This is a genomic window from Alteromonas sp. ASW11-130 (genome assembly GCF_026183735.1).
Classification (GTDB): Bacteria; Pseudomonadota; Gammaproteobacteria; order Enterobacterales; family Alteromonadaceae; genus Alteromonas.
Genome location: NZ_JAPFRE010000002.1, coordinates 57672 through 152243 on the forward strand (window position 1 = coordinate 57672; position 94572 = coordinate 152243).

Sequence of the window (94572 nt, forward strand, 5' to 3'; positions counted from 1 at the left end):
CACCCAATTTAACGATACGCTCTACCGGTTGAGCTGGTTTATTAAAGCCCTGTTTCAGGTGCTCACCCGCGTTCTTTTTAGATTTCTTACGGCGACGCGATGAACGTTCAATCTGCATGTCTTGCTCATCTTCTGCTTCCTGGGCATAGCGATTAGAATGCAAATGAACTTCTTCGGCTTCAGCTTTCTTACGGCGCTCTTCTTCTTCTTTCCAGCGACGTTCGTTTTCTTCAGCTAGTTTACGTGCTTCATCAGCTGCTTTCTTCGCTTCTTCTTCGAGCTTGCGTTTAGCTTCTTCTTCTTGCTGCTTACGCAAACGCTCTTCTTCCTGGCGCGCTTTTTCTTGCGCTTCGCGCTCTTCGCTTGTCATTTCAGCTTCTTGCTCTTTACGTGCTTCTGCTTCTTGTTTAGCTTTTTCAGCGCGCTTAATACGCTCCGCTTCAGCGGCCTTCTTGGCCTCTTCTGCTTTTTTCGCTTTTTCTTCTGCTAAACGCTTTGCTTCAGCTGCCGCTTTTTCTTCTGCTTCACGACGAGCTTCCTCTTCCTTACGGCGGGCTTCTTCTTCGGCCTGACGCTGCTCGTCCATTTCAGTACGTTTTACATAAGTTCTTTTCTTACGAACTTCGACTTTTACCGCTTTGGATTTACCAACGCTTAAAGTACTGGTGGTTTTGCGCTTAAGCGTCATCCGCGTAGGTTCTTCAGAACCCGCGCCACCGTGCTGTTTACTCAAGTGATCAAGCAATCTGCGCTTTTCATCTTCAGTTACTTGCGAGTCTACAGCCTTTTTGATTCCAGCATCTTCAAACTGGCTAACCAGTCGGTCAACGGTTGTACCAATGTCACTGGCGAGCTTTTCTATAGATACTTCTGCCATTACGTGTTTATCCCCCTGCTGACCTATTCTTCATTAAACCAAACGATATTACGAGCAGCCATAATTAATGCTCCCGCCTTTTCTTCGCCTAGTTCTTCAATATCACTAATATCATCTGTGCTTTGCTCAGCTAGCGCTTCTAAATCAGTAACTCCACGGCTAGCTAACACAAACGCAACATGACGGGTCATACCTTCCAAATTCAGCAATGCTTCGGTAGGTTCAGAACCATCAAGCGATTCTTCATTTGCCAGTGCGCGCGTAGTTAACGCTGCACGGGCACGATTACGCAGTTCTTCAACAGTATTTTCATCTAAGCCTTCTACAGCCATCAATTCATTTACCGGAACATACGCAACTTCTTCTAGTGTACTGAAACCTTCATCAGCCAATACACCAGCAAACTCTTCGTCAATGTCTAACGCATCAACAAAGATTTGGATAACTTTGGCATTTTCTTCTTCATGCTTGTTATTCAAATCTTCTATGGTCATTACGTTAAGCTCCCAACCCGTCAGTTGACTGGCTAAGCGCACGTTTTGGCCACTACGCCCAATTGCTTGAGCTAAATTGTCAGCTTCTACCGCCACATCCATCATGTGACTATCTTCATCCACAACAATGGAAGCGACTTCTGCAGGTGCCATAGCGTTGATAACAAATTGTGCAGGATTTTCGTCCCACAGCACAATATCTACACGCTCACCACCCAACTCTCCAGATACTGCTTGTACTCGTGAACCACGCATTCCTACGCACGCACCAACAGGATCGAGGCGTTTATCATTAGTTTTAACAGCAATCTTGGCTCGTGAACCTGGATCTCTTGCGGCCGATTTAATCTCTAGTGTCTCTTCAGCAATTTCTGGTACTTCCAGACGGAACAGCTCAACTAACATGTCAGGATGAGTACGGCTGATAAATAATTGTGCACCCCGAGCTTCTGGACGAATGACAAACAGCAATCCGCGCACGCGGTCACCCGGACGGAATGTTTCGCGTGGCAACATATCATCACGGAAGATTACACCTTCAGCGTTGTTACCTAAATCGATAATGATATTGTCACGGTTCACTTTCTTAACCGTTCCGGTGACTAACTCACCCACTTTGTCCTGATACTCTGCCACCATTTGGGCACGTTCCGCTTCACGGACTTTCTGTACGATAACTTGCTTAGCTGTTTGAGTTGTAATGCGGTCAAACGCAATTGACTCAATTTGCTCTTCTACAAAATCACCAACCTGAATCTCAGGTTCGTCGATTTGTGCAGCAGATAACGTTAACTCTGCGTACGGATTTTCTTGTTCCTGATCATCCGCAATCACCAACCAACGACGGAACGTATCAAAATCACCAGTGGTGCGATCAATACTTACTCGAACTTCAATATCGCCAATATTCTTCTTTTTTGTAGCACTGGCAATTGCATATTCCAACGCTTCAAAAATCTTTTCTCTAGGCACTTGTTTTTCATTTGAAACGGCTTCAGCCACTAACAAAATTTCTTTATTCATTTACGCCTCACTCATGCTTCCAATAACGAAAGCGATGCTGTTCCATTAGTCAAAAGTGGGAACAACGTTACCTTTCTCGATATTCGCCACAGCTAACTGAAACTGCTGGCCATCCACTTCAATACTGACATTGCCGTTTTCACATGCCAATAATTTACCTTTGAAATTACGTCTATTGTCAACAGGCATGCGGGTACGTACCTGCACGACCTCACCTATTGAAGCAACATAATGCTTTTCTTTAAATAAGGGGCGATCCATACCCGGCGACGAAACTTCAAGGTTATATTCGGTGTTGATAGGATCTTCGACGTCAAGAATTGCGCTCGCCTGATGACTAACATCCGCACAGTCATCGACGGTGATCCCATTTTCATGGTCTATAAACACACGCAAAATTGAATGCTTACCGGCACGCACAAATTCCACGCCCACCAGTTCAAACCCCAATGCTTCTACACCAGGCTCTAGCATTTCAGTTAACTTGTCTTCAAGTCTTGACAATCGTTACCTCCAAAAACAAAAAATGGGCATATAGCCCAACCGAAACTGTATAACTCGATATGTGAATACACAATCTAGACCATACAGATAAAGATACAACAAAAAGCCCCGTACTAGCGGGGCTTTTTGAAAATCTGGACCCAAAACTGCTCACTAGCAGCTGCAGACTAAAGGGTAATTCGCCTAACGGCAAAGCCTGCATTAGCAATGCGTTTCTGTCTTAATGCTTAACAGAAGGCCCGCTATTGCTAAAAAGTGCGGGTATTATACTGATATCTGTCCGAATACGCAACATGCAGGTGGACGCTATTGAAGTTAATTAGCGATTCAACCTCCGCGCCTCCATCATCGTCCCACCGTAATTTTCTTTTACAGATCTCTCCCAGATTATCTTCTAACACCTCAACCCAACAGCGGCTTTTTTCATGGGCTGCGCTAAACACTTTTTCATCATAATAACGAGGCCTTTCAGGGGCATAAGCTTTTTTGCAGACTCTCCTGTTAACTCATTTTCAATTTTCACCCCAGTCCAGGATCCGCTTAACCGGGGGATTACGGTTATACGTATTATTAAACCTTGTTAATTTACAGTTGAAAGACCATCAATTGCGGTATTCCTTATTGGGTCCTGTAGTCGCCCGCTTTCAATTAGTCGCGAAGGGGCATTCTTATACTGGTAGAAAATTGAGATACCGGAAACGAATGCGATTAACGCCAGCGTGGTTAAACTAACGGCTGTAGCGAGATAAATAAGAAACATTTGCCGGTTGTGCAGATAGTTCTAAACCAACCGGTTTTATAAAACGGGCGGCACTCATTCCAGTGTAGTGCATTTCAGAAATAGCCAAGCTCATTACTATACCCGTCAGCAGCATAGCTTTTACCGACAGTCTTTTATCTTTTTGTAAGCGAATAAAACCAAAGTGAATGTACAATGTAAGCATTACCAGTATCACGAGCACCACAATGGATAGCAAAAAAGCGGTAAGTGGTAAGCGGTAATGAAATAATGGCGCCATTTCCATAGCAGCCATTCCGGTATAGGGCATGGTCCCAACACGCGCCACAACATGCACACCATCTACAGTGATTTGCGGACGAATAATAGTCGACTCTACCAGCTGTCTTAACCTAGCCATGCTGAGACAATGCCTGGAAACGCCGACAAAGCGGTTAATCCTGAGCGGTATTGAACTGACGTTCATTAGTCAAAAGTCAGCTTGCCAACAAATTTGTATCGCTCTAATCCCGCCTCCTAATGCCAGGCTGCCAGTGGTAAGAAGTAAATTTCGCCTTAAAGCAACGTTTGACTCCGTCGCTTGTTCTGCTGCCTGAACCCCCATAAATAAAGCAAATATGGCAATTACAACAGAAAGCAATATCAACCACGGACTGTAATTACCGTAAATCAATAATGACGAGGGGGGAATGGAAAAGAAGTTATGAGTGGATCGAACAAACAGAGTTTATGTGACTGTCCCACGTGAGTAAAATCGTGTTATAAGAATAACGTTCAACCGTTGCCACAATTTTTGAAGCCCAACTGCGTTATTCATAAGACATATGCAACACAATTCCAAGGTTAAGTAACTTTTCAAGTGGCTGGTTTAATTCAAAAACCTAACGAACATAAACGCATAATTCGTGAACATGAAGCAGTGTCATTTGCAGAAGATAAAAGTTAGAATTCCATTTATACCGTGAAAACGAACATTTCATATGCAAGCACTATACGAATGCTCATTCCTGAAAAATGTTACCTTGAAGAATCTCGTAGGCTTACCGGGTGTGTGTTATCAAAGTAATTTCGAAATCGATAACTACACAGATATGCTTTATCAAGAATTGCTGAATGCCAATCTTCATAAAACAATTAGCAATGCGGTTAAAAAACGAAAATCTGAATTTCTTGCGGGTCGTTATCTCGCTAAACTGGCCCTGCAATCTCTAGGTTCTGATGACACCTTCGTTTGCGTGGGAAAAAATAGAGCACCAATATGGCCAAAAGGGTTTATCGGATCCATTAGCCATACAGACGATACGGCGATTTGTGCGATGGCTAAACGTAACGAAGTATCCAGGCTTGGTCTCGACATTGAAACTGTTTTACCACAAAGCGTAGCCAAGGAAATCATAAAAAGCGTACTTATTACGTCCGAATTTGCTTTGGCTGGGTCGGTTACCGAGCCAGATACACAAATGACGACGTTGATTTTTTCTGCAAAAGAAAGTCTATTTAAAGCCCTATACTCTGAGGTAGGGTATTATTTTGGCTTTGAAAATGCAGAAGTGAAGGTTGTTAACACGCGTACAGGTAAATTTGTTATTGAACTTACCAGCCAGTTGACACCTTCGTTACCGGGAGGCACAAGATTTGAAGGCTTGTTTGAAATCTTAGGAAATAAAGTTTTAACAGTAATTGCCACCCCTTAACGCTATATGTTCGTTCACCCATAACGTTATATGCAATTCAAAATTCATCAAAGGCCTCAGTAAACGACTGAAGCCTTTGCAATCCGTTAATTATTCATATCGTAAAGCCGACGATGGCTCTAACGCTGTGGCCTTTTTTGTCGGTACTATTATGGCGGCCAATATTATTGTAGTTAACAGAACCCCTACCAGTATCACAGTAGCAATGTACGCTGAACTGGGCAAAGCGATAAAACGACCGGCGGCTAGAAAAACCAATAGCGCAAACCCAATGCCTATGGTTAGTCCTATGCTCACCTGCCAGCCACCTTGCTTTAAGAAAAGCTTTACAATCTCACTATCTTTGGCCCCCAACGCTCTGCGGACACCAATTTCGTGGGTCTTCTTAGCAATTGCAAACGACGTTAACCCATAGATACCACTTATTGCTAATAATAGGGCAAAGATACCGCTACCGATAATAGTGTCTCTGATTGTACCGGTCATTTTAACCACCACACCAACCTCATGGGCGTAGTCCTCTACGTTGGTTACGTCAAGTTGACTATCTACAGACTTTAAGGTGTCAAAAAATACGTTTTCAGCGTTAGTACCGTTAGTACGATATTTAAAAAACACTAATGCATCAGCAGCAGCATACTGAAGGCCAGAAACAAAAACTTCGTCGTATTGATGAGGTTTCTCAAGCGGTGTTCTAGAAATATTAGATACTACTCCTACTACGTTATGCCACTGTGGCTCATCATTGATAGATATCTGAATTCTTTTTCCAAGCGCTGTTTCGTTAGGCCAGTATTTATTGGCAAAAGACTCGCTGACAACCGTTACTAATTGGTTGCTTTCCTCATCACGTAAATCGAATAACCGCCCCTGTATTAAGCGTGGTCCCATAAACTCAGGAGAACCAATTAATCCATAGACCGAGATTTTGGGCTTATCCTTTTCCTTGCTATAGCTGACACCGTCAATAGCAACTCTAAGCCGTTTAAAATTAAATCTCACTGACGAACCTTCAAATTCATTTTGCGCCGCAAGCTTTTGATTGAAGGTTCTATAAAATGAAACGCGACTTTCTTTACTTGGATAGAGCTTGTGCGGTAGCTCCATTTCTGTGTAATACAAATTGGTAAGGTCAATTCCTACATCAATATCTGTCAGTTGATTGACCTTCACTGACAAAATTGAACCGAACATGGTTACGGCAGAAATTAATACAATTTGAAAGGTGACTAGCATTTTAGACATGCGGCCAGCGCCTTTCCCTTCGGCTCCCTTAGTTCCATCTTTAAGCACCGCATTGAAATCTTGTCTTGCGGCTTTAAAGGCTGGCAGGAAGCAAGCTGAAAAAATGGTAAAGACCATAAATCCGAGCGCTACAGCTATAATAGGCCAATCTAGCTCCCACTTGTACCAAAATGATAGTTCGCTACCCAGCATTGATTGCATGTTTATATTGACCAAATTCAAAGCCCAGGCTACTAATAGCAATGCTGAAAAACCACCAATAATGGTAATAATCAAGCCTTCCCACATCTGCTGCGTTATCAACCGCCACTGGGATGCCCCTAATGCTGATCGAATGGCGGTCTCTTTATTCCTTTCGATAGTTCGGGCAAACAACAAATTACCTACATTTATACAGGCTAATAGTAAGATAAAGACTGAAATAGCTATCAGTACATAGCTAATATTTTTGAACGTTGTAGGAAGATTAAATTGCTGAAAGATATCTACCTCGCTTCTTAATAGCTCAATGCCGGGCATTTGAGCAGCTCTCGCATTAAAGGCTTCGCTTAAATTGTGGCATCACTTGCAGAGAAAGGATGTTTGGAGAAACCGCCACGCAAAACTTTCCCGGGGCTAAAGATAAGTGCGTCCCGGCATGAAGATAACGTAAATTATCTTTCGCTTATTTGAAAATCAGCGCTCCCGTTTGGTAGGTTATTGAGACCTAAAGTCCACATCACTTGAAATTATAGAGCCTTTTGGCGTCCTTATAGTTTCGTGTGCCATATTGCATTCGGTATCACATCCCGAAAATTATTGATTTGAATAACGAAGGCAAAGGACATACAGGGACTCTGCCCCTCAGAATTAGACGTTGGAGGCCTAACTTGCCTATCAAAAAGCCCTAATTAAGCCCTAATTTTAAAAATCAGCACAATTTGAGGGGGGCTTTTCAACTTTTAGAAACAAAAAAAGCCCTGAAAAATCAGGGCTTTAAATGTGGTTGCGGGAGCAGGATTTGAACCTACGACCTTCGGGTTATGAGCCCGACGAGCTACCAGACTGCTCCATCCCGCGTCTGAATTGGTTTTGAAGGCTTGCCGTGTTTGGCCGTTGCCGTTCAAGATGTGCGTATTATACATAGGGAATTAAACTTGGCAAGCGGTCTTTTAAATTAATTTCAACTTTGAGAACCGTTTGCTCACTTAACGCCCAAGATGATCAATAATGCAACGAATAAACCGCTTTTATTTAAATTTTTCCATTTTTTCAGCCATGGTAAAATCCAAATCACTTAAGCCATCCACATCATGGGTAGTGAGTGTTACCTCTACTTTATTATAGACGTTAAACCACTCAGGGTGATGATTTAGTTTTTCAGCCCAGATCGCAATTTGTGACATCCACCCAAATGCACGAATGAAGCTTTTGAATTTAAAGGTTTTTGTTATTTTGTCGCCATCTAAACGCCACTGCTCATCAGAGCTGAATGTTTCATTCAGCTTATTTAGTGCTTCTTTTACCTGCGATTCATCTAACTTTGTAGTCATTTTATTGCTCCAGCATTATCAAATTGTTCAGTTTTAATATTTAAACATTGCTTACTTCCCTCGCCAATAACCGATGGGAAATAGTCTGGCATGACCGTGGTATTAGCTTTACACATATTGGCGGGAGATGAATCTAATTTTTGTCAGGATTTCATAAACCATGCAACATTTTCAGAAAGGGGAAACTCCTACGTCTTGTCACTACATTACTATGGGGGTGCTATCACCTGATCCAATCTAATAAGTGCTGGAACAATAATTGTATGAATTGGGCTTAGATAAATTAGAAATGAATGGATAGATGGATTTCCCGGATATAGAAAAGATTTATACGTTAATAGATGAGAAACTGCAGAGCTGGATAGAAAATGGGATCAAGCATGTTCCCAATCTGATTGTTGCTCTCTTTATTGCTATCGCATTTGGAATTGTCGCCAAGATTGTTGGGAATCTGCTAAATAAGGTTTTTACGAAAACTTTTGAATCGACACAGATAGCTTCTCTACTTACTTCAATTTGTAAAATTCTAATACTTATCGCGGGAATATTTCTCGCTCTCGACTTTGTTGGACTAAAAGGCACAGTTACATCCCTTTTAGCAGGGGCAGGTATAGTTGGCCTTGCTATTGGTTTTGCTTTCCAAGATCTCACTGAAAACTTTATTGCTGGTATTGCTATGGGGATTCGCAAGCCATTCGAGATTGGAGATGTAATAAAGGCAGAAGGAGTATTTGGCACCGTGGAATCCATTAATCTACGAAATACCCATGTGGAAACGTTTTACGGTCAACGAGAAATCATTCCAAATAAAATCTTATTCAGAAATATTCTAACTAACTACAGCGTATTAGGATATCGACGAATAGAAGTACCTGTGGGGATTTCTTATGCAGATGATCCTGTTGAAGCTCGAAAAGTAATAGTTGAAGCAATAAATAAAAAAAACTACGTCATACGCAAGGATGAAACGGCAGTTTATGCTCAGTCATTTGGCGACAGTAGTGTTAACCTTCTCGTTTGGTTTTGGATTAGCTATCCCGGTGATCCAGGCTTTATGGAAGTCAGACATGACGCTGTCGTTACCGTGAGACAGGCATTAGACGATGCAGGTATCCTCATTCCCTTCCCTATTCGAACATTGGATTTTAACGCTAAGGGGAGCGATAACTTAAACGATATGCTGGTTGACAACGGAAGTACCGCAGGTGATAAACGTGCAGAGGGAAGAAGTGAATAGGTAAGAAGTGTCGGGGTAAAACAGCGTTCGAGTAATGCGAAAGAAGCAAAGCCAAAAGATGCGTGAAAAAAGCGAAGTTAATTAAGAATAAAAGTTTTGACCGCTAAATATAACGCCTACCGCTTAATGTATTAAACCCTATACCTACGTATCATACGGACTATTTTTTAATCATGTAAAGTTATCTTTAATAAACTCGAAGAAATTGTTAATGCGTAAACACTAACGACGCTTTCCAAAAGATTTTTGTTCGAGGAATTCATCATGTTGAAAGTAGTTAAATCATCTCTTGTAGTAGCAGTTGCAATGTTAGGTATGTCAGGCACGGCACACGCCGGTATTGAAGACGATCTTGCCAATATATGTACGATCGTTCAAGCCGATGATAAGGGTGAATTGCGCAAAAAAATGCGTCGAGTGCAATCTGACTATCGCTTAAAGCTTAACGACTATTATTCAGGGATAAGTTGTGGTGGAAATAGCCTAATCCGAACTGCAATACTTTCAAACGCAATAGAAGTTGGAACATTAATGGTTAAGAAAATGCCTAAATCCGACTTGTCAGCCCCCGAAAGTGATGGCAAAACATTGCAGGCTTGGATTAATGAAAAAGGCTTGCAGAGTAGCCCTATTCACGCCGAATTAATTGACCGCATGTAACCTATTATACACCGCAGCTCCACAGCGGCGGTCTCCCTATTAAGGCTCCATTTACTGGAGCTTTTTTTTTATGTATTACCATAAACGAACGATAACAGATATATACCAATTGAATGTTACTATTGGAGTAACAACTTTACGTAAATATTTGCTGCCTGAGACCCACATAGTATTACTTATATTTCTTAAATTGCTATACATGTGATTGGCTGTTTAGAACCGAACAAAAAAATCATCGTTGTGAAAAGCTACGAATATTTTGATGAAAAAACGGCCTCCCCCACACAAGCTAAATAGGAATGTGCCGGGGTGTCAAAAAAACACCTTCTATTTACTATTTACTATTTACAGCCACAATACCAAGCGAAATGATCTCAATTTTTACGGGGAGAGCGAGGTATGTAGTGAGTAAGTTAATTAAATCGTAGATAACCACTCCCCTCACCCTATCGAACTAAAACCAACGATTTATATTGGAACGACGTTACTTGTCCGTTATCCACACTAGCAGGAAACGCTAACATATTATTAGCCGCATAAAAAAACAGTTTGTACTGGCCCATAAGGAAATTTTAAATTTATTTCTGGAATGCAGCAATCGAGCTTCAATGCACCTTACACACTAGATTCAGCTTTTATCACAATTCAAGAAACTCGAACTTTTAATTAATTATCAATGACATACAAGCAACCTCAGAACCAGGCAAGCATCAAACCTCACCACCTGATTACGTATAACCTTGCATACCTTGTTATTAGCTAAAATGTTTTTCTTAGCCACAGAATGCCGTTTAATGCTTCCCGAACAAAACAACCCCCAACAAAAAATTTATAGGAATTTAACCATGTTGAAAATTGTTAAAACCTCCCTTGCCATCGCAGTTGCTTCTTTAACTTTTGCTAACGTCGCACAAGCTGCAGTCGAAGATGATTTAGCCAATATCTGTACTATTGTTGAAGCAGATGACAAAGGCGAACTACGTAAGAAAATGCGTCGCGTACAATCTGACTACCGCCTTAAGTTACACGATTACTATACAGGTATCAGCTGCAACGGTAATAGCCTTATTCGCACTGCGTTAGCTAATAATGCTGTTGAAGTCGGTACGCTATTAGTTAAAAAGATGCCTAAATCAGACCTACAACAACCCGAAGCAGATGGTAAAACGTTGCAGGCGTGGATTAGCGAAAATGGCTTATCAAGCAATCCAATCGCAGTAGAGCTTCAAGGCCGCATCTAAACCGATTACATGAAAACCATGTGACTAGTTTCAACATGGTCGCGGATATTACTCCGCCCCAGTGGCTCCTTTAAGGAGCCACTTTCTTTTATACTTCCCTTTCTTACCTGGCGTATAGAACCTTATTTTCAAAGCCAATCGTTTATGGTTACTAGGCGTTGCTGCCTCAAAAATCACGTGTCTTTTTCTAGCGTGTAATTTCACCGAAAGTGAGTGACAAAGGGTTAATATTATACATCCTAAACGGCATTGGAGAGTCCTTTCTCATTGCATAGAACTGGCTGGGTATGTAATTTAATACCAGCGTATTTCAATGATGCTATCTTCTCCCCGCCGTTTGGTCTTTAATTAGTTTGTACCGAATTATTCAGCGCTACAAAGATTCCGAAAAGGAGCAAACAATAAATGAAAAAATTGGCGATAGTTTTTTTAACTGCATCTATGCTTGGCCTGAGCGTTTCCTCTTTTGCTCTAGAAACAGCTTTACCGGAACAGCACACAACTATATTGAGTCTTAGCGAGAAGAAAGCACGCTATTCATCTATACATCAACTTACGTCTTTTATACTGGCGAAAAATGCCACTATAAACTCGGACCTACGCAATAATGATTTAATATTGCAAACTACCCAGCAAAATTCGTTAAGTCACAAAAAGTTACCAGCCACCCTTATTGCGGTTCGATAGCATCTTAATTCGATACTATAATAAGCATTGGTAAAATGTTGCGATATAAATGATTCAACATGGCATGCAGAGTGTTCTGCAACCCCAAACGGCTTCCTTAGGGAAGCCGTTTTCTTTTAAATGGTTAAGATTAATTTACCTTTAACTTCCCGATTCATTAATTGATTTAAAGCAGTTGCAGCTTCACTTAAAGGATATGTCTGCGCAATATGAACCTCAATATCCCCGGCCATAGCCCAGGAAAACAACTCGTTCATATTGTGCCTGAATACTTCTGGTTCTTTTTGGGTAAACTGCCCCCAGAACACGCCCACCAGCGAAAACCCTTTTACTAAGGCTAAATTTGCGGCCAGTTTCGGGATCTCTCCACTGGCATAACCAACAGTTAATAGACGCCCTCCCCATGCCATGGCTCGAGCACAAGCATGAAAGGCATCTCCACCTACGCAGTCATATACCACGTCAATGCCTTTTCCCTGCGTCAATTCCTTTAGCGTCTCTTTCAGATCTTTTTCCATATAATTGATAGTTTCATCAGCACCATACTTTTGAGCAAGCTGAAGTTTTTCTTCAGTAGAGCAGACTGCGATAACTTTTGCCCCCATCCGTTTACCGATTTGAACCGCGGCGAGGCCAGTGCCGCCAGCAGCACCTGTAACCAATAAGGTTTCTCCCTGGCCAAGCTGCGCCCTCTGTTTTAGGGCATGATGAGCTGTAGCATGGGCGGTAACTAAACCGGCCGCAGCGTGTTCGGTGACGCCTTCAGGTATTGGCATAACTTGTGATGCGGGTAGAGCAACCTTTTCCGCAAAACCGCCTAATTGATTTATACCAACTACGCGATCGCCATCTTTAAATGAAGTGACATTTTTGCCGCACTTTAAAATTGTTCCAGCGACCTCATTACCTGGGATAAAGGGGAAATCCGGTTGCATCTGATACAACCCTTGTACTAATAATGCATCTGGAAAATTGACACCCGCAGCTGTTACACCAATCAGAATTTCATTGTCACCGACTTCCGGATCTTCGACATCCGTGTAAGTTAACTGCTCAACTGGCCCGAATTCATTACAAACGATGGCTTTCATCTTATTCCTTGCTCGTGTTATTGAGAATGGGTTCTTGATTTATACCTTATAGACGTAAAGTCAATTTATTAGCATTACACGTCCTCCCATACTTTAGACCACATTTGATTTAATAGGCTAGGAATATAAACAAAAGTAAGTTATAACCAATCTTCAATAAATTAATGTTTTACAGATGAATTTCATTTAAAGAAGCTTTATACATGGACTATCCAAACACATTACAAAAAACGCTATTGGCTACATCAATTACTCTATGTTTTTCGTCCACGCTTCTTGCCCAGGATGAAGACGGCCCCCTCGAGCGTATTGAAGTTACCAGCCAGAAACGAGTGCAAAATTTACAAGAAGTTCCGGTGGCTGTAACCGCATTGAGTGGTGACGATTTACTAGACTCTGTATCCTTCGATGTCTTTGATTTGCAATCCTATGTTCCTGCTTTTGCGGCGTTCCAAAGCCAAAGCGCAACAAATAGCGGGTTTTCAATCCGATCTATCGGTACATCTACTCAAAACTTTGGGTTCGAACCCTCTGTAGGCTTATACGTGGATGGTGTCTACCGCTCACGTCAAAACTCAATAGTTAACGATTTAGCCGACATTCAGCGTATTGAAATTTTGCGTGGACCACAGGGCACATTATTTGGAAAAAACACTCCTGCTGGTGCTGTTTCCATCTATACCAAATCGCCAACATTTGAAAACGGTGATGGTTATGTGGCCGCGACAATTGGCAATGATGACCTTATTAGCATTCAGGGAGGGTCTTCGTTTGTCGCGATAGAAAATGAACTGGCGTTTCGGGCCGCCGGGTTTACCACCCATCGTGATGGTTGGATAAACGACTCTACTTCAGGAGAAAAAATAAATGATCGCAATCGAGCCGGCGTTCGCCTACAAGCGCTTTATACCCCGCAAGATGACTTAACTATACGCCTTATAGCGGATTACGCGGAAATAGATGAAGTTTGCTGTGGCGCTCTTACATTTCAGGGCAATCAAAACGCGTTAGGCATAAAAAACAAGAATGGAACAGATGCGGCATTTGCCAGCCCACCATTTAACGCCACCATTTACGATAAAGAAGATTTTTATAATTACACGACTGCCATATCTTTTTTACCTGAATCTTCTATGGAAGATCAAGGTATCTCAGCTCATATCAGCTATACATTGAACGAGAACTGGCATTTAGAGAGCATTTCTGCTGTTCGCAGTTTTAATAGTTTTGACAAAGTCGATGCTGATTTCTCAGACACTGAAATCCTTTTGACGAAGAATGATGCCGATCTCCACGCATTCTCTCAGGAACTACGGTTGCATTATACCACCCACGCTTTTAATGGTTTATTGGGTGCGTATTATTACTCACAGAACCTTAACCTGGATTACGCAATCGCAACACAAGATGACTTCCCTTTCTTATTTTCGAGCTTTGCGGCCCAAGTAATGCCGTTGGTCGCAGGGTTAAATGCAATTAGTCAGTTAACCCAAGGGACGATTCAACCCGCCGCCATCCCAGCGCCAGCGAATACCCATTTTGTTCACAATGCCTATCAAGAACAAGACAGTTATGCGGTGTTTGCTCAGTCTGACTGGCGATTTTCTTCTCAATGGGAACTCACTACAGGCTTGCGTTATACCGAGGAAGATAAAAGCTTAAATGCTATCTATGATGAGCAGGGACCAGGAATAGATGGGCTTTCATTTGCTCCTGATGACATTCCGAATCCACTGTTGGCGGGAGCCGCATTACAAAATATTGGCGCAGCCTTAGGGACGGGTGTAATGCCCACGGCGGAAGATTTAGCTGCAATTGCGCCTTTTCAGCAAGCTGGTTGGGGCTACTATTTGCTAAATACAGCGATTGTTCTGCCCCGCCCCCCTCTGAGTGAGTCGTTTACCGATAGCCAGGTAACCGGAACGGTTAAGCTAAGCTGGTTGCGTACTGACGATCAGCTTTTATACTCTTCATTATCGACTGGTTACAAGTCAGGTGGCATTAACACTGATAGGATATCAGCATTATTAAACCCGGTGTTTAATGCGGAAAAATCCAGAAGCGTAGAGGTTGGACTAAAACAGGATTGGAATGACGTAAACCTGCGCTTAAATCTAGCTGCGCACATAACTGCTATTAAAGATTTTCAATCTTCAACATTTACGGGCACTGGGTTCAATTTATCTAACGCCGGCGACTTTGATAGCAAAGGGGTAGAAGTAGAGTTGACATGGAACCCGCTTGATGACACTACTTTGACCTTTAACCTAACTTACAACAAGGCCACCTTTGACTTCTTTGAAAAAGGTACCTGCTGGACTGCTACGCCGTGGCACTATGGAATAGACGATCCTGGTCGGACTTCACCAGAACTCCCCTATTGTTCACGCAGTGGTGACCGAGTAGGCTTCGAACCTGAAACTTCCTTTACCATTATGCTTAGTCAACATGCGCAGCTATTCGATTTAGCTATGTTATTCTCAATTGACTATGCGTATGTAGGCAGCCTTTTAATGGATCATTCGAATGATCCTCTAAAAGAAAACGACGCCTATAATTTGGTTAACCTTCGTTGGCAGCTACCCGTTAATGTATGGGACAGTGAAGTTACATTTTGGGCTCGGAATGTTTTTGATGAAGAGTACGTAGCCAGAAATGCGTTTGATGCGCCATTCCAACGAGGGAAAGTTATGGCGTACCCTGGACAGCCCCGCAGTTATGGGGTGACCTGGACCACCCATTTCTAATAAGATTTACAATGCTTCGGGAGTCACATCTTGCGAAGCAAACCCTGTCCCGCGTGTAGCCAGAATCACGTCAAGACCTGGCTTCGCTATCCATTGTGACACGACGATGCGTAACGCATAAATATCATCAGGTACAATCTAGCGAGTCATCACATGATGACCCGCCTCGACCACCGCATTTTCTAAGTAATCTTCCAACTTATCATTCTTTTTAAAGCGGGTATCGGAAACCGTTAAGATGCTATGTTCAACTTTTTATCGCGACCATTAGATAGGAGAACCTGGCGGCAGAGGTTTAACTTCAAACTTCATAGGCCATTCCCCCGTTTGCCAGTATTGCTCTAAATACGCGGACAAAACGTCTTTCGCTGGATGGTGACTTTTAGAAGACAACCAAACCGAAAACTTTTTCAGACCCCCTTGTATTGCCAGCCGCACTTCCGGAGCTAGCTTACTTGAGCTGGCTGCATCTACCACAGCATTTAATGCGACAAGCTGTAGCCTCTCTCTTACACCATAATCAGCCTGCTTCTCTTGATACCAGTGCGTATCGAAAATACGCTCTATCAGGTTAGCAATATCGGGTAGTCCTTTTTCCCTTGTGCTTTGCCACGATAATCTATTTAATCTCTCAGGAGCCAGCAATAAGGAGAAACCGTGCGCTGCTGCGGCTTCGGCAGCGCTAACGGGATCAAAGGCTCTGCCCATGCGGCCATCAAAATGCTCACGGGTAATATCGTCACCAAAAATAGTCGGTGTAATTAGCGGTATTACATTATCAGGAATTCGCAAATAGCTAGCTGTCGTCGCGTCGAGTATTTGCTTAATCGCTTTTTTCTGTCTTTCGACATTGATTATGCGCTGCCCTTTTACCGTTTGTTCTGCCGACTTTATTTCATATTCGTACTCCAGCCCTCCTACTTGCTTAGCTACAGCAGCAAGTTGATAGCGATGTAACAAATATATGGGCACCAACACATCTTCTATGGCAGACAGCCCCTGCCCCTCTTGAATCGATTGAAGTCCTAAATTTTCCAACGCCTTCTTACGAATAGCTGAAATTTCTTTAAATGCGCTGATTGGATCACCCCCGTTATCCCACATATGGCCGCTGCCTGAAGCTTCAATACTAGAGCGGGTGTCGGCGTCCGTTTTGTAACGTAGCTTTTGTTTCTTCGCTAATTGGATTTGCTGCGCCAAACCAGCTTGCTCAGATGCGTCTGAATAATCCTGATAACCATAAGCAATAGCATGCTTATCCCATTTCCCGACGCCCTCATCATAAGCATTTTCTAAAGTAAGTTCACCGTTGTTAAATTCAATCAAAGGATGAGGGTAATCCATAACTGAGGCACGGTTGTTTTCAGAGGCAGCGAAGTTATGCGCTAAGCCTAAAGTATGACCCACTTCGTGAGCAGAAAGTTGACGAATACGTGCCAGCGCCATCTCCACCTGACGGTCGGTTTTGCCTGCTCCTTCAGTAAAGGGACTAGTGAGACCTAGCGCTATTAAATAGTCTTGTCTGACACGTAACGAGCCCAATGTGACATGACCTTTAATGAGTTCGCCTGTTCGTGGGTCGACTACAGATGCTCCATATGACCACCCACGAGTGGCACGATGTACCCATTGTATAACGTTGTAACGCACATCCATTGGATCGGCATCCTCTGGCAACATTTTCACCTGAAATGCATTTTTGTAGCCGATAGCTACGAATGCTTCGTTCCACCAGCTAGCGCCCTCTTTCAACGCTGATAAAACAGGTTCAGGAATGCCCGGGTCGAGGTAGTAAACAATTGGCTCTACTGCTTCACTCTGCTTAGCTGTGGGATCTTTTTTTGCTAACCGGTGGCGAATAATGTATTTCTGTTCCATCGGCTCGGTAATCGCCGTGGCATAATCAAAAAATGAAAACTTCCAGTAGCCCGAATACGGGTGGAATACTCGGGGCTCATAATTCGAATCTGGTAGTTTGACAAAGGAATGGTGCATGTGAACGGATAAACTATCGGCATCAGGAGCGATCTGATGGACGTATTCCCCGGGCTTACCTTTAGCCGCAAACGTAATTAGCGCTTCTAGTTCAGAATTATTCTCAAACCCTTTGCTGCGCTTCAATACTATGCCGCTACGAGCGGTATCAAGCGCATAGGTGCCTTGTTTTGTGTCTTGCAGACGCTTTATCACGCCATGGACATCGCTTAGTAGGTAGGGCGTATAATCTATCAAGACAATTTCATTGTCCGCGGCCACCACTTCAAATCCAGCGATAACGGAATGGGCGAAGGCTTCTTCAATACTTTGTTGTTCAGCTTTGTTTTCAGTGACAGCGCGATAGCGGGTATTAATTTGCCGAAGTAAGACTTTATTTCCAAAGCGGGAAAATTTAACTAACCGGGTATCGCCTAGCTGACCACGATCTAAACCAATATCGTTTGAGCCTAGTCCTCTGGGTAAGCTGGTTTGAAACAACAGTTCCTTCTCCAATTCAACCAGCTCGAGGTATATCTTGTCTTCAGCTTTGTCATAATAAAATGGAATAAACCCATCGTGTCGTTGCATGGCTCCGGCAAACTCACCAATCCCTGGTAACGCCGCCATTGCCTGCAGGCTAACTATACAAAGTGTAAAAATTATCACCCTGATCATGCTTTTTCCTTCATTGCTATTATTTGTTGTTTTATGTGTTCAGCTAACCCTGAAAACCGTTGTTGACGCGTTTGCACCGCTTTGAGGAACGCTTCTTGTTCGCTAACGAACAAGCAGCTTTGTTTCGCCCTTGTTAAGCCAGTATAAACCAGCTCGCGGGTATTCAAATTAAAGCGTTGCTCCTCAGGGCTGGCAGGTAAAATCATCACGACATGCGCAAACTCTGATCCCTGGGATTTGTGTACAGTCATTACATAGGCAGTCTGCACCGCGGGTAAACGGGATAGACTGACGCCCCGCAGACTATTGTTGTCTGCTTCGAACCATGCTTTCAAATTGCCCTTTTCATCAGGCCACACGACACCCACGTCACCATTGTATAGTTGGTTGGCATAATTATTTTCAAGTACCATGATTGGTTGACCTGCATAAAAGCGAGAAAACTGCCCCATGTTTTGCAAATTGGCCATAGAAACCTTTTGCCTTGCTAGTGTTTCGATTTGTTGATTCAACCGCTCTACGCCCAGCGCCCCTTTTTTAACTGGGGTAAGCCACCGGCAGTATTGTGTAGCCAAGAGCGCTTCTTGGACACTTGATGCTGAGAACAAGGGGTTGAAACTTTGCTGGATGAGGGTGGTTACTTTATTGGTGAAAAGTGCGGTTGAAAGCCGTGTAACCGATTGCGATTTAAACAAGGAACCGATTTGTTCGGCATTGATTTTTGTGAGTTGCTGCCAGGCCTCCTTACTGTCTCCTGCCTGAATCAATTGTGCAACCGTAGCTAAATTACCGCCAAAACGCTGCGCTTTTTGTAAGGTAAAAGTAAAAGGCTGCAATAATGATTCGCGGCTTTCTAACGCTAAGTTGGGGTTCAACGTTTGTATATGCTGAAGCATTGCTGGATTCACGGTATTTTTTGTACGTTGCGATCCCACTAACGCTTCAAGTACATTACCTGATTCGATTGCCGGTAGCTGATCGGCATCGCCAACTAGGATTAGTTTACAATCAGGCTTTAAAGCTCTCACCGTTCTTACCATCAAGGCCAAATCTACCATCGACGCTTCGTCTATAATTAACACGTCACAATCAAGTGGATTAGTGTGATGTCTTTTTGTCTTTACTTGGTAAGATGTAATACCAAGTAAACGGTGAAGCGTTACGGCTTTTGTAGGAACAGTGTGAGCTAATTGTGTCAAAACCGAATCAGCTCCCGATGTAAGCGTTTCGATATTCTGGGTAATCGATTCTCCAAGACGCTGGGCCGCTTTCCCCGTTGGCGCAGCCAACTGAATGGTTAGCATTCCTTCTCCAACACATTGTAACGCCAGTAAGATTCTAGCAACAGTATAGGTTTTACCGGTTCCCGGCCCGCCGTTTACGATGCAGAACGGCAGATTCAAGCTGGCTGCCGTTGCCACCTGCTGCCAATCTTCTGTTTGTATCGTATTGGGAAACAATAACGGCCAGATGTGTTTAAGCGCCTCATATTGCTGAGAGGAAAAAAGCTGCAATTGTTGGCGGTGATGTATGGCGCAGGCTAGCTCTCGCTCAAATGACCAGTAGCGTTGTGTATAAAGACGCGTACCGTCGAGTATCACTAATGAACCATTTACTTTAGAACATGCATTTACAATGATATTTTTTAACTCATCAATTTCGGGAAATCGAAATTCAGTTCTATAATCATCACAATTTTTTATTGTGGTACCAGCGATGGCTACAAGATCCAGACAAGTATGTCCCTGACGCTGTGCAATACTCAGCAATACTACTGCGTTACGCCACACAGTGAGTGAAACTTCATCTAAATCAGCACCCTCTGTTAATGCGTTGGCTGTGTACCAATCGATGGGTTCGATATCGGAAGGCGTATTTTCCCCCCATGTGGGCATCGTAGGTTCGGTCAACTTCATACCCTAGCCTCCATAGGAGAATGGTCTGTGAAAGCTGCATCGAGTTCCTGTAAATAGGCGCCGTCGATTTTGGTAAAAAACACGCCTTCGCACTGAGGATTATCCGGGTGCATACCTCGCAGATACAAATAATAGACGCCACCAAAATGAGCCTGCGGATTGTAGTTCGGTAACGTTTGCTGCAAATAGCGATGTAGTGCCGAGGCATAAATTAGATATTGAAGATCATACAAATGATGTTGGTTGTTTTCTGCTAACTGGGCTAATTGATAATCTTCAAAGGCATTGCCCAAATGGGTAGATTTATAGTCGGCTACAAAGTACTTGCCATCCCATTCAAATATTAAATCGATAAAACCATGCATCATCCCGCTCAGCACTTGGTTGTCAGGCATAGTAAGGCTCACGTAATCATCGACGACTTCACGACGATGTTGGTTTACCAGGTCTGACAGTTTTCGGCTATTCAGTTCATTCAACGGAAAATAGAACTTGGCTTCCCGAATTGTTTTTGTCTTCTTTATTGCAGACAAGGTAAAGTTGGAATTTGATGTAGAGAGCGGAGTGCGCAGCGTCTCGTCTAACCACGCAAAAAGTTCCGAATGGTGTTCTTCTTGCAATAGATTATGCCGTTTGAGTATTGAACTCACATTTTCGCACCATTCATTTTGAATTGAAGTACCAAGGGTAAAATCTTTCTCTTCTAAAAGATCATGCAACAAGTTCCCCGCCGCGGCCCCTTTTTCAAACGAGAAGCGAAATGGAAGTGAGGGCGTTAATGCTATGTCAGACTCAATGGCGGGCTGGGTTTCAATAACCTCCCGCTCCCTTTGATCTTGTCGGGTGATAGTCTCGAATCTTGCAATAGAAGAAAACGAATAAAGACGCCAATCATCTCTCACGGAACCTGTAAACTCTTTACAACTAAGTGACTCAGCGTCAGATCTTATTGCTTGGTCTAAGATTTGTGCTTCATTTGAATTGATCAGAACAACAGCGGTATCACACTTCTCATTGGAGACAGATTGCAATTGCTCGTGCCAACTATCGACGGAGTTCACATTACATGCTTTGGCTAATGCTGACGACTCACTGCCAGAAAATGGCGCTACGCCAAGGTAACAGCGATGCGCCGCGCGGGTTACTGCAACATACAAAAGCCGCATTGCTTCAGCATTACCTTCTTCTCTGCAACGCTTTATGGCGGCGTAAGTGGCACCAAGTTGTAAGCGCTGCGACTGACTACCTTCATCATAGTAACGAAACTGCTGCGCAAGGAGATTTCCCGTCTTCACCGGGTCACGATAATCACTGGCAAAAGGTACGAATACTATAGGATACTCTAAGCCTTTAGAGCCGTGTTGGGTGATAATTTGAATTAAATGGGCGTCGCTTTCCAATCGCTGAATATATTCACTGGCAAGAGCGGTGTTATGCATGTGCTCGTCTAACCATAGCAATAATCGCTCTCCCTGCCGATTAGGAATAGCTGAATGTTGAAGCACTTCCGCCAGGTGCATATAATTGGTTACCTGACGTTCAGTATCATCGCCATAGCTGACGAAATGGTGTTTAAGCAAATGTATTATAACGCTCATTGCACCCTGCTGCTGCCACATGATTTTTAACTGCATCATATGGGTAACAATTTCGTCCCACGGTTGTTCGTCTTCGCAATTCAGAAGTTGTATTAGCGAGTCAGCGCGTATACCCAACAGAGGGCTGGTAAGTGCGGCCCGTAGCGATCGGTTATCAGTAAAATGCCAGATACCGGTTAACAATTTGAGTAAATCCTGAACTTGGGCGCTAGTAAACAAACTTTCTTTATTGCTTAGGAAAACAGCGCTTAGTCCGGCTTTTACCAGTATTTGTTTTACCATGGTTGCTTCTGCCGTACTACGAACAAGAATTGCAATATCATTTGGCTTAACAGGGTCGTTGCCTAACTTAGCTTGCCTTAGTAGACGAACAATCTCGTTGCTCAACCAGGTAGCCAACCCTCTTTGCATCGTCGCTTTGTTATCTGATGATCGCGCATCCGTTAACAACAATGCATAGGTAATTGCACTGCGATCTGCGGCGGGATCAGCCAGGGGGGTTTTAGCCGCTTTAGCTTTCTCTGCAAAATTAACCGGTTCATAGCGAATATCAAAGCCAAACACATCTGCCGGGGCTTCAGTTAAAGGTTTACCGAAGAACAAGCGGTTATAAGCCTTCACCATTTCTTTAACAGATCGCCAGTTTGTATCCATTACCCAGCGAAAATCTGCCTGCCTTGCAGCCTGTAAATAGGTAAAGATATCCCCTCCCCTAAAAGCATAAATTGCTTGCTTGGGGTCGCCAATCATCATCAATAACGATGATTCGTCTCGTTTAGGGTAAACATGATTAAGGATACGATATTGAAAACTGTCAGTATCCTGAAATTCATCGATAAGTGCGGCGGGATACAAATCGATTAACTGTTTAGCAACCTTGGTATCGGGGTTACTGATTTGTTCAGCAAAAATCCGAATCAGATCGTCAAAATCCAAAACCCCTAGCTGCCGCTTTTGCTTTTCTACATGTTTGCGGATGAATAAAATGCCTTTTTTTGCCAGCGCGAGTGAAGCGTAATTATCCGAACGCGACTGTGCATCTTTTTCGAATTGAATGACGGCAGATTTCACTTCAGCAATCAAGTCTTTTAAAGGCTGAAATATCGTTTTTAATTCTTCGTTACCCCGGTATCGATTCCCGTTAATGAATCGCGCGACTTCGGCCTCTGGAACACGTAACTGCTTTTGGGACACCCAATCCAACAGAACTTGCCACTCTTGTAAACGAACGGATGCATCTTTTTTACCTTCCACGAGCGTTTCCACTATAAGCGGCTCGTGCTTTAACAAATGATTCTTTGTTGCCGTAAAGGATGTGTCGTATGTCGATTGAAGTTCGAAAAAGTATTCAGTCTGGTCTTTGTTTTGCGCTTCTACGTCGGGCACAAAGGGCACTAACTCTGTATAAATGGCCTGTCTAAATTGCCCTAAAAATACGCTGGGTTCATGCCAGCCTCTTTCTACTAGTAATTCATATTGTTTTGGCTGTGTGGCTAAAATACGAATCCAATCTTGCGTCGCTTGCAGATAAAGCGATGCCGTATCAGTCAAAAGCGATTGCTGCATCGCTATTTTGCTTTCAAAGGCAAGTTGACTAATCATCTTTTTACAAAAACCATGAATAGTAAACACAGCAGCTTCGTCAAGCTCTAACAGCGCCGCTTTAAGAAGCGCTATACCTTTCTCCCCCGGCTGTTGTTCATACAAATATTGGAAGACTGGATCGTTACCTTCCTCTATTTGCCCGTGATTAGATTGTGTGTGCTGCCAAATTGATAGAGCTTCGCGCAAAGTATCTGCTATACGCCCGCGGATTTCTTCAGTAGCGGCGTTGGTAAATGTCATCACCAAAATTTGCTGTACCGATAGCCGCTTTTCTATTAATAGACGAAGATATAAACGTGTAATGTTATAGGTTTTTCCTGTGCCTGCACTGGCTTCTATTAAATGACGGCCGTAAAGAGGTAGGTGTGCAACATCAAGTGGCTTAGGTCGACTATCCATCATACTTTTTTACTCTTTAAATCAAGCGCTAACACCGAAAAAGTGTTTTCCATTTCCGTTAATGGAAGCACCCCCTGGTTTAACCCTAACGGATAGAAAAGACGTACATACGGGTCCTGATTCAAACCACTTATCATCCCCTGTCCGTTGATTTGATTTGCCAGTATTGTTTTTGCTTCAAACGAATCGCACCAGTCTTTCAGGCTTTGCTCCTGCGGTAGCTTTTTAAGTAGTTCCTGGGACAACCCAGCAAATGCGGGGAAAGGCATTTGCGCGGCACGCTGCATCAGCAAAATAGAAGGTGTTATGTGTGCTTCGGCATTCGTTGATTCTTCAGGGTTGATTACAGATTTATATACACTGGCCTCTCCCCCGTTCCACCTTAATGAATAAAGTTCTAAAGGCTTGTGTATATGGGCAGCATTGCAGAGTCTGGCTGTCAGCGTATGTTCTATTATTCTCTGAACTGATTGCGCTCCATAATGATACGCAACCAAACGCGTACTTTCTTCCCATACAGTCGCTGTTAGCTGAACCCCTTCTATTTGACGCTCTACTTTTTTTTCTGCGCCATCGGCAAACCCAATGGACTCAAAAAGTAATTGTGCGCCCGTTTTCCAGTTATTCATCAATACTGGCGTGAGCGGCGTGGAGGGGACGTTCCCGCTTAACTCAATAAACTGTTCGACTGCAGCAATGTCCCGTTGCTCTCGAATGGCTTCGCCCAGTTCGAACATCGACTGATAGCGCGTCAATGCGTTGGCGGCGAAAGGCTCGACATCGTCCAATACTTTATTATCTAGTTCTAAATAGATACTCAGTTGCTCATTCGCGAAAAATTTAAGCGGATGAGCAAGACATCGGGCTAACTGACCAACGGTTATTGTTTTAATCGCCTCAGCGTTTAGCTTAAGGTAAGCAGGGTGAATGCCCTCTTCCTTTTTCTGTACCTCTCGAGCCAAGCGCATCCAGCCAGCGTCAAATGAAGTTGGCGTCGGCGTAAAATTACCGTTGCTATAGGGGTGCAACGGCTGTTGTCTAACAGGAAAAGGGGTATTGGGTTCCAAATACCCCTGATTGATGAAAGAGAGCAATTCGGCCAAAACTAAACTCGGCTGACGCTCACTATTATCGTGTGAATGCCTGCCCTGATAGCTTAAATAGAGATGATCACGGGCAGACAATATGGCTTCTAAAAAGAGATAACGATCTTCTTGTCTTCTCGACCTATCACCCAACCTAGCTGGCTCGAAGGCCATTAAATCGACACTTATAGGCTGGCTTTGTCTAGGGAAGTCGCCGTCGTTCAGGCCCAAAATGCACACTACTTTAAACGGAATACTCCGCATCGGTAACATTGAGCAAAAGGTAACTTGTCCAGTGTGGAATTGACTACCTGTATCAGGCCGAGAAAATCGTTTGGTAAGTAATTCTCTAAGTTGCGACAAGGTAATTTTTTGCGTATAGCTTGCTTCGTTACAATGGTCTTCGATAGCAGCGGCTGCGAGATTAATTTGCTCCCATGCATATTCGTGAGCGGGCAGAGGTGCGAAACACGTATTTCGTAATGTGATAAGAAAGGTATTCCATTCGGCGGGACTGCGACTTTCTTTTAACTCCTCGGCGAACTTTTTTAGCTGATTAATAATAAGAATAAGCTGACCGAGAACCAAAGTGTTCTGACCCTCTACATCAGGTACTGTCACCACACCATCTACAATTAGAGATGTATCTTCAGCCAGCATCCCTTTTAGTAATCGATCAAATCCCCACTTCCAGCTGTACGTATCATCTGCCTTATTCTGTCCTAACACCCCAGCTTGCTGCCGCGCATCCAACCCCCAGTGTACATGCGCTTTTTGCAACCAATGGGTTATCAGCTCAAGTGCTTCATTGCTAATTTTAAACTTCACCTGAACACTTTCAAGGCGAAGATACGCCATAATTTGGTTCACACCGAAACGGCTGTCTGGTAAATGAAGCAGCTCTAGGAAAGCGGCTATCAAAGGCTCTGCGTCTAAAGGCGCTCTGTCAGCAATAGAGCACGGTAATTTGACCGTGTCGGTCGCATCCTGTGCCGCAGAACCCGGCGCGTTAAAAACAGTCCCAACCAGCGGTGCGTATTGCTCTACCGCAGGACACATAACGACAATATCTGAAGGCCTGACAGTGGGATCATTTTGTATCAGAGATAATAATTGGTCATGTAATGCCTGTACTTCCCGTAACGGACTATGTGCTGAAGAAACAATAATGCTGTTATCTGTGGGTGCCAGTTTCAATTTTTGCTGTGGCGCACTGGCGTGCAGAATATCTTGTTGAATAGTCGATAATAAAGAAGAACCAAAATCCGGCTGCTGCTCATCTGCAGCCACATCGAATCCACTGACTTCAAATGATTGTAGAGGGGTGAGTAGATTAAATAGGTCTCTGCCCTGCTTACCTAAATTATTTAGCAATGAATTAGCCTGCTCGTCATTCGCGAAGGCCTGTATACCTTGCTCTCGAAGCTTTCGCGCAAGTTGTCTATCGCTGACCCCTTCTCCCCAATAATTGATACTGGGGTTAAGATGAAAAATATGAACTGTAGTATGCTGCGCTAACGCATCTAAAAAATGAACTAACTGGGGCGCCATCGTATTGATAGCGAAAACGATTACGTGTTGCGGCAGATTACTGTAACTACCCTGCTTAAGCGCATCCAGCGTTAACTGATGCAGGCGTGCTGGGTGTAGTGGCTCTTCATCCGTCAGCATTTGCCAGATTATAGCCTGCCATTTTTCATCAGAATTGTCGCTAAGGCACTGTTCTCTGCTTTCCCATTTTTCTAGCCAATCTGGTCGATACAATAAATACTGCTCAAACACATCTGCAATGGCGGTGGCAAATTGTAAGCGCAGCGATGACCTTTCGTCATCAGAAGATTGATTTTGCCAATACTCACAAACCCGCTTGGCGTGAAGATGCTGACAGAAAACGTCACTTAGCAATATTTCATCAATTCGCCACACCAGCGTCTCGCGTCGATATATTGATTGCCTGGGCACGTTATTTTCACCCAATATATCTCTGGCAGTATCCCACATAAAACGCACAGGTAAGGGGAATTGAAGATTCATGGCTATGCCATGTGCATGGGCTAATTGCATACTCAACCAGTGCTGCATTCCCGGACTCTCAACCAAGATAGGATGCGTTGAAAAAACAGTACCGGGTTGCTCTTTAAGCAACGCGCTGAGCAGGAAACTAAGGTGCTCTAATTTATTGGAAGGATAAAGTGCTAACAAGGCGACATTTTTTTGCTATTTTAGTTGCCGTAACGTTACCAGTTTATGGGGTTGTTGCGAACCTCTTTGGGAAAGAAAAAGCTATAGAGATCCTAAAACACAAAAATCCGCATGGGTAAGAGCGTCAATAACAAAGGGCCTAGCCTATCATCCCTAACTGCGCTACTGAAGCTTGCAACCATGAGCGAAATAGTGACAAGCGAGTTTGATACTCAGCTTCAATGCCAATTTTAAAATACAATATTTTTCAATCCGATAGCAACATAAAGCTCTTTCACTTCCCAACTATGTGCTTTAACGATCCAATGCTGCAGTTATAATGGGTAACGTGTTATGTGCTTCCTATCCGTTCTTCCTTTAGTTACAATTTGTGTCAAAATTTTATTCGTTCGCGCAGGTCTCAAATGCTATCACAACAACAATTAGCCACTATGCTTAGTTTACAAAATAAAATGAATACGAAGGTCAACGACCAGTGGCTGACAGCGGGTTACGGTTACCTGCGCGCAGCCATGGTAGAATCGGTAGAGGCTATCGAACACCATGGTTGGAAATGGTGGAAAGCACACCAAAAAGATCTCCCCCAACTGCAAATGGAACTGGTAGATATTTGGCACTTTGCATTGTCAGCCTGCATCATTGATTACGCTGGGGATATAGAGGCGGCAGCGAATGCTATTTCTGCTCAGTTAGCACAATCCCAACCCCGCGTGCAATTTGATGGTAAAGACTATACCCCCGATTCTCAATCTTTACTGGATAATTTAGAACTAATGACGGGATTATGTGCGGCGAAGCGGTTTAGCGTACCGTTGTTTATGCATATTGCTGAGCAATGTGAAATGTCAGGAGAAGCGCTTTATCGACAATATGTAGGTAAAAATGTACTTAATTTTTTCAGACAAGATCATGGTTATAAGGAAGGGAGTTATATTAAGGTTTGGCACAACCGTGAAGACAACGAACATTTAGTTGAGGTTCTTGCTACTCTGGATATTAATTCGACGCATTATAGTGACGACCTATACCAGGCTTTGAAACATCGTTATCCGAACTAATCAGTTCTCCTAAACATTATGCAAAGAAGCGCAGGAAGATGTATCCCTAGCCAATACTGGAATCAGTTCTCATGACTGGTTCCTCCATTTCAATGTATTGGTGAAAATTTCCTAACATACTTCCTGACGCCACAACGTAAATTAACAAGACCAACCCTTTAATTTAGCTTCCATTATTCAAGGTCAATCACTCATCTTTCTTACCTAAAAAGGCACTAGCGGTTTCATTTCAACAGCATACCTATTGTCATCGAGATACGTGTGAAAAGAGAAGAGTAAGCAAGAATAAAGAAAAGTCTCAGGTGGAGAACCTGTAATCAACTTCAGAATCAGTAACGTTATACAATGTCAGGTGTTTAAAATGCAAAAGACGATGCCTATTGCATCGCCTTTTCCTTTAAGCATTGGTAGTTACTAGAATACGTAATTAACCGCGAAGCGTACCAATGAGGCATCATCGGCATCATTTAAATCGCTATCATACTTGGTAACATCGGCTTTAAGCGCCACATTTGTGTCCCAATCGTAGCGTACTCCGAGAGAGTAAGTATTACCCTTGTCAAAAAATGCCTGTTGGAGGCCGGTAATTATCGTAGCAGCCTGGGTACGAATCGGTTCAGGAAAATTAGTTACCTCGTCCAAGAACTTAATGTCGTCTTCAGCGTCAGTCCATTCAGCCGTAACAAACGGCGTGAACTTGTCAAGTCGCACTCCCGCTGTAACATAATAGTTCACTCTATCGACATAATAACTATCATCAACTGTTATCTCAGTAATTTCACCTGAAATAAACCAGTCAAAGTTATCGTATTCCAGGCCTAACCCCGTAAACACACCGGTATCGTCCCTAACGTCAACAAGATCTGTTAATGCAGGATCGATTTGATTTAGCCCCGACAAAGCCGGCGATAGCGCATCAAGATTAAAAGTGAAATCACCCCTTCCTAAAACACCTCGCGCTTTGAAATTACCATAGGCAACTTCTAAAGTGGCCGTAGCTGCATTGTTTCCTTCAACATTGCCTGGTAAGCCCCCCACAGAAAACGCAGGATTAATATTACCGTAGGCGAATTGAAAATTATATTCTAAATCCCCTTTGAAATTGTTGTAATCAACTCTTACACCATCGATATTATTGAACACTACGCCATAGACCGACTGTGGCGGCGCCACCCAGTGGTAAGAATAGCCTACATCTAGGGATGCTGAATAACGAAACAACGGCACACGTAAACGACCAGCCGATATACTAAGATTATCCGTATGTGCATAAGTCATATACGCCCATTCGAAATCTACCTCATAATCATTCTCGCCACGTGCCACAAGCTGACCTGTTGCAGTCAGCTTTTCATTTACATCACCACTTAATTGAATGGCAAACAAACTCTGTTGGTCAAATGAAAAATCGTCGTCATAACCATAAAGCGTGTCATCGTTGCTAGTTATACCGGTTACAAGGTTGGCAAAACCGTTAATACGAACTTCAGCTTGCGCACCGGAGCTCACTGCAAGTGCCACAGCACTTAATAAAAATAATTTACGCATAATTCTCTTCCTGACTTATTTAACTGGAATAACTTTCACGGCATCGGTTACAGCGCTGCTATCCACATAGCTAATCGCTGAAGGATCGGAGGCAACTGCCGCTACTGCAGCTGCATCGTCAGCCACTTCTTTAGGGGGCGTACCTTTACCGGTGAAAACTAATTTTGACCAATATGCTGATATTTGACTTGAGTTACGCTCAAGAACCTGCTCATCAAATTGATTACGTGATGCCGCGTCATTTTTTTGATTAATCGGTGTAGCGGAACCACCGCCAGGAAATTTCTTCTCTTTTCCAAGAAAAATTCGTTTTACAGATTCGTTATCTACCGCACTACTATTAGCCGGATTCACAATAACGACAACGTCTGCTAATACGTTAGGAGCAATAGCCAACATCGTCCCAGCGACCAGTGAGGTTATCATCGTTGCTTTTTTCATAGCGATTCTCTTTGTTATTTCTAGTTGGGGCGCGAAATGTAATGTGTGCGCGCGAATAAGGCAATGGTTTTACACTGGGTAAAATCATACCTATTATCATAAGTGTATACGTAAAAATAACTTTTTCTCTCTTGACTATTTTTTAGATCAACTGGTGAAGTTGACGTGGCAAGAAAAATCACTAGTGTTTTTAATGAGATAAATCAGCCAGTTAGATTGGCGAAGAAAGTGTGGGGTGATAAGAGTGAGTGAGCAGAAAACATTAAACTTGTTTAATATACCCACTCGAGTCGGATTTTATGCCTCTATCCGAGCAATTTCGGATCCATACTTCGCCTGGATAATAGAATCAAACCTAGATTCAAGCACATGTCTTTTTACTTTTAACGTGGGCGTTAAGAGCCCATTATCGATACTCCATTCATTTTGCATAATTAAAATACGCGCTACTCGCTGATGACTCTCAAGCTGACTGTTAACTTCGTGTAACGTGTTTTTAAGTGATGTATCGACTTCAGCAGACGACACTTGCCGCGCTTCTTCGCCCAGCACCACTAATGCTATGGGTTGGGGTAAATTATTGCCTGTAACACATACTTGTTCAATATAGGCATTTTCCATTAGTTTCGCTTCTATAGGGGCCGGGGTTACGTATTTTCCTTTCGCAGTTTTAAAGATATCTTTCAAACGACCCGTAATTTTTACGTACCCTTCGTTGTCGATGACGCCTTTATCACCCGTACGTAAATAGCCATCTTCGGTGAATACTTCTTTGGTTTTTTCCTCATCCAAGTAATACTCTTTCATATTACAAGGCGCTTTTACCTGAATTTCGCCTTCTTGTGACGTGCGGATAGTGACACCTGCGTAAGCCTTTCCAATAGTACCAATTTTGTCATGCCGAAAAGGGACACTTGCTGTACCGTAAGCACTGTTTTCGGTCATCCCCCACCCTTCGCAAATGGGGATATCTATTTTAGCGAACCATTCAATCGTGGCAGGAGCTAAGGGCGCCGAACCGCTTGCAAAGAGACGCGTTTTATCTAATCCCAATCCTTTTTTGATTTTTTTAATTATCAACTTATTAATGACTGGAATGCGTAATAGCAGATTAAGTTTTTTCTGTGGCAATTTCGCTAAAATGCCCATCTGGAATTTAGTCCAAAGCCGCGGCACGGAAACAAATAATGTAGGTCGCGATGCCTGCACGTCGCGTTGAAAAGTATCTAAGGATTCAACGAAAGACACATGCGAACCCGAATACAAACTGGCAAGTTCGATAAGTACGCGTTCGGTAATGTGTGCCAGGGGAAGATAACTTAATAATTTATCTTCTTTTGTGGTTGTGAGTGGCTCTATACAATTTTGCGCAGCCCAACAAATTGAATGATAAGTATGCACAACTCCTTTAGGCACTCCCGTACTTCCGGAAGTGTAAATTATTGTCATGGTAGACTGCATATCTGGAATGGGAGAGTCTTTTATAGGATCGCAATCAATAAACTCGTTCCAACTATAGTTCGCTGGCGTTCCGGGATACGGGAAAGATACTGTCGGGAAACGACTATCAATTGCGGCAAGTTGTGATTCGGCATTTTCTAACTTGCCGACAAATACCAGCTTGGCGTCCGCGTGTTCTAATACATGTTTTATAGTACTTTCGCCAGCGGTCGCGAAAATAGGGACAGAGATGTGCCCAGACATCATTATTGCTAAATCAGTAATAAACCATTCAGCACAGTTTTTAGCAAAGATGGCAATGCGACTACCTGGCGCCAAGTTCCTTTCATTAATTCTGGCAGCCACACGTCTGGCAAGATCCGCAACCTGCCCCCACGTATAATGCCGATACTCCCCTTGATCAGGCTGAGAAAGATAATTTTCGTCCTTTCTTGATTGTTCCCAGTGATACAATCTCTCCAGCGGAGACATGACCCCTGGCTTATGGCTGACGAATGATGATGTAGGTGTCCTATTCAATTTTAATTTCCTGATGCTTATTTATTTTATGGTTATGCATTTAACCCATTCTTACCATACAAAATCATTAAAACTCAATATCCTTGTATAGCATGTCGAACATTTTGCATACGTATATTATCTACCATCGTCTAAAAAGCAGCTCGGCGACATCATTAGCTGCAACGGGCTCCGAATAGTAATAACCTTGTTGGCTCGTACACCAGTTGTCAGCAAGATATTGAGCCTGAAACTCTGTCTCAATACCTTCTGCAACACATTGTAGCTTTAACTTATTCGCTAAATTTATCGTAGCTATAACAAGTGCTTGGTCAACATTTTCTTCGTTAACATCGTCAACGAATGTTTTATCTATTTTCAACACATTGAGTGGAAACTTCTTAAGATAGCTAAGGGACGAATATCCCGTACCAAAATCATCTAAAGCCAAAACAAATCCCGCATCTTGAAATCGTTTAACCTGCCGTAATGCGTCATCTGCGTTATCGATTAACACACCCTCAGTAATCTCAAAGCGCAAGGCTGAGACAGGCAAGTCGTGTTCTTTAAGAAGTTGAACAACACTGTCTAAATCAAATTCTGTTTTAAAATGCAAAGCAGATAAATTTACCGACATATACCCCGTAAAACCCTGGTCATACCAAAGTTTCAAATCTTCGACTCCCCGTTCCATCGCAAACCGTGTTGCGTCAATAATATAACGAAGCTGTTCTAAAACCGGTATAAACTCATTGGGGCCAATTGTGGTCGACTGTACACGGCACCGCAATAATAACTCCACCCCCTCTGTCGTACCTGAGGTAGTGTTCACGATGGGTTGATAATAGTTGAAGAAACCCTGCTCCTGCCACGCAAGTTTCACAAGATTTTCTAGTTGCAACCTATTCTTAGCGACTTCATTCATTTCTTGTGTGTAATAGGTAAAGCCGGAAAGTGTATCTTTCTTCGCTGAATACATAGCCACATCCGCTTGCTTTAACAGCTCGCTTGAATCCTTACCGTCATCAGGATAAAAAGAGATGCCAATACTACAAGAAACCCGCAAAACTTCTTTCCCAATAGAGATAGGCATTTCGATTGCTTCAATTAAACGTGTCACAATCGGTGAAATAGCTTCAAACCCTGCCACACCCTCTAAAACAATAACAAACTCATCGCCACCAAGCCGTGCTACAGTATCGTCTTCAGATGCAATATTAAGCATCCTATTCGCCACTACCATGAGCAACTTATCGCCATAGTCGTGCCCCAGTGAGTCATTGATCCCTTTAAATCTATCTAAGTCGACGAACAATACCGCGACTTGAGTGTTATGACGTCGAGCGTAGGCGATGCCGTGATCTAATCTATCCAACAACAAACTTCTATTGACTAAACCTGTTAGTGCATCATAGTTGGCTATTTTTAAGAGTTTTCTTTCGGCGTCTTTTTGGATAGAGATATCAGAAAACACCATCAGGAAGTGGTCAATTTTATCCGCAGTGGTTTCATCCGAAACGGCTGTAATATCGATCAGTACATCATACTTTTGACCGTCACTTCCCTCTACTTGCCCCTCTTCTTTTACGTAATCTCCGGCCGATAAGCTATTTAAGCGCTCATCAAATTGGTGCTCCAGGTTGGGGAATCGTTTATATAGCCGTTGGAACTGCTTAACGAGATCCTTGCCCGAGGACAGGCCAAAAATCGTTTCAAAAGCGGGGTTAATCGCTAAGGGATCTTTTTTCTCATCAAATATCACCACCCAATCCCGCGTTTGCTTAAACGCCTCCCCGAATAGTCGCACTTGTTTTTGTGCTCGATTGAGACGAAGAATTTGGTTGTGACGATGCTGGAGGTAAATTGCTACGAACAGCATTCCCAAAACGATGAAGCTGCCAATGGCTACGGGAGACTGAAAAGGTGCATATGGCATGTTGAACGAGATAGCCGCAGGTAATAACGTAAAATCTACATGCTGTTTATCAGGTGCAACTTCAAACCTGTAGCTCCCTGCTGAAAAGGAACCAAAGGTTATCCGTGGCTCACGAGTCACTCCTTCACTTACGACTTTACCCTCTCGGATAAGACGATAGCGATATTGTAAATCGCCAGCCAAACTTGACATATTCGCTGAAAAATTAATAGTCATACCAAAATCTGTATAATCAAGGTCGAAGTGACCACTAGAAAGGTTTTTCATGGCTGTATTCAGTGGACGCGAATCGAGTTCCACCGATGTAATAACTAAAGGCATTGAGTATCGACTTTCTTCCGCATCTTGAAGAATTTTTTCAGGAGCAAAAAGCAACATACCATTCGTAGAACCGAAAACCAGACGATCGTCATTCAGTTTTAAAGCGGCTCCTTCATTAAATTCTGAAACGGCGAGTTCTTTACCATAACGATAATTCTTCAATAGATGCTTTGTAATTGAATAGTGATGTAAGCCTGAATGTGAACCAAACCACAGGTTATCGTTTTTATCGACCGTCAGTCCATACACGATATTTGAAAGTAGAAGATTTTTCTCATTAATCTTATTTTTGATTTCAAACGTTTTAGCATCTAACCCAAATATACCGTATCGAGGAAAGGCTACCCACAACTTGCCCTTTGCAATAGCATAGGAAGAAATAGCAGCATCATTATTTTTTTGATCCTGAGTGAAACGGAATACACTTCTCGTGGAAAATGTTTCGGTATCAATCAGCCATAACCCATCTAAAGTAGATAAAAAAATCTCTCCCTTATAATGAGAGCTTTCGTTTAGAAAGCTCGCCCCAAAACGCGGATCGAATTCGCTTTCAGGTAATGGCAAAGATTCAAGCAGTTGCTGCTGGGGGTCATAACGGTAATATTTATCAGCGATGAAGTAAATTCTGCCCTGGCTGTCTCTTCCCGCCCCATAAATAAATTGATTAAATACCTTTGCGGATTGAGTACTTTGCGTCGGCAGCGACGTCAATGAATTACTTTTTCTATCAAACAGCTTTAGCGAATCATATGTCTGAACAATTAACTTATCTTGAGGGGCGGGAAAAATGCGTTCTACTAGTACAGAATCATAAAACTTTTTGTTGCCGCGAGTAAGGTAAAAGTCTGATTTGTCAGTCGCAAGGTTAAGGCGCGTAAGTCCATTTTCAGTCCCTACCCATAGAAATTCACTATCCTGTTGCCAGAAACTCCAAACTGCGTTGTCGCTCAATATAGTTTCATTATTAATACCATTCTGAATGGTCTTAATAGACAATGTTTTAGGAGACCAATATAGGGCTCCCCCGTTAACAGAGCCGAGCCATAAATTGCCTGCTACGTCGATGGCAATCGTTTTAATTGAAGTATTAGAAAGCTTAATTTTTTCATTATCGGGTTCGAGTAACTGATGCCACTGCCATTTACCCTGGCTGGTTTCTAACTTAACGAGTCCAATGTTAGTGCCTAGCCAAAAGCTCCCATCAATATCCTCCACCTGCTCCCAAATATTTAACTCTCGGATGATGTGGTTAAATGTCGGAGCAGCGTTACCATGACGTACATAATTGACCAGCTCTTCTAAGTTTGTTTCGAACAGGCCTTCTACCGTCCCCACCCAGAACCGCTTATTTTCATCCAACAGAAAATGCTTCACATTGATATTGTCTAACGTTGGGGTAACGTCGCCCAGATAGTCAATCTCTTTCGGCCTAGCGTCTTTTTGATTCAAATCAATGGCTAAAAACTTATGGGTTGCGCCAATAAATAATACTGACTGGTAGAGACTGGCCACACGGATGCTTTGTTCCGTTTCTAGCGCAGATTCTGGAAATTGATATAGCACGGTTATTTCGTCACGACGGCTATTATATCGGACGACTTCTTCATCTAAGGCGATAATTAACTCGCCGGGTCTACTTTCGAAAAAACCGTTTGCGGACTGTATCCACCTTGCCGATTCGCTATACGCTCGACGAATTACATTTTCCACTTCATTTTCATACAAATCGTACCGAAAGATCCCATTGCCAGCGGTGCTTACCCACAGGTCATTTTTACTGTCGATAAATAAAGATTTAATACTTGCATTAATAAACACATTATTTGGGCCAGGAATAACTTCGTTTCGGTATCCATCCCATCGATTCAGACCGCCATCTGTTGCTAGCCAAACGAAGCCGTCCTGATCAATAGCTACTTTGTTTACGTTATCTTGTGATAGGCCGTGTTTTGAGGAAAGATATTTAAAAGTAGGATTTGGAACTACAGGCTCAGCATTTGAAGCGAAAGTCCAGAATAAAACAATAAGGAAAGCTAACCCATACTTCATTACGACACATACCTCCTACGGACTCGGCTAAAGGCGAATAAACTTACAAACAAAATAGTATAATCATCCACCTAAATATGAGACCTGTAATACAAACTGTTTTAGGAATATGCGGGTTTAATGTTGAATAATAGATCACCAACAAGTTGAATTCAAAACAATTCAACTTGGGCCATATTGAGAAGGGTATATTACAGCGGTTTTTAGGTTAAAAACTTCTTCTAATGCTGATGGAGTTGTACGTTTAGTTGGTCAATCACTTCAGCCCATTCAGCATCTTCGAGCAATGCACCTCTAAGAAACTCGGCCTGGGAGTCATTCCAAAAAGGGGCATCTTCAATATGACGGCTGTCATTCAAACCTCGATGCTTTTCAATAAATGAATTTATTTGCTGCTCACTTGAATCCAAGCCCAGTTGCACAAAAAGATCTTGCATGGTCGGTAGCTCTGTATACATGACTATCCCCTTATCTAATGTTGAAAATACTTCGGCATGTGGTTGCTATTTCAACGAAATCAGCGAACATTGGGATCAGGTATGTTTGCGGTAAAATCCGACCTTCAGGGGTTCGTTTTTGACATTATCTACTCAACATCCTCTCTGTTAATAGCAACACGCAATAATGTGTGCGCACTACCCGTAACAGTTTGTTACCTTTTTGGCAGACCAAATTGTCGAAAATTTATTGGCGTAAAAATGAACGAAATTGGGTGTACTCTAAAGTTAATCAACCTGCACCAGAGAGAAGTAAGAAGTAAAAAGTAAAAAGAAAGAGAAAGGCATATACCCTGCCCTACATCAATCTGGAAAGCATAACATAACTCTCCTTCATTAATGTGCCTTGCGCAGATTCATGCCTTTTTTTGTTAGCTAACCGTCCACTAGCAAAAACTGTTTTAACCTAGTTGAGCCGAAAATTCCTCTGGCGATAATACTTCTCCCTCCTCTCCGGGTAGGGGACATACCATAACGAGTAAGTTATCTTCCGCAAGTCCAGGTTGCCACTTTTTGATCCAGTCTTCTAATGTAATACTTAACGGTTCACAATCCGCCCACTCATCAGTGGCCCAAAGCTCAGCAAGCTCACTTTCAGGCCAAACAGGCACACCATCTTCTTCATCTTCCGTGTTAAGCATCACGCATCCATGCTGATCGGTAAGGATCCAAATTTGTTTGTTTTGTTCAATTAGTTTTAACGTTTCAGTCAGTCGCTGCTCTGGATTTAATGTCAGTATTGGATGATTATCTTTAGCCATATTTTTCTCATGCAAATCAGTAAATTCAAAATTATGTATCGTTCTAAATGTTATTGTACCGTATTCGTCCAATCTTTGATTGCTGAAAACATAGTTGGTAGCCCTTCGCGCTTACTGGTTTTCAACATACTTAAATAGAGTGTTACACTCACACCCTCCAGCTTTGTCTGCAGTTTTGCTTTGGGAAAATGAATTGAACGTTCGTTTGGGTGCATCGGCAATACTGCCACTCCTCCCTCGGATGCTAAAGTCGATATAGCAATATTGAGTGAGTTTGTTTGTAGTTTCGCATCGCGTAAATCCGCATGGGAGTGCAACAATGATTCGTGAGCTTTGCTCCCCCAATCTATTGCGATGAAATCTCCCGACGTAGGCGCTGTGGTATCATTTAAATTGAAAAGCCCCAGCGGTATAGAGGCTATTTGATGACATATTACATCTTCAGTTTTTAACGGCTCCGTGGATAACGCAAAATCGACGACGCGTTCGTGTAATTGTCGCGTAAGATTATCCAATGTTAATACTTCCGCTTTAACGGACCAATCACTGAAATCACTATGTAAAAAACGAAGTATGTCGGCTAACCGTAAATCACATGCCAGTTGCGTAACACCAAGCACAACATATTCTGCAGTTTGTGCTTGAAGTTCGCGTTTTGCCTGCTTGAGAGTATCGCAAAGCTGCTGAGCATACGGAAGCAACTTTTCACCCGCCTGCGTCAACTGAATGCTGTTCCGGTGGCGTTCAAACAACGATGTATGAAAATATTCTTCTAACAGTTTTATACGTGCGCTAACAGCAGACTGGGTAAGATATAAATTCTCAGCCGCTTTTCCAAAATGACGGGTATTGACTACTTCAATAAAAGTAGTGAGGAAACGAATATCCATGGAAATCAGTTATAGAAGTGAATCTGAGACATAAGCTGTCACAGATTCACTAGCATGTAAACCTTAAAGGCTGATTTACCACTGGCAAAAAGTGGTGCGAGATGCCAAATTAAATGACATCTTCAGATGATAATAAGGATGTTATGATTAGCCCTGATACAGACGGCGATGTTTTTCCTTTCGCTGAAGATCTCTCTTTTGTTTATCTTTAACCAAATGACGACGGTCAATGCCCTTCTTTGCAGGACGACCTTCATCTTCTACCGAGTCCCATTCTTCTCGCTGGTAACGATAGTCTTTACTCATTGTAGCCTCATTGTGATAGTTTCATGCGCATTATCATGCGATCAATAAAAATAGGAAATGAATAATATTTGTCGTATCGATGAATAATTTTTAACCGAGCTTTTCAATCATTGCAAGCAGATTTTCGGTTATGTTCCTCTAATAAGTGAAAAACAGGTCTTGCGGGACAATTAATTTGCCCTTCATCGGCTGACCTACTGTTCGAACAAAAATTTTTATGGTCAGGGACAAATTTTTTTGTTTTCTTTTTTTTATTTTCTCTATTAAAAGTCAGCCTGAGTTCATTAACAGGTGTGAGAATGATTATGAAAGCCCCTGAAATTCGCATTTCTGCTAAACCATTTATCGACCGTCAACATTTTCCTTATGGATTTCGCAAATCAGGCGATTTCAGTATTGCTGAGTCTGATTTACTAACCCAGTATGGTAACAGCTTGCTTGCGTTTGAGCGCGGCGAGTTAACACCTGAATCTGATGACGAAAAACATTTTGTCGAATTTATACAAGGCAAATCGGCGGCCGCTAACTCACTGGAAAAAGCATGGCAAAAATACGTCCATCTGGCCCGCGGTAAGAAGCATTTTTACACGTTACATAGTTCAGCCAGTAATCAATCTGATTATGATGAGGATTATACTGACGAAGCATTTGATGTAGCTTAATAAGCAATACTGCCTAAAGGAAAAGGCGAATCATCTTCACAGGTTCGCTTTTTTGTTACATTTTCACTGATCCTTCCTTAAATTTTCAACGAATGGAGTTAAAACGCAGATTTCACTCTACACTTAGTGGAGGTAGGAAATTTAAGGAAGCGATATGCTAATTTCATACAATCAACTCACCAGCTTTGCCATCCACGCAACTGACGGTGACATTGGTGGCTGCAAAGATGTTCTGTTTGACGATCAAGACTTTGTAATCCGGTATTTTTATGCCGATACCAATACTTGGCTTCCTTTGAGCCGTAAGGTGGTGCTCCCCCCCATTGCAATTCTTAAGCTAGATACGAAAGAAGAAAAAATCCATGTAAACATGACCCGTAAAGAGTTGAAGGACAGTCCATCCATCGATGAACATAAACCGGTATCGCGCGAATATGAAGAAACGTTATTCAAATATTTTGGGTATGGCTACTACTGGATTGGACCTGGTGCTTGGGGAGATTTTGCCCATCCGACAGAATTAGCTAACGTAGATTTAGATAAAACGCAGCAAGATGATCACCCAAATGTGGTAAATCATCTGAGAGCCTGTAGCGAAGTACATGGATATGAGCTGGCATCGGGCGAAGAAGAAACCGGACATGTTGAAGATTTTCTTATTGACCCGCAGAGCTGGCAAATACAGTTAATTGTGATTGACACGCATAACTGGATGCCTGGGGGCAATAAATTCGTCATTGCCCCCGCCCAGGTGGCAAAAATAGACTGGTCATCGCATAAAGTTAAAGTCAAGCTCGACAAAGACGCCCTTCTCTCTCAACCTGAAATCGATTTAGAAAGGCTAGAAGACGAAGCTTACATTGCCGAGCTCATGGCACAGGTCAGGTAATAGAAATGAGTAATAAAACGCTTTATCAAAAGCAAACGTCCTTAGCGATCGACAACTTTGGTATTGGCAACACTCCTATGCCATCTACGTTTGTTCAGGCACTGGGGTTCGTCAAAGCCTCGTGTGCTCAAGCAAATAAAGATCTAGAACTCCTGGACGAAGAAACCGCAGAAGCCATTTGGCAAGCAGCGACGGCAGTAGCCCAAGGCGAACACTATGATCAGTTTCCGGTCGATGTTTTTCAAACGGGCTCGGGCACCAGCACCAACATGAATGCCAACGAGGTGATTGCTTCACTCGCAAGCCAGTCGCTATCGCACACTGTGCATCCGAATGATGATGTAAATATGGGGCAAAGCTCAAACGATATTATTCCTACTACCGTACATGTAAGCGCCCTCTGGCAATCAACGACAGTACTGCTGCCTGCGCTCGATAAACTTATTGAGGTTATCGATTCTAAAGCTAACGAATTTAACCATATAATCAAAACTGGCCGCACCCACCTAATGGACGCCATGCCAATAAAAATTTCACAAGAACTTTCAGGTTGGCAAGCCCAATTATGGCTAGCTAAAAACAGGTTCACAGATACCCATGCCAGACTTAGTGAGTTAGCAATTGGTGGCACAGCAGTAGGCACAGGAATCAATACCCATGCTGAGTTTGGCGCAAGAGTTGCTTCATCGTTAACACAGCAGCTTGGCATAACCTTTACCGTTACAAATAATCACTTCGCTGCGTTGTCCTCGCAAGACACAGCGGTAGAATTTTCTGGTCAGTTAAATGCGTTAGCAGTTGCGCTAATGAAAATCAGTAATGATTTACGCTGGATGAACAGTGGTCCGCTAGCTGGCTTAGGTGAAATAGAATTAACCAAGTTACAGGCTGGAAGCAGTATCATGCCAGGTAAAGTAAACCCTGTAATTCCTGAAGCGGTTGCTATGGCATGCGCACAGGTTATGGGCTTACATACAGCGAATACGGTTGCAGGGCAATCTGGGAATTTTCAACTTAATGTAATGCTACCGCTAATTGGCTACAATCTTCTTACCGCAATTCAACTGTTGGCTAATAGCTGCAACCATCTCGCATCGAAAGCCGTTTCAGAGATGAAAGTAAATAAACAACAACTTGAAAAAGTGCTCGCTAAAAATCCAATTTTGGTTACTGCGCTTAATCAGTATATAGGCTATGAAAAGGGGGCACAGATTGCCAAAGAAGCATACGAAAGTGGCGAAGATATTCTCACGGTTGCTGCCAGAATGACAGAATTTAGTAAAGAAGAATTGAAGCACATTTTAGACCCTGCCAAACTGGTGAGTCCGGCAGGTTAAAAGTTATAGGTATGTATTACTGAACTGTAATACGCTAATTATGCTATTTGTGTTTGCTCGCAGAAAAAAGAGTAAAGTAAGGCGATGGTTTGTTCAATCCGTCCGTCGGTCAAACTATAGTAGATAACTTGCCCATCACGGCGAGTTGAAACCATCTTAGCTTCACGCAACAGCGCAAGATGCTGCGATAGCACGGGCTGGGTAACCGGAATACGGGTTAACAACTCAGAGACTGATAATTCATTCTCGAGCAATGAACACATCACCATAAGACGTGTTTTATTGGCAAACTGCTTTATGAACTGTTCAGCATTTGATGCGTATTCTAGCATTTCGCTGGTATCAATTGTATTGTCTAATTCCATGATAAAACTCTTCGAAACCTGCACGTATTTCTACTGCGGAAAAATGATCAGCAGCAGGAACTAATAAAACCCACTGTATGAATATTAACCAGACATTTCGTTCGCGATAGGTGGAAAAAATATAAGACGATTCTTATAGTAAAACTTCTCGCAAACCTTTATGGAGAACCGTTTACATGATACTCAACATGCAGCAAAGATTGCAATCTATTTCACCCACTGTTCGTAAAGTCACCGCCAAAGAAGCGGCGAAAGAATGCGCAAAAAACAATGGCACTGTCATTGACGTTAGAGAACCTTCTGAATGTGAAACGTCACCTTCCACTGCAAATATCAATATTCCCAGGGGCGTATTGGAAATGAAAGTAGTCGAACAATTTAAGAACCCGGATCATCCATTTTATATTCATTGTGCCTCAGGTGTTCGCGCTCAGTTAGCTGCGGAACAGTTATTGAAAATGGGGTATACCACGGTGAACGCAATAACGTGCGACATCAAGACGATCGAACACATTAACTTTGCAGAATGAATAATTTGGGAAAACGCTCCCTTATATCTCCTCCTATTGATGTATTCTTTTATAAAGCTCATTACAATTTCATAGTCTTATGCTAAAAGCTACTTTGGAACAATGGCGCATGTTTAAAGCTGTGGTCGAGGCCGGCGGTTTTAATCATGCCGCGGTTCTTGTGAACAAAAGTCAGTCCAGCGTACACCATGCGGTCAATAAACTAGAAGAATCACTCGGTGTGCCCTTATTTGAAAACGATGGGCGTAAGATTAAACTTTCCGAAGAGGGAAAGCTTTTACTTTCTCGGGCCACATGTTTACTTGAGGAAGCGAAAAAGCTTGAGTCCGTGGCTCACGGTCTTCAGCATGGGGTTGAAAGCCAACTTCGTATCGCCGTCGACCTAGTTTTTCCTGCGGATATATTAAATAACGTACTCGATACGGTATCCCAAAAATACCCTTATTTGCGAATAGAATTAATCGAATCCGTTTTAAGTGGCGCCAATTCTTTACTCGATTCCGGCCAGGTTGATCTGGCGATTTGTCCTTTCCCCCACCCGGACGGCTTTACCGAAGAATTATGTAATATTTGTTTTGTCGCCGTAGCCAGCCCTGCCCACCCATTAAATAATCTACGTCCCCCCCTTACCGTCAAAGATCTAAAAACGCATCGTCAAATAGTAGTACGGGATTCCTCCAGCCAAAGAAAAACAGATTCAGGTTGGTTAGGTGCCGAGCAGCGTTGGACAGTAAGTCATATTAGTACGTCAATTGAAATGATAAAAAGCGGGTTAGGGTTTGCGTGGCTTCCGGAACGGTCGATCAAAACGTATTTGGACGAAGGTACATTAGTAAAGCTGCCACTTAAACAGGGGAGTAGCAGGCAAGCCACTCTTCACTTGTGTTTTGAAGATGGCGAGCAACTTGGACCTGCGGCAAGGGAGTTTATCGGCACACTTCGATACGAGTTAATAAAGTTACAAGAAAGGGAAGGTTAATATCAATTCGCAATATACGCATCAGGTTAATGTACAAACATTGCACATTCGCCAAGAACAAGATATAACTACCGCTTCGCCGAATAAAATAATAATAAAGGCACTTTTCATGTTTCCGACCAAACAACAGGACGATGGAGCCACATTAACTTTTGGTTCCTGGAATCGGTTAGTTGTAAAAAATGATATACACAGTCAGCCTTATATGGACATTAGCTGAGAATTTCCTATGTCCGCAAGATTACGCCTTTTAAAAGAAAATAGTCAAATCCGAAAGCGCATGCTGATTGGCTCAGTTGGTCTCACTCTCATCGTAATCTCGATCTTTTCTTATCTCGGCTCAGACATGCTCCTTAACTTGGAGTCCAGAATTGCACAAAGAACTTTCAATAATCAACTGAATGGAATTACCCATGCCATTGCTAAACATCCTGAATGGTTAGATAAAACAAAAAACGATCCCGCTGCGGAACCCATCCCCGCTTATCTTTTACCGGTTCAAAGAGATTTGGTTGCATTGTTCTTAGGTTCTGAAATTTTTTATAGAAGCCAGTCAAACGCATCATCCTTTGCTATAGATTACTCTTCGATAAATCAATCCACTTTGGGTTTTGCGTCAATAAACAATACGCCTGTTTTTGTTAACAGAAAATGGTCTGACAAACTTAAGCAACCTGTTGTTGCTGTTTGGCTTGCAAAAAGCCATCACGTCGCCACAAATCAAATTGTTAATCAATTCACTTTGACGGCAATTCTTACATTTTTAGTCGCTGTCTGGGCTGCTGTGGTTATTTCAGCATTAATTACAAGAAGATTTGAGAAGGCTAATCGCTTATTACAGAAAATGGCGTTAGTGGATTCGTTAACTCATCTTCCGAATAGAAATGCGCTCTTTAACAACCTAAGCCTTTCAGGAAACACAGGGGCAATATTTTTTATCGATCTAGATCGATTTAAAGAAGTCAATGATGTTATGGGACATGATGCTGGCGATAGTCTACTCATCGCCTTTGCCCAGCGTTTAACAGAAATTGCTGGAGAAAAAGTTAACGTCTACAGATACCGCAGTGACGAATTTGTATTATGGCACCCCGATCTGCCCCCAGAGAAGGCCAACCAATGGGCCTTCTCACTGCTTTATCAATCCCGTGACGCCCTAGCCATGCCTGATTATACATTTGAAATAGGCTGCACAATTGGCGTTGCCTGTTTTCCATTACATGGTAACAATATCAGTACGCTGCTTAAGAACGCCGAGAATGCTATGCACCGGGCCAAACAACTTCGTTTAGGGATCGAAATCTATAATGACGAACACGGCTACGATTCAGGCCTGCAAGTCGCCTTACGCAGCCAACTCTACCAGGCATTGCAACAACGCCAGTTCCAACTTTACTATCAACCCAAAGTTAAAATGGACTCGCAGGAGTTGATGGGAGTGGAAGCAATTGTTCGTTGGCACCACCCCGATGAAGGAACATTACTACCCGCTTCGTTTATCGATCTAGTTGAACAAAGCGGTATTATCCACTCATTCACCCGTTATACTGTTGAAGAAGCTGTAAATCAGATAAAACTATGGAGCAAACAAGGTTTTAATGTTCCTGTTTCGGTTAACTTATCTGCTTATAATCTTCTGGATGACGCGTTTATTGGTTTTGTCGAAACGCTCTTGGCACAAACAGGTATATGTCCTAGCCTGCTCGAATTTGAATTAACCGAAAGCGCTACGATGGTCGATATTGATGTGAGTAAGCATATGATAAAGACGTTTAAACAAATGGGCATTAAAACATCAATTGATGATTTTGGCACAGGTATGAGTTCGTTCGCCTATCTGCGCGAATTAGATGTTCAAACTGTAAAACTTGATCGCTCGTTCGTTAAAAACATTCATCAAGGTGAAAAAGATGAGCGTATCGTTGGAGGTATCGTTTCTTTGTGCCGAAGCTTATCCATTGATATTATTGCAGAAGGCGTTGAAACAGCCAAACAAGCGGAAATTTTGCAGGGATTGGATTGTCATTTCGCGCAGGGGTTCTTATTCGGTAAACCTGTACCTTCAGCCTTGTTGCAATCATTATTCCCCTCCCAAAAATTGTTGGCCGTGCAACCCGCTTAAAAAGCGTAATATTGATTGGCAAGGCTAACTTGCCGTTACTACAAACTGATAGCCCGCGGTCGTCAACCCAAACAGAGCCAGTGACAAACCAAGTAGTGCCACAGCGCCATCGTCTGTTGCCATTCCTATTGCCATTATCAAAACGGCAAACGCCGGTATTAACCCCATAAATGGAACGAGTTCCAGCGGTATCATAAAAATTCCACAGCACGCACAGGTCAGCGCAATCAAGATTCTAAATAGGGGCTGGCGAATGAATAACCAGCGCGGAAACAGAAAACGATCTATCTGTAGTGCCGCAGGCTTCATTTTTGTAATACCAGCGTTAAGGGAATCTTTATCAATATTGATGTTTTTTATTGCGGAGGGAAGCCATGGATGACTTTTTGAAAGTAAAACTTGCAAAGAGATAAGAAAAATTGTTATACCAGTAACGGTAGGAATACCCGGGATCGCACCTATCGGCGTAGCGCTAATAAATGCGGGCACAGCTAACATTGGGCCGAATCCGCGACTTTCAGCGAGGCGCAGTAATTCCCCAAAGGCCACTTTTTCATCGCTTCCAGAGGTTTGCATACGACCTAACAATTCGTATAGCGTAAGTGATCGTGTTAAAGTTTCGCTATACATAGAGGATTCCTTGTTTTCCATATGCTGCAAAGTTGTTTGTCTTATCGTGACCAGAAAACGGTAGTTTTGATAGGTTATGCTATTTTCCTGCCATCTATTTGCAAACACGGTCATAACAACATAAGCCCGCACGAGTAGAATGGGCTCCTTAGGAGAAAATAAGTGATCTCAAATACCGTTTCGAATGTACACTTGTCATTCGTAGTTAAAACCATAATAAAAGGAAGTACCTGTGCTAACAGTATTACTCGTTGATGATGATCCAGAGTTCACCGACGTAGCCTGCACAATAATAGAATTCTTAGGTCACGAAGTTTTAACCGCTGGTAATTTACAAGAAGCAAGAGAGTGGCTAGAAAAAGAACAATTCGACCATATTCTACTCGATTTTATGCTTCCCGACGGTAGCGGTGTCCATTTGTTTGAAGAGTTGGATCAACTTGCAAAGCGCCCTCGCGTTACACTCATAACAGGACATCCTTCGGTTAGAGGGATAATCAAAGGCTTATGTGGCCCCAATATTGATTACCTCGTAAAGCCGATTCAACGTGAAGAAATTGAAGCTGTTCTTGAAGGTAGAAAGGCCTCTAAAAGCACGGGCGGTTCCAATATTAAAAAACATTTTGGGCACTTGATTGGTGAATCAGCCCAAATGAAAGAGCTGTATAAGCTAATAGAAAGGGTGAGCCGTACGAGCGCCAACGTTATGTTATTGGGCGAAAGTGGCGTAGGTAAAGAGGTCGTAGCAGAATCTATCCATGAAGCGTCTGAAGTAGAAGGGCCTTATGTGGCGACCAACTGTGGCGCTTTTTCTAAAGAACTCATTGGTAGTGAGTTATTTGGCCATGAAAAAGGCGCGTTTACAGGCGCTGTCGGCAGAAAATCCGGTGTATTTGAACAGGCTGAAGGTGGCACGCTGTTTTTGGACGAAATAACCGAAATGCCCATAGACATGCAACCTAATTTGCTTAGAGTACTGGAAAACAAAGTCGTTATTCGAGTAGGTGGAACTAAAACTATTCCCATCGCGTGTAGAGTTGTATCTGCGACCAACCGGACGATGGAAGAGATAGCAGAAAGCAAAGTTTTACGCGAAGATATCTATTTTCGCTTGGCTGTCTTCCCCATTACTATTCCTCCCCTGCGCGAAAGAAAAGAAGACATTCCGTTGTTAGCGACTTATTTTATTGATGAGTTAAATAAAGAAAATGACACCCGGTTTGAATGGGACGAAAGCCAACTGGATATGCTTACTGCTTATGATTGGCCCGGCAATGTACGCGAATTGCGCCACTTCGTTCATCGCGCTGCCATCATGAGTGACCCGGACAAGACCGAATTAGATTTACCTAAAACTATTGAATCCCCCTTTGCGAAAAAGCAGTCCACCACTCCGGCACTTCAAGCAGGCAGAACAATCGAAGATGTGGAAAAAGAGCTGATTTACGCCACACTTGAAAAAGTCAATGGTAACAAAACGTTAGCTGCTGAAATGCTGGGAATTAGTACGAAAACGCTATACAATCGGTTACACGCTTACGGCGACCTAACAAAAGAAGAATAAAATGAGGGTGGAAACGTGAACGAGAAAGAATTTGCAACAGTTACTGCCTATGTTCACGATGCGAGAAAACCTTTGAACAGGATATCTATGCAGGCAGAATTATTAAAAATGGCAATGCAGGGTGAAATTCCTGCAGATAAGGCACTTGATGCATTGGATAAAATTATCGCCAGTACCAAGGATTGTAGTGATCAGTTAACTAACATGGTAGATACTTTGAGCAGTTCAATAACGGAATAAGTTGTATGAGAAATGGGCTGTTGCAGTCACTGTATAGTTGGATTGCTATTGTGGCGATCGTTATCATTGTTATTACAGGTAATTCCTTTTATGTAATCAGTACACTAGACAATCTGGCAAAGCTTGAAGCCAGATTATTCAATATTACTAAAGTAACTGAATCTATCACCAAACTTCACGTCGCAATATTGCGTACAGAGTCTGGAAAACGTGGCTATCTACTGACTCGAAATGAGCAGTATTTATCTGATTACACTAAAACGCTTAATACGCTCAATGAGCTATTAGAAGAAGTCGGGTATAAATCTCAAGAGCTGGGCGGCAAACAAGATGTTCATATAGATGAGTTGTTATCGCTTAGTAAAGCTAAGCTCAATGATATGATAAGTACTGTTGAATTAGCACGAAATGGCCGCTTTGAGCAGGCAATGGAAATAGTCAACTCAAACCGAAGTTTGATTCTTTATGAAGAGTTTGAGAATACGTACAAAGATGTGCGGCGACGCGTAAATAAGATGCAGAATACGCATTTAAAAAATCTTATAAAACTAAGAAAGGAATCATTTACTACACTGGCAGTTTCTGGCGCGTCAACAGCCCTACTTATCATTTTGATATTCATCCTTTTAAAAATAAACGTTAAAGAAGCCTATCGGCATCAAAAAGAGCTCGAAACCCATAACGAGGAGCTCGAAGAAAAAATTAATCGTAGAACCCAGGAATTACAGGTTTACTCTGACGAGCTTGCACGGAGTAATCGCGAATTGGAAGATTTTGCATTCGTAGCCTCACACGATCTCCAGGAGCCTCTAAGAAAGATTCGTGCTTTTGGCAATCGCCTTGAATCTGGCTATTCCGATGTTATTGATGATCGCGGTCGAGACTTTATGAAGCGTATGCTCAATGCTGCAGAACGCATGTCGATGCTTATCAGAGACTTACTTGCTTTTTCACGCGTTGCCACCCGAGGAAAAGAGTTCGATAAGGTTGATCTCGATAATGTTATCAGCAACGTCAAAAGCGACCTTGAAATTGCCATTGATGAGTCGGAAGCGATAGTAGAGTGTGATAAGCTTCCCGTCATAAACGGCGATCAAAGTCAGCTTGAACAACTGTTTTTGAATTTATTATCAAATGCACTAAAGTTTCGCCAACAAGACCAAGCGCCTTATATCAGCATTAGACTTGAATCACCCGAAGAGGCCGATTTGGAACATGTTTTTAAGTTTGCTGACTACAATTGGGTAAAAATTATTATTAAAGATAATGGCATTGGTTTCGATCAAACCTTTGCAGAAAAAATATTTGCCCCATTTCAACGACTACATGGGCGTAGCGAATACCAGGGTACAGGTATTGGCCTTGCTGTTTGCCGTAGAATTGTAGAACGTCATAACGGTTATATCAGCGCGCAAAGTTCTCCAGGAACTGGTGCCGTGTTTTCAATTGTAATTCCTGTTGACGGTGAACCATTCGCCTCAACTATTGCTAAAGGAGTGACGGAAGATGTCGCGTAACAATGCAACTGCCATCAACATTCTTATGGCTGATGATGACGAGGACGATCGTCTATTAACCATTGATGCACTAAAAGAAAGTCGAGTACTAAACAATTTATACTGCGTAGAAGACGGTGTTGAACTACTTGAGTATTTACGCCGTGAAGGTAAGTATAGTGACCCGAAAGACTCCCCTCGTCCGAGCCTGATCTTGCTAGACCTGAATATGCCTCGCAAAGACGGCCGAGAAGCGTTGGAGGAAATGAAAAAAGATCCTGCTCTTCGAAGTATTCCCGTAGTGATTTTAACTACGTCGAAAGAAGAGGAAGACATGCTCAGAGGTTATGACCTGGGTTGCGCTTCGTATATTACCAAGCCCGTCAATTTTGAAGGATTAGTAGAGTTGATGAGGGCATTGGGTAAGTATTGGATAGAGTTCGTTGAGCTTCCGCACGACTAATTTTTATTATTTAGGCTATAACTTGTTGTGACTGATATCATTCGGGTTCTTCTGATTGAAGATGATGAAGACGATTATTTTTTGACTGCTGACTACCTTTCTCAGTGTGAAAATCCACGTTTTCAACTGAGTTGGGTAACCAACGGCGACGATGCCTTAGCAGCATTAAAAAAGAGACCGTTTGACATTTGCCTGCTCGATTACATTCTCGGTCCTGAAAACGCAATGGACGTGCTGGAAAACCTTAAGAAAAATGGGATTTCAGTCCCAGTTGTTATCCTGACTGGGCAATCCGATGCACAGGTTGATGATATGGTCATGCGAGCGGGAGCCGCTGATTACCTGACCAAAACCGAAATCGATACCCCGCGTTTTATGCGTACTATGCGTTACGCGATGGTTCGGAGTGAGATAGAAAATGAGCGTATTGAGCGCCATAAAGTTGAGCAGCAAAATAAAGCGAAAGATAAGTTTCTTGCCCATTTAGGGCACGAGTTGCGTACGCCTCTTACCTCGATTCTAGGATATACCGAGCTGCTGCTAGATGATGAAAAGAGTGAAAAAATTCAGCAGGAATTATCAATTATTCATACTAATGGTAAGCATCTGCTAAGTTTGCTGAATGATCTGCTGGATATGTCGCGCATCATGGCAAATAAGCTTGAACTTTCGCCTCGAACCATTCATTTCTGCCCATTTATGACAGATGTGCACTCATTAATGAATTTGGCTGCGAAAGATAAAGGTCTCGCACTTACAATCAAATCAAAAACATTAGTCCCAGAGCAAATTTTCACTGACCCTACCCGCTTACGACAGGTATTAATAAATTTGATAAGCAACGCTGTTAAATTTACCGATTCGGGCAAGATTATAGTGACTGTCTCGCTACGAGAAGGAAAGGGACTGATGTCTCCGCCTAAATTGCAGTTTGATGTGGAAGATACAGGTATCGGTATGCTTCCCGATAAATTGGAGTCCATCTTCCAGCCGTTTGAGCAAATTGAAGATGTCATGCGAGCGAACCATGGTGGTGCTGGTCTTGGCTTAGCCATCAGTCGAGAGTTGGTACATAAGATGGGCGGAGAACTCACGGTAACCTCTAGTTTTGGAGAAGGCAGTAAATTTTCCTTCAGTATCCATCCAGGTGCGCTGAACGAAGATAAGCTGGAACAATTAACCCTGGCATCCCCCCAAGCTTCCATTACTGATAATCCCAATCTTCACGTCTCAGGTCGAGTCCTTATTGTAGATGACCTCAGGGAAATAAGAAGATTGACCGGTCACCTGGTCAGTCAATGCCGAGCGACCGTGGGTTACGCTGAAAATGGGGTTAAAGCGCTAGAGTCTGTCCTTATTGCAGAGAAAGAAGATCACCCTTATCACCTTGTTTTGATGGACATTCATATGCCCGTCATGAATGGTATTGATGCATTAAACGCGTTGCGCAGGCATAACTGTAATGTTGCTGTCGTTGCCATTACTGCGGCAAGCCGAAAAGGGTTGAAACAGTCATTACTCGATCAGGGATTTGACGATGTGATTGGCAAACCCATCGATAAAACAGAATTATTAACGGTATTAGATAAATATCTCATTCGTACTAATGGCCCAAGCCGAGAAACGGAAGAAAGAGATAGTTTGATTCAAAGACATTTGCCCAAAGATAATGCAAGCCAACGTAAAAAGGTTCTGGTGGTCGAAGATGACTTTGACGCATCGGAATTGATGCAGTTACTTCTCACTCATCAGGGACATGATGTGATGATTGCAAACAGCGGCGAAGAAGCAGTTAAAACGCTTCAAGAATCGAGTTTTGACTATGTTCTGTTGGATCTTACTTTACCAGATACCGATGGGTACACCCTTGCGAAGAAAATTAAAACGTTACAAGGAGATATTTGCATTGTCATTGTAAGTGGATACGAGCCTGATCATGAAAAAATGTCGGAACTTGGTATTGAAGAAGCAATGATTAAACCCGTTAGCAAGGAAATGTTGGCCGATTTAATTCACTGAATTTGTTTACGAAATTATTACATGTCTGCGGAACTTTTTACCCGTCCTCCCCCCTCTCATTAACTCTACATTAAATAAATTCAATAATATCATAAGCTTAAAATCCTTGATTTAATGGTATGTGCTTTGCAGTGTTCCCCGTGCATTCGCAAATCATTAATCAAGGAGATTTTTTATGGCTACGCACTCAACGCATTCTTCTACACCTGGTTCTTCTAACCCAGGCAATGTTGCCGGAGATGCACGGGCAAACGGTATTGCAGATTCTTCTCACCCCGTCACAGATAAGCTTAAGGATACTCTTCACAGCTCTGTGGACAAATTAGCAGGTTCAGCTGGACGAGCGGAAGAAAACCTACGTAAATCAGCACACGACTCAGCAGAAAACTGGGAAAAACGCAAAGGTGAAGCTGAGCAGAAGTGGCAAAGTTCGTCAATTCGTAAATATGCTATTGAAAACCCTCTCACTACAGCGGGTATTGCTTTTGCAGCAGGAATGTTACTTACCTCTATATTCCGTAGTAAATAAAAGATGGTAGATTCTAATCCTCAGCTTAATAAAACGCCCTATTCAGCTGATGTAAAAGATCCGTATTGCCCGTCCAGTGAAACTGGGCGGGCAAGCGATTGTAGGGAAGAAAAGTCCTTGTATGATGAGGCTTCTATTACTCGCACAATCGAAGTAGCGAAAAATGCATTTGAATTGAAAAAGAAAGAATTTGCAGCAGTAGGAGAAGTTGTTGCTGCAGAGACGGAGCTTGTCAAAAAGTCCACTATAGTAACCATTGCATCTCTCGCCGCTGCTTTTATCTTTTCCTGTTTTAGCTGGATAGCACTTAATATTATTCTCGCTTTAGGTCTGGTTGATCTCGGAGTCCACTATCTTTTATCTGGGACAATTGTATTTTTGCTTAACGTCAGTGTAGTGATATTCGCATTAGTGGTTGCAAAAAATACCTATAAACGAATTTCTCTGCGGCCCATTTTTGAAGCTTTGTTTGGCAATGCAGAAAATTAAGGGATTTATCTATGAGTATGTTCATAAATAAAGAGCTCTCTGCGGTAACAAGTTCGCATCAGCATTATGTTATAGCGAAACGTAAGAGCAAATCAGCGACACAACAGTTAAAAATTAATAGTAAGTTATTAATCGCCTCGCCCATTGGTCTCCTGACGTTTTTCAGCATTGGAGCATTTAAAGGAGCGACAACTGACCACCCTCCCTCCAGGAGAAGACAGGCCATCGGTATTTTTTTACGCGGGTTGATAACGAAGTTCTTATTTTGAGGGGTAATGTATGTTGGAGCGGAAGTCTATAACTCACTTTACTTATTTTCTAAGTAGTGCCATTTTTGTACTGACGCTCTCACTCGCTTGCACGGCCGTTCCAAGTGCTGTTCCCACTCCCTATAAAGCCGCCGTTACGCCTGATGGATACGGATATTCCAGCAGTCAACTTTCAAATAACGAATACCGAATAAAGTTTAAAGCGACGGAAAAAACCTCTGCAGACATCGTACAAGAGTATGCATTAAGAAGGGCGGCTGAATTAGCTCGCCAATACAATTACGACTGGGTAACAATTGTAAAAACAGATGTCGAGAAAAAGCAGGGTCACGGTAAGACAGTTGTTAGGAGCAAACAAAACAACAATATAAAGGTATTCCAAGATCAGCAATGTACTATGTCTGGGTGCGAAGAAGTTGCACAGCCATTCGTTGAAAGTGAAGATGATATCGAAGTCAGAAACGTGCCCATGTCTAATATTCATTATTCGATGATTGTACGAATGAGTCAGACCAAACCCGGTTCGAAGGCATTCAACGTCCACGAATTATTAAACCCAAATGATTAAAAAACAAACAACCTCAGTGATTAACATGGATTTAGTATTAGACAGGCAATTATCTAATTATTCAGAAACCCGTTCATAATGTGTAAACGATAAATTTTTACAAAAATTTCGTAAAAATTGCTACTTACCGTCTGCATATTATCCTCCACTGTTCGCTTAGCAACTTAACTTCATGATATATAACAAAAAAATAATGCATTAAACTTAAGTAATTGAATTATTTCGGGTATATAGCGTGCAGTATAGTAATCGAACTCTTTTTTATTTCCTGTTTCATTGTTTTAAGGAGAATAGTCGTGAAACATCGAACTCCTGGTATCAATAGAATTTTCGATATCATAAAAGTACTTAAAAGTGGTATTAAGTTTTACCAAGACAGCATAGCGAAGCTCAATGATCCTAAAACCAAATCATTTTTTAACCGTATGATAGTAGAAAAAAAAGAAGCCGTTAATGCGTTGCAACCATTCGTCTTAACTGAACAGGGAGTTGAAGAAACCCAAGGCGAGATAGGTATCAAAGTGCGTAACATGTATACCAAGGTGCTCGGTGCTTTGAGCAGCAAAAAAGAGCAGCCATATTTAGAACAATTGGAAGAAGTAGAAGATAAAGTGCTCGATTCGATCGACGAGGCGCTGGACGTTGACCAACCCCCACGCTGTGCTGCCGAATTAAGACGCATCCGAACTCGTATGCTGCAATGCTTTGATGAAATGAAAACACTACAAAGCATGCCAGTCTGACGTTTTTCATTGCACTCGCATTTACATGAAATTGTGGGTGCAGCCAAGTTTGAATTCTACCGCTTCAGAGTGGGATTAAAGATGGACGTCATTAGAGCGTGTTACCCAGTTCATATCCCTCGTTTGTTCATCCAGTGTACCTTTTGCATCTTCCAGGAAAATCTGACAAAAATAGTCCACACTCTTGTACTGCTCTCGATACGACCTAAGCTGGACATCCATTTCTTGCATGGCGTTTGAAAATTCAGAATTTGATTTTGATAGTTCATAATCGCATTTGAGATAAGCACACAGGACATCCGCGGCTTTTGCCAACTTTACATGCATGTCTTGTTTATCTTGTTCTATTAATGGTTTGTAGCGTTCCTGCAACGATTCTGGCAACGTTTTAATGAGCATTCCTTCGAATCGTTTTTCCAGTTTTTTTATGGCCGAAGTGGTTTCGGGATCATGATATTTCACCGGACTGGGGATATCACTCATACCTGCAATTTCACTTCCTTCATGAAATATAGCCATACTCGCCACCCTATCAGGATCGATATTTTCCCCGAATATGTCTGCCGCTATAGCACCTAACATATGTGCAATTACTGCAGCCTCATAGATGTGAGTGGACAACATTTCCTCTTGAAACTGCGCCATCAATGGCCATCTTTTCACGTTTCTTGCTCGCTGCATAAGGCCAATAAACGCAGAATGATCTTTTGCCATAATAGTATTGCCTCTAGATTGATAACCTTGGTGTATTATATCAATAATTTACAAAGGCTTTTATGTATTATATTTTCTTTACTAATTTTTACAGCCCTACCAACAGCTTACCCCGTGTAAAAAATGCAAGATTAAATGTAATTAATTATTGCGCGTTGAAGACCCCCTTTCTCTACATCAAAAAATACCCTTTTATTTCATGGAGTTATAGTGTGGCACAAAAAACGCATAAGTCTTTATGACATTAAACGGAATCAATAAGGGGATTACCATGTTAGGTTGGGCAATTACATTCTTTATCATCGCCATTATTGCCGCAGTTTTTGGTTTTGGCGGTATCGCCGGCGCAGCAACTGGCATCGCTCAGTTTTTATTCTTTGTTTTCGTCGCATTACTAGTAATATCACTGGTAGCCAATGCGCTTCGAGGCAAATCACCTAAAGTCTAAGCTTGGAAAAGGAGAAAGGACATATGATTTCTTATAAAGCATTTTTGAAAACATTATTAGTAGCAGGTTTTGCTATGTCGATGGCAGCCTGTGATGAAGGCCCTGCTGAAGACGCTGGTGAAGAACTGGATGAAGTAGTAACAGATGCCGGCAATGCAGTTGAAGATGCCTGTGAAGATGCTAAAGAAGGCATGGATGCAGAGGATGAAGATTGCTAGAAATAGCATATTTTCTAAAGCCAGGAACGAATACTTCCTGGCTTTTTTGTATGTGTAGTTAGCAATTATTCAACCTTCCGCCTCTCTTCCATACGTTATTTGTATAAAGGCTAGGCGAAGCTGGCCCGTTCCGCTTCAGGAAAATCCACGTCAACGAAACAGTCTGGGGGTATGCCTACATTACAGTTACAGCTATGAATGCAATTGTATCCACTTCCATTTATGTGTAACCAGTTGAGAAATAAAAATAATTCGTTCCATCAGGTTGGTATAGCTAAGTAGATGCAGCAATGCGTGAGTCGGTCGAGCTAATTCCAATTGGACTGTGTGAACTCTTCAATTATTATCACAGTCCGTGTCTTCCGGTTTTTACCTGCGCAACTCACGTCAATTTAAGTCCTCCCTTATTCAACACCCTGGCATCTTCGCGGTGAAAGTACCTGCAAGGTAAGCGAGCAAAGACTATTTCGAATTAGTGTGTTAGACATCAGGTGGGGGAAACGCAACGTGTCGCTCGATTACTAAAAAAGGATAAAGATAGGATGATTGTGGGAAGTATTTTCACGAAAATATATTGAGTCCAATGCCGTTCATATTCAACTATCTTTTCCAGCTGCTGGCACGTCCAATGAAGGAAAAACGCTAAAGCCAGTAATAAGTAATAAGTAATAAGTAATAAGATACTTGCTGCAATAATCACAGCTACCGGATAAATCAGGTTACCAGCCAGATCCAGCTGGCTATATTTAATCACTAGAATGGGCCCTTCGAGCACCAACGCAATAACCAGGACACTTACGAAACGCGTAACGGTGCGTCGAATAGACCAAATCAGACCAATGTCCTCGTCGCCTTTTCCTAGATACTCTTTAAAGATACTTATTGACAACTCATAGGTGGCTAAAGCAATGAAGAGGTCCTTAATGCTACGAATTATCCCTGTGACAAATTGTTCATCGGTTCGCAGCGCTTCGCTAAAGTGATAGATAGCCATACCAACCATTGAGTAGAAAACTATCATGAACGATATAGCAAAAAATGACGCCGTGGCTTTGCGGATCCATTTATTCTAACCCAGCACTATTTTTAACGCTCTTTTTTATCGGCTACTAACCAATTCAATAGTGCTGGCAGTAGCGTTACGTCAGTAATCAACGCCATTAACATCGCCGTGGCGGTAAGAAGACCAAAGTACACACTGGGTAGGAAATTGGAAAAACCAAACAAAGAAAAGCCAATAGCAATTATCGTGGTGGTGAAAACAATGGCCAACCCAGTGTGGCCAAATGCGTTGTCACTGGCATTTTGTGCTTGAAGATGAGCCGCATCGGCTCGTTTTTTGCCTTGCAAGTAGGCGTGGAGAAAATGGATAGTATCATCAACCGCTATCCCCATTGCAATCGCAGCAATTGTTATAGTCATGATATCCAGGGGAATACCTACCCAGCCAATTACGCCTAAAATGCCCAAGGTAGTAAGAATATTTGGCACTAAGGCGATAAGGGCAATTTTCAGGGAACGGAAAATGGCAAGAAGTACTAGGCCGAGTACGACATAAACTATCCCCAGGGTTTTGATTTGAGAATCAAATAAACGCGATAGAATATCCTGATATAAAATAAATAAATTGGTAAAAGTAAAATTCTGCGGCTCCAACCCCACTGATGTTAAATCGCTGGTAAGGTTATCTACAAACGTTTCTCGGTCTAGTCCTTCAGTAGTATCCTGAATGCGTATTGATACTCTCATCTGGTTAGATTCGGCTGAGTAATACGCGCCCACTAATTGATTAACAACCTGCTTATCTAGTAAATGATAAATTGTGGTTAGTTCGTATTCTGTTAAAGGAATACCCTCGTTAAGTTTCTTCGCCAGCCTGGTAAAATTGACCACAGATGTCACGCTACCTGTGGCTTCAAACGCTTCAATTGCCCCCTGCACTAATTGCAGCCGAGCGACACTATCCGCTGTCAACTCTAGCTGCTCACTCTGATTAGTTTCTTTGATGTCGATAATCACATCGAGGGGGGTAGAACCACCGAACTCTTTATCGATAAAAGCGAGCTCCTGGTGTACTTGCGTGTCTTTGTCGAAATAGTCAATAAATGAATTTTCTACGTCTAATCGAGTTATACCAAAAGCGATTCCCACTGCAACTATTAAACTAATCAGTACAACGGTTTTAGGGATAGCTAAATTCATTTTTTTCAACCCATTGAGAATATGTTTTATGAACATAAAATCGTGAGTTTCTTTTGTTTTCGGTAGTAAACAAAGAAGAGATGGGAATAGCAGCAAAGCAACGGACATGGTCACTAACATGGCCACTAACATCATCCACCCGAAAGCCACAACCGGTTGTAATCCACTGAATATTAATGAGCCAAAACCGACGGATGTGGTTAAAGTGGCAAAAAAGCATGGACTGAGTTTATCATCCAGAGTCGCCACTACTCTCTCACGCTGCGAAAGGGAGTGGTCTTCTCGACTAATATCGCGATAACTGCCAATCAAATGAATCATTACAGCCAACGTTAGTATAAGCTGCAATGCAACGAAGTTCGCAGAGATGACGGTTGTACGCATATCAAGCATACCGAAAATGCCCATTGTTATCACTACGCTTACTGCGCAGGCGAACAATGGGAAGAGGACCCATTTAAGGGAGCGATACAAAATTAAAAGCAATAACGCGATGACGCCTGCTATAGCTGTACCGAAGCTAACTAAATCGGATTTTATAATTTCAATTAAATGCTGACCTACAACATACGAGCCCCCAATGAAGGTTTCTGCTCGCCCCTCTACTTCACTGGCTATTTTCTCTATTTGAGCAATCTCTTTTTGGCGCTGTTCAGTGAGCTGCTGCTTAATAGGATCGGCTCGGTCTTTCAATTTTTCTAACGCTAATTGCTCATCTTCCGTAAGCTCTCTTTCCAATAATTTTGCTTGAATCTCTGTCATCTGAGATTCAATTTTCCTTAGCTCTTCATTCGGTTTAAAAACGATTTGAATGGCAGTAGCGGTTTCTTGCCGGTTAATTAGTAAATCAGTGAAGATAGGATGACCACTAATCAATTGCTTCATTTGTTCAGGAGAATAGCGTTGTTTTTCCCACGTTAAAGAGCTGACTTCGGTTCCTCCAGTCAATGCATCAGCATCCTCAATAAGTGGTACCGTAAGAATAGACGTCACCGCTTCAACCCTTTCGAGCTTACGTAAAGACTGAGATAAGCTACTTAAGTCTTGAAAAGTTGTTTCGCTAAATACCTCATGTTGCGGCTTATAAGCCAGCAATATAAACTCATCCGGGGAAAAACGCTGGTTCGCTATCTGGGTTTGAATATAAAGTTTGTTGTCTTTGACTAATAACGTTTCGGCTGAGGCATCGATTTTAAATTGAGTGACAAAGTACCCCGTCACCGCTAGTACAGCAGTGAATAGTAAGATAAATAGCCACCTGAAAGTGACAATAGCGTGTGCGATTTTATTCGTCATTTTGTTTTTCTTGGTATTTAAAAAGTTCGTCCCTACGCTGTCCCTGAATATATTGATTTCTAAAATAAATGTAGGGATCGCTCGCACTGTTATATATTTGCTGATAGGTCTCAGACTGGTTTGAGAAATCGTCAAAGCCATCAAAGGTACGAAGCTGATATGACTCGGGTGGCTCAGTTATCTGATTTATCGGGTGAAGAAAACCTTCAGTTAAAGTAGAAAAGCCCCCCCTTACGTCACTGGGGCCTAGGATGGGTAGCACTAAATATGGACCGGGGGAGATATCATAACGTCGTAATGTATCTGCTATGGTTTGTTTTTTCTCGGTGATCGCAAACCAATCGGTAGCTGGGTCAAACAGCCCTAATAGGCCGATGGTAGAATTAATAAGGAAACGGCCAACATTATTACCAGCCGCTTCAAGTTCGCCCGCAAATACGTTATTAATAAAGTTGAGTGGTTCTCGAATATTATCGAAGGCATTCCCTATTTTATCTCTGACCACTTCTGGTACAACGTATCGATAACCATTTGTCGTGGGAATTAAAACGTGTTCGTATACAGCGTGATTGAAACCAAACATCGTGCGATTAAAGCCTTCCCAGGGATCGTGATAATACTTTTCTTTATCAACGCTCTCTTTTCTTTGCGCATCGGTAACTGCAACTACTGTAGGCTCTACCCTAACCTCTCCCTGACTGGTAGTGATAGTAACTGTCTTACCTTGGCTTAATTCGTTTACCTGACGATTTTGGTTTGGCTGACTACTTTGTTCTTGCGGGGGAGAAAGCTGTTCAGGCTCAGAAGGCGACGCACAACCCAATAGAGCCACTATGAAAATATTTATAAGTCCTTGCCGAAGTAAATGCATAAATATTTTTCCCCGTACATTTTTGCCGTCAACAGAGCCATATATGACAAAGGCAGGTTAGACGTTAACTTTAATTTTTATACTAATTTGGTTCTATTAAGATTACATGCACTTGAACTTAAAGCGCTATTCTTACCGAAATTTGTCTTGTTTAGCGCACACTATCGTTCTTTAGGAAATACTAAAATACTCAACCTTGCGAAAATGAGAAGAATGCGAGCAAGGGGGGTTGGGGCGATATGTCCCCTGCCCGCACACTTTTAGTTACTGGTTTACTTGTTTGGCCATCCAATTACTATATAAAAGTTCCGTATTACCTTGTATAGGTGTGTCTTGCTTGTTGTCTTTATAGCGATCAAACCAGTTAAACACCGGTTGGTTTTGCAGGTATCTTTCGAATCGGTTACTTGGTTGCGGTGACATTTTTTTCTTAAACAACTTCATATCGTGAAATCCTTCCTAATCACATTACTTGATATAGCGTTATCAGTTACTCAGATATATTCAATTATTGAACCAAGATAGCCACAAATTACACATAATTAATAAAAGCATTTAGTATCAGCAATTTACGCAACATTAAAGAGGGGGGATATTGAAGATCATGATAGGTGCCAATATAACCATTTCTTACATAAAAGTAATTTTTACATGATGTTCCCTACTCTTCACGGTAGGCAGAATTTCTATAGTAGTACCACGATGATCGTGGGTAGCATTATTGAACGTAATGAGTAATAAGTAATAAGTAATAAGTAATAAGTAATAAGCAATCTTTAGCGTTCGACTGCTCCCCTCGCCTACTAGCCATTATATTGCGTAATTTTGAGCGTATTTTTAAAGCGGCTCTTATTTACTCATTCGTTCACACATTACGAAATCAGTGGCGCGCGTTTCCCCCCGCCCACCACGTCAAATGAGACGCAACTGATGTGAGCAAGCAACTAGGAATTGCCAATCTTTTAAGGCTATTTTAAAGATGAAGGCAAAAACAAAGAGAGATGGTCCGGGGTACAGGCCATAAAAAAGGTGCAGAAGCACCTTTTCACTTTAGAACATGGTTTGTTCGTGCACAGACATTACTTCTGCATTGCAGTCTGCCGTGTCAATTCCATATTGTCTTCAACATCTCTGACGTCGTCTGCATTGCGGGCAATCTCTACTGCCAACTGACGTTCAGCATCTGAATCAACATTTCCTGAAAGTGTGACATTGCCGTCCTTGACGTCTACATCAATGTCAAAGCCTGAAATATCGGAATCCATTAGCAAACGTGTTTTGACTACCGTAGCTATTTTAGCGTCAGTCAACGCGCTGACTCCCTCATCAACTTCATCTTCAGTCTCACGAGCAAGTTCATCTGTTTCTTCGTCAACCTCGTCTGTGGCGTTATCAACCTTGTTTTCGACTTTGTAGTCTTGGTCTTCACTGATGTCTTTGGAGGCTAACATGCGTTCGTTTTCGCGCTCCAACTTATCCGCGTCTGTAGTCGGTTTTTCAACTACGGCTAACTGATTTTCAACATCAGTTACGCCATCAATGTTTCTAACCAACTCTTCAGCCAGTTTTTTCTCGACGGAATTGTCCACCTTCCCGGTGAGGATTACTTTGCCATTTTGAACATCTGTATTTATGTCGAAAGAATCCAAATTGCCATTAAATAGTAAAGTGGCCTCTGCCTTACCATCTATCCAAGCGTCCTTTGCACTCTCTTCCCAGGTGTTGTCACCTGCTGCTACAACGGAAGTCGACAAAGTACCAGCTACAATCAACGATAGTATTGAACGTTTCATAACTAGCTTCTCCTTTTATTAAAGCTGTGAAAATTACTGCTATTTTTACGCCAAAAATTTAACAGGCTGATTTTCAAAGTTTTATAAAAAGTATTAGTCTCTAATTAAAACAGAACTTCTGAAAGCTTTACGAATAAATGGAATTTTTTACCTATCTATAGCACGTTGGGAGTTAACGATCTTTTCATCTGCCAATACGGTAAATAATCATCAAGTTAGGATAATTAAGTCTTGATGCATACCATCAAGCATGTATTAATTAAAGTGACAATGTTTAGAACAGTAAATAAATACTGAGGAATCATGCTGACAATTCTAGTTCTATTAAGCATATTATTTTTATTCACAACTACTGCCCCATTTCTTCCGGGCCAGCATTGGTTAATCAGAGTATGGGAGTTTCCTCGCGTACAACAAGCGGTGCTTATTTTAGGTTGTATGATAGGTTGGACCTTTTATTTGCCTCACTATTCATTCTTAAGCAGCGCGTTTATTCTTTTGCTGGGCGTCGCCCTGGCGTGGCAAATTCGGTGGATATTCCCCTATACGTTTTTGGCATCCAAAGAGGTCTCCCAGGTCGAAAGTAGGGATAATACTAATGTGCTGAGTATACTTACCAGCAATGTGTATATGTACAACAAAAATAGCGAAGGACTTTGCGAGCTTGTTAAACAATACGATCCCGATATGTTAGTAACACTCGAAAGTAATAATTGGTGGGGCCAAGCGCTTAGCTCTTTGCACCATAAATACCCTCATCGGGTGGCCTGCCCACTAGAAAACCTCTATGGTATTCATCTATTTAGCAAGCTTGCTTTCTCGGAACGTAAAATACGTTACATCGTTGAAGACGACGTCCCCTCGATTGAAGTAACTGTCGATATTAATGGACAAGCAGTGAAAATCTACTTTCTTCATCCTAAGCCCCCTAGTCCCACTGAAAATGAATCTGCCGAGCCAAGAGATCACGAGTTGTCTATTGTAGGAAGAGAAGTCAAAAAGTCTGATATTCCCGTCGTAATTGCGGGAGACTTAAACGATGTCGCCTGGTCACCCACCACCAGAAAATTCAGAAAGTTAAGTGGCACTTTGGACCCGCGTATTGGCCGAGGTTTTTTCAATACCTTCCACGCTAAATATCCTTTGATAAAGTGGCCTTTAGACCATATTTTTCATAGCGATGACTTTGATTTAGTGACTATCAAACGGTTGCCAAAATATGGTTCTGACCACTACCCACTTTATACGAAACTGAGGGTTAGGCCTTCTCAGAGTAACGTTCCTTCTTCATAGGGCCGGCAAATTGGAAGATAATAAATCCCATTATTGATAGCACAATACTAATTTCATATCGGGCGTATGCGACAGAAACACCCAATGCGCCTACTAACCATATCCCGGCTGCTGTTGCAGTTCCCACCACATGTTCCGATGTTTTTAATATGGCTCCGCCACCAATAAATCCTATGCCCGTTACAATTCCGTACATTACCCTCGCTTCAGCCTCCCCATCCTGATAAACATCCCTGCCTACCAGCATAAAGGCGCAGGCAGAAATCGCGACGAGTGGAAAAGTGCGCAACCCAGCTCCATTAGCACTGTGTTCCCGATTAAAAGCGATCGGCAACGCCAACACGAATGCTATACCCAATTGATAGAAGTGATAGAAAATCTGCTGTAAGTCCATAGCTGCTGGTTTCTTTTTCGATTACGTTAAAGCTTGCAATAAAGCGGGGTTCTGTAACTCAGTTCTTTGCGATGTCACCGCATGACAGCGACTAACAATATCTTTGAGATCGTCCTGATTAGGAATAATATTGTTCAGAGCGTGAGAGGCAAACTCTCGAAGGTCATTACTGTCAGACATGAGCAATACTGATGGTTGCGGTTCTTCACATAATGCGAAATTGTCTTGTAATTCTTTGAAAGTCATATCAGGCAAGTGGGTGTTAATCAATACCACATCGTAATGATGGCATTGACAATGACGTAGTGCCATTTTACCGCTAGCAGCATAGTCTACCTGCCATCCCAGCCCCGCTAAAAAGCTCGTTATTTTACTGGCGGCTAATGGGCTATTTTCAACGACTAAAACTGACAATACCGGCTTCATTAAGCCTCCTTGCTGAGATTAACATCTTTAAGATGTTGTTAGCAGAACTTATACCAATGCTGCATTAGTCTATCCGCCATGCCTTAACCTGTGAAAAATTAATAACCTTTACTTAATAAAGAGGACGAGAAGCGGAACATAAATGGGACATTGAGAGCGTATTGGGAATATTTTTCATAGCCGCCCAAGCAAAACTACAAGGTCGCTCTCTTTAATTCATCTGGCAATTGAATATATTTTCGGATTTTCCTACACAGCCTAGCAGCAGAAGTGTAATAAACATTCGCGAGAAGCTTATCGTCACGAGGCCAAACGGCTTCGTTAAGAATATCTCTATCTGCTTCCGTTAGTCTATTTTCCTTCAATAGGATAGCAACTGCCCTTTTATTTGGATTGATGGTGGTGGGCTTTACGTCTTCAATCAGATGTAATGGAACACAAATATATTTTCTAGCTTGAGGGTTGCACACCACGCCTATCTCATCGTTCAAATAAATTATGGCCGGCCACCCTTCATCCAACCTGTTTTGAGCAAACATCGCAATCGTAAAAAGGACCAGTATACATAACGTCATTAAAACAAATGTATCACTCAGATCAGGCGCCGCAGCAACGATTCCTGCTACAACGAAACAGAATAGTAACCAGCCTATAAACACCCTGCGTAAAATTGCGGGGCTTATGCCAGATAAAATTTTGGCTTGCTTTAACTGAGTTTTATTGAACTCGCGGATATTTACTGCTGAATTCATGATAACGACGCTAATCCATTATAAAATGCTACAAAAAGAGCGATCAATTTGCATAGTATATTATTTGATAGGATTTTCAAAAAATCCTACCCAGACTTTTTTATTATTTCTACGAATACTAAATTGAAAAGTTTATTTTGTTATAAACAATACCCGCGCATTAAATCTTTCATATAAAATCACAACGTACTAATGAGGTATCCTAACGCCTTAGTAATCTTATAACTACTACTTTATTTTCGTCATTCAAATTTAACTCTTACTATTGCTTGTTTATTTGAGCGAACGGACATTTGAATGGATCTTCGTTGCTTTCAAGAAGCGCTTAGACCAATAGCGAAGTTACCGGGAATTCTTCGCTAATTGAACTATCCCACAGCTTCCAAACAGGTGAAGGAAAATTAGAAATAACTTAAACACGATGCAGCGTACTTTTCAACCGCACGTCTTCCCCTGAGGTTAATCTTACCTAAATATAAAAGGAAGTGTTATAGATGCTCTACAAAATGAAGTGAGAAGGGGGAAGTGAGAAGCGAGCACGGTAGTGCAAGCGCCCCTCTAGCACTCAAATACGTCAAAATGCCTTTGATAGGCCAATACGTATTGCCGACTCTTTTTCTGTCATCTGTACATCAATACCAGTACGTGAAGTTAAATCGGTGACATAACGATATTGATCGACAGAAATGGTGTATCTTACTGTATCGGATATCGAATCAATCCAAGAAACACCAAATTTTACACCGTCGCCGTCTCCATCCGAAGTAGGTATTTTCACGCCAATCAAGGTTTCGTCTAACGACGCATCGACAAAGACGTAGGCAAAATTAACCGCTATAATGCCAGTATCGGTTATCGGAAACCCGTAATTTATACCTGCGAAGAAACCGTCACTTTCATAACTGAAATTTGAGTTTTGTCGCCCGATAGCGTCTAGCTTTCCATCTCTAAATCCAACAAAAATTGAACCAGTTTCAAAAAGTTGATATCCCACTGTGATATTTAACTCTTTTCGATCTCCCGTCCATTTTTCAACAGGTGTCACGCCTGGAATATCATTAAATTCTGGTATAACTTGAACGTCATTAAAGTCCGAGGAATCAGATCCCATCAGGTCTATATAAAAATCATTATAAACAAAAGTGGCACCTACCCTATACATAAATACATTGCTGCCCACACTATCATCGGTCCGTAACACATCACCTTGAGGATTTAACGGGACTACACCATTAAAGCCCAGGTCGTATGCTGCGAAACCGGCTTCAAGCCGCGGGATAAATAACATTTCGTCTGCTATGGCTGGAGAACTAAGTGGTAACAATATTAACGATCTTGTGAAAAAACGTTTCCTATTCATAAAATTCCTTTCTTTTTTCCTTTAATTAAAATGATCCGAAGATTCGTTTTTTCTTCTTTTTCTTCTCGATCAGGCTGTCCTCTTTCATCAACGAAATCTTATACTGCGAAACTAGCTGTTGAATTTCTGCATGAGACTCTTTTTTTATAGATTGAAAAATAGAATTTTCAAGTTCAATTAACTCCTCATCGGATGGTGCTATAGCAAGTTCGCCTTCAACTTTTAATTCATATGTGAGTAATCCTTCATCAGAAAATGCTACATCATATGTGGATTCATACTTAATCTCCTGGTTCGGGGACAGAACCAATTGTCCCGATTCAGGCAGGGTATTCGGCAATAGAGAAGCCTCATAAGCGTTATCACTAAATGCCAATATCACTTGATTTAAAATAGATCTGATAGCGTCGTTTAAACAGTTATCAGGAGGTTGTTCAAGCAAACATGTATAGCTAATATTGTTACTAAAAGAGAAAATTTCTTTTAACCGCTCTTTCTCTGAATTGAACGTATCTGTTGCCACCTGTTGTTGTTGTACAGAGAGTTGCTTTTCAAGCCTATTTTTTTGCGCCTCAAGATCACGAATTTTTTTTAACGTTAACTCCTCATCGATATTGCTAGTGTGAAGCAAATGATAATCTCGAACTTGAATTTCAGCTTCTAATAGCGCCAAGGCTTCGTTAAGGCGGACATCAGTAATGGCAATACTCGTTACGGAAACAAAAGCTAACAGGCCTCCGAAAATAGTTCGGAGCCCCTTCGTCAAACTACCCCGAGCTTCCATGTGGTATTTCACTTTTTGTTTCGAATTGAATTGAATGGTCAAACAACTATCAATTTAAGTAAATACCACCCCTTTCGATAAAGCAAACTTAAGTACCACATTTATCGCGGTTCAAAAACGCACCGGTGACACGTTTTATTCTCGTGTCTAATCTTACCTCGATACGGTTTTGACCCACCCAACTGCATTCTGTCTTATTCTTTTAAATGACCTTCCGCGAATAAACGTTCATTTATTGACCAATCTTTATAAGCCGCCTATTCTCTAATGACTTTCTAAAATTTTTAGCTTGTTAAATTTCCACACAAATAAGAAAGGACAGGCTAGCGCAAGAATTCATAATGACCAACAATTCTGTTTTACTTTCATATTGGAGAAGTCAATCCCGGCTTTACGCCAAAACAATGTTAATGGTTCTGTTAGCCGGCTGTTCGAGTATTCCTGAATTCGGGGCTGTCGTTTCCGACGCTATTAGTGACGATACTTATTCCGTAGAAGTTCGCGTAAAAACGTCCAAAAAACTGAATCCTGACGCTAACGATAGATCTTCTCCCTTGCAAGTCAGAATCTTCCAATTAAAAGATGATGCGTCTTTTAAAAAGCTATCGTTAGATGAACTTCTCTTTCTAACAAAGGATGCGTTCGCTTCCCATGACGTTATCGCTGCTGAGGATTCGACGTTATTGCCTGCGACAACTCAGACTTTAGAGTTAAGCATTAATTCAAACACTGTTTACTTAGGCGTTTTAGCAGCGTTTCAACGTGAAACTGGTAAGTATAAAAAGATTATTAAAGTGAAAGGAAAATGGAATCGGGATTTATGTATTCGTTTTGCCGAGTCTGATATTGAGTCGGCTAATTTATGTTAAGTACTATAGGGGTTACCATGGAATATCCAGTTATTTGGAAAGAAGGTACATTCGTTCTTCCCCAGCATTTCCAACAGCAGGAAAGATTTATACTGAGCCAAATATTCAGACAAACTTCCACTTTCCAACCTCACTTTTGGGGATTAAATAGCCTTTCAATTAATAAATCTGATCTAGATAGAGGCATTATTAATGTTGAATCGATAAGTGGATGCTTCCCTGATGGAACGTGTTTCAATTGCCCCTCACCTAACCCTCTACCTTCGCAATTAAACCTGAGTGAATCCGATTCAAATTCAATTATTCATATCACGCTTGCGCGTCAGTCCAATTCACAATGTAATATCGATTATGATAAAAACAGCGAATCTCACCATCGTTATACTACTAAGGAACTTAGCGTAATCGATTGTGCCGATAACGGCGACGCGCACTCTCCTATATTAGTGGGCGACTTAAACTTGAAATTGGCTTTGGAATCTAAAACTAAAGAAATTGCAGACAACGTCGTGAGCTTACCGATAGCAAAAGTTAAATCAGTGAACGGAAATCGAATTACCTTATGCGCTGACTTTATACCTGTAATAATCGATATTTCTCTATCCGAACGGTTGGCCCACTTTATATCTGAATTACACGCTATGTTTACTTCCCGGGGCGATGCGTTATCGAATAGAGTGTCAGGTTCTGGACGCACTACAGGTGTTACAGAATATTCTGAATTTCTCTTACTTCAACTAATAAATAGAGTTGAACCCTATCTATACCAAATTTCAAAAGGAATACCTTGCCATCCTCACCAATTCTACCTTTTCTTAATTTCCTTAGCAGGTGAGTTATCGACTTACATGAAGTCTAAACGACGGCCCACTCGCTTTCCTGTTTATAACCATAACGATTTAACTGATTGTTTTAACTTAATTATCAATGATATCAATGCGTCTTTTGATGTCGTTATTGAGCAAACAGCAATTCAGATAGAATTATCTAAACCTAAAAATGGCATTAGAGCAGCTAGGCTAAATCACAAGTCTCTGTTAAGAAACAGCACAATTATATTAGCCGTTTCAGCGAGTATTGCTGAAGACGTACTTCGCAATGAATTTCCTGCTCAAATAAAAATAGGCCCCGGCGAAAAGATTTTTTCATTGATCCAAAGTGCGCTACCGGGGATCAAAATTAATTTGCTGTCTCATGTTCCACCTGAACTGCCTTACCGATCTGGGTATTGTTATTTCCAATTAGATAAGGCCTCCAGTTTATGGCCTGAACTTGAAGAATCAAAAGGATTAGCTATTCATGTTAGTGGAAATTACCCCGACCTAGTTATGGAACTTTGGGCACTTAAAAAGAAATAAGGTGCTTACGTTTAAAGGGGACAAGATAAAATGAATGACAAGACGATCATCCGGCCTGGAGGGAAGCCAAAACGTTCAGGCAATAAGTCTAATTCCCCCCTTAAGAGTGCCATGAGACGAGACGGTACCCCACGAAGATCTCTTTCTGATTTAGTGAATCAGCAACACTTTGCTTCAACTCCCATGGGCGAAAAAGATGAGCGTCCTGGCGCGGCACGTGAGTTTTATACTCACCATTCAGATGACATCAAATCAATTTTAGCACCTGTTTTATTGTTAGTATCACAAGTTAAAAATGTGCAAAAGCCAACCAATTTAGAAGAACTAAAATCGACGATAAAAGAAAAAATTTCATTTTTGCAGTCTACCAACTTCGGCCAGCATAGCGACTTTACTGCAAGTGAAGAAGTCACTTACGGCCTATGTTGTTATATTGATGAAACAGTATTGAATACACCCTGGGGCTCGCATAGTAGCTGGTCGCAAGAAAGTTTACTTGTCATCTTTTTCAAAGAAACCTGGGGCGGCGAGCGATTCTTTCAAATACTTGATAGTATGAAAAACGACCCCTCATACTACATTGATATTATTGAAGTTTATAATATATTTTTAGAATTAGGGTTTGAAGGTCAATACCGGCATCAACCAGACGGAACCAGAATATTAAGCCAAATTAAGGAGGAAAATTTTCTACTGATCAGTCAGTATAAGCCGGGCTTTAACAACCCCCTTTCCGACCAGTGGCGACCACATTCAGTAGACAAAGCAACGTATCTGAAAACCATTCCCCAATGGGCGGTATGGACTAGCGTGGTCGCCGTGTGTTTGGCTGTATTTTTTTACCTCAACCTTTCACTAAGTAGCCACGCGGATCCGGTCAAACGAAAATTAGTCGAATTACGAAACGTCGGCGCACTCGGAACAATAGATAACCCTTTTTTTTATCCCGAAAAAAATAGTATCCCTATCAAAGCCAACACTGACACTACCCAAACCCTTTACACATTACTGACAGATAATCTCAAGCCGGAGATTTCGACTGAAATATTTATGTTAGATAAAGTAGATGAAGGTGTGATTGTAAGAATGTCGCGCCCCGATCTTTTTAATTCCGGCAGCGATAAACTTTCTGAACACTACATCCCCTCTATCGAAAAACTTGCGCGAATACTTAACAACACCAACACCTCTATTGTTATCAGCGGCCACAGTGATGATGTCCCAATTCGTACAATAAAATACCCCGATAATTGGGCATTATCTGAAGCCAGAGCAATTACGGTTAAAAAAATACTACAAGCTCAACATGAAAACAGCTTACAAATTTTGGCAAGAGGTTTAGCCGATACCATAAATCTTGCACCCAACACCACGCCTGAGAATCGTGCGAAAAACAGACGTGTTGAAATATTGATAAAGGGTTAAGGGAAAGCATATGGCGTCCAAAAGTAAATGGAAGAGGATTATACAAAATAAATGGTTATACCGAGGCGTGGGATTTGTCTCGATTTCATTCCTTATCTGGTTTGTCGGTCCCCTTATAGCCATTGGGGGCCACTATTTCCTCGACTCGATAGCGGAGCGGCTGGTTGTCATCGGTTTGATAGTTATATTCGTATTGATTTACATCGCAATCAAACGCGCTCGACTTAAGGCTAAAAGTAAAAGCTTTGCAGATAAACTAAAGTTAGAAGGAGAACGGAGAGAAGAAGCCGATGCAGTAAGTTCCCGCTTTGACGAAGCAATGTCAACGCTTAAAGCCGCCACATCATCGAAAGGTGAGATGCTTATTCAGCAACTCCCCTGGTATATATTGATTGGACCACCTGGTTCAGGCAAGACGACCATTCTGAATAACTCTGGATTGGAGTTTCCTCTGGCGGAAGACTTAGGTGTGAATACTGTACAAGGAATAGGTGGGACAAGACACTGTGATTGGTGGTTCAGTAACGAAGCTGTTTTGATTGATACTGCGGGAAGATTTACTACACAGGATAGCAATAAAGAAGTCGACAAAGCTGCATGGAAAAGTTTTCTTAATGTACTAAAGAAGAACCGTAGAGTACAACCCATTAATGGCGTACTAATAACCGCCAGTATCAGTGAGCTTTTGTCAAAATCTGAGAATGAGAAAAAACTTTACTCCAAGACTATCCGAAGAAGAGTTGACGAACTATCTGAAGAACTTGGTTTTTGTTTCCCAATTTATTTTATTTTTACAAAGTGCGATTTAATCAGAGGTTTCAGCGCTTACTTCAGTTCTATTACTCCCCACGAAAGAGAGCAAGTTTTTGGCCACACCTTTACTTATGAGTTTGCAAAGGGACAAGACCAGGCATTTGATATTACAGAATACGAAGAATACTTCGACGAGTTGATAAACCGATTAAATGAAAAATTAACCTTACAATTATCTACCCATAAAGATAAATCGAAAAAAGCAGAAATTTTGGCTTTCCCAGCGCAGCTAGCCAGTTATAAAAAGCACATTCAAACGTTTCTTACTGACATATTCGCGGAAAACAAGTTTCAACGGCCCGCTATGTTACGCGGTATCTATTATACATCTGGTACCCAACAAGGTAGCCCCTTAGATAGTTTATTGGGGTCGATTGCGTTAGAAATGGGCGTTGGAGAGACTGAAGACCTACACTTCAGCGGGCTAGGCAAAAGCTTTTTTATCAAAGATTTACTGACTAAGGTTATTTTTGTCGAGCGCAACATTTCAACGTTTGATTATAGAAAAGAAAGGCTCCATAAGCGTCTACAACTAACAAGTATTGCTGCTGCACTTATTATATGTGTGCTCTTGTCCGGTTTGTTCTATAAATCTTACCAAGACAATTTAACCAAAATAGCCGCTATTGACCACATAGCCGATAACCAAAAGGCATTAGTCCGCACCCGCGAAAATCGGGTCCCTACGTTCACCAATGTTATCGCTGAGCTTGATAATGCCTATTCCGGTATGAATGTGTTTAAGGATGATAACGCAATTAGTCATCTCGGGTTATCGCAAAAATCGAGCTTAAACAGACAAATTTATGCGACCTACTTATCCACCCTAGAGACACGCTTACTCCCCTTGGTCAAAGCTCGGCTTGAGAAAAATATCGCTCATTCGCTGGAAAACGGAGAAACCATTGATACCAACGTTTTCCTTAAAGCTTACTTACTCTATGCGGGTAAAAGCGAATCAATACAGCAATCTGAAAAAGATTGGTTACAAACGTTGACCGTCGAAGATTGGCAACAAGGCCTCAGGTTAAATTCGGAAGCTCACCAATCTTTAGCATTTCACTTCAACCAATTACTAAAAAGTGCTTTTGCGCAGATTCAAGTGAATGAAGATTTGTTAACGCGCGCTCAAGCAGCTCTTCGACGAAGACCAATTGAAGAATTGGTGTACGCAGATTTAAAATTTAGACTGGAAGCCGAATTCACCAAAAGATTAACTTTCCACGAATTATCGGGGCCAGATGGTGCGATGTTGTTCAAGGCTAACACAATGGGCGATCTTAGCGAAGTCACTATCCCCCAACTTTTTACCAAACAAGGTTTCGTAACGTTTTCTGAGCAACTGTCAGAAGCCCTTTCTGATAAGGTGAACGATGCTTGGATCCTAGGACAAGAAAAGAGTGATTATTCGAAAGATGAAATAAAAGCAATTGAAGCTAACGTGTTTGCCTTGTATGAATCTGATTATATAAAAGCATGGCAAGCATTTCTTAATCAACTTGCTATCAGGCAGCCCTACTCTATCGAGTCAGGTACGGAAGTAATGCTAACCCTTCACCATTCCACTGGCCCTCTAAACACGTTACTGTCGAACGTGGCCTACGAAACATATTTTGACGCGGATAGAAGTGTAAAAGAGACAATAAGTAAAATAGACTCTATCACTAAAAACGCTAATGAACGGCTTCGAAAAGTAATAAGGAATGTTAATAAATATAGCCAGAACCAAGCCGATAAAGAAATCTATCCTGGCTACAACATAAACAAACATTTCAACCTACTTCACCAGGTGGCTTTGGAAACCAGTGGACAGAATACGCTGTCAAAACTTAGTGATACACTCGCTCAATTTTCAGACATGATACTTACTACGCTCTCAGATTCATTTTCCGAAAGCCCTGCATTGGATAAGACATTTGAACGGATCAACGGGGGCCGCCAAAGTGAATTTAATAACCTTAATGTTTCTTCTCGCACCTTTCCTTCTATTATAAAAACATGGGTTGATGATGTAGCAGAATTAGGCTGGCAATTACTGCTTCTTCAATCCAAAGAAGAAATTCAAGAACGCTGGGGACAGCAAGTCTGGTCGATATACGAGCAAACATTGAATAACAGATACCCGTTGATTAAAAATTCGGAGCAGGAAGCGGAGCTCATAGACTTCGTGTCATTTTTCAAACCTGATGGCGTATTAGATAGTTTCTCAAAAGAATATATTTACCCATTTATCGAGACGCAAAACGGAGGGTGGAAGTTAAGAAACCTTGGTGGTAAAACTATTCAGTTTGATGCTGCAAGTTTGAATCGTATAAAACAGCTTTCCAACATCACGAATACATTTTTTAAGGACGGGCGAGATACGCCATCATTACTCCTTTCTTTTACTCCCCTCTCGCTGGATGCCAGCGCAACCAAATTCAGTCTTATCGCAGGCGGACAAGTCGTCGAGTATGCGCACGGTCCGCGGCGGACCAAAAAAATCAATTGGCCACTTCCACCTTCCAATGATGAAAGCAGACTTTCGTTTCGCTCTGCCAGTGGTAATAAATATGAAAAAGTTGAACAAGGCCCCTGGTCATTATTCCATATCTTCGATGAAGCTAAAATAGCCCCTACATATAACGGCTCTACTTACACCATAAACTTTAGCCACAATAGTTTTTCTGCCGTATATGAAATGAGGGCTGATAGTGAAATTAACCCCCTTAGTTTGATTTACCTGGGTCAAGCTAATTTACCAGAGAATTTATAAATGACTGGATTTTTTGGCAAGATACCAACAAAAGGCGATTTTGTATCCCGTAATCTCACGTCATCTGCATCGCAAAAATTGCTATCCTTTTTCACCGATGGTATGAAAACGGCTCGCTCCAAAATGGATGATAGCTGGACTGAGCATTATTCTACAGCGCCGATATGGTACTTCTACTTATCGCCAGGTGTCATAGGCGAACAGGCATACCTAGGGGCATGGATGGTCAGTGTCGATAATGTTAATCGCCAATTTCCATTTATAGCTCTGTCAAAGTTGGCCACACCGCCAGATACGCTAGCTGATATAGGGTTGTACACTGAATGGTTGTTACAACTAGAACATTTCATGCTGGATTTACTTGAACCCGATATGGATACAGATGAATCCCTTAATGCAATCCATAAGTTTGAGCTATCAACTAATGCTGACCCACGATTATCGATTGATTCTCTTTTGGAAGGTACCGGGGAACAAGACTCAGTACAGTATTCACACTTTGAGCAAGCGGTGCTAAAAAAACTTGAAAGGCTGGAACAAAGCGTTCAAACAATCGAACTATTTATCACAAAAGTGTCTGACACTGAGAACGAAACCAAAGAAAAAACGGCTACAATTGACGCACTTTCTTTTGATATTAATTTAGCAGAATATTCGTCTCAGTTTTCAGAATTCATCCTACCTACCCACACCCAACACTCTGTTTGGTTAACCCAAGGTAGCAACCTGGTGCCGGAGTCAGTCGTTATTTATAAGGCACTTCCGCCACCGGAGAATTTCTTTAAGTTCGTCGGCGGCGCTCCTCATGCGTAGTTGTTTCACTAACAAAAAAATTGATCTTTCTTTCGGCTGGAGATCAATCGAGATGACAGAAACCGGTAAAGTTCGTGAAGTGAACGAAGACAGTGTGATGACCAACAACGAACAGGCACACTGGGCAGTGGCAGATGGAATGGGTGGACACCTGGCCGGTGACATTGCCAGCCAAATGATAACCAATAATCTTGCTCCCCTTTCCCATAAGGAGAATCTCGCTGATTTTTTAGAAGATATAGAAGATACGCTATTAGGCGTAAATCAAAATCTATTTTCACTGGCCCAGTCACGTAATTCGGTTATAGGCTCTACCATTGTAGGCGCGGTAATCCACCAAGGTTTTATAGTCATTTACTGGGCGGGCGACAGTCGTGCATATGTGTTACGAAATAACACGCTTCGACAAATCACAGAGGACCATACTGTAGTTCATGAAATGCTGCAAAATGGCCAAATTTCTGCCGCGGAAGCCAAAAGTCATCCGGACCGGAATGTTATCACCCGGGCAGTAGGTTCCCATCCCAAACTATTCGTTGATTTCCATATGCAACAAATTGACGAAAATGACTTATACCTAATCTGTAGTGATGGCATCGAGAAAGAAATTGCAGATGAAGAATTGGAATTAATTCTTCGTCCTAAGACAGATATTGAAGAAACGGGAAAAGCATTATTAAACGAAACGCTAAGACGTGGTGCCAGAGATAATGTCTCGTTTATATTAATTAAGCCCGTCTCTATTAGCAATATCACCTGACGATAATCAGTGTACTCATGCAATTTAGGGAACTCGAACTTACATTGGTAAAATTAATCCGCGAAAATTTTGATATTTCGCGGGTTGAAAAAGTTATTGATAATTATCTTGCTGAGGCTCCACAGCGCGCTGTAGAAGTGTACCAATTATTGAATGAATATTTGGATAACGAACTGATAAACGTTGAGCAGTTCACCCGTTTAGTTAAATTTACAAGAAAGTGCAGCGCTGCAGTAGAAACGCACACACAAGGCGATACGCCGCAAAATAGTGAGCCAAAAGCGAGTGAAGAAGAGCAAACGATTATCGCAAAAGATCCTGATAGAACCAGAATTATCCATGATGCTGATAAAACTGTCTTTGTCGATAGTGACAAGACTATTCTCTTTAATAAGACCTCAACGGAACAGGAGATTCCCCCTAACGGCTCCCTGCGAGACAACGCCGTTGAAACACATATCACCTCGCCCTCCTTCACCACGTCAAATTCATGGAACAAGCCTTTTGCTGATGGGCAAAAAGAAGAACAAATTGGCATTGGTACAGTTATAAAAGAACGCTTTAGGCTCATTGAGTTTATTGGCCGCGGCGGAATGGGAGATGTGTATAAAGCAGAGGACTTAAGACGGTCCGATGCGGATGATGTAGAGCTGGAAGTAGCTATTAAGTTACTTAATAACGAATTTAAAAAACACCCCGATTCGCTTAGGGCCTTACAGCGGGAAGCAAGGAAAACACAAAGTTTGGCCCACCCTCACATTGTAAATGTGCATGATTTTGACCGAGATAACGTCCATGTATTTATGACAATGGAATATATGGATGGTGAGCCGCTAAATGAAGTCCTAAAGAAAAATGCGCTCGGTCTCGAATATTCGTTGGCAACTAAATTAGTTGAAGAATTATGTTCAGCGCTACAGTACGCACATCGCAGAGGCGTCATTCACTCCGATTTAAAACCAAGCAATATTTTCTTGACCCAAAATAATGAAATAAAAGTTTTCGATTTTGGTATCGCTCGTGCAGCAAATATAAAAGAAGACGGAACAGCTTCTATCGACACGTTTGATGCTGGCGAAATCGGCGCATTAACGCCTACGTATGCTAGCCCGGAAATGATCGTTGGCGCACATGAACCCAGCGTTCGAGATGACTTATATGCCTTAGGCTGCATAGTTTATGAAATTTACACAGGTAGGCACCCTTTCTATCACCAAGGTAAAAAATTACCTGCTGATGAGGCGCAGAACCTAAAGCTCACTCCCCCAAAGGTCAAAGGCTTCTCGAAAAGACAACAAGCTGCGCTAAACCAAACGCTAGCATTTCAACGCTCAGACAGAACTAAAAATGTCGAAGAATTTGTCAATGGCTTTCTTAAGCGGCGAACAGTATTTACACCTAAGCGCTTATTGTTTGGATTTGCGGTGGTCATTATCTCATTTTCAGCGGTTGTGGCTTTCTTTGACTATCACGATAAAAAAGATACCAGGAGCCTTTTAAAACTTATTAAGCAACAAGATGAGGTACGTGTAACAGAGAAAGTTCAGGCTCTATTAGCAATGAGTGAAAGCGAACGAGACAGCGTACTTAAAGATCACAAAGTAAGCCAAGAACTGAAACAATACCTACGTTCGCTGGCAACGAAGCAAGCTGAAGATGACTACTATGAATCAGCATTAAACTCCCTTACATTAGCGCAAACGACTTATCCAGACTCTAGAGAAATTTACAACCTCAAAATACAAATACGAGATGCCCAAAAAAAGCGTATTAAAGAGTTGTTCAGTGAACTTGACGAAGTTTTAAAAGACAGAGAAACGGTCATCGCTAATCACACGCAGATAAGTAAAATATTAAAGACATTAAAGCGCGTAGAAAAAAATAATAAAAGACTGACTAACTCACAGCCATTGTTTAAATTGCAGGAATCTGTTGAATATCTGATTGAGGAAAAAGAATACATCCCAGCTAAAAACCTGATAAAAAGTGCGCAATATATTATCGATGAGTTCCAGGGCTTTGGAGAGTTTACATCCAGTATTGAAGCACTGAATAAACAAGTGGATGACGTATTTACTGAAGAAAAAAGAAGAGTACGTACATCACAACTATTAGAGACAATTACGCTTAATGTAAATAGCCAGCTGTCAGATTTTAAAGACTACCAGTCACAACTTTTAGAGCTAAGTGAAATTGCACCTGCCCACTCCGATGTTATTAATCTCATAAAAATACTCGAAACCAGGATTGCAGACACGAGTTCTGTATTTATTGAAAATAATGATTGGCAAGGAGCAGAAGATAGCCTGACCCCCTTTGAAACAATCATAGACGTTTCTATAGTTAAACACATACGCCAAAAAATCGCCGATGCGCGTCTGCAGTTTGAAACCCAGCTATCAAGCAAGATTAACTCCATTAAAGATTTCGCCGCCAATGCGCAGCCTGAAAAAGCAATGGCTCTATTTAAAAGTCTCGATCAGGAAACGTTATCTAAATCCGAGCAGCAAAACATTGCGGACATCGTCGCACAATCATGGTTGAATGCAGCCAGACTTCAAAAAGAAATTAATAACTGGAATGCAGCTATCGACGCGATAAACTACGGTTTATCACTCGACAGTCCACAGTCGACCAGACAAAAGCTTGAAAATGAGCAGCACCAGATAGCGTTAGCCCAACAAACGCTACAAAATAAAAGTAATGAACAAGCGCGGTTACTCGCTGCAACGTCAAAGCAAAAAAAAATATCCCAGCTAGAAAATACAATTCGCAAGATCAACAGCCAACCTACCCTTTCACTAGCGGACATTACATCTATTCAAAGCACCTTGGATACATTAGCCATTGAAGCGCCTAACCACCCGCTAATTGCGGAATCAAAAATGAAGATTACGGAAAAAGTTAGCGAGAAGATTGCTACCGGCATCGCTTCGAATGAGCTTAAAGGGACATTACATTTTGCAGAGAATGCTTATTCAGCCTACCCCAGCCTTAATTACTTGGGTGAACAGATAGACAAAATTAAAAATTTGATAGCGAAAGCGGAACAACGCGATCTGCAAGAACAATTAGCCCAGCAGCGCATGAATCTGGCTTCAACTATCGATCAAGCAAATAAAGTGCAGGATTTCACGTTAATTGAGCAGTTAATAGCGGACTATGCAGGTAAAGAAAGCAACCTTCAAAATATAAGTAAAATAAAACAGAGTGCAGTTGAAAAACTAATAGAATTAGCCAATAGGTCGGCTAATGACTTAAGGTTTAATCAGGCCAAACAGTTTCTTCTTTTAGGTGAGCGATTTGATATGCCCCAAAACGATTTCGCCGCCTTAACTGATGACATACAGATAAAAGAAGCCTTGCGAAAGCAACAACAGATTGAACAACAAAGAGTAAGTAAAATTGAATCTTTGTACGAAAACGTGATTGCCTTTGTTCAAGCTGATGACTTGATGCAGGCAGATTCCACTTTAGCGGAATTAAAAGCTTTGCAAGGCATTACCCCAGAGCAACAACAAATTATTGATAAAGCTTACGCTTTAGCTTTCCTCAAGCTATCGCAGGAAGCCTATGAAAAACTCGATTTAACCTCAGCAAACTACTGGTTAGATAAAGCGAGAAGACTTACCCCCAATGATAACCAACTTTCCAGCTTGCAAGCTAAATTCCGCGCGGTAAGCACCATTCTCAATTCCAGACAAAGCAATACCAATTTAGCGCAAAAGCTTAAAGTCTCTGCGATGAATATGTACCCAGATGACGCCACCATTAAACAGATCGAAATTGATGAAAAAGCATCGGCTTCGGACAATAATACAGACATTGTGCCCACTAAGGCGGCAGATAAACTATCGTCTAGTAATGCTTCCAGCGCAGTAAAATGCACCCCGCAAATGGCGGGTAAAGGTAATGTCTATACTTGCAGAGATACACTCACTGCAACGTTTAACGGTCCCTATTTAATTGTGCTGCCTTCTTTTTACGAACAGTCATTTGCCATTACCAAATACGAGATACGAGTGGGAGAATACAATACCTATTGCAGGGAAACAGAACTATGCGGGGAAGTTCCATCAGATAGATTAGACCCTATTACTGGGTTATCTATAGCCCAAATCGAAAATTTTGCTAAATGGATATCTGAAGTGACGCGCAGTACGTATCGATTACCGACAGCTTCAGAGTGGCGTTTCGCAGCGAAGGCCGATGGAGAGTCTAAACCTAGCATTATGAACTGCGCAGGCTCATCAGGTTCGGGGAGGTTAGCGTCAGTAAATTATGAGAAGACAAACACATCAAATGCCTGGGGGCTTACCAATTACCTGGGTAATGCGCAAGAGGTAGCCACTGTGCGCAAAGGGTACGTCGCGTTGGGCGGCCATTATTTAGACGAGACATCGCGCTGTACCGTTAATTTCAGCCGCTTCATTTCTTCTGAAACCGATAAGCTTACAGGATTCAGATTGATTAAGGAGTTAGATTGATATGAATGCACTTTACGAACTCTCAAAACTCTACGCGCAGGAAAAAATTTCTAAACATGAGTACCGCCAAAGAAGAGCAAAACTGGTAAACGGGATAATAGCAGGCCACGAGTCATGGGAATGCGCAACCACTATAGCCCCAGCCAGTCGGAATAGTGATGAAATAACTCAACCCCCAGCTAGTATTACACTGTCAGGTGTAACGGCTAAAAATCGTGAACCGACATCACCAGCAGATAGGGGTGACTCTACAGAATCTGCTAGCGCTTCTCTTTCGAAATACAAACTGTGGGGCGTGCTATTGGTCGCCGCTGTATTTATTGCTTTATTTGTATTTATCGCTCCCTCATTCGAACATCACCGTTTTGATGGCCACGACGATATAACTATTATTGAAGAAAACGTTGATGAGGACCCTGCTATGCAAGAACTTAATCAATTATGGGAAAACATTTTGGCGCAAAAACAAATTACCTCAACTGATACTCAACAGTTGCAATCGGTGTGGGACACTGCCCCTGCCAATGTCAAGGCCCGATTTATCGGCGACCTGAAAGAAACCATTACCTTGTGGGAGAGCGATTTTGAAAGAGAAATAGAGGTGGGCTTGACGACTCAGTTGCTGACAGAGCTGGAGTCCGATGAAAAGTGAGATGGATTGACTGAATAACGGTTAAATGAAAAAAACTCGTTGAAAAGAATTCCGTCACATTTGAGGGGCACAAAGTCAGATCGCAAAACAACGACGAAGAGTCGTCGATGTGGCGTCAGCCGCAACCTCCATAGCAAAAACTACTACGAAACGTCTTCATTGCAGCGCAAGCCGCAACCTCCATAGCAAAATTACTACGAAACGTCGTCATTGCGGCGCAAGCCGTAACCTCCATAGCAAAATTACTACGGAAAGAGGTCAGCGCGGCGCAAGCCGTAACCTCCATAGCAAAAACTACTACGAAATGTCGTCATTGCGGCGTCAGCCGCAACCTCCTTAGCAAAATTACTACGAAAAGAGGTCAGTACGGCGCAAGCCGTAACCTCCATAGCAAAATTACTACGAAAAGAGGTCAGTGCGGCGCAAGCCGTAAACTCCTTAGCAAAATTACTACGAAACGTCGTCATTGCGGCGTCAGCCGCAACCTCCATAGCAGGCTGGCTAATTAAACCAATACATTTGCCTACGACAAATCGAAGGTTAATTTATAGCAAAAAAGCTAAAAATATTTTACGTCATCAAAAATTTTGACGAGTGCCTCAATATAATCAGACATTTACATGTCATTATCCCTTAGCCGTTTATCCGATTGTTTATCACCTGTTTGTTCTTTTGATTCAGCGACAAACTCAATAGTTTGTTGCACTTTGGGATCGGGGAGGAACATTTGAATAAATAGCCCAATTGCCAAAGCCGCGCCTTTTCGCTGTTTAGCCCAGCGATACAACACACAAAAAAATAAAATCAGCAATACAAATGCCAGCCAGACTAATGTCGGCAAAATAACTTTATATGAAATTTCCATTCACTTTCCTTTCAATATGTATGACCAGCAACGGCTGGAAAAGACGACTATTTGAGAAAGGAAATCCGGCTTGGTAAGCTCAGGTAATGTTGATAAGTAATAATGTTAAGGTACGTATTTAACTGGCACTGTTCTGGCCATGGTGGGATTTGATAGTCTGATTTATCGAAACCGACCACTATAAACAATATCATCCAATTTAGGTGTTCTTTATAGAAATAGAGGACGTGGTTTTGATTGATTTCAGGAGTTACAGATTCGGTTGGTGAAGCCAGATCAGCATATTCAACAGAGTCACTAGACATTGATTTTTCAAACAAGATGGCCGAACCCATCAGCCACAGAACTGACAGGAGAACTAACCATATATGTTTGAAGTTCACACTCTGCATTTTACGTATGTTATGTCGATGTATTTTTTTGCAATGTCTTTAACTAAAAAAGTTGATTAAAATTCAACACATTTTTATATAGCGCAATTAACCGTTACCTCACAACAATAGCCGTTCTAAGCATTCGGTGTGAACGGAAACTATTAACGCATAGATACCTCCGAGAAGACGTCCAAACCAAATCGCCTTTAATTGCTAAACTTAAGCGGTTCAATTTTCCGCCACATAAAGACCTCCGCTAAAAAGACGAAAAAGGCCGGCGACCTTCATTTAACCAGCTTTAGCAGCTGCATTTCATAATGTTCTCTGAAATGTTTGAGGAAGATATTGCTAGAATCTATTTGGGCGTTTTCCGCCACTCGCTCATAAATTTTACAATAGTGATCCCAGTATTTCGCTTTTTTATTCAGCGAAAAGCCTACTTCGAATTCCTGTTCTAAATGCTTGGGATCAAAGGCTTCAATCGTCTGCTGAATAGCGATATTTAAACCACTTATCATAGCCAACTGATGAGCTTTAGCATCATCTACAGCTTCATTTGCGGCACTAATTGGGTCCATGTAACCATGCTCCTGGGTCAGCATTTTCACTAGCGCATCTTGAGAACTTTGTGAGAATTTAAATGCGTTATTTTTATCATGGCTTATTTGCGTTTGATCTAGCTCCAACTTTTCTTTCATTAAAGCCCTGGCTTTAAGCACCCCCATCATTCCTTCAGTAAGAGTACGCAATAAAATACCCGCCACCTTCAATACTTCCACCTTATTTTGCCCGATTAGCTGAGAAGGCTGCATGTCTAATTCTTGTAAAAATGCTCGTAGTGCTACCGTATCTTGAGAGGGGTTGCCAGTGGGTTGTTCCGAATTAAAGTTTGGTTCATCAAAATCGTCAACTTCGGCAGTATTGTTTTCGACATATTGAGAGTCATTGGCAGTCGGTGAAAATTGCCCTGCCCCATCATCAGTTTCAGAAAAAAAGTCATCAATATTAAATACGTCATCTGCAGGCGTGGATTGATCTAAATTATCTCTGTTTGTTTCGCGATGGTACGCTCCAGAACTGGATTCCGTCTGTGAATAAGCTTCTTCAACCGTTTCTGGAAAGGTTGACTCAAGCGAACTATACCCCGCCTTTTCATGGTTAGGGTCAATGGCAGGCTGCAACTCGGTTACGGGTTCATCAACTTCTGTTTCATCTGATTCTTCAGCAATATCTGCAACCACATATACACTTTCTCCGATTGTTATTTCGTCACCTTCTGAAAGCAGAAACTGCTGCCCTTTAACTAAATTAACTGATCCGTTAACGATAGTAACCGTGGAGGACTGATCTTTAATAAACCAATTGCCTCCCACCTCATAAATTTCTGCATGACAGCGAGAGACATATTTATCAGGATCATGAACGACAATCTGGTTCGTCGGCGCCCGCCCTATAGTGGAAGCTTCGGTTAATGCTTCAGATTGGGAAAATGGAGGAGCATTATCCTTGTAACGTTGCCAAGTTAGAGTAAGAGCCAAAACAATCCCTTCAAAATCAGCACATAGTAAAAAGAGTATATTATATCGAATGATTTTTGCTCATATTATTACGAATACCGCATGAAGAACACCTAATTCAAGCTGTATGTTTTTCGTACTGAATCGCCAGTTTTTGCTACACTTAAGTAAGTCATTGATAGATCGGTTTGCCTGTAAACGTTATTACAGTAGAAACTAAATACGAAGGAAAAATCCAATGAAACCCGCAGCTCGATTGAGCGATATGCATACCTGCCCCATGGTGACCCCGGGCCTGCCTCCCATTCCACATGTGGGAGGTCCGGTTACCGGCCCATGTGTACCTACCGTGATGATTGGTTTTATGCCGGCAGCTACGGTAGGTGATATGTGTATCTGCGTTGGACCGCCAGATTCTATTGTAATGGGCTCTACATCGGTAATGATTGGTGGTAAACCTGCCGCAAGGATGGGAGATATGACAGCGCATGGCGGTATGATTACAGTCGGATGCCCTTCTGTCTTGATAGGGGGTTAATTTGTATCATTAATAAACGACGATTAGGAAGGATACGCTGATTAGCGTTTAATCATCTCATTTTATACACAAGCCGGATTCTCGAACTTTATAGGTTACTTGAAATTAATTTTTAGGCGTTGTGGTCATTCCGGCATGGGCTCGCGCAATAAATCACCTCAAATTGATTATTTGAATTAGACCGACTCAATCCCTTGGTAATCACACTAGTACAAAATGCCAAAATAGTCTTGGATTTTTAAAAAAATTTTTTAGCGATTGGATTTTAGCCACTCGATCTAAAAAAAAATTTACGACCCGACTTTAATTTATATTTTACTCCTACGTTAAACGCACTTTGTCTTGTCTAGTCATTCTGTATTTTATACAGAGTATCTTCTACCACCTGATTTATAACTAGGTGTTTCTCTGACAGTTCCTCCAATGCTGTAACAGCAGCTTCCTGAGGCATTATTGTCAACACCTTTCCAGCTTGCTCCCTGATCAAGTTATCATTGGTATTTTCTAACAACCAAATAATTGGGCTTATTGATTTTACGGTTGGATAACCTGCAAGAACATGCAAAAACGTTACTGTTATCCAGTTGGGTGAGTCGTCTGAATGTTTAAGTATCATTTCCCAGGCCAAGGGTAAAATCTTTGACTGGAACTCAGTTTCTGTTCTTATTCTGTAGGTCTGCCAAATTCCATTTAATCCAGTTATTTTTTTACGTTGTTCCTCTATATCTACGCTTTTAACTTCGTTTAAAATAGATTGAAAGAAAACACGGTGTTCCTGCCAGCCCACTAAAATACTTATTTGAATTTCTGCTTCCCAATCGAGCCCTTGTTCAACTTTTGTCGATAATTCATTCTGATTCACAAACGCCGTTAGTGCTTTATCGCGATGAAAAGTGTACACAGGGCCTTTTGTCTGAATAAGTGTCAATAAAAGTGTGTTGTCCATGTTACTACCCCTTTGATGTTTTACTTGATGTTTAGAAAAAGCAGTTTCAGCTTTAAACAACAAGATGATTAAGAATATTGCGTAAGACAAACATTTCATTGCATTATTTGTCACTAACCACCCGCTGCGACGTTGACTATTGACCATTTAATTATATCCAACTCAAATTCCACCAATTGTCAATTGGAGGCTTTCGCTGGCTATTTGTGCCACAATGAATTTCTCCCTCCCACATATGATAGGTTGTAAAATCATCTATAAATTTAAAATTCGAGTCTGATTGTAACCCTAATAAATTTAGCTTTTTTGTAATCTCTTTTTCAAAAACACAGTCACCACCGACCACGGGCCCGAACGGCTTTGGTATACATAGCATTACTTCTTTTGTTTCTTTTGTGACAACTAGCATATTCACGGCTCCTGCGGTGTAAGCAATGTACTCGCCGCTTTCGACTTCTTCAAACAATACCGGTATGTGAACAAAATCATTATCATTAAGGTTTAGCTCAGTCTTTAACACTGATCGAATTTGATCGATCTTTTTCTGAACAGTATTTTGTAAATTCGTAAATATTTTATGCTCTTTAATCTGCTTAACAGTTTGAAGTTCATACTTCTTATCAACTTTAGTTCGAGTAGCTCCACTTAAATCGATGTTTTTAAATAACTTTATACTGTCTTCTAACCCTCCCACAATTTCCATCGCTTTTTTCGGACTCGCTATTAACACTTTAAAAGAGCCATCGGTAAAAGGCAGAAATGTAATTACCTCATCAACATGCCCAACCCACAACCAACTTGTATCGATTGAAAACGGTTCTTGCACCTTTTGCTCATCTAGCAGCTCAATAACTTTTGAATTCATAATTTCGGACCCTTTCCCTTTTCCGTAGACAATTCTGCCAAATTTGTACTCTCTTCCGTTTCGTTGATCGGTAAATGGCGGAGAACATTCCAAGTTACCAAACGAATCCAAGGAAGTACCAGCTAATGAGGGGGGGAGCGCTTGAAGGAATCCATAATTCGCTTTTAACAATTCACTTTTTGGATAAGAGTCGATTCCATTTTTCCCTCCATCTGTGCGGTCGGTTGCTGTACGCAATGTGGCTGGCACGGGCCATTCGGTTTTATTTACAGGTTTTGGCATAGAGGCAAACCCAGGCTCCATTCCATCCTGTATCCACCGATCGCCATTGTATCTACTACCATCGATCTCTTCAAAAGCGACGGTTCCGATCGCTGCTTTTATTTCACGTCGAATTTTATTGTTGTCGCTCGTTTTTACCATATAAACTTTTTCGGTAATATTGGCATGATTAAACATCATCCAAGGGGCAACACGCATTTTGGCGTTTTCTGTGTACACAGCGATGCCCGAATCATCCTTAACCGTGAGTTTAATGTTTATTAGCCCATCAAAGTTTTTAATAGGATATGAAATGGCTTCGATACCCAGTTTTGATACCTTATTGAAGTCGGGGATGAGGTAAGGGTCACTTTTGGTTGGACCGATTACTTCCACACCACCTGCGGCATGCTTATCAAACACGCGCACATAATCTTTTTTGTCAACCTCCAATTCTAGTTTCCAACCGGGAGGCAACGGTTCATTTTCGGGGGTTTTTCTTATTTCAATAGGCGCTATATCCGCTAAGTCCCCCCCTCCATCAATTACTCCATTACGATTATCTTCAGTTGTTTTATTGTTTTCATCATCGTTATTGCACAAAACAATTGCACCAAATTTTTTAGCTCCGGGCTCCCACTTATCATTATTTGTCCACTCATCATCCACTACCCCATCTCGATTAGCATCTATATGGATATGCACTTCAATTGGCGTGAGTTTAAGCTCTAGTGGTACATCTTCATTTTCTTTTACCGTGACGCTTCCTTTAACGGGTGTGGGCGTGAACCCCGGCTTTTGTGCCTGAACGTCATAAGTACCTGCGTCTAGTTTAAATACCGCGATGCCATTTGCTTCGGTCGGCTTATTAGGTTGTCCGCTTACTTCAACTTGTGCTGTTTCTATAATCTGTCCAGATGGAGTGACCACTTTTACTCGTAATGTGGCCTTGAGACACTCTTTGTCTACCTTGGTAATGGATTCCTCGGATTGTTCTTTAGCTAAATCAATAGCTTTGTCACTATCACACATTAGAAATGTCCTGACCTGTTCGAGCTAGCCACAAATCCAAATAATCAAGTGTGCGTTCAGTGAGCACATTCATTTTAACCATTTCTTCGGTAAGTGATGGGTCGCGAAGTATCTCTTCCACCCATGGCAGTAGCGGATTTCTATCAATGCCATTTCCCATCATAAACGATAAAGATGTGAGTAGAGATATGGCATCATTCGAATGTAGGTCATAAGTGGCAGCAGTGTTCGATACCGTATTGATTAAAGCTAAAACAGAATCTGAACCAACTGAGTCGAATTTTTCCGGAAAAAGGTGATGTAAATGAACAGACAATGATTGTTCAAACTCAACATTAACAGTGTCGAACTTATTAGATAAAGTACCCGGATTTCTTTTTATAGAAAGCAGACTCCGGTATATTTTTTCATTTTGCTCCCCTGTAATGGTTTTAAGAAAGCTTTGTGCGTGATCGGCTAGCTGGCTAGCCCGTTCAGAGGGGGATGAATTATCCTCTAAAAAGGTAGTCAGGAATGCACAGCACGGGTCGGTGTCGAAATGCGGTCCAAGCATAAACATTACGGTAATATACAAACAACCATTTCTTTTGGTAATAAACCCGTATTTTTCAGCTTGGTTAATACCAAAAGAAATGGTTGTTCGAATTGCGTTTTCTCCCGCCACACGACAATGGTCTGGAAAATAGCGATCTACATGACTATACATTTGCTTTTCGAAACTGCGTCTGGCGCTTTGCTTGAATGCGTCAATTTGCTTACTCTTCATCTCTAACATGTTAAAAATTCCTTGTAGTTTCAACTTTTATTGTTAACCCACCACTTTGTGATGGGTTATCTCAATCTCATCTTTGGTGTCATTATTACTAACGCACAAAAGACTATTCATTTCAGAACTTGGAAAATAAAAGCGTTCGATCTTCATAAAAACGTCTACTCGTTGTTGAGCATCAGAGGAGGGCAAAAATATCTCCAATACCCTAGGATCATAAAACCGAAAAAATAGCGTTTTTCCTTCAGGCGATCGCGCCAACTGTAATTTTCTAATCTGCTTACGGAACTCTTTAGGGTTCAATATCGAAGAGACAAAGATATTCCAGTGATTACCCCACCCTTCTTTTATCAACCATTCAGTAATGTCGGCACCTTTTTCTAACTTCACCATATAGGGTGCAACTTCTTCTATATCAGGTTCTAAATCACCGCTCCACAAGCAACTGCTAATGGGTTGCCAGTCGTATAATTTGAACCGCAATTCTGGGCAGGCCGCTCCGTCCACCACTGCGTAGACATTGTGTTCTTCTTCTGCAAACAGTATGGATTGAACGTGCTTGACTTGATCGTTATTTAACATTTTTTTTCTTCGCAGCTTCGCATTGTTCGCAGAACGGCGTACCTGATTCTGCTGCTTGTTTCATTGCTTTAGCTTGCGGACCATATTTTGAAGGGCGAACGGGCATTGGTTCAGCTTTCACTTTTTCTACTTTACCTGCTTCTGCTTTGTCTGCTTCTTTGGCTTCTACCGGTGATGTAACCTTGTCGGGTTTAGCTGGCGGGGCTGGGTTTGCGGGCCCCGCCATGCCACCGCTGTTGATCATCACCATCAGACCTGAAATGAAAACCCCGCCTGGGTTTATACTGATGAAGCTTCCACCGACTTTAAGATTAATAGCGGCGGATGCTTCAAGATTAATCGTCATGCCTGCCTTTATCTCCGCGTTAACCCCCGCTTTTAAGCCATAATTCGTTCCTGCTTGAAGCTTTATATCCATACCAGCTTTAATGTTTTCGGAGCCGACTAAATTAGACTTTCTATCTTCGCCAATACTGTAACTTTCGCTTCCACCAGTATCTTGATTCAGATTCGCTTCCAAGTTGTTGTGTACGTCACCTGTAATCTTAAGAAACGAATCGTTGTCGACAACTTGATGACGGTCATTTTCTATATGAGTAAAGCTGTCATTTTTGATGATTTTATGTGAATCATTTCCTACATATTTAAATTTATCTTTCTTTATTCGTTCGTCCATATTTCTTTCAGCATGAACGAAAATTTGCTCTTTACCTTTCTCATCTTCAAAACGAAGCTCATTAAATCCTTCTCCTCCTTTCGATGAGTTGGTTTTGAGTGTGCTGACGGTTTTCCTATCTGGGAGTTTATATGGACTACGATTATCTCCGTGATGCACCCGTCCGATGATAAGCGGACGATCAGGATCGCCTTCTTCAAAATCAATAATCACTTCCTGACCAATGCGAGGCAAGGCGAATCCGCCATACCCTTGACCGGCCCACATTTGACTTACTCGTATCCAGCAAGAGCTGCTTTCATCTGCGTTACCGTAGCGATCCCAGTGAAATTGCACTTTCACTCTGCCATGTTCATCAGTATAAATTTCTTCTCCGCTGGGACCTGTGACAATAGCTGTCTGCGTGCCTCTCACGCTGGGTTTTGGTGTGTTAACCGCAGGTCTAAATTTGACTTCTGTGTTAATAACTGCGAACTCATTTGAATAATAGTGGTTATCTGATGCCGTGTACTCTTCGTATGATTGCAACTGCGAAGCCGTATGGGTAACGGAGGTAATGAGGTAATCTGCGGTAAAGTTTCCCCTTCTTTGGTCATCTAATGAGAACGTATAGCCAGGGGTTAAGCGATTAACTGTACTAATGCCCGTTCCCCTTTCGCGCGAGGACAAAAGCGTTTCCATTCTGAGTTTGGCCTGCTGATCACCTGCACTTTTTTCCAGGTACCGTCCCGGATAGTTAAACACTTCATAGTAATCAGACCTGCCATCATCCTTTTTGGAGAGCAAGTTCAGCGTAGGTTTTAGAAAGTTATAATCTTTTACTGCAACTCTGTCGGGGGCCAGTGTTTGGCGATATTGAAATCGTGTAACAACCTGATTGGTGACGAGACCTTGTGAAGCTGACGCATAAGGCAGTGTACTATCGTCTTCAATGGGCTTACATGAACTCGAATCATCGTCAAATATGAGAACATGTTTTTCGGCCTCATGTTGGAAGTAATAATAAACTCCATTTTCTTCAAGCAGGCGTGAAATGAAGTCAAACTCTGACTCTTGATATTGAACGCAATAATCCATTGCCTGATACTGAGACTGACACTGCCACTTGTAATCTTCTGAAGTCAGACCCAACTCATTTAGTATGCTACTTACGATATCTTTAACAGATTGTTTTTGAAATATGCGACTGTTAATCTTTAATCTCAGCGGCCAAAGCCGAGGAACTACTTCAATCAAGTACGTGGAATACGCGGTCGCCTCGTCAGCTAAAGCAAAACTCGCGACAATGCCATGGATAAATCTGTCGTAAACAATTTCTTCAGTAAATGAACCATCTTCTTCAGTATGATTTATTCCTTGAATGGTAATAACACAACTTTTACCTATCATCTCGTCAAACGATACTTCAGTATCTTCTGACATCAATTCAAGTTCAAAATGGTAGAGCTCAGAGATACTTTCACACCCGCTCAATTTTGCCACCCTAAAATCGATGGGATTATCGACCAGTTCGAAAAATAAGAACTCTTCATCCGAATGAAAACTCACTCAGTTCTCCTTGTACATATACGTGCATTATCATATTGAAAAAGGTTAGGGAGGAATTGCCAGCGAATGCTTACTCCAGACAACCCCTACCACACTCCAACGGTAGCGAATACGAAGCGAGTTAATTCTACCTACCCTCGCGCCAATCGTCGGATCCGGAAGTACCTGATATCTCGTGCGTCCACGTAATTCTGCGATAGGCCAGCGACACTTCTTCCAAATGAGAAAAGTGTGCCATAGCCGGATCCTGTGCATTAGGCATGTAGGCCTGAATATCGATAATCACTGCGTCATCTAGCTCATGGGTGAAATAATGTTCTTGTTTTCCGGTCATAGCGGTCCTATACCACTTAAGTGTTACCTTGGATAATCGTTCTCCTTTACACATAGCGTCGAATAAAATTGGCGAGGACCTATCAAAGACCTTTGTGATGATAAAGGGTTGATGAACACGCGCGCCGGTTGGTTGGCCGCTTTGCATATCACGGGGAACGATAACCTGATGTTTAAAAGCTTGAACGGTTGCTTCGTTCTCATGTTCAGATTGGTAGGTATTACCCATGGATTCGACGGTATTTGCGCTTTGGGTAATTGGACCAGAACTGGATCCTTCAATTTCTATGTAGGCTACTGTTGGCATTAGATGCTCCTTTCATTTGTAAGGGGGGTTGACTTGCGACTTCCTACATGACTAATCACCAAACGTGCCACTTCACTAGAGAATTTATATTTCAATCTATATTTCAGAACCTTAGATATTTATTAGTGGTCCAAAAGCATGTTCACTTAAAAAAGTAGCATCGTTTGAAGTGAGCCGAAAAGCGCGCAATTGCGCCATCATCCGCGCGCATAGGGAAAGTTATTATGCAGATCGGTTGTACACAAAACAGGCATATTGACGGGCTCTTTAATAGATGCAAGTTTCATATGTTAATCGCTACCTATAATGATATCGCGCTACCTCAATACATCGATGCGCAATGTTCGGCCAAAAGACGGGTTACTTTTTACCCACCCAAACTGGTTGAAATTCGTTCAATCTGCTACGGTGAAATAGTGTTAAATTTTAAACCCATCCGCAATGATGTGTATTGAGACAGTGAGAGAGCTTTTCTGCTTTTGACATTCAATGCAGAGAGAGTTTGGTGAGGGTGAATCGGGCGAAAACGAAAGGTGTGGGAAAGATGATGAGTTAACGCTGTTCGCAACAATAAAGAAGAAGATCAGGGTTTTCACGATTAATATCATCCCACGTAGGAACATACGTTTTCCTGAACGTAGCTAACGCATTATCGCGCACGGTTATTATTTAAAAGCTGTAGTTGACGCTTCGTTAAGACATTCGAGCGTCAACCTTTCAATTTTTTCTTTTTAATGATGAGGAAATAAGACATGAAACACCAAGCCCTTGTGTTCATTGCCGCCAGCTTATTAATACCCATTACGCATGCAAAGGAATCGCCGGAAGATTCATGTAAAGGAGCAGCGGAGCTTTACGCTAATGGCGATCTCGAAACAGCCTTAGAGGAAGCTCGCTGGTGTGTGACGTTGATGGAGCAGGAACAACAAGCTCAAACCAATACGCACTTTAAAGATGAAGTAAATGGTTATTCAGGAAGTGAACTCGAACAGCAAAATGCGATGGGGTTCAATGTGGTCAGTCGCCAGTATAGTAAAGGCGATAAGCAAATAAAGGTTACCCTCAATTCAGGTAGTAGTGGTTCTGCTATGCAAGCGTTTTCTGCATTGGCTCAGTTTGGTATGCAATCGGGAACAGGGCAAAAAATTCGCGTTCAAAGACGTACTGCAATGACCAGTACCGAAAATAATAATGCAACTGTCAGCGTGAATTTACGCAGCGGCGGCATGCTGGTGTTCGAATCAAGAACAGCCTCACTGGACGAAGTAGTCGCATTCGCTGAAGAATTTCCGATTACTGATATGGATGAATCGCAACAGTAACAATGAATATAGCTTAACGTACTATCGCGTGTTGACCTTCGCGGCTCGACATATGTTAATTCTGATTACTTTCAGAACATGGTGTGAAGTATGTAGTTTAGTACGCTAAGTAAATGGCGAACTACGAAGACATAAAAGCACTCAAATCGAATTCCATGGGGCGCATTTGTTACGCATTCGCGCTACGTAAAATCTGTTTTTGCCGCATAAAACATCTGCATCTTTACGGTTCGCGCTTCGCACAAAAGGCCAATCGCTACAAAATTGAATAGCGGTTGCAACGCCCTCGTAAGACGATTGCAAAGAGAGCTGAGGGTGGTATTGAATGGAAACCAACCAAACTAAACAGGTTAACTGAGCTACTCGCATAAAGCTTTTTTAACGGTAATTAGAAATCGCGACTGTGCTAATGCTCGATGTCTGTTATGGGTTTACTCAAAAATCAGGCAAGTTATTGAAATACACCACATAGAACAAGAAGCTTAAGCCTTCTAGCCGCGTGTAGATAAATCAATAATCGTCGGAGCAGACTGCGCGGAAAAGTGCTCAATTGCGCAGCGACGTGCGCGTTGTCTCTGATTATTGGAGACAGCTGGAAACTTGCTTGTATAGGTAAATTATTAAAAGTTATAGATTTACTCGAAGACTCGCGGCTATGGTACAAAGCTTGATATTAGTTCATCACCTCATTTAGAAAGGAATAAAGATGAACTTCGACGAAAATAAACTTAGAAGAGAGCTTTTAGCTATTGGTATCGTATCGTATTGTGAACAGCGCTCCTTAATAGATGTGGCAAAGCAATGCTTCATTAAATATGGTTTCGCTATGGGTGGGGCGGGTTTAGTTATGGGCTCGAGCATTGGGTCTGTCACCGTACCCATCATTGGCTCCATTCCAGGTTCCGTGGCAGGCTTTTTAGCTGGCGCAGCATCTGGCACAGCGATATGTGTTGGCGCGAATTATGGCGTTAAAAATGAGCTACAAAAGCTATTAAATTGACTTTCAATGTCAGTCTAAAAGTTGCATTCAATTGGCTTACTAAATAACAGACTGACTGTTTACGCGAATTATGCTCATGTGCGCCTCTTAGTTTAGAACATCCCGTCACATACACAATCGCAAAGTTTGTCGCAAAACTTTGATGAAGTAATGTACGCGGGTACAGACCGCTGTGTACGTATTTACTGGGGCCGAAAAAAGCTAACGTCATTGCATATATGGACTCCCGGTTCATTTCAAGGATATTTTTAATATAAGTTGGAAGA

General features: G+C 41.9%; 78 protein-coding genes and 1 tRNA gene (1 of these 79 cut by a window edge). 37 read left to right on the top strand and 42 right to left on the bottom strand.

The features are described 5' to 3' along the window. The 4 genes from infB to OPS28_RS00275 form a co-directional block, all read right to left on the bottom strand. Window positions 1–877: the 5' end (the start) of a translation initiation factor IF-2 gene (gene infB, locus OPS28_RS00260; protein WP_265607400.1), read on the bottom strand. The gene continues 1727 nt to the left of window position 1, outside the view; only the first 877 of its 2604 coding nucleotides appear in the window; it begins with the start codon at window positions 875–877; its stop codon lies off the left edge, out of view. 23 nt (window positions 878–900) lie between these two features. Further along, window positions 901–2394 (bottom strand): transcription termination factor NusA, encoded by a 1494-nt coding sequence (gene nusA / locus OPS28_RS00265; protein WP_265607401.1) that lies wholly within the window; start codon window positions 2392–2394, stop codon window positions 901–903. A 45-nt stretch (window positions 2395–2439) separates the two neighbouring features. Then, window positions 2440–2898: a ribosome maturation factor RimP gene (gene rimP / locus OPS28_RS00270; RefSeq protein WP_265607402.1), complete on the bottom strand. Its 459-nt coding sequence runs from the start codon at window positions 2896–2898 to the stop codon at window positions 2440–2442. 728 nt (window positions 2899–3626) lie between these two features. Next, window positions 3627–4037 (bottom strand): MHYT domain-containing protein, encoded by a 411-nt coding sequence (locus OPS28_RS00275; protein ID WP_265607403.1) that lies wholly within the window; start codon window positions 4035–4037, stop codon window positions 3627–3629. Window positions 4038–4659: 622 nt separating this feature from the next. Between OPS28_RS00275 and OPS28_RS00280 the strand changes: the two genes are divergently transcribed. Further along, window positions 4660–5331, top strand: a complete 672-nt coding sequence (locus OPS28_RS00280) for a 4'-phosphopantetheinyl transferase family protein (RefSeq protein WP_265607404.1) — start codon at window positions 4660–4662, stop codon at window positions 5329–5331. Between the two features lie 90 nt (window positions 5332–5421). Here OPS28_RS00280 and OPS28_RS00285 read toward each other — a convergent pair whose 3' ends face one another. The 3 genes from OPS28_RS00285 to OPS28_RS00295 all read right to left on the bottom strand — a co-directional run bounded on the left by OPS28_RS00285 (window position 5422) and on the right by OPS28_RS00295 (window position 8108). Then, window positions 5422–7095 carry an FtsX-like permease family protein gene (locus tag OPS28_RS00285; RefSeq protein ID WP_265607405.1) on the bottom strand — a complete coding sequence of 558 codons (1674 nt, stop codon included), beginning with the start codon at window positions 7093–7095 and terminating at the stop codon, window positions 5422–5424. 463 nt (window positions 7096–7558) lie between these two features. Next, window positions 7559–7635: transfer RNA gene (locus OPS28_RS00290), tRNA-Met, on the bottom strand. Between the two features lie 170 nt (window positions 7636–7805). Then, complete coding sequence (locus OPS28_RS00295; protein ID WP_265607406.1) at window positions 7806–8108, bottom strand: 4a-hydroxytetrahydrobiopterin dehydratase; 303 nt, start codon at window positions 8106–8108, stop codon at window positions 7806–7808. A 301-nt stretch (window positions 8109–8409) separates the two neighbouring features. On the opposite strand from OPS28_RS00295, the gene OPS28_RS00300 reads away from it, so the two are divergent. From OPS28_RS00300 to OPS28_RS00315, 4 genes are all read left to right on the top strand, one after another. Beyond that, window positions 8410–9345 carry a mechanosensitive ion channel family protein gene (locus OPS28_RS00300; RefSeq protein ID WP_265607407.1) on the top strand — a complete coding sequence of 312 codons (936 nt, stop codon included), beginning with the start codon at window positions 8410–8412 and terminating at the stop codon, window positions 9343–9345. Between the two features lie 264 nt (window positions 9346–9609). Next, window positions 9610–10005: a DUF3718 domain-containing protein gene (locus OPS28_RS00305; protein ID WP_265607408.1), complete on the top strand. Its 396-nt coding sequence runs from the start codon at window positions 9610–9612 to the stop codon at window positions 10003–10005. An 845-nt stretch (window positions 10006–10850) separates the two neighbouring features. Then, complete coding sequence (locus tag OPS28_RS00310; protein WP_265607409.1) at window positions 10851–11246, top strand: DUF3718 domain-containing protein; 396 nt, start codon at window positions 10851–10853, stop codon at window positions 11244–11246. A 405-nt stretch (window positions 11247–11651) separates the two neighbouring features. Continuing rightward, window positions 11652–11933 (top strand): hypothetical protein, encoded by a 282-nt coding sequence (locus OPS28_RS00315; RefSeq protein ID WP_265607410.1) that lies wholly within the window; start codon window positions 11652–11654, stop codon window positions 11931–11933. 116 nt (window positions 11934–12049) lie between these two features. Here OPS28_RS00315 and OPS28_RS00320 read toward each other — a convergent pair whose 3' ends face one another. Further along, the gene (locus OPS28_RS00320; RefSeq protein ID WP_265607411.1) at window positions 12050–13024 is read right to left on the bottom strand and encodes an NADPH:quinone oxidoreductase family protein; all 975 of its coding nucleotides are present in this window, start codon (window positions 13022–13024) and stop codon (window positions 12050–12052) included. A 203-nt stretch (window positions 13025–13227) separates the two neighbouring features. Between OPS28_RS00320 and OPS28_RS00325 the strand changes: the two genes are divergently transcribed. Further along, window positions 13228–15771: a TonB-dependent receptor gene (locus tag OPS28_RS00325; protein ID WP_265607412.1), complete on the top strand. Its 2544-nt coding sequence runs from the start codon at window positions 13228–13230 to the stop codon at window positions 15769–15771. Between the two features lie 267 nt (window positions 15772–16038). On the opposite strand, the gene OPS28_RS00330 is transcribed toward OPS28_RS00325, so the two are convergent. From OPS28_RS00330 to recC, 4 genes are read right to left on the bottom strand one after another with little or no spacing between them, the layout of a single operon-like run. Further along, complete coding sequence (locus tag OPS28_RS00330) at window positions 16039–18423, bottom strand: zinc-dependent metalloprotease (protein WP_265607413.1); 2385 nt, start codon at window positions 18421–18423, stop codon at window positions 16039–16041. Further along, complete coding sequence (gene recD / locus OPS28_RS00335; protein ID WP_265607414.1) at window positions 18420–20339, bottom strand: exodeoxyribonuclease V subunit alpha; 1920 nt, start codon at window positions 20337–20339, stop codon at window positions 18420–18422. The genes OPS28_RS00330 and recD overlap by 4 nt, the downstream gene beginning before the upstream one ends. Beyond that, the gene (gene recB, locus OPS28_RS00340) at window positions 20336–23944 is read right to left on the bottom strand and encodes an exodeoxyribonuclease V subunit beta (RefSeq protein ID WP_265607415.1); all 3609 of its coding nucleotides are present in this window, start codon (window positions 23942–23944) and stop codon (window positions 20336–20338) included. Before recB ends, recD begins: the two co-directional genes overlap by 4 nt. After that, complete coding sequence (gene recC, locus OPS28_RS00345; protein WP_265607416.1) at window positions 23941–27228, bottom strand: exodeoxyribonuclease V subunit gamma; 3288 nt, start codon at window positions 27226–27228, stop codon at window positions 23941–23943. The genes recB and recC overlap by 4 nt, the downstream gene beginning before the upstream one ends. A 404-nt stretch (window positions 27229–27632) precedes the next feature. Between recC and OPS28_RS00350 the strand changes: the two genes are divergently transcribed. After that, a complete protein-coding gene (locus tag OPS28_RS00350; RefSeq protein ID WP_265607417.1) occupies window positions 27633–28286 on the top strand; it encodes a dUTP diphosphatase in 654 nt (217 codons plus the stop codon). A 414-nt stretch (window positions 28287–28700) separates the two neighbouring features. Here the strand turns inward: OPS28_RS00350 and OPS28_RS00355 are convergent, their stop codons facing one another. From OPS28_RS00355 to OPS28_RS00390, 8 genes are all read right to left on the bottom strand, one after another. Next, a complete protein-coding gene (locus OPS28_RS00355; protein ID WP_265607418.1) occupies window positions 28701–29834 on the bottom strand; it encodes a porin in 1134 nt (377 codons plus the stop codon). 15 nt (window positions 29835–29849) lie between these two features. Continuing rightward, window positions 29850–30260: a phosphate ABC transporter substrate-binding protein gene (locus OPS28_RS00360; RefSeq protein ID WP_442863957.1), complete on the bottom strand. Its 411-nt coding sequence runs from the start codon at window positions 30258–30260 to the stop codon at window positions 29850–29852. Window positions 30261–30572: 312 nt separating this feature from the next. Next, entirely contained in the window at window positions 30573–32207 is a 1635-nt protein-coding gene (locus OPS28_RS00365) for an AMP-binding protein (RefSeq protein ID WP_265607476.1), read from the bottom strand. Between the two features lie 169 nt (window positions 32208–32376). Further along, complete coding sequence (locus OPS28_RS00370; protein ID WP_265607420.1) at window positions 32377–36540, bottom strand: EAL domain-containing protein; 4164 nt, start codon at window positions 36538–36540, stop codon at window positions 32377–32379. Window positions 36541–36761: 221 nt separating this feature from the next. Further along, window positions 36762–36998 (bottom strand): DUF2789 domain-containing protein, encoded by a 237-nt coding sequence (locus OPS28_RS00375; RefSeq protein WP_265607421.1) that lies wholly within the window; start codon window positions 36996–36998, stop codon window positions 36762–36764. A 440-nt stretch (window positions 36999–37438) separates the two neighbouring features. Beyond that, window positions 37439–37798, bottom strand: a complete 360-nt coding sequence (locus OPS28_RS00380) for a DUF2750 domain-containing protein (RefSeq protein ID WP_265607422.1) — start codon at window positions 37796–37798, stop codon at window positions 37439–37441. Between the two features lie 50 nt (window positions 37799–37848). Beyond that, window positions 37849–38688: a LysR family transcriptional regulator gene (locus OPS28_RS00385; RefSeq protein ID WP_265607423.1), complete on the bottom strand. Its 840-nt coding sequence runs from the start codon at window positions 38686–38688 to the stop codon at window positions 37849–37851. A 147-nt stretch (window positions 38689–38835) separates the two neighbouring features. Next, the gene (locus OPS28_RS00390) at window positions 38836–38994 is read right to left on the bottom strand and encodes a hypothetical protein (RefSeq protein WP_265607424.1); all 159 of its coding nucleotides are present in this window, start codon (window positions 38992–38994) and stop codon (window positions 38836–38838) included. Between the two features lie 299 nt (window positions 38995–39293). On the opposite strand from OPS28_RS00390, the gene maoP reads away from it, so the two are divergent. The 3 genes from maoP to OPS28_RS00405 all read left to right on the top strand — a co-directional run bounded on the left by maoP (window position 39294) and on the right by OPS28_RS00405 (window position 41882). Then, the gene (maoP, locus tag OPS28_RS00395) at window positions 39294–39656 is read left to right on the top strand and encodes a DUF413 domain-containing protein (protein WP_265607425.1); all 363 of its coding nucleotides are present in this window, start codon (window positions 39294–39296) and stop codon (window positions 39654–39656) included. Window positions 39657–39810: 154 nt separating this feature from the next. Further along, window positions 39811–40545, top strand: coding sequence for a PRC-barrel domain containing protein (locus tag OPS28_RS00400; protein ID WP_265607426.1), 735 nt, complete (start codon window positions 39811–39813; stop codon window positions 40543–40545). Window positions 40546–40550: 5 nt separating this feature from the next. Then, window positions 40551–41882 (top strand): class II fumarate hydratase, encoded by a 1332-nt coding sequence (locus tag OPS28_RS00405; protein WP_265607427.1) that lies wholly within the window; start codon window positions 40551–40553, stop codon window positions 41880–41882. A gap of 38 nt (window positions 41883–41920) precedes the next feature. On the opposite strand, the gene OPS28_RS00410 is transcribed toward OPS28_RS00405, so the two are convergent. After that, window positions 41921–42247, bottom strand: coding sequence for an ArsR/SmtB family transcription factor (locus tag OPS28_RS00410; RefSeq protein ID WP_265607428.1), 327 nt, complete (start codon window positions 42245–42247; stop codon window positions 41921–41923). A 188-nt stretch (window positions 42248–42435) separates the two neighbouring features. Between OPS28_RS00410 and OPS28_RS00415 the strand changes: the two genes are divergently transcribed. From OPS28_RS00415 to OPS28_RS00425, 3 genes are all read left to right on the top strand, one after another. Further along, a complete protein-coding gene (locus OPS28_RS00415) occupies window positions 42436–42777 on the top strand; it encodes a rhodanese-like domain-containing protein (protein WP_265607429.1) in 342 nt (113 codons plus the stop codon). A 79-nt stretch (window positions 42778–42856) separates the two neighbouring features. Beyond that, on the top strand, window positions 42857–43756 hold the full coding sequence (locus OPS28_RS00420; protein WP_265607430.1) for a LysR family transcriptional regulator: 900 nt from the start codon (window positions 42857–42859) through the stop codon (window positions 43754–43756). 229 nt (window positions 43757–43985) lie between these two features. Then, entirely contained in the window at window positions 43986–45878 is a 1893-nt protein-coding gene (locus tag OPS28_RS00425) for a putative bifunctional diguanylate cyclase/phosphodiesterase (protein WP_265607431.1), read from the top strand. Between the two features lie 24 nt (window positions 45879–45902). Here the strand turns inward: OPS28_RS00425 and OPS28_RS00430 are convergent, their stop codons facing one another. Beyond that, entirely contained in the window at window positions 45903–46508 is a 606-nt protein-coding gene (locus OPS28_RS00430; protein ID WP_265607432.1) for an exopolysaccharide biosynthesis protein, read from the bottom strand. 232 nt (window positions 46509–46740) lie between these two features. Between OPS28_RS00430 and OPS28_RS00435 the strand changes: the two genes are divergently transcribed. The 10 genes from OPS28_RS00435 (at window position 46741) to OPS28_RS00480 (ending at window position 54888) form a co-directional block, all read left to right on the top strand. Then, window positions 46741–48072, top strand: a complete 1332-nt coding sequence (locus tag OPS28_RS00435; RefSeq protein WP_265607433.1) for a sigma-54-dependent transcriptional regulator — start codon at window positions 46741–46743, stop codon at window positions 48070–48072. 15 nt (window positions 48073–48087) lie between these two features. Beyond that, entirely contained in the window at window positions 48088–48312 is a 225-nt protein-coding gene (locus tag OPS28_RS00440) for a histidine kinase dimerization/phospho-acceptor domain-containing protein (RefSeq protein WP_265607434.1), read from the top strand. A gap of 5 nt (window positions 48313–48317) precedes the next feature. Then, the gene (locus OPS28_RS00445) at window positions 48318–49829 is read left to right on the top strand and encodes a sensor histidine kinase (protein ID WP_265607435.1); all 1512 of its coding nucleotides are present in this window, start codon (window positions 48318–48320) and stop codon (window positions 49827–49829) included. Next, window positions 49819–50271: a response regulator gene (locus OPS28_RS00450; protein ID WP_265607436.1), complete on the top strand. Its 453-nt coding sequence runs from the start codon at window positions 49819–49821 to the stop codon at window positions 50269–50271. Before OPS28_RS00445 ends, OPS28_RS00450 begins: the two co-directional genes overlap by 11 nt. Before the next feature lie 27 nt (window positions 50272–50298). Next, complete coding sequence (locus tag OPS28_RS00455; protein WP_265607437.1) at window positions 50299–52290, top strand: response regulator; 1992 nt, start codon at window positions 50299–50301, stop codon at window positions 52288–52290. A gap of 175 nt (window positions 52291–52465) precedes the next feature. Then, complete coding sequence (locus OPS28_RS00460) at window positions 52466–52819, top strand: DUF883 domain-containing protein (RefSeq protein ID WP_265607438.1); 354 nt, start codon at window positions 52466–52468, stop codon at window positions 52817–52819. A 3-nt stretch (window positions 52820–52822) separates the two neighbouring features. Next, a complete protein-coding gene (locus OPS28_RS00465) occupies window positions 52823–53308 on the top strand; it encodes a hypothetical protein (RefSeq protein WP_265607439.1) in 486 nt (161 codons plus the stop codon). Window positions 53309–53319: 11 nt separating this feature from the next. Continuing rightward, complete coding sequence (locus OPS28_RS00470; protein ID WP_265607440.1) at window positions 53320–53577, top strand: hypothetical protein; 258 nt, start codon at window positions 53320–53322, stop codon at window positions 53575–53577. Window positions 53578–53587: 10 nt separating this feature from the next. After that, window positions 53588–54145, top strand: a complete 558-nt coding sequence (locus tag OPS28_RS00475) for a CC0125/CC1285 family lipoprotein (RefSeq protein ID WP_265607441.1) — start codon at window positions 53588–53590, stop codon at window positions 54143–54145. 296 nt (window positions 54146–54441) lie between these two features. Then, a complete protein-coding gene (locus tag OPS28_RS00480) occupies window positions 54442–54888 on the top strand; it encodes a ferritin-like domain-containing protein (RefSeq protein WP_265607442.1) in 447 nt (148 codons plus the stop codon). Window positions 54889–54963: 75 nt separating this feature from the next. Here the strand turns inward: OPS28_RS00480 and yfbR are convergent, their stop codons facing one another. Continuing rightward, window positions 54964–55602, bottom strand: a complete 639-nt coding sequence (gene yfbR, locus OPS28_RS00485; protein ID WP_265607443.1) for a 5'-deoxynucleotidase — start codon at window positions 55600–55602, stop codon at window positions 54964–54966. A gap of 271 nt (window positions 55603–55873) precedes the next feature. Here yfbR and OPS28_RS00490 point away from each other — a divergent pair, with 271 nt between their 5' ends. Then, entirely contained in the window at window positions 55874–56050 is a 177-nt protein-coding gene (locus tag OPS28_RS00490; protein ID WP_044057346.1) for a DUF1328 domain-containing protein, read from the top strand. A 23-nt stretch (window positions 56051–56073) separates the two neighbouring features. Next, window positions 56074–56268, top strand: a complete 195-nt coding sequence (locus OPS28_RS00495) for a hypothetical protein (protein ID WP_265607444.1) — start codon at window positions 56074–56076, stop codon at window positions 56266–56268. Between the two features lie 487 nt (window positions 56269–56755). Here the strand turns inward: OPS28_RS00495 and OPS28_RS00500 are convergent, their stop codons facing one another. The 5 genes from OPS28_RS00500 to OPS28_RS00520 all read right to left on the bottom strand — a co-directional run bounded on the left by OPS28_RS00500 (window position 56756) and on the right by OPS28_RS00520 (window position 62430). Then, window positions 56756–57289, bottom strand: coding sequence for a hypothetical protein (locus tag OPS28_RS00500; RefSeq protein ID WP_265607445.1), 534 nt, complete (start codon window positions 57287–57289; stop codon window positions 56756–56758). Between the two features lie 65 nt (window positions 57290–57354). Continuing rightward, on the bottom strand, window positions 57355–59766 hold the full coding sequence (locus OPS28_RS00505; RefSeq protein WP_265607446.1) for an MMPL family transporter: 2412 nt from the start codon (window positions 59764–59766) through the stop codon (window positions 57355–57357). Continuing rightward, window positions 59756–60637, bottom strand: a complete 882-nt coding sequence (locus OPS28_RS00510) for an MlaA family lipoprotein (RefSeq protein ID WP_265607447.1) — start codon at window positions 60635–60637, stop codon at window positions 59756–59758. The genes OPS28_RS00505 and OPS28_RS00510 overlap by 11 nt, the downstream gene beginning before the upstream one ends. Window positions 60638–60901: 264 nt before the next feature. Then, the gene (locus tag OPS28_RS00515; RefSeq protein ID WP_265607448.1) at window positions 60902–61081 is read right to left on the bottom strand and encodes a hypothetical protein; all 180 of its coding nucleotides are present in this window, start codon (window positions 61079–61081) and stop codon (window positions 60902–60904) included. Between the two features lie 635 nt (window positions 61082–61716). Continuing rightward, entirely contained in the window at window positions 61717–62430 is a 714-nt protein-coding gene (locus OPS28_RS00520) for a BON domain-containing protein (protein ID WP_265607449.1), read from the bottom strand. A gap of 303 nt (window positions 62431–62733) precedes the next feature. Here OPS28_RS00520 and OPS28_RS00525 point away from each other — a divergent pair, with 303 nt between their 5' ends. Next, window positions 62734–63723 (top strand): endonuclease/exonuclease/phosphatase family protein, encoded by a 990-nt coding sequence (locus tag OPS28_RS00525; protein WP_265607450.1) that lies wholly within the window; start codon window positions 62734–62736, stop codon window positions 63721–63723. Here the strand turns inward: OPS28_RS00525 and OPS28_RS00530 are convergent. The 5 genes from OPS28_RS00530 to OPS28_RS00550 all read right to left on the bottom strand — a co-directional run bounded on the left by OPS28_RS00530 (window position 63689) and on the right by OPS28_RS00550 (window position 67439). Then, the gene (locus OPS28_RS00530; RefSeq protein WP_265607451.1) at window positions 63689–64117 is read right to left on the bottom strand and encodes an MgtC/SapB family protein; all 429 of its coding nucleotides are present in this window, start codon (window positions 64115–64117) and stop codon (window positions 63689–63691) included. The two genes, OPS28_RS00525 and OPS28_RS00530, sit on opposite strands and share 35 nt — an antisense overlap. Before the next feature lie 21 nt (window positions 64118–64138). Further along, complete coding sequence (locus tag OPS28_RS00535; protein ID WP_265607452.1) at window positions 64139–64543, bottom strand: response regulator; 405 nt, start codon at window positions 64541–64543, stop codon at window positions 64139–64141. 194 nt (window positions 64544–64737) lie between these two features. Then, on the bottom strand, window positions 64738–65295 hold the full coding sequence (locus tag OPS28_RS00540) for a hypothetical protein (RefSeq protein WP_265607453.1): 558 nt from the start codon (window positions 65293–65295) through the stop codon (window positions 64738–64740). A 574-nt stretch (window positions 65296–65869) separates the two neighbouring features. Beyond that, complete coding sequence (locus tag OPS28_RS00545) at window positions 65870–66655, bottom strand: hypothetical protein (protein ID WP_265607454.1); 786 nt, start codon at window positions 66653–66655, stop codon at window positions 65870–65872. Between the two features lie 25 nt (window positions 66656–66680). Further along, window positions 66681–67439 (bottom strand): hypothetical protein, encoded by a 759-nt coding sequence (locus OPS28_RS00550; RefSeq protein WP_265607455.1) that lies wholly within the window; start codon window positions 67437–67439, stop codon window positions 66681–66683. Between the two features lie 341 nt (window positions 67440–67780). On the opposite strand from OPS28_RS00550, the gene tssJ reads away from it, so the two are divergent. Genes tssJ through OPS28_RS00590 form a run of 8 tightly spaced genes read left to right on the top strand, consistent with a single transcriptional unit; the run spans window position 67781 to window position 81371 of the window. Continuing rightward, the gene (tssJ, locus tag OPS28_RS00555; RefSeq protein ID WP_265607456.1) at window positions 67781–68308 is read left to right on the top strand and encodes a type VI secretion system lipoprotein TssJ; all 528 of its coding nucleotides are present in this window, start codon (window positions 67781–67783) and stop codon (window positions 68306–68308) included. A gap of 17 nt (window positions 68309–68325) precedes the next feature. Then, entirely contained in the window at window positions 68326–69666 is a 1341-nt protein-coding gene (tssK, locus tag OPS28_RS00560) for a type VI secretion system baseplate subunit TssK (protein WP_265607457.1), read from the top strand. 30 nt (window positions 69667–69696) lie between these two features. Beyond that, on the top strand, window positions 69697–71091 hold the full coding sequence (gene icmH, locus OPS28_RS00565; protein ID WP_265607458.1) for a type IVB secretion system protein IcmH/DotU: 1395 nt from the start codon (window positions 69697–69699) through the stop codon (window positions 71089–71091). Window positions 71092–71101: 10 nt separating this feature from the next. Further along, window positions 71102–74659, top strand: coding sequence for a type VI secretion system membrane subunit TssM (tssM, locus tag OPS28_RS00570; RefSeq protein ID WP_265607459.1), 3558 nt, complete (start codon window positions 71102–71104; stop codon window positions 74657–74659). Further along, window positions 74660–75472, top strand: coding sequence for a type VI secretion system-associated protein TagF (gene tagF, locus OPS28_RS00575; protein ID WP_265607460.1), 813 nt, complete (start codon window positions 74660–74662; stop codon window positions 75470–75472). A gap of 52 nt (window positions 75473–75524) precedes the next feature. Next, on the top strand, window positions 75525–76232 hold the full coding sequence (locus OPS28_RS00580; protein WP_265607461.1) for a PP2C family protein-serine/threonine phosphatase: 708 nt from the start codon (window positions 75525–75527) through the stop codon (window positions 76230–76232). A 17-nt stretch (window positions 76233–76249) separates the two neighbouring features. Continuing rightward, complete coding sequence (locus tag OPS28_RS00585) at window positions 76250–80719, top strand: bifunctional serine/threonine-protein kinase/formylglycine-generating enzyme family protein (protein ID WP_265607462.1); 4470 nt, start codon at window positions 76250–76252, stop codon at window positions 80717–80719. Window position 80720: 1 nt separating this feature from the next. After that, window positions 80721–81371 (top strand): hypothetical protein, encoded by a 651-nt coding sequence (locus tag OPS28_RS00590; RefSeq protein WP_265607463.1) that lies wholly within the window; start codon window positions 80721–80723, stop codon window positions 81369–81371. Between the two features lie 616 nt (window positions 81372–81987). On the opposite strand, the gene OPS28_RS00595 is transcribed toward OPS28_RS00590, so the two are convergent. From OPS28_RS00595 to tagH, 3 genes are all read right to left on the bottom strand, one after another. Further along, window positions 81988–82236, bottom strand: a complete 249-nt coding sequence (locus OPS28_RS00595) for a hypothetical protein (protein WP_265607464.1) — start codon at window positions 82234–82236, stop codon at window positions 81988–81990. 47 nt (window positions 82237–82283) lie between these two features. Continuing rightward, complete coding sequence (locus OPS28_RS00600; protein WP_265607465.1) at window positions 82284–82541, bottom strand: hypothetical protein; 258 nt, start codon at window positions 82539–82541, stop codon at window positions 82284–82286. 353 nt (window positions 82542–82894) lie between these two features. After that, window positions 82895–84148, bottom strand: a complete 1254-nt coding sequence (tagH, locus tag OPS28_RS00605) for a type VI secretion system-associated FHA domain protein TagH (RefSeq protein WP_265607466.1) — start codon at window positions 84146–84148, stop codon at window positions 82895–82897. A gap of 217 nt (window positions 84149–84365) precedes the next feature. On the opposite strand from tagH, the gene OPS28_RS00610 reads away from it, so the two are divergent. Beyond that, complete coding sequence (locus OPS28_RS00610; RefSeq protein WP_265607467.1) at window positions 84366–84665, top strand: PAAR domain-containing protein; 300 nt, start codon at window positions 84366–84368, stop codon at window positions 84663–84665. 346 nt (window positions 84666–85011) lie between these two features. Here OPS28_RS00610 and OPS28_RS00615 read toward each other — a convergent pair whose 3' ends face one another. From OPS28_RS00615 to OPS28_RS00640, 6 genes are all read right to left on the bottom strand, one after another. Continuing rightward, the gene (locus tag OPS28_RS00615) at window positions 85012–85611 is read right to left on the bottom strand and encodes a hypothetical protein (protein ID WP_265607468.1); all 600 of its coding nucleotides are present in this window, start codon (window positions 85609–85611) and stop codon (window positions 85012–85014) included. 151 nt (window positions 85612–85762) lie between these two features. Then, entirely contained in the window at window positions 85763–87769 is a 2007-nt protein-coding gene (locus OPS28_RS00620; protein ID WP_265607469.1) for a protein-arginine deiminase family protein, read from the bottom strand. Beyond that, window positions 87762–88544 carry a hypothetical protein gene (locus OPS28_RS00625; RefSeq protein ID WP_265607470.1) on the bottom strand — a complete coding sequence of 261 codons (783 nt, stop codon included), beginning with the start codon at window positions 88542–88544 and terminating at the stop codon, window positions 87762–87764. The genes OPS28_RS00620 and OPS28_RS00625 overlap by 8 nt, the downstream gene beginning before the upstream one ends. A gap of 33 nt (window positions 88545–88577) precedes the next feature. After that, window positions 88578–89120 carry a DUF4123 domain-containing protein gene (locus OPS28_RS00630; protein ID WP_265607471.1) on the bottom strand — a complete coding sequence of 181 codons (543 nt, stop codon included), beginning with the start codon at window positions 89118–89120 and terminating at the stop codon, window positions 88578–88580. After that, the gene (locus OPS28_RS00635; protein WP_265607472.1) at window positions 89110–91344 is read right to left on the bottom strand and encodes a type VI secretion system Vgr family protein; all 2235 of its coding nucleotides are present in this window, start codon (window positions 91342–91344) and stop codon (window positions 89110–89112) included. Before OPS28_RS00635 ends, OPS28_RS00630 begins: the two co-directional genes overlap by 11 nt. Before the next feature lie 127 nt (window positions 91345–91471). Further along, window positions 91472–91984, bottom strand: a complete 513-nt coding sequence (locus OPS28_RS00640) for an Hcp family type VI secretion system effector (protein ID WP_265607473.1) — start codon at window positions 91982–91984, stop codon at window positions 91472–91474. 752 nt (window positions 91985–92736) lie between these two features. On the opposite strand from OPS28_RS00640, the gene OPS28_RS00645 reads away from it, so the two are divergent. Both OPS28_RS00645 and OPS28_RS00650 read left to right on the top strand, forming a co-directional pair. After that, window positions 92737–93306, top strand: coding sequence for a hypothetical protein (locus tag OPS28_RS00645; RefSeq protein ID WP_265607474.1), 570 nt, complete (start codon window positions 92737–92739; stop codon window positions 93304–93306). A gap of 706 nt (window positions 93307–94012) precedes the next feature. Next, on the top strand, window positions 94013–94306 hold the full coding sequence (locus tag OPS28_RS00650; RefSeq protein ID WP_265607475.1) for a hypothetical protein: 294 nt from the start codon (window positions 94013–94015) through the stop codon (window positions 94304–94306). Window positions 94307–94572 lie beyond the last annotated feature (266 nt).

Bases quoted from the DNA above. Each gene is read 5' to 3' on its own strand.
- nusA (WP_265607401.1), bottom strand. From the start codon at position 2,394: ATGAATAAAGAAATTTTGTTAGTGGCTGAAGCCGTTTCAAATGAAAAA.
- OPS28_RS00275 (WP_265607403.1), bottom strand. From the start codon at position 4,037: ATGGCTAGGTTAAGACAGCTGGTAGAGTCGACTATTATTCGTCCGCAA.
- OPS28_RS00285 (WP_265607405.1), bottom strand. From the start codon at position 7,095: ATGCCCGGCATTGAGCTATTAAGAAGCGAGGTAGATATCTTTCAGCAA.
- OPS28_RS00295 (WP_265607406.1), bottom strand. From the start codon at position 8,108: ATGACTACAAAGTTAGATGAATCGCAGGTAAAAGAAGCACTAAATAAG.
- OPS28_RS00300 (WP_265607407.1), top strand. From the start codon at position 8,410: ATGGATTTCCCGGATATAGAAAAGATTTATACGTTAATAGATGAGAAA.
- OPS28_RS00305 (WP_265607408.1), top strand. From the start codon at position 9,610: ATGTTGAAAGTAGTTAAATCATCTCTTGTAGTAGCAGTTGCAATGTTA.
- OPS28_RS00310 (WP_265607409.1), top strand. From the start codon at position 10,851: ATGTTGAAAATTGTTAAAACCTCCCTTGCCATCGCAGTTGCTTCTTTA.
- OPS28_RS00315 (WP_265607410.1), top strand. From the start codon at position 11,652: ATGAAAAAATTGGCGATAGTTTTTTTAACTGCATCTATGCTTGGCCTG.
- OPS28_RS00320 (WP_265607411.1), bottom strand. From the start codon at position 13,024: ATGAAAGCCATCGTTTGTAATGAATTCGGGCCAGTTGAGCAGTTAACT.
- OPS28_RS00325 (WP_265607412.1), top strand. From the start codon at position 13,228: ATGGACTATCCAAACACATTACAAAAAACGCTATTGGCTACATCAATT.
- OPS28_RS00330 (WP_265607413.1), bottom strand. From the start codon at position 18,423: ATGATCAGGGTGATAATTTTTACACTTTGTATAGTTAGCCTGCAGGCA.
- recD (WP_265607414.1), bottom strand. From the start codon at position 20,339: ATGAAGTTGACCGAACCTACGATGCCCACATGGGGGGAAAATACGCCT.
- recB (WP_265607415.1), bottom strand. From the start codon at position 23,944: ATGATGGATAGTCGACCTAAGCCACTTGATGTTGCACACCTACCTCTT.
- OPS28_RS00350 (WP_265607417.1), top strand. From the start codon at position 27,633: ATGCTATCACAACAACAATTAGCCACTATGCTTAGTTTACAAAATAAA.
- OPS28_RS00355 (WP_265607418.1), bottom strand. From the start codon at position 29,834: ATGCGTAAATTATTTTTATTAAGTGCTGTGGCACTTGCAGTGAGCTCC.
- OPS28_RS00360 (WP_442863957.1), bottom strand. From the start codon at position 30,260: ATGATAACCTCACTGGTCGCTGGGACGATGTTGGCTATTGCTCCTAAC.
- OPS28_RS00365 (WP_265607476.1), bottom strand. From the start codon at position 32,207: ATGTCTCCGCTGGAGAGATTGTATCACTGGGAACAATCAAGAAAGGAC.
- OPS28_RS00370 (WP_265607420.1), bottom strand. From the start codon at position 36,540: ATGAAGTATGGGTTAGCTTTCCTTATTGTTTTATTCTGGACTTTCGCT.
- OPS28_RS00375 (WP_265607421.1), bottom strand. From the start codon at position 36,998: ATGTATACAGAGCTACCGACCATGCAAGATCTTTTTGTGCAACTGGGC.
- OPS28_RS00380 (WP_265607422.1), bottom strand. From the start codon at position 37,798: ATGGCTAAAGATAATCATCCAATACTGACATTAAATCCAGAGCAGCGA.
- OPS28_RS00385 (WP_265607423.1), bottom strand. From the start codon at position 38,688: ATGGATATTCGTTTCCTCACTACTTTTATTGAAGTAGTCAATACCCGT.
- OPS28_RS00390 (WP_265607424.1), bottom strand. From the start codon at position 38,994: ATGAGTAAAGACTATCGTTACCAGCGAGAAGAATGGGACTCGGTAGAA.
- maoP (WP_265607425.1), top strand. From the start codon at position 39,294: ATGATTATGAAAGCCCCTGAAATTCGCATTTCTGCTAAACCATTTATC.
- OPS28_RS00400 (WP_265607426.1), top strand. From the start codon at position 39,811: ATGCTAATTTCATACAATCAACTCACCAGCTTTGCCATCCACGCAACT.
- OPS28_RS00405 (WP_265607427.1), top strand. From the start codon at position 40,551: ATGAGTAATAAAACGCTTTATCAAAAGCAAACGTCCTTAGCGATCGAC.
- OPS28_RS00410 (WP_265607428.1), bottom strand. From the start codon at position 42,247: ATGGAATTAGACAATACAATTGATACCAGCGAAATGCTAGAATACGCA.
- OPS28_RS00415 (WP_265607429.1), top strand. From the start codon at position 42,436: ATGCAGCAAAGATTGCAATCTATTTCACCCACTGTTCGTAAAGTCACC.
- OPS28_RS00420 (WP_265607430.1), top strand. From the start codon at position 42,857: ATGCTAAAAGCTACTTTGGAACAATGGCGCATGTTTAAAGCTGTGGTC.
- OPS28_RS00425 (WP_265607431.1), top strand. From the start codon at position 43,986: ATGTCCGCAAGATTACGCCTTTTAAAAGAAAATAGTCAAATCCGAAAG.
- OPS28_RS00430 (WP_265607432.1), bottom strand. From the start codon at position 46,508: ATGTATAGCGAAACTTTAACACGATCACTTACGCTATACGAATTGTTA.
- OPS28_RS00445 (WP_265607435.1), top strand. From the start codon at position 48,318: ATGAGAAATGGGCTGTTGCAGTCACTGTATAGTTGGATTGCTATTGTG.
- OPS28_RS00450 (WP_265607436.1), top strand. From the start codon at position 49,819: ATGTCGCGTAACAATGCAACTGCCATCAACATTCTTATGGCTGATGAT.
- OPS28_RS00460 (WP_265607438.1), top strand. From the start codon at position 52,466: ATGGCTACGCACTCAACGCATTCTTCTACACCTGGTTCTTCTAACCCA.
- OPS28_RS00465 (WP_265607439.1), top strand. From the start codon at position 52,823: ATGGTAGATTCTAATCCTCAGCTTAATAAAACGCCCTATTCAGCTGAT.
- OPS28_RS00470 (WP_265607440.1), top strand. From the start codon at position 53,320: ATGAGTATGTTCATAAATAAAGAGCTCTCTGCGGTAACAAGTTCGCAT.
- OPS28_RS00475 (WP_265607441.1), top strand. From the start codon at position 53,588: ATGTTGGAGCGGAAGTCTATAACTCACTTTACTTATTTTCTAAGTAGT.
- yfbR (WP_265607443.1), bottom strand. From the start codon at position 55,602: ATGGCAAAAGATCATTCTGCGTTTATTGGCCTTATGCAGCGAGCAAGA.
- OPS28_RS00490 (WP_044057346.1), top strand. From the start codon at position 55,874: ATGTTAGGTTGGGCAATTACATTCTTTATCATCGCCATTATTGCCGCA.
- OPS28_RS00495 (WP_265607444.1), top strand. From the start codon at position 56,074: ATGATTTCTTATAAAGCATTTTTGAAAACATTATTAGTAGCAGGTTTT.
- OPS28_RS00500 (WP_265607445.1), bottom strand. From the start codon at position 57,289: ATGATAGTTTTCTACTCAATGGTTGGTATGGCTATCTATCACTTTAGC.
- OPS28_RS00505 (WP_265607446.1), bottom strand. From the start codon at position 59,766: ATGACGAATAAAATCGCACACGCTATTGTCACTTTCAGGTGGCTATTT.
- OPS28_RS00510 (WP_265607447.1), bottom strand. From the start codon at position 60,637: ATGCATTTACTTCGGCAAGGACTTATAAATATTTTCATAGTGGCTCTA.
- OPS28_RS00515 (WP_265607448.1), bottom strand. From the start codon at position 61,081: ATGAAGTTGTTTAAGAAAAAAATGTCACCGCAACCAAGTAACCGATTC.
- OPS28_RS00520 (WP_265607449.1), bottom strand. From the start codon at position 62,430: ATGAAACGTTCAATACTATCGTTGATTGTAGCTGGTACTTTGTCGACT.
- OPS28_RS00525 (WP_265607450.1), top strand. From the start codon at position 62,734: ATGCTGACAATTCTAGTTCTATTAAGCATATTATTTTTATTCACAACT.
- OPS28_RS00530 (WP_265607451.1), bottom strand. From the start codon at position 64,117: ATGGACTTACAGCAGATTTTCTATCACTTCTATCAATTGGGTATAGCA.
- OPS28_RS00535 (WP_265607452.1), bottom strand. From the start codon at position 64,543: ATGAAGCCGGTATTGTCAGTTTTAGTCGTTGAAAATAGCCCATTAGCC.
- OPS28_RS00540 (WP_265607453.1), bottom strand. From the start codon at position 65,295: ATGAATTCAGCAGTAAATATCCGCGAGTTCAATAAAACTCAGTTAAAG.
- OPS28_RS00545 (WP_265607454.1), bottom strand. From the start codon at position 66,655: ATGAATAGGAAACGTTTTTTCACAAGATCGTTAATATTGTTACCACTT.
- OPS28_RS00550 (WP_265607455.1), bottom strand. From the start codon at position 67,439: ATGGAAGCTCGGGGTAGTTTGACGAAGGGGCTCCGAACTATTTTCGGA.
- tssJ (WP_265607456.1), top strand. From the start codon at position 67,781: ATGACCAACAATTCTGTTTTACTTTCATATTGGAGAAGTCAATCCCGG.
- tssK (WP_265607457.1), top strand. From the start codon at position 68,326: ATGGAATATCCAGTTATTTGGAAAGAAGGTACATTCGTTCTTCCCCAG.
- icmH (WP_265607458.1), top strand. From the start codon at position 69,697: ATGAATGACAAGACGATCATCCGGCCTGGAGGGAAGCCAAAACGTTCA.
- tssM (WP_265607459.1), top strand. From the start codon at position 71,102: ATGGCGTCCAAAAGTAAATGGAAGAGGATTATACAAAATAAATGGTTA.
- tagF (WP_265607460.1), top strand. From the start codon at position 74,660: ATGACTGGATTTTTTGGCAAGATACCAACAAAAGGCGATTTTGTATCC.
- OPS28_RS00580 (WP_265607461.1), top strand. From the start codon at position 75,525: ATGACAGAAACCGGTAAAGTTCGTGAAGTGAACGAAGACAGTGTGATG.
- OPS28_RS00585 (WP_265607462.1), top strand. From the start codon at position 76,250: ATGCAATTTAGGGAACTCGAACTTACATTGGTAAAATTAATCCGCGAA.
- OPS28_RS00590 (WP_265607463.1), top strand. From the start codon at position 80,721: ATGAATGCACTTTACGAACTCTCAAAACTCTACGCGCAGGAAAAAATT.
- OPS28_RS00595 (WP_265607464.1), bottom strand. From the start codon at position 82,236: ATGGAAATTTCATATAAAGTTATTTTGCCGACATTAGTCTGGCTGGCA.
- OPS28_RS00600 (WP_265607465.1), bottom strand. From the start codon at position 82,541: ATGTCTAGTGACTCTGTTGAATATGCTGATCTGGCTTCACCAACCGAA.
- OPS28_RS00610 (WP_265607467.1), top strand. From the start codon at position 84,366: ATGAAACCCGCAGCTCGATTGAGCGATATGCATACCTGCCCCATGGTG.
- OPS28_RS00615 (WP_265607468.1), bottom strand. From the start codon at position 85,611: ATGGACAACACACTTTTATTGACACTTATTCAGACAAAAGGCCCTGTG.
- OPS28_RS00620 (WP_265607469.1), bottom strand. From the start codon at position 87,769: ATGTGTGATAGTGACAAAGCTATTGATTTAGCTAAAGAACAATCCGAG.
- OPS28_RS00625 (WP_265607470.1), bottom strand. From the start codon at position 88,544: ATGTTAGAGATGAAGAGTAAGCAAATTGACGCATTCAAGCAAAGCGCC.
- OPS28_RS00630 (WP_265607471.1), bottom strand. From the start codon at position 89,120: ATGTTAAATAACGATCAAGTCAAGCACGTTCAATCCATACTGTTTGCA.
- OPS28_RS00640 (WP_265607473.1), bottom strand. From the start codon at position 91,984: ATGCCAACAGTAGCCTACATAGAAATTGAAGGATCCAGTTCTGGTCCA.
- OPS28_RS00645 (WP_265607474.1), top strand. From the start codon at position 92,737: ATGAAACACCAAGCCCTTGTGTTCATTGCCGCCAGCTTATTAATACCC.
- OPS28_RS00650 (WP_265607475.1), top strand. From the start codon at position 94,013: ATGAACTTCGACGAAAATAAACTTAGAAGAGAGCTTTTAGCTATTGGT.